A 110761-nucleotide genomic window follows, 5' to 3' on the forward strand; every position below is an offset into this window, starting at 1 on the left:
CTGGTGCGCGCCAATCTCATGCACCGCCGCAGGATCGACCGCCTGCTGCAACCCACCGCCACTCCGCCACACCATCTCCACCAGATGAGCCTCCAATGGTGACGAATTTAAACCGGACAGCAGTGGCACAAGGCCGAGGATGACGTCGTGTGGAGAACGAAATCCTTTTTGGCTGCGTCTTCACCAATCGGATCATTTCCTCGGCGCCGGCGCATTCTGCTGAAAAGCCGGTATCGTCTCCAGCTTGGTGACGATCTCCGCGATATTCGGCCACCGGGCAAGGTCGAAACCCATCCGCCGGGCGCTGATCGCCTGTGGAAAGAGGAAGATGTCGGCTATGCCAGGCCGGTCTCCGACGGCGAAAGCGCCATTCCTGCGGCCGGCAATCATCGTCTCGACCGCGGCCATTCCCTCGCCGACCCAATGACGGCTCCAGGCGGCAACGGCGTCGGCGTCGGCTTGGAAGACAGCCTTGAGATGCAGGCCGATCCGCGGCGGCAGCAGCGCGTGGATCTCGGCTGCGATCGCAAGCGCGATCGAACGGGCCTGCGCCTTGCCTTCAGCCGCATCGGGCAGCAGCGGCGGCTCGGGCTGAACCTCGTCGAGATATTCGACGATCGCCAGCGACTGGGTGATCAGCTGGCCACTGTCCGTCAGCAAGGCGGGCACCAGCCCCTGCGGGTTGACGCTTCGATAACCGGCCTGCCGGCTTTCGGCATCTTCTCCGAGAATGCTCACCGGCAGTGCCTCTGCCGTCAGCCCCTTGAGCGCCAGCGCGATCCGAACCCTCGAGGTCGCAGAAGAAATTTCGTTCTGATAGAGTTTCACTGTCATTCTCCCTGCTGAATTTAGAAAAACGGTTGCTCAACCGCGGAAGCCACAGTTACAAGGCCTGCAAGTGGCGATGGCTCGTGCGAGCTGATGTCGAAGATACAGGGGGCGGCGAAGACCGCAGCTGCCAGAACGCAGATGATCATCAATCTCATTGGACCCTCCATCGGCGAAGCCCGGCTGGGCCTCGCCTATTTCCTTTCTTCTGCCGCCTTCAGGCAATGCTCAGCTCGACATGGATATTTCCGCGTGTCGCCTTCGAATACGGGCAAGTCCGGTGCGCCTCGTCGACAAGCGCCTTGGCGACATCCGGCTCGATGCCGGGCAGGCTGACCTTGAGACGGGCCTGCAGAAAATAGTCGCCGTCCGTCGTTCCGAGATCGACTTCGGCATTCACCGCAGTCTCCGCGGGAAGCCTAATCTTCAGCTTGCCGGCGGCAATGCCCATCGCACCGATGAAGCAGGCGGACCAGCCGGCGGCGAAAAGCTGCTCGGGATTGGTGCCGGGCCGCGCGGTGCCGGGAGGCGAGAGCTTCACGTCGAGCTGGCCGTCGTCGCTTTGCGAAGCGCCGTCACGCCCCCCGGTGGTGCGGGTCTTGCCGGTATAGAGAACCTTTTCGATATTTGTCATGGAAACACTCCGTAGATTGGCCGCCAAACACGAAGAAATCGCTGCTGCGGCCGGGTTGACGAAGTGAGTTTTGACCGGCCGATATATCCTGCATGTTTCCGAAATCTTCCGAAATGTCACAAAACGTAGCATCGGGTATCCGGGACATTCTTCCATACAAATCCGCCGGAAAAACCTCCGGCGGCCCTAAGGTCACCGAAGAGTGACTTCCGCGGCCAATCCGCCACCTGCCCGATTGTAGAGCCTGAGTGAGCCGCCGATCTTGGTCGTCAGCTGCTGGGTGATCGCCAGGCCGAGGCCCGTGCCGCCGGTCTCCCGGTTACGAGATTGCTCCAGCCGGAAGAACGGCTGCATGGCGGCTTCCAGCATATCGTCCGGAATTCCGGGCCCGCGATCCATGACCGATATGACGACATGCCCTTCCGCGTCATGCCCGACGCTGATCTCGGCGGAGCCGGCAAATTTCAGGGCATTGTCGATGAAATTCGACAGGATGCGCCGAAGGGCATGCGGTTTGGTGAAGGCGGCACCCTCAACCAGCCCGACGACCGTGACGGCCTTTCCGGTGTCCTGATAGTCGTAAGCTATGCTGTCGATGAACGACGAAAGATCGATGCGGGCGTTCTTATCCCCGCTGCCGTGGGCGCTGCGTGCATAGGCTATGCCGTCCTGCACGAGGCGCTGGATCTCGGCGAGATCACTCACGAGCTTGTCCTTTTCGGGCGAATCCTCCGCCATATCGGCGCGCAGCCGCATGCGGGTGATCGGCGTCTGCAGATCATGTGAGATCGCCGCCAGTATCTGGACGCGCTCTTCGAGGTAATGAGCGATCCTCTCCCGCATCGCATTAAACGCCCTCGCCGCATGCGCCACTTCGCTCGGCCCCGTTTCGCTCAAGCCGGGACCGTCCTTATCGGGATCGAGCGCTTCTGCGGCGGCGGCAAGCTCGCCGAGCGGCCGGATTGCCAGACGAACCGCAAACCAGGCGCAGAGGATGAGCAGCGTCATCTGGACGGCGAAGACGTAGGGTAGCCATTCGGCGATCGGCATAACGCCTCTCGGTGTCACATCGATGGTAAGCGGACTGCCATCGCTCAGCGTCATATGTGCCTGCAGCCGGTTCATCTCGCCCGGAATTCGTTCGATGCGGATCGGGAAGCGGTGCCCGACCGCCGCCTCTATCTTTCCTGCGATCTCCCTGCCCTTGCTGGAGGTGTCGGGCACACCGGCGAGGCCAGGCCCGAGCTCGAAACGGTAGTTGCCGCGGCTCAGCCACTCCATAAGGTCGCCGCGCTCGGCCGCCGGGAGCCGATCGAGAACGGCAACCGACGTTGCGACGTCGTTCTCCAGCGTCCCGAGCATTACCGCCTTGGCCGACATGTAGCGCTCCATGTAGAGAACGCTGAAGGAAAGCCCATAAGCGAGGGCCAGGCCGATCAGCAGGATGAGAAAGATCCTCGACCGCAGCGTTCTCGGCCACACACGGCCCGAAAGCATGGGAATCCCCGCCCTCATTGGCGCGGCTCCGAAATTTCGACCGGAACCGAGAAGACATAACCTTCGCTACGCACCGTCTTGATGTAGGTCGGTTCGCGCGCATCGTCTCCCAGCCGCTGCCGCAAGCGGCTGACCAGAAGATCGATCGAGCGATCGAAGAGTTCGGCGTCGCGGCCCTGCGTCAGGCTCAGAAGCTGGTCGCGATTGAGCACCCGCTGCGGATGGTCGATAAAGACACGCAACAGGCGGTATTCAGCGCCGCTCAGCGCTATCGCGGTGCCTTCCTTGTCGAGGAGGTGGCGAGCGACCGTGTCGAGCCGCCAGTCACCGAAGGTCAGCAATTGTCCCGCCTCGCTGATCTGTAGGTTAGGCGGCAGCATGCGCGTGCGCCGCAGCACCGCCTTGATGCGGGCGAGAAGCTCGCGCGCGGCAAAGGGTTTGGCGAGATAGTCGTCGGCGCCCATCTCCAGCCCGAGGATCCTGTCCATCTCGTCGGTGCGGGCTGTCAGCATCAGGACCGGGGTTGCCTTGTGCCGGCCGCCGCGCAGTTCGCGGCACAACACCAATCCGTCGTCACCGGGCATCATCACATCGAGCACGATCAGGTCGACTGCATTGGAGTCCAGAAAACTGCGCATCTGGCGCCCATCCGCGGCAACGCTGGTCCTGAGGCCATTCTTCTGCAGATAGCCCGAAACCAGCTCTCGGATTTCACGATCGTCGTCGACGATCAGGATATGATCGACATGATCCATATTTGCTTATCCCTCAACGCTATGGCCGCGCCCACCGCCTCGGTCATGATGCCGAAGCGCAAGACGCGACCTACGCATATTCCGCCGGTCGGAGCAACGAGGCTCTGCGGCTTGATGCCGCCTCTAAAAGCGATCGACGTCGATCACCGCTTGCGCAAAGGCCTGTGGCGCCTCCTGCGGCAAGTTATGGCCGATGCCGCCACCGATCGTGCGATGCTCGTATCTGCCGGAGAACTTTCCGGCATAGGCGGAGGGCTCCGGATGCGGCGCGCCGTTTGCATCACCTTCCATGGTGATCGTCGGCACCGAAATCATCGGCAAGGCGGCCAGCTTCTTCTCATAGGCGTCGTACTTGGCCTCGCCTTCGACAAGCCCCAAGCGCCAGCGATAATTGTGAATGACGATGTCGACATGGTCGGGATTGTCGAAGGCGGCGGCGGATCTGTCGAAGGTCGCATCGTCGAAATTCCACTTCGGCGAGGCCGTCTGCCAGATGAGCTTTGCGAAATCATGGGTGTTGCTGGCATAGCCCAGACGGCCGCGCTCGGTGGCGAAATAGAACTGGTACCACCAGGCAAGTTCGGCCTTCGGCGGAAGCGGCTTCTCGTTGGCTGCCTGGCTGCCGATCAGGTAGCCGCTGACCGATACCATGGCCTTGCAGCGCTCCGGCCAGAGCGCGGCCATGATATTGGCTGTCCGCCCGCCCCAGTCGTAGCCGGCAATTATTGCCTTCTCGATCTTGAGCGCATCGAGCAGGGCGATCATATCGGCGGCGAGCGCCGAAGGCTGGCCGTTGCGCGGTGTTTTGTCATTGAGGAACCGCGTCGTGCCGTAGCCGCGCAGATAAGGTATGATCACCCGGTAGCCGGCCGAGGCAAGCAGCGGCGCGACGTCGACGAAACTATAGATGTCATAGGGCCAGCCGTGCAGCAGCAGGACCACAGGACCATCCGCCTTGCCGGCTTCGGCGTAGCCGATATCGAGCACGTCGGTCTTGATCTGCTTCAGCGCTTCGAAGGACGTGTGGGTTCCAGCCTTCACATCAGGCAAGGCTGCGGGCGAAGCCGGCGCCGGCTGGGCGGAGGCCGCGCCTGCTACGCCGAATTCGAACGCCGCAAGGGCGATGGCTGTCATGCCGAAGAAGCGGCGGCGGTGGTGGTTGATTTGCTCGGACATCGGTCTCTCCTGTCGAATGGATCACGGTGCTTAAAAGACGGTCGGGTTGTATCGCTCGTATGTCATAAGCCGCGGTTTTTGAATGCGAATGTAGCCCCGGCCCGCCGAGATACATTCTGATACAATTGCGCTGCCCGCCTTTGTCCGAGCGCCGGATACGCCATCCCCTCTGCGGATAGGGCAGTTTGTATTCTTTTGTATCACCTGCGCTCCAGCGCAATAGTTCGGTACATTTTCCCGCCAAACCAGACACATCCGAGATACCTCCGCCCGGCTACATCGCGCCGTTGCTGGTTCAGGCCCATCGCCGTCCAGAGCCCGATCAATCGGTTTCAAAGGGAACGATGATGACACTTCTGATCATTGCCTATCTCGGAGGCGTGCTGACCATTCTCAGCCCCTGCATCCTCCCCATCCTCCCCTTCGTTTTCGCCCGCGCCGGCCAGCCCTTCGTCAAAAGCACGTTGCCGATGCTGGCAGGCATGGCCGCCACTTTCGCTCTCGTTGCCACCCTTGCCGCGGTCGGCGGCAGCTGGGCCATTCGCGCCAATGAATATGGACGCCTTGCCGCAATCGTCCTGCTTGCACTCTTCGGCGTGAGCCTGCTTTCGCCGCGCTTTGCCAGCACCCTTGCCCGTCCGGTCGTCGACCTGGGAAATAACCTCGTGAACGCCAGCGGCAGCGGACGCACGGCGCCGACGGTCAGGAGCGCCCTCATTCTCGGCGTTGCTACCGGCCTGCTCTGGGCGCCTTGCGCCGGGCCGATCCTCGGCCTTGTTCTGACCGGTGCTGCCCTGCAGGGCGCCAACCTGCAGACGAGCTTCCTGCTCGCGGCCTATGCAGCCGGTGCGGCGACCTCCCTTGCCGTCGCCTTGTCGGTCGGCGGAAAGATATTTGCGGCCATGAAGCGTTCGCTCGGTCTTGGTGATCGCATTCGCCAGGTGCTCGGCGCCGCCGTGCTCACAGGTGTCGCCATCATCGCCCTCGGCCTCGACACCAGCCTGCTGTCCCGCCTCTCCTATGCCAGCACCGCGTCTCTGGAGCAGGCCGTGCTCGACCGGCTGCATGTAAAGGAGCTCGCCGGTGCACCCTCTGAGGTCGCGAGCAACGACGCGACGATCGTCGCGGCCGATGCAAAGAAGCCTTTCCGCAGCGATCTCCCCATCGAGAGTTATGCGCCCTCGCTCGACGGCGCAGTCGAATGGCTGAACTCCAAGCCCCTGACCACCGAAGAGCTGCGCGGCAAGGTCGTCCTCGTCGACTTCTGGACCTATTCCTGCATCAACTGCATTCGAACGATCCCCTACACCAAGGCCTGGGCGGAAAAATATGCCGATCAAGGTCTCGTGGTGATCGGCGTCCACGCTCCGGAATTCGCCTTCGAAAAGAAGATCGACAACGTCAAAAGCGCGATCGGTGACTTCAAGATCGGCTACCCCGTTGCCGTCGACAATGACTACAAGATCTGGCGCGCCTTCGAGAACAGCTACTGGCCAGCGGCCTACCTGATCGATGCCAAGGGCCAGATCCGCTACCACCACTTCGGCGAAGGCAATTACGGCAGGACCGAGAAGGCCATTCAGGACCTGCTGCGCGAGGCCGGAAGTGAAATGACCGCAAGCGCGCCGGTCGCCCCCGATGCCAAAGGCGTGGAAGCCGGTCCCGATCTCGGCAACGTCCGCTCCGGCGAGACCTATCTCGGCTACGAGCAGGCGACGAACTTCAGTTCACCCGAGGGGCTGCAGGCGGATGCTCCGCAGAACTACTCGATCAGCAAGCCGGGCCTCAATGGCTGGGGCCTATCGGGAACCTGGACCGTTGGTAAGGATCAGGCAACGCTCGATCAGGCAGGCGGCGGCATCACCTATCGCTTCAGCGCCCGTGACGTGCATCTCGTTCTCGGACCCGGCGATGAAGCTAAACCGGTCCGCTTCCAGGTGAAGATCGACGGCAAGGCTCCGGGTGCAGACCACGGCTCCGACATCGATGCCGACGGCAACGGCGCCGTCACCGCGACGCGTCTTTACCAGCTCGTGCGGCAGTCCGGCACCGTCGCTGCCCGCAACTTCGAGATCCGCTTCCTCGATCCCGGCGTCCAAGCCTACGCCTTCACCTTCGGCTGATCCGACACCGTTCCATTTAAAGGCTTCAACATCGCCCACAAGGAGTAAACCCATGAACAAGCATCTCACTTTCATCGCAGCCCTCGCCTTCGCCACCGCCGGAATTGCTTTTGCTGCCGAGGCAGCATCGGTGAAGAACATCGTGATCGTCCACGGCGCCCTGGCAGACGGCTCGGGCTGGCGCAAGGCGACCGAAATCCTCGAAAAGCGCGGCTTCAACGTCACCATCGTCCAGGAACCGCTCACCTCGCTCGATGACGACGTGGCCGCGACGAGACGGGTTCTAGACCTTCAGGAAGGACCGACGCTGCTCGTCGGCCACAGCTACGGCGGCATGGTGATCACCGAAGCCGGTAACGATCCCCATGTTGCGGGTCTCGTCTATGTCGCAGCCTTTCAGCCCGACAAGGGCGAAAGCCTGCTGAGCCTCGCCAGCTCGAAGCCGGCCGGCAGCATGGACATCAAGGAAACGAAGGACGGCAAATATCTCTATCTTGACCCCGGCGCCTTCGCGGCGGATTTTGCCGCCGACCTTCCAAAAGCCGAGACCGATTTCCTGGCAAAGTCGCAGGTCTTCGCCGCAAAGCAGGCCTTCGCAGCCAAGATAGAAGAGCCGGCATGGCGCACGAAGCCCAGCTGGTCGATCGTCGCCACTGAGGACCGCTCCATCAACCCGGAACTGGAGCGTGACATGGCCAAACGCGCCGGCAGCGAAGTGACGGAGATCAAGTCCAGCCACGCCGTCTTCGCATCCCAACCGGAAAAAGTTGCCGACGTCATCGAAAAGGCGGCCAGAAAAGCCGGCGAGTAGAACCGGCAGGATGGGGGCGGCAGGTGCTCGAAGCCCGCATGCCGTCCCTATCCAACCTTTGTTCACATGGAGTGTGGGACAGCCAGTCCAGTTGCCCCTCTCCACGAATGGAGAGGGGCAACATCGTTCACTGTTTGGCGGCGACCGGACGAACCAGCGGCGTGACGCGGCGGATAGTGACGCGGCGGTTTTCCTGCTCCGGCTCTGATGTATTGACCTTCAAGTAGCGCTCGCCATAGCCCTGTGTCGCCAGGTTTTCCGGCGCTATGCCGTAGACGTCAGTGAGCACGTTGGCGACCGATTCCGCCCTCTGGTCGGAAAGGATCAGGTTGCTCTGGTCGGAGCCGACCGCATCCGTATGGCCTTCGATGAGGAAGGTTTCGCTCGGATCCTTTTCGAGTACCTGGTTGATTGCGTCGGCGACCTTGCGCAGCGTGCGTGCCTGGGTCATCGGGATCTCGGCGCTGCCGGTCGCGAAGGTGATCGTATCGAGATCGATTCGGCGCACCTTGTCGCGAATACGAGCGGAGTACTTCACCTCGTCAAGCGAATAGACCCGCTCCACCTGCTCGACCGGCGGCTCGCTGAGGAACTCGTAATAGTCCCGATCCGGATCGCTGCTGGTGTCGATGATGTAGTCGCTGAGCGGGACACGCAGCCGCATCGGCGGCAGATCAGCGCCCGGGTCGTCGAAATAGCCGCGATCAGGATCCTCGTAGAGATCAGGTGAGTAGTAGAGCACGTATTCGCGCCCGCGGGCATCGACGCGCGACCGCTGGATGATGTCGCCGTAGCGGTTGCGAATGGTGACGATACGATAGCCTTCCGGCCGCGTGATGGTCTCGCGATAGCGATTGTCCGGGAGCTCTTCATAGATCGGTCGTTCACCGTCGCGCAGGAACCGTCTGTCGTCGTCGCTGCGCACGATGATCTGATTATTGTACTGGATAATCACCCGAGTATCGTCGGTCTGGTCGTCGATGCGCGCTCCCTCGGGACGGGCAAATTGCGGCCGCGTGTCGAGCCTCGTGCCCTTCTCGCTGGTGACTGCCTCGAGCTTTATCGCCGGCGCAGCAGCAGCTGCAGCGGCCTGCGCATCGGCATCCGAGGTCGGCACCTTCACCTCCTGGCTCTCGGCCCGCAGCTTGTCGCGATCACGGCGGCTTTCGCGGCCCTTGCTGCGATCGGCATCCTTGTCGCTGTCGAGCACGGCCGCGCCATTCTCAACCGGCAGCACGACGGTCTCGTTGCTCTTGGCCGGATCCGCGGCAACCTTCTTGCGGCGCTCCAGTTCCTCGGGAGAAACCTTTTCCGGTGCCGGAATCGCCTGCTCGACCTGCTCAGCGCCGCTGGCATCCGGCGCAGGCTGGGCAGTGTCGGTGCTGGGCGCAGCCGGTTTTTCGCCGGCAGGCTGCTCGGCGGCAGGCTTTGCGGCCGTGCCGTCGGCGGGCTTTTCGGCGGGCGCAGCTTCCGGGGCTGCCGCCTTGTCTTCGGTTGCCTTCTCCGCGGGTGCGGCAGCCTCGCCCTTCTTCGGCTTCTTCGCGGCAGGCGCTTCGGCCGTGGGTTTTACCTCCGGCTTGGGTTCGGGCGCGGCCTGTTCCTCGGCGGGTGTCACCGCTTCGGGAGCGATAGTTTCACTCTTCGCCTTAGCCTTATCCCGGCCCTTTTCCCGCTTGCCGCCTTCGGGCTTCGCCTCGGGCTGCGCCTGTTCCGTCTCCGGCTGGGCTTCCTTCGCGGCCGGCTGCTGTTCGGGCTCCGGCTGGACCTCCGGCTCGGCCTGTTTCTTCGGCTTCCTCGGCTTTTCCTGGGTTACCGGCTCCTGCTCTTGCTGGGGCTCGGCTTCCGGCTTGGCCTCTGGCTGGGCTTCCCTTTTGGATTTGCGCTCGGGTTTGCTTTCGGCTGGCGGTGCCGGCTCCTCATTCGGCGCGGCTTCGGCCTTCGGCGGCTCCGGCTCTGCCTTGGGTTCCGGCGCTTCCTTGCGCTCTGCCTTCGGTTTCTCGGCGGGCGCCTCCTTCGGCTGTTCCGGGGCCGGCGCCTGCTCGGCCGGCGCCTCCTCCTTCTGCTTGCGCTTCTTCTTCAAGAGCTCTTCTTCGGAAGGCGCGTCCTGCGCCACTTCGAAACTGCCCTGTTCCACCTGCTGCACGGCCGCGGCGGTCGGCGTCGTGACGTCGCGGACGGCAGCCATCGTCGTGGCGGGCTGGAGAGCCAGCGATAGGGAAAGCAGCGGGAAAGCTGCACTCGCAAACAATCTTGATTTCTTGCCCATCGGGTTTCCTCGATCCTGTTTGAGCTTCCTGAAGGCCGACAGGCCTTGGTTCGCCCCTAGCTACGCAATGAGGCGAAACGGCGAATTGGCAAAGCGCCAAACCGCCGATTTGTTCCGGTTCTAGGAAGCGCTGGATTAACCTCACGTGAATGTTGCAGTCTGCTTTCGTTCATCTCGCCTGTCATTTGCACCGCACAATTGCGCGGGAATTTGTGTTGCAATTCCCTGAAAAAAAGTCTGATTATCGCCTCAAGGCGGTGTCGACACCGTTGAATTGCGGTCGCGAGTCCAAGAGAAAAACAGGCAGCGGCCACCAACAGAGAGGATCCTCATGTTTAACTCCACCCGTATCTTCGCGGCAGCCTCGATTGCGGCAATGTCGCTCTTTGCCGGCTCGGCCATGGCCGAAGGCGAAAAATACGTGATCGGCACTGATTCCACCTATCCGCCCTTCGAATTCGTCGATGCCAGCGGCACGATCCAGGGCTTCGACATCGATATCGCCAAGGCGCTCTGCGCCGAGATGAAAGCTGAATGCAGCTTCGTCAGCACCGACTGGGATGGCATCATCCCTGCGTTGAATGCTAAGAAGTTCGATATGATCGTCTCGTCCATGTCGATCACACCGGAGCGCCTGAAGCTCGTCGACTTCTCCAACAAGTACTACAACACCCCTCCGGCCATCGCCGTACCGAAGGATTCGAAAGTTACCGATGTTGCCGGCCTCAAGGGGAAGGTAATCGGCGCGCAGACCTCCACGACGCATGCCAACTACGCCGAGAAGCACCTCGCCGACACCGAACTGAAGCTCTACCCGACGGCTGACGAATACAAGCTCGACGTTTCCAGCGGCCGTGTCGATGCCGTTATCGACGACGTCGTCGTTCTCTCCGAATGGGTTAAGTCCGACGCAGGTGCCTGCTGCAAGATCCTGACCACGTTGCCGGTCGACAAGGAAATCAACGGCGAAGGCGCCGGCATCGCCATCCGCAAGGGCGATCCGCTGAAGGAAAAGCTAAACACTGCGATCGCAGCGATCCGCGCCAGCGGCGAGTACAAGAAGATCCAGGACAAGTACTTCGATTTCGACGTTTACGGCGACTGAGAAATTCGGTATCTGGCCGATCAAGCGAATGGCGGAAGGCTTGCTCTTCCGCCATTTTTGTTTGACAAAGGTGGCAAGATCAAAACGGCAAAAGCCGTGAGGGGAATTCTCGCATGGGCGGATTGTTTTCCGCGCTCGGCTCCTTCTGGAGCTCACTTGTGCACATTTTCGATCCGCTGTGCGGACCCGTTGGCATTTTCACCTGGTTGGGTCGGTCGACGATCCTTGCCTGTGGCGACACCGGCTGGGGCGACGAGATTGCGCTTGGTCTCCAGGTCACCGTATCGGTGGCGATGGTCACTCTACCGATCGGCCTCGTCATCGGTTTCCTCGTGGCGCTCGGCCAGCAATCGGAAGAAAAATCGCTGCGCCTGGCGGCCGGCATCTACACGACGATCTTCCGCGGCCTGCCGGAGCTTCTGACGCTGTTCATCATCTATTACGGCATGCAGATGCTCATCCAGTCTCTTCTGGAGCTTGCCGGCTATGTCGGGCCCCCGGTCGAGATCAACGCTTTCTTTGCCGGCGTCATCGCGCTGTCGGTCGTCTTTTCCGCCTATTGCTCGGAAGTGCTGCTCTCGGCCTTCCGCGCCATTCCCAAGGGCCAATATGAGGCCGGAGACGCGCTCGGGCTGCATCGCGGCCGCACGCTGCGTCTGATCGTTCTGCCGCAACTCGTGCGCATTGCTCTCCCCGGCCTGACCAATCTCTGGATGGTGCTGCTGAAGGACACGTCCTACGTCTCGATCATCAGCCTTGCTGATATCCTGCGCCAGACGAATGTCGCCGTGCGCGTGACCAAGGAGCCGTTCTTCTTCTACGGCATCGCCTGCTGTCTCTATCTCGCGCTCGCCATCCTCTCCTCCTTCCTGCTCGTCTATGTCGATCGCTGGGCCAAGCGTTCGGAAGTCCGCCGATGAGCTACGCCGAAACATTAATCCCGCCACAGCCCGCACCGCGTGAGGCGGCGAAGCCGATGACCGCCGCGCGCCTCGCCGGCTATATCTTCGTTACGGTTTGGGCGTTGTTCGCCGCGCTGCTGATCCTCACCGTCATCAATGGCTGGGATCTCGAGAAGTTCACCCGCTACGGGCCGCGTTATCTGCATGGCCTGTGGGTGACGCTCAGTCTAGTTGCCATTTCGGTGGTCTGCGGCGCTGTCCTTTCGCTACCGCTTGCCATGGCGCGCCTTTCGAAAAACAGGCTGCTGAACTGGCTTTCCTACGCCTATATCTATTTCTTCCGCGGTACGCCGCTGCTTGCCCAGCTCTTCCTGGTCTATTACGGCCTCGGCGTGTTCCGCCCTCAGCTGGAAGCTGTCGGCCTCTGGTGGTTCTTCCGCGACGCTTGGTATTGCGGCCTGCTCGCCATGACCATCAACACCGCAGCCTATCAGGCGGAAATCCTGCGCGGCGCAATCGAAAGCGTACCGCACGGCCAGCGCGAAGCAGCAGCAGCCCTCGGCATCCATAAGACTATCGCATTCCGCAAGATCATCCTGCCGCAGGCCTTCATCGTCGCGCTTCGCCCCTACGGCAACGAGATCATCCTTCTGATCAAGGGCTCGGCCGTCGTTGCTATCATCACCGTGCTCGATCTGATGGGCGAAACCCGCTACGCCTTCTCCCGCACCTTCGACTACCAGACCTATCTCTGGGCGGCGATTTTCTACCTCACCATCGTCGAGGCGCTGCGCCATCTCTGGGCCTGGATCGAGCGTCGATTGACGCGGCATCTGAAGCGGTGATGCACGGGGCCAGGCGCACGATTTTCGTCTGAGCGCGTGCATCAGCTTGGCAGCACTCGTTTGGACATGCTGCCAAGTCATTGAAAATAAAAGAATACCTCTCCAGAAACCTATCTGTTAAGCTTGCGTTAACCACTCGCATGTTTCCATTTCATGTGGCACTAATAAAGCGCGAGTGGGAACGAGAAGAAGCTGAATACAATGCACAAAGACATGGAAAAGCAACTACAGGGTTATGGTCTGACGACCGCTCAGATCCTCTACCACCTGCCGGATCACCCGAAGATCCTGCAGACCTACGTCTGGCAGGACTATGACCTTGCCCCTGATTTTCCCGAGATGCGCGGCTTTTTGAAATTCTGGCAGGAAACGCTTGACGGGCCGTTGCATTCGGTGCGCTACGTTCACCGCAAACTGATCTCCGCAACGGAGTGGCGGGCGCTGAAAGGCGAGTTCATCCTGCACTGATCAGACATGCGCCTCGCCACGGCCGAATTCGCCCTCGTCGCGATCCGGACGCAGCGCAAAACAGAGGATGCCGGTGTAGAAGGCGACGACCGCTGCGATGACTGCGAGGCCCGGAACGGGTCCGAGCACGGCATTGTCAATGACGTAGGCCCATGAATGCGCCTGCAGTGCCGGCGCTCCCTCTGTTTGCAGTTTCGGCGTCGAAATCTTCAGGCACCATGCAAGCAGCAGGATGAAATACATCCAGCCGTAATTGCGTTTGAGCCGGCGGTGCATCGCCTCGCCGTAGCTCAGCAGAAAGCGCGGATGGCGCAGGCTGCCGGCGATCACGGCAGCCCATTCGCTGCCATGCTTGGGGTCGGGCGCCAGAATCTGTGCGAAATAGCAGCGCTCGATCTGACGGATGCGGGCCCGGTAAATGTCGAAGAATCGGTAGCGCCGCGCCTCGATCATCAGAAGCAGCGTGATCAGCATCACGCCGAACAGCAGCACGCCGTGGTGCGAGGTCGGCGTCGACAGCGACACCGAGAGCAGCGCCGCCACCACGGTGATAGCCCAGTTGGACGTCCGGTCGATTCGATCGCGCCAGCTCGTCATGCGTCCGAGTTCGCCACGGTAATAATGGATCAGCGTGTTGGTGATCTCGCCCGGCGTCCCGGGCAGCAGCAGAGGGCGCTCACCCTCCTCTCCCACTGCCGGTGGCAGCCTGTCTTGCTCCGCTTTCATGGCATTTCCTCTCGTCGTTTTCTTTTTGACCATTCTGCACCCGTAGCAGCGCCATTGCAAAACATCCAAAGCCGTCTTAGAGCCATGCCTGCAACAGAAGGACATGGACCGCTATGGCAAAGAAGATCGACGAAGAAGCCCTTGCCGAGGCCTATAACCGCGCACTCGCGCTGGAAAAGGCCGGTGATGTCGACGCGGCCGTGGCGGCCTATGAAGAAGTACTGACGATCGATCCGGACGACCACGGCGGAGCCGCCGTGCGCATCGCCGCGATGGGCCGCGGTGAAACACCGGCCAAGGCGCCCGACGCCTATATCGAGACCTTGTTCGACCAGCATGCCGAGGTCTTCGAGGACGTGCTCGTCGAACAGCTTGGCTATCACGTTCCGATGCTGGTGCGCCAGCGCCTGCAGCAGCTGAAGCTCGGACCATTCAAGCGGTTGCTCGACCTCGGCTGCGGCACGGGTCTGACCGGCGGCGCCCTGCGCGACTTCTGCGAAGACATGACCGGGATCGACATATCGGAAAAGATGGTCGAGGTTGCTCATGAGAAGGATCTCTACGAGACACTCTTCGTCGCCGAAGTCGAGGATTTCCTCGAGGACAATGACGAGGAAGCCTTCGACATCATCACCGCAACCGATGTGCTACCCTATCTCGGGGCGCTCGAACCGTTGTTCTTCGGAGCCGCCGAGAACCTGGCAGCGGGCGGCCTCTTCATTTTCTCCTCCGAAACCCTGCCCGAAGAAATTCTCGCCGGACGCGCTTACATGGTCGGCCCGCATCAGCGCTTCGCCCATGCCGACGCCTATGTGAGAGAGCGGCTGACGGCCACCGGTTTTGAGCTTGTCGAGATAACGGACATCAACGTGCGGATGGAAGATGGACGGCCGACGCCCGGCCATCTGGTGATCGCCAGATATACCGGCTGAAGGAATACTTGCATGATCGGCGAAGTATCTGTTGCGCGATGCGAAGCAAGTTGTTACTTAGTCGATCGGTAAAGTTTTTCCGAATTGGGAAAGGTCGCCCCATGTCGCTTGTGCTTTATGGGCATCCGCTCGCCTCCTTCTGCCACAAAGTTTTGATTGCGCTTTACGAAAACGGCACGCCCTTCGAGAACCGTCTCGTCGATCTTTCCGACGAGACCTCACGCGCCGATCTCTTCCGCTTCTGGCCGATCGGCAAGATGCCGCTGCTACGCGATGAGGCCCGCGACAGCACAATCCCCGAGACCTCGATCATCATCGAATATCTCGAGCAATATTATCCCGGCCCCGTTCGCCTGCTGCCGCTGGAGATCGACCGGGCGCTGCAGGTCCGCCTCTGGGACCGCTTCTTCGACCACTATGTCCAGGCGCCGATGCAGTCGCTGGTCAGCAATCGTCGCCGACCCGAGGGCGAGGCGGATGAGATCGAGATGGCCGCCTCCCGGGCGACACTCGGCACCGCCTACGCGATGATTGAAAAACAGCTGGCCGGCAAGCAATGGATATCCGGCGACGATTTCACCTTGGCCGATTGCGCCGCGGCCCCGGCCCTCTTCTACGCCGAGACGCTGATCGCATTTTCATCGGAACAGCCCAACCTTCGCGCCTATTACGATCGGCTGCTGGCGCGCCCATCCTTTGCAAGAACGCTGGAAGAAGCCCGGCCCTATTTCAAGTTCTACCCTTACCATGACAGGCTGCCCGCCCGCTTTCGGGATGCAGCGGGATGATCGACGGCCAGGCGGAGCTCGACCGCATGTTCCATGCGCTTTCCGACCGCAGCCGCCGCGGCATGATCGACCGCCTCGGCCGCGGCCCGGCCTCCGTCACCGAGCTGGCGGCGCCGCTTGCCGTCGCCCTGCCGACGGTGATGAAACATCTGCAGGTGTTGGAAGACAGCGGCCTTGTATTCTCCGAAAAATCCGGCCGGGTGCGGACCTACCGCCTGCAGCAGGATGCGTTTGCCGCCGTCGAGCGCTGGGTGGAACAACGGAAGACCCGCTGGACCACTGCCTTCGACAGGCTGGATCAACTTCTCGCCGACGAGCCGGAGACCCTACCCGAATGACGACACGATCCGCAGAACACGCCACTCTCGTCATCGAACGCCACCTGAAGGCGCCCGTGGCCCGCGTCTTCCGCGCCTGGTCGATGCCGGAATCCAAGCGCCAGTGGTTCGCCTGCCACGGCGATTGGGTACCGCTGGAATACGGCCTGGATTTTCGCCCCGGCGGACTGGAGAGGAATTATGTCGCCGATACGGACGGGCTCCTGCACGCCTATGAGGCCCGTTACATCGACATCGTACCCGATGCGCGGATCATCTACGCTTATGAGATGAGGCTCGGCGAAACCCGCATCTCGGTCTCCCTCGCCACCGTCGCCTTCGAAGCCGAACCCGATGGCACAAAGATGGTCTTTACCGAACAAGCGGTGTTCCTTGACGGCTATGCCGACAACGGCGCCCGCCTTCAGGGCACCGAAATCGGCCTCGACAATCTCGAACACTTTCTCGAGCGCGGGACAAGCCAGATCCATTAGCAAGTTTCAGATATTGCATCACTTTTTAGAACGAGAGGCCTTGGCTGACATGTTCAACGCGACGGCGGCGCGAACGAGCGCCTTCAACGCCTCTTCGTCGATCTTGTCGTTCTCGTGGATATCGATGGCGCGCCGGGTGTTGCCTTCGAGGCTGGAGTTGAAAAGGCCCGAAGGATCCTCCAGCGCGGCCCCCCTGGCAAAAGTCAGTTTCACCACGCTCTTATAGGTCTCGCCGGTGCAAATGATGCCGCTGCGCTCCCAGACCGGAACCCCTCGCCACTTCCATTCCTCGACAACGTCAGGCTCGGCCTGCCTGATCAGCGCCCGGGCCCGCGCAAGCGTCTCGCCGCGCCAATCCTTGAGCTCCTCGATCCTCGCATCGATCATTTGGGAGGGCGAGGCTTCTTCGGCCTCCTGCCCGGAACCGCTCTTCTTCATGCTTGCCGTCGCTTTCTTCATGATTGTCCCTCTTCATCGGCCCTGACGTCAATGACATCGCTGCGGTCACATCCGCTCTCCGGGCAATCGGCTGGCCTGCTCCACCCAGGCGGTGAGCTGGGCTTCATCGATGTCGTCATCCTCACGGATGTCGAGGTAACGTACGTCTTTCTGCTTGGACGCGCCCGGTGGCGGAGGATCGAGCAGGGCGCCACGGAAGAAGGCCACCTTGACGTATTTCGTGAAGCAATGGACGCCGAGGAACCAGCCCTGCCCTTCGATGCCATAGAAGGGAGAGTTCCATTTGACTGCCTTGGATACGCCCGGCACCGTGGCGGTGATTATCCCATCGAGGCGACGACCGATCTGACTTTTCCAGCCGGGCATCGCCGCGATATAGGCTTGCACGGGCGCGTCGCCATGGCCTTTGGCGACCTGCGGGTTGCCACCCGACAGCAGCTTCGGCGTCGCGGCCGGTTCGGCGGCCGTCTTGCTTTTCACCTTGGCCGCCGTCTTGGATTTCTTCTCGGCCATTGCATTCACTCCCATCTCCCGCGCCACCTCGCGGCATAGGGCAGCAGGTTAAAGACCAATCAGCATCAGCAGGCAGGGCGGCAACAGTGCCAAGAGGCCTACCCAGTCGGTCGATTTCCCCCGCGGCACGGCGATGATATTGACGATGACAGCCTCCGTAAAGGCGACGGACAGCCAGCGATGAATTTGCCGAAACCGGTTGTTCCCGTTCAAAGGGACCTCCCAGCCCGGGAAAATGAGCTTTGGCGACGGACGATTCGCGCTTCGACGATCTCACTCCGACCGCGCCAGAACCTGCTCCAGATTTGCGAAGAACTGCGTCCACCAGCTGCTGGCGCCCCCGTAAGCCTGTCGCTGATCCGCCCGGAAGCCAGACTGCTCCATCCGCAAATGCGTGCCGGTGCCGGTTGGGGTGAGTGTCCAGGTGACCACGCTTTCCAGCCCATAGGCTTCCCAGCTATAGGACAGGGTTTTGTTCGGCTCGACTTCCAGGACCTTACAGTCGACAGAACCCCAATCCGCGCTGAAACTGAAACGATGATCGATGGCGGGCGTAAAGTCGCTCTTCATCAGCCACTCCTGAAGCAAGTGCGGCTGGGTGAGCGCCCGCCAGATCTTTTCCGAGGGATAGGGCATTTCCCGCTCGATGACGACGGAGCGGGTTTCTGTCGAAGTGTCGGTCATTGATCCATCCTTTTCAGCAAATCTTCGAGAGCGTTAAAGCGGCTTTGCCAGAAGCCGGCCATCTCGCTCGTCCAGTCGACCAGCGGGGCCAACGCGCCAAGCTGCGCACTGTAATGCGTCTGCCGTCCTTCGTGGCGGTCGCGCACCAATCCGGCCTGCTTCAGGATCCCAAGATGTTTCGAAACAACCGGCTGCGAAACGCCGGCCCGCTCCGTCAGAGCCCCGACCGTCTTCTCCCCTTCCCGGCACAGCCGCTCGAACAGAGCCCGCCGCGTCGGATCGGCGAGCGTCCTGAAAAGCATGTCGTGAGCATCTGGCATTGGCGATTCATACCTCTGAAGCTATGAATTGACGTATAGCTGTCGAGGCATACGTGAGTCAAGCGGCGAGCAAGAGTGCGAGGTACTGATATAGACAAGCGAAAGAGAACCAGGGGCTAACGGCCCACAGCAGCCGAGAGTTTACATAGCTTTGCAGCTATGAATTTAAGCTTACATCAATCGCGCAACGTCACTGCGACAGGCATATCTGCCGTAGCATCGAGCGCCCCGCCGTGCCAGACTGAAGATATGCCTCAAGAACTCTCCGGACGCTCGGCCTCCAGCCGATCCCGAATGAAGGTGGGGCCACCGGCAAGACGCGCCGCAAGCAGGCTCGCGGGATCGACCAGACGCCAGTAGGGCGTCACTGTCGAAACCGGCTCGCCCGCCGCCACCGCGCCGAAGGACAGTTCGGCGATGGCTCGCAAATGCCGCTGCACCGTCACCGGACAGCAGGCATCCGCCCCGTATTGGGCGGCGAGGCGGCGGCGAAGGGCGCCGAGATCGGTGCGAACACCTTGCGGCGCTGATCGGATCTGCTCCGCCACCATCTGCTGCGACGGAATGAGCATCGCTTGCATCCCACTGCGGCCCTTGCGCCGCTGCTTGATCGTCGGAATTTCGCTCATACCGTTCCCCGGAGCATTGCGCCTTCCTGCAGTGTAGGGCTGGACCGAACGACGGCCAGCCTCACGTCGATCGACGGGAACTCGCTTTTGACGGCTTTTCTGCTCCCGCCGTTTCGGTTAATCCTCGGGGCCTCTCACTCAGGAAAGGATAGGACATATGGCTAAAGTCGCGTTCATCGGTCTCGGCGTCATGGGCTTTCCCATGGCCGGCCACCTGAAGATCAAGGGCGGCCACGATGTTACCGTCTACAATCGCACCGCCGAGAAAGCCGCCGCCTGGGCTGAGAAATTCTCCGGCAAATCCGCCCCTACCCCGACTGCGGCGGCGGAGGGAGCCGATTTTGTCTTCGTCTGCGTCGGCAACGATGAAGATCTCCGATCGGTGACATCAGGCCAGAGCGGCGCTCTGCATGGCATGAAGCCGGGGTCGGTGCTGATCGACAACACCACCGCCAGCGCCGAGGTCGCTCGCGAACTTTATGCAGCGGCAAAGCAAAAGGGTGTCGACTTCATCGACGCTCCGGTTTCTGGCGGCCAGGCCGGCGCCGAAAACGGTGTCTTGACAGTCATGTGCGGCGGCGACGAAGCCGCTTATGAGCGCGCCAGGCCCGTCATCGAAGCCTATGCCAGGATGGTCGGCCTAATGGGCCCGGCAGGCTCCGGACAGCTGACCAAGATGGTCAACCAGATCTGCATCGCCGGCCTCGTCCAGGGACTTGCCGAAGGGCTGCATTTCGGCAAGCGCGCCGGGCTCGATATCGAAAAGGTTGTCGAGGTGATCTCAAAGGGTGCGGCGGGCTCCTGGCAGATGGAAAACCGCCACAAGACCATGAACGCCGGCAAATATGATTTCGGTTTCGCAGTCGACTGGATGCGCAAGGATCTGGCCATTGTGTTGGCCGAAGCCCGCCGCAACGGCGCCAAGCTGCCGGTCACGGCCGTCGTCGATCAGTTCTACGGCGACGTGCAGGCGATGGGCGGCAATCGCTGGGACACGTCCTCGCTGCTCGCCCGTCTCGAGAAATGATCGGCCCCTCCTCCGATCCGCCAGAACTGATCGCGCATCTCGAAACGCTGCGCTCGGAGGAGAATGTCGCCGGGATGGCGCGATTCGGCATCGTCACCGCTCGCGCTCTCGGCATTTCCAATCCCGATATCAGGGCGGTCGCCAGATTGGCGAAGAGGGATCACATCAGGGCAATGCAGCTCTGGCAAAGCGATATCCGCGAAGCCCGCCTGCTTGCCCTCTGCACAGCTGAGCCGAAACGGTTGACGGCGGAAGAGGCGAGAAGCTGGGCCAATGATTTCAATTCCTGGGAGATCGTCGACTGCGCCGCCGATCTCTTCGTCGAGGCCCGGCTAGACGAACTCATACCGGAATTCGCCGCCGACGCGCGCGAGTTTGTTCGCCGCGCCGCCTTCGCCATGATCGCCGGCGCCGCCGTCCACCGGAAGAACGAGAGCGATATGGCTATCCTTGCCTGGCTGCCCCTGATCGAGGCGCATTCCGGCGATTCCCGCAACTTCGTTCGCAAGGCTGTCAATTGGGCACTGCGCAGCATCGGCAAACGCAATCGCGGCTGCCACGGCCCGGCACTGCGGCTGGCGAAGCTTCTGGCCGAAAGTCCGGATAAAACCGCCCGCTGGATTGGGAGAGACGCGATCAGGGAGCTGAGCGGCGAAAAGCTCGTGGCGCGGCTGAAATAGCGCGATGAGCATGCAGCGGTTTTGCGAATCAACCAAGGTTCAAAAATAACGCCGGGCAGCAATGAGCCGGAACCTAAAATGGAACCTGTCGCTGCGCGCGAGGTTGATAAGCAGGAGGATTCAGTTATGGCCAAATGCGACCAGTGCGGCAATGATTATGACAAGGCCTTCCAAGTAAACCTGGGAAATGAAACCTACACCTTCGATAGTTTCGAGTGCGCTATTCAGAAGCTCGCTCCGGCCTGCCCGCATTGCGGCGTCCGGATCATCGGGCATGGCGTCGAGCAGGGCGACATCATTTATTGTTGTGCGCATTGCGCCGAGCAGGAGGGAGCCGACGCTCTGACCGATCGCGCGCCTTGAGACAGTCTTCGGTCTCTGCCTTATTCCAGCGGCCTATTCGGGAAGCCCTTTGTCGTTTGGGTTCGGTGCCGGCGTCTCTCTTGTATCTCGTGGCGGATGTTGGCGATCGTCAGCCTCCGCGGGGGCCGCCTGGTCGTCGGAACGGTGGACAGGCTGCTCTTTAGGGTCGATCCTTTTGGCGGGGGCAGCAATTTTTCTAGGCATAGCCAGTTCCTCTAGCTTCACTGACAAGAACCGGCTGCCCCGCTGAAGGTTCCGAATGCAGAAGCGCTGCTTGGTCAGGGATGCCGCCATCAACGAGGAGAAAGAAGAGATAGCTCCGGCACAATTTTCACGGTTCGCGTCGAGGCGATTTCGACGACGGCACGCCGGCACGTAATCAGACGACCGGGTCTTGGCAGGAACGTTTCCGAACGGCGCGCGTTGATTCTCCTTATCCCGTGCGAGACGCGCGGGCAGCACAGGGAGGTTATCATGAAAGTCAGCAATTGCATGACCACAGACGTGCAGATCACCGATCCGGAGCACACATTGCGAGATGTCGCGTCAATGATGGGACGTCTCGATGCCGGCGTTCTCCCGGTGGGCGAGAATGACCGGCTGGTCGGCATGATCACCGATCGCGACATCGCCATTCGTGGCGTGGCAGAGGGCAAGGGCCCCGACGCAAAGGTCCGCGACGTAATGAGTACCGATGTCAAATACTGCTTCGATGACGAAGATATCGAAGACGTCCTTCACAACATGGGGGATCTTCAAGTGCGGCGCTTGCCGGTGCTGAACCGAAGCAAGCGGCTGGTCGGGATCATCTCGCTTGGCGATCTCGCCATGAAGGGCGAGACCATGGAAACAGGCAAAGCACTCAGTGACATTTCGCAACGCGGCGGTCCACATTCACAGACGGCCCACTGACGGTCCGCGTCGCGCCACAGATAAGCTGTCCGCGGGGCCGGCGGTCATCTGCTCATTCAACTCTCGACTCTCGCTCCATTGCCTTTGGCGCGAGAGTTCTGCGATTGCGCACATCAGGGCGCTTCACGTGGCTCCGGTTGTTATGGCCCGAGCGCCGGTTGGAACGAGTTGGGTTAGCTTCTGTTTTGCCTCGGCCTTGGCACCTCAGCCGAGGTCAACCACTATTCGGTTGAATCACCGGTGGTGGCGCGTCGCTCTTATTGCTGCCGCGATCAAATGGCGTGATCGCCAGGATACCCAGTATCGCAGCAATCATTGCTCCAATGATGAAGATGATCAGGGACGCCCCCGGCCAAAACTCAACATTGGTCGCGGCAGATCGTTCTATTGATTGTTCGTACCGCATGCTCGTCCGTGCCGCGGTAACCGCACTTCGATGCGGGCTATCCGACTTGAACGATGACAGGCCGCCGCTCGAGCTTCTTACCGCCTAGGGCCTGGTCGTCTGAGGGCGCTACCGCCATGCCCCGGCTGAGCCCCAGGATTAAGTCGACGGCCAGATCTTCGGCAAGCATCCCTATAGGGCCGAAGCTTTATCCGTCAGTGATGCCTGGATTTTTCGACCAGAAAATCGATCAGCACTCTTACCGCCCGTGGCATGCCCCTGGCCGTTGTGAAGACGATATAAAACTGGCTTTCTTCCGACTGCCATTCCGGCAGCACACGCACCAGCCTGTCAGCCTGCAGATCCGCCTCACAGGCGCTTTCGCGCAGCAGCCCGAAGCCGAGCCCGGCCCGGGCTGCACCGAGAATGGCGGTCATGCTGCGGCAAGTCAGCCGCGGCTGATGCCGGATGACCCGTTTGTCATCATTCGGGCCGATGAGCTCCTGGTATGGAAGGTCACACACGAGGTCATCGCCAGCGTCGGCTGATCGGCGAGCTCGTCCACGCAATTCAAACCACCGCTGCGCTCCACGAGCGACGGACTGGCGACGAGGATGCGGCGCGCCCGGTCGAGCTTGCGCATCGTCCGCGTCTCCGGCTCGTTGGTCGCCCTCACCTCGAGGTCGATCCGTTCGTTGATGAGGTCGGCGCGCCGGTCGGAGCCGATGATCTGCAGCTTCATCTTTGGGTATCGTTCGAGGAATTCAGGCAGGATCCCGCGAACGGAGATGTCGACAAGGCCGAGCGGGCAGGCCATCCGCACCACGCCCTGCGGGTCGGACTGGGCCTCGGTGACGATCGATTTGGCACGATCGGCCTCCTGCAGAATGGCCTGGCATCTTTCGTAAAAAGCCTGGCCGATTTCAGTCACCCGAAAGTGCCGGGTCGAACGCTCTATCAGCCGTGCGCCGAGCCCGTCCTCAAGCCGGCTCACCCGCCTGCTGAGTTTCGAACGCGGTATCTTCAGATCGCGACTGCCGACGCAAATCCACCGCTGGAGACGACGGCTGCGAAATAATAGTAGTCGTTGAGATCTTCCATAAGAACAAGCTAACGGAGAGTAGGAATGAATGCTGCCCGCTGTAAGCGGTTGTATCCTCCCTCCCCAAAAACGTAATCACATTGTCGGCATTCGATTTTCTTTCCGCGACCCGTCGCGGCAAAGCAAACCGGTGCCCGTCGGTCGATTTGATTTCTCTTGGGATGAAGAAATGGGAAGCCTCGATGAAGGCTGGCAGGATGCCGACTTGCGATACGCAACATGCCGGTCGGCCTACCTAGATGGCGATCAAAAAAAACTGCCATGGAGATGGGAGCAAAAACGCTGCAAGGACGGTCCGGCAGGGAAGACCGGACCCGTCCCCGTAGCTGATCGGAGGTCACTCGGATCAGAAACTGATTGGGTGCCCCCGGCCAGAAGACCGGGAGCATCACTAGGTCGATTAGAACGAACGCTGCAGGCGGAAGTAGCCAGCCGTCGAGTCGTCAGCATCTTCCGGATCGAGGTACTGAACCGAAGCCTTGGCGTAGAAGTTGTCGACGATCTGGTAATCGACCGTCAGACCAACCTTCCAAGCGTCGCCATCGCTGAAGTCGTCGCCGGCAACGTAGTAGTCACCGTAGTACTGGACGCCAGGAGTGATCTTGAGCTTGTCGGTTGCCTTGATTGCGTATTCGGCAGCGACAGCCCATTCAGCTGCGGAGTAGTAGGAGTTCGGGCCGGAAGAGTATACGGCAGCAAGGCCGAGCGTACCGGGACCGATTTCAACCGTACCCATTGCACGGACAGCGCCGTCTTCGTTGTCGAAGTCCCAGCCGCCGGTGATCTGGTAGCTGAACGCACCAGCAGTGCCGCCAACGCCGAAGGCAACGCCAACGTTGTTCGGCTCTTCGCCCGTCTTGTAGAAGCCGTCTTCCAGTTCGTCGACGCTGATGCCGGCGTAGAAGGTGCCGCTTTCGTACTGATAACGGAGCGAGTTATGCAGGGTTACGATCGAACCGATGTCGTCGGTTTCGCCGGAAAGGCCGTCGTCCCACCAGCTGTAGAAGAGACCAGCGCGGAAGCCCGCGATGTCGAGGTAAGCGGAGTCGAGGATGGCATCCTGTTCCGAAGCGTTGTCAGCATTGAACTGCATGACGATGACGCCGGTCAGCGGACCATATTCGGTGTCGCTCTTAGCCGTGAACTGAACCTGGCCGCGCGTACGAGCATCCCAGTCAGAGTCGTTAGACTCGGAGAGATTGAGCGGCTGGTCACCAACGTCAACCTGGAAACGGATGTAACCCTCGATCTTGAGGCAGGTTTCGGTGCCGGGGATGTAGAAGTAGCCGGTGCCGTAAGCGTCGCAGACGCGAACATATTCAACCGGTTCCGGCTCGGCAGCAACGATAGCGTCAGCTGCAAGAACCGGCGTCGATGCAGCAAAAGCTGCTGCTGATGCGAGCAAAACCATTCTGATGTTCATTTACCAATCCATTCCTTTGTCGATCGGGGCTGGCTTCCAATCGGGTAGTCGATTTGAAGCCGGCCCAGTTTGAACAGCCATCTCGGCGTGCGGATCGATCGAACCGCCAAACGGTCATCCCATACCGGGCGTTATCAAGCAATTCTCGATATATGTGCGAGGGGGCCGATCGGGCCATTTTCCCCGAAAGCGTGATTTTTATACAACAATTTCAATTGGTTATGGCAAAAAACGCAAAAACGGCCCAGCGACGGAAGCCTTCCATCGCAAGCCGCAAACACTATATTCTTTCATCAAAATCCTCACCGCCCGATCTTCATCGGACATAGTGGTGAAGCTCATAAAACACTACCGCCGGCTAATGAACGCAAACAAGGTGGCGGCTTAGGACATAGTGTCCTGATTTCGATACCAATGCGTCAAAATGATGACATATTGCCCACTGGTTGTACGCACCATAGCCCGCTAATCGTTACTAGGCTATGTATATTTTCAGGATTTCGCCGCGATTCAAGCGCTTTTTCGCTATTTTTGAGTCTTTTCTGCAGTCAGATCCCTCTCCCGGCCTTGCCGGCTGCCTCATTGCGAACATCCTCGCGGATGATGAGAATGCCGCTGGAAGCCCGTTTCTTGTGGAGGATACCCCCTACGGTAGCATACCATGCCTCGATATTTTGATTTTTAACCGCCATTCCAGGCGGTCGCGGATCGCACGTTCGGACTCAGTCTTCGTTGGACTTGGCGTTCTCGAGAATCATGTAGTCCAGCGGCAGCTGCGTCGAATACTTGATCTGCTCCATCGCGAAGGCGGAGGAAACGTCGCGAATCTCAATCTTTGCAATCATCCGCTTATAAAACGCATCATAGGCGGCGATATCGGGCACGACGACTCGCAGGAGATAATCCACGTCACCGCTCATGCGGTAGAATTCGACCACTTCGGGGAATTCGGCGACCACCTCGGAAAAGCGGCGCAGCCACTCGATCGAATGGGTAGCGGTGCGAATCGACACGAAAACGGTGACCTTGGTGTTGACTTTCTCGGGATCGAGGATGGCAACACGACGCTTGATGACGCCGTCCTCCTCCATTTTCTGGATACGCCGCCAGCAGGGCGTCGTAGAAAGACCCACTTTTTTAGCGAGATCGGCAACGGCAAGCGTCGAATCTTCTTGCAGCAGACGCAGAATTTTTCGGTCGAGGCGGTCCATGCGCACGTCAGTCCTTTCGAATTATTTTCTTTGTATAACTCGATTCCGCCCAACGAAAAGAATTTTGTTTCAGGAAACCAGCATTTTCGTCCGCTCCTGCAAGACAGGCAGCAGTTCTTTCTCGAACCAGGAATTGCGTTTCAGCCAGCCGCTGTTGCGCCAGCTCGGATGCGGCAGCGGCAGCACCGCCGGCGATCGCCCGGACATGAGGCTGTCGCGCCACCCCCGCACCGTCTCGGTCATACCGCCTCGCCCTCCTCCGGCCATATGCCAAGCCTGTGCATATCGGCCGATGACCAGCGCCAGTTCGATCTGCGGCATCGCCGAAATGACTCTTGGCCGCCAGAAGGGCGCACATTCGCGCCGCGGCGGCAGATCCGCCCCCTTTTCGTCGTAGCCGGGGAAGCAGAAGCCCATCGGCACGATGGCGAACCGGTCGCGGTCGTAGAATGTTGCCCTGTCAACGCCGAGCCACGATCGCAGCCGGTCGCCCGAGGCATCATCGAAGGGCAGGCCGCTCTCATGCACACGAAGTCCGGGCGCCTGCCCTGCGATCAGGATGCGGGCGTTCGAAGAAATCACGGCCACCGGCCGCGGCTCGTGTGGCAACCGGTGCGCGGCGCCCTTTGCCGGCGCGTCGCGACAGACGCGGCAGGCGGCGATTTCACGTCGCAAAGTTTCCAGCTCGGCTTCGTCGCTCATGGCTTTACTCCCATCCGACAATTCGCCCGATGAAGCGCAGCGCCGCGTCGAAACTTGAATTCTGGCGGGCATGGTCGCGCACATCGCGCGGCCGCTCGAAACTTCCGGCCCACATCCCGGCCTTCGCAATCCTCGCTTCGGCCTCCTCCTTGCCGTAACCGCCATAGGAGATGGCCATGCCCCGCCGCACCATCGCGGCATTGACGTCTTCGCCTGCCCCATCGCGGCAAACGACGAGCAGCCTGTCATAGCGGTCGCGCCGGTTGCCCTGGCACAGCGTTCCCGATGCCAGCACCATCTCTTGCAGCGCCTGGCGCGCGGCCCGCCCGCAAGCCCAGACCGCTCCCGCCCGCTCGCAGCTCTGATTAAGCTCCGGTGCATCGATGCCTTCGAGGCGGAAGCGTTCCCGCCCCAAAGACAGACTGTCGCCATCGGCGGCATGAAAGGCGCCCTTATGCTTGATGGCGGCAGTATCGTTGACCTTGGCGGCGATCAGGGCCAGGAGCGCCAGCAGGGCAAAAGCGGTCACGCCGTCGCGAATCAGGCGCAGGCCCCGTGTCACGCTTTCGCCTCCTTAAAAAACAAATCCTTGGCAAAGATGGCAAACATCTTCTTAAGAATTGCCGGTTAAGCTCTTATCCACCCTGGGATGAAGTTTCAACGTGCACATGAGTACCGGCGTAAGCACATCGACCGACAAGATTATCGTCGACAGGTCGCGCAGCCACCGCAACAAGGCCGTTTCCAAGGCCGTGCGGCAGACGCGCGAACGTCTTCAGTCAGGCCATGCGTCCAATTCCTCCTTCGACCGTGATGTACTTAAGATGTACATCGCGTCGATGCTGCAGGGCGCGACGATCATGCCGCTCTTTGTCGTCATCATTACCGGGCTCGGCGTTTATTTCACCCAAGATACCCGATTGCTCTTCTGGGCGCTGCTGACGCTCACCTGCCACACCGGCAATATCCTGCTCGCGCGGCGGGCGCGCCGCCAGGAAATCACCGCCGAGAGCGCCCGCAAATGGCGCCGCCTGCTGCTCTTCGGCCAATTCCTGGTCGGCTGCTGCTGGGCCGTCTTCGCGCTGCAGAGCTGCGACACCTGCGAGCCGTCGAGCTTCATTCTTTATAAGGGCGCAACATTGCTGATTGCGCTCTCCGTCACGGCGATGTCGAATTTCATGCTGACGCCTGCCGTGCTGGTCGCCTTCGCACCGGCAGTGCTGGCGCTCGGCGCCAAGAGCGGCCTGTCGCGCGACCTCCTCGAAATCAGCCTGACCGGGCTGTTCACGGCCACCCTGGTCTTCTTCAACTACATTAGCGATCGGCTCTTCAAATCGAACCTCAGGATCCTCTCCTATCAGTCGGAGAAAGACGACCTGATCGCCGAGCTGGAAGTGGCGAAATCGATGTCTGACGAGGCGCGTCGCCGCGCCGAGGAGGCAAACCTCGCCAAGTCCCGCTTCCTTGCCTCCATGTCGCACGAACTCAGGACCCCGCTCAACGCCATTCTCGGCTTTTCCGAGGTAATGTCTGCCGAAGTCATGGGGCCGCTCGCCAATCCGACCTACAAGGAATATGCCGGCGACATTCATCGCTCCGGCCAGCATCTGCTCGATCTGATCAATGAAATCCTCGACCTGTCGCGCATCGAGGCCGGCAAGTACGAACTGAGCGAAGAGGCGATCTCACTGCTCGATATCACCGAGGATTGCATCGGCATGGTGCAGTTGCGCGCCCGGGCCAAGAACATCGCCATTTCGGATCAGATCGAGCGGCAGTTGCCGGCCATCTGGGCGGACGAGAAGTCGATGCGCCAGGTGGTGCTCAATCTTCTCTCCAATGCCGTCAAATTCACGCCGCAGGGCGGCGAAATCCACGTCAAGGTCGGCTGGACGGCCGGCGGCGGCCAGTACATCTCGATCAAGGATAACGGTCCCGGCATTCCGGAGGAAGAGATTCCCGTCGTCCTCTCGGCCTTCGGCCAGGGCTCGATCGCCATCAAGAGCGCAGAACAGGGCACCGGCCTCGGCCTGCCGATCGTCCAGGCGATCCTTGCCAAGCATGACGGACAGTTCCTGCTGAAATCGAAGCTACGCGAGGGCACAGAGGTCATCGCCATCCTGCCCGCCAGGCGCGTGCTCCAGAGCCTGCCGGCTGTCGAAGAGGCTCAGGCGGTCGCGCGCAAGCGCAAGAGCTTTGCCTGATTCAACCAAAAAACAGGTGTTTGCCGAGAACAAAGCCGAGATAAAGGCAGCAGGCGGCGATCATACAGGTCACCGCGAAGGAACCGAGATCCTTGGCATGTTTGCCGACAATCGATATCTCCGGCGAAATCCGGTCGATCACCTCTTCGACGGCAGTATTCATCGCCTCCATCGAAAACAGCCCGAGAAACAGCAGAACCGCGACAACGATCTCGCCGGCCGTCGCGCCCACCAGCGCCAGCGCCACGAGCGACACGACGAAGAATCCGAGCTCCTGGCGGAAGGCTGCCTCTTTCAGCACACGCAGAAAACCCGCCCAGGAATAGCTGGCAGCGGCGGTGAAATGCCGAAATCCGGTCTCTTTCGTCACCGCAGGCTTCGTCAAGACGCCCTCTCCTCTTTCTGTTGCGCCCCAGACCGGGGAAAGGCTTTGCCGTCTCCCCTTTGGTGAGCGAATACGCAGATACCCAATCCACCTCGGCGGCGCAAGCAAACCGGAGCCCGCATCACCGGTGCTGCGGCCGCGGCCTCAATGCTTGCCGCTCACCCCGGCCTGGGCGAAGGTCGCCATCCCGGAATGACATGCAGCGGCGGCCTTGACGATGCCGGCGGCCAGCGCCGCACCGGTGCCTTCGCCGAGCCGCATGCCGAGCGCCAGAAGCGGCGTCTTGCCAAGCATCTCGATCGAGCGCAGATGCCCGGGTTCGGCGGAGACGTGGCCGATCAGGCAATGATCGAGCGCGGTAGGGTTTGCGGCTTTGAGGATCGCCGCCGCGGCAGTCGCGACATAACCGTCGATCAGCACCGGAATGCGCTCCATGCGGGCGGCAAGAATGGCGCCGGCCATCGCCGCAATCTCGCGCCCGCCAAGCCGCCGCATGATCTCGAGCGGATCGTCGAGATGGTCGCTATGCAGCGCCACTGCCTTTTCGACCGCCGCAATCTTGCGCTCCAGCATATCGCCTTCAGAGCCGGTGCCGGGTCCCACCCAGTCCCGCGCCGAACCGCCATAGAGGGCATAGTTGATCGCAGCCGCGATCGTCGTATTGCCGATGCCCATCTCGCCGATGCACAGCAGATCGGTGCCGCCAGCGATCGCTTCCATGCCGAAAGCCATGGTCGCGGCGCAGTCACGCTCGGAAAGCGCTGCCTCCTCGGTGATGTCGCCTGTGGGATAATCGAGTGCCAGGTCGAAGACTTTCAGGCCGAGATCATAAGCGACGCAAATCTGGTTGATCGCCGCACCGCCGGCCGCGAAATTCTCGACCATCTGCTGCGTCACGGCTGGCGGAAACGGTGTGATGCCGTGCCTGGTGACGCCATGATTGCCGGCGAAGATTGCCACCAGCGGCCGGTTGACGGCGGGTGGGCGGCCGGTCCAGGCGGCGAGCCAGAAGGCGATTTCTTCGAGCCGTCCGAGCGCACCCGGCGGTTTGGTCAGCTGCGCGTCGCGTTCGCGTGCGGCCACCAGCGCGCGGGCATCCGGCCCCGGCAGGTCGCGGAGCAGGGTACGGAAATCGTCGAACGGCAGGCCTGAAACGCTCATCTGTGCGGTGTTCCTATGAATCGGCTATTCTTGTTTTTTTCACGCAAATCAGCTTCTTTGCGGTGGCTCTCTCTTAAAGCCGGCAAACGAAGCGAACAACACCAAAAGCGCCGCCGCGACCAAAAGCCGGGCCTCCGGCAGAACGAAACAGAATGAAGATCAAGGATTATGCGGTCGATACCGCCCGCGCCGTCGCCTTCCTCAGCCGCCTTCCCATGCCGCCAGCGCTGTTCAACGGCTATGACGGCAGGCTCGGCCGCCTGGTGCGCGCCATTCCCTTCGCCGGCCTTCTCATCGGCTTTGTCCCAGCCCTCGCCCTTCTCCTTCTTTTAGGCCTGCGCGCCGATCCACTGGTGGCCGCACTGGTCGCACTTGCCGTCCAGGCTCTTGTCACCGGCGCGCTGCACGAAGATGGCTTGGCCGATACGGCCGACGGCATCGGCGGCGGCAAGAGCCGCGAACAGAGCCTCAGCATCATGAAGGACAGCCGGATCGGCACTTATGGCGCAATCGCACTCATTCTCTCCTTCGCGATCCGCGCAGCAGCGCTTGCCGCCATTGTCCGCCATTCCTCGCTACTCGCAGCAGTCCTTGCCATTCCCGCCGTCGCGGCGCTGAGCCGCGGCGCGATCGTCTGGCATTGGCAGCGGCTGCCGCCGGCAAAGGCCGATGGCGTGGCGGCCTCCAACGGTCAGCCGGATGAGGCGGCGATGCATTTTGCGCTCGTCTCGGCCGGTCTTCTCGCCGCGCTTCTGATCTGGCCGGCCTTCGGCCTGCAGCCGCTCGTCGCCAGCCTGCTCGCCACCGGCGTCGCAGGATTTGCCTGCACCGTCTTCATTCGCCGCCGGCTTGCCGGCCACACCGGCGACACGCTGGGGGCAACGCAGCAGATTTGCGAAATCGCCACTTTTTGCGCACTTGCCACGGCTCTTTGAAACTCCGATATATCTTCCATGCAAACACCCTGCATTCATGTCTGCTCCATGGTTTCAGCCACCGGTTTTTGCGCCGGATGCGGCCGCACTCTTGAGGAAATCGGTGGCTGGATGACCTATACCGATGCCGAGCGCGGCGGGATCATGGCGCTGCTGCCGGCGAGGCTCGCAGCCGCCACTAGGAGCCGCATGAAAACAAGCCTCGCGGCGCGGCCGGAGCAGCCCTGATGATCCGTTTGACTGTCCTCCTCGTCGTGATTGGCATCGGCCTTGCCGTGCTGATCCTCAACAATGACGGCAGCCGCATCCTCGGCCTGCAAAGCGACGATTTCGGCCGCTTCGTTTACCTGCTGCCGATCGCGCTGATGTTGTCGGCCGGTATCTGGGGAAGCCGGCGCAGCGTCGGTGAAACCATACGCCAGATGATGATCTGGCTGGTGATCATCCTGGCACTCATCACCGTCTATCTTTATCGCCAGGAAGCACTCGGAGTCGGCAATCGACTGCTCGCCGGCCTCGTTCCCGGCCGCGCCGTCGTCGTCACGACGAGCGAGGGTGGCAGGGAAATCATCCTGCACAAGCTGTTGAACGGCCATTTCGAGGCTGACGTCAATGTCAATGGCCGACCGGTCGAGATGCTTGTCGACACCGGCTCCAGCATGGTGGCGCTCTCGCACGAGGATGCCGAACGCATCGGCATCGATCTCACCGGCCTCACCTACTCGATGACGGTCATGACCGCCAACGGCCGCAGCCGCGCAGCCCCGATCACGCTCGACCAGGTGGCGATCGGTCCGATCGTCCGCAACAACGTCGCCGCCAGCGTCGCCGAGGATGGCCGGCTCGACCAGAGCCTGCTCGGCATGAGCTTCCTGGAAACGCTGGGCTCCATGCAGATGCAGACCGACGAATTGCGCCTGCGGGATTGAACCGGCGGCTTAATTTATCCCCGATCCGCTTTCTGATCGCTCTCGATGAGGAACGTCGACAAAAGCTGCGAAAAGCGCTGCCAACAAAGCAAGCAACGCCGATGTCAGCAACATCGCGTATAGCGTCGGAATCGCGCCGGCCTCCCGGAGAAACAGTCCGGCGATCGTAGCGATCAGCGCTCCGCCGGCGATCGACATGGCAGCGGCAAGGCCGGCAGCGGTGCCGGCGAAATGGGCACGAACCGACATCACCCCTAGATTGGCGGCGGGAAAGGTCAAGCCATTGCCGATGCCGATAAACATGCAGGGTCCGAAAAACTCCAGGACATGTGTGACGCCCGACATCGACAGGATCAGCCCCAGCGACAGACCCATGCAGGTCGTTACGCGCGCAATAATGAGCGTGATGCCGAGCGGTTTTCCCGCCAATCGGGCAGCGAGATAGCTGCCCAGAATGAACCCTGCGGGAACCATTCCCATGAACAAGCCCAGCTTTGCGCTCGATCCGCCGAGCAGTGAACCGACGGCTAAAGATGCCCCTCCGAGAAAGATATAAAGTGTGCCGGTCGAGCAGGCCATGCACAGCGTATACGCCCAGAACCGCGACGAACCCAGAAGCTGCCGATAGCAGGCAAGGTAATTGCCTCTCGGTCTCGACGCATGTCCGGCGGTTTCCTTCAGCTCGCGCATGGAAATCGCAAGGATGGCTGCGCCAAGCAGCGCAAGAGCAACGAAGATCGCCCGCCACCCAAACGCTTCGTCCAGAACGCCGCCGAAACTCGGACCGAGCATCGGGGCGATTGCCCAACCCATGGCGGCGTAGCCGATCCTGTTGGCAGCCTGGCCCTCGCCCGCCGTCTCCTTGATGACGACAAGAGCGACGCAGAAACAGGCCGCGATCGACGCTTGCATCACGCGAAACAACAGGAAAATGCCGATATTGGGAGCGAGCGCGCAGCCGATCGAAGCAATGATGAAAATCGAAACGGCGATCAGCGCGACCGGCCGGCGCCCGTAGCGATCCGACATCGCGCCGGCGACAATTTCCGCCAGGGCGTTGATGATGGCATAGCCCGCAATCGAAAGATTGACGAGGGCGAAATCGGCCTGAAACGTGACTGCGATGTTTGGCAGCGCCGGCAGATATATGTTGACCGGCAACACCGAAAGCGCCGTGAGCAGCAGGAGGGTCGTGCGTCGGGGTGCGGCGGTCGAAGCCGTGGCCGTCTTCTCGGTCAGGCGGCTGCCGGAAGTCTGAACGATATTATCGCGTGGCATGGTCTTGCCCGTCTTGTCAGCGAGGTTTCTGGAGTCTGACGGGGCGAGGCGCAAATTCAGGGCACAAAAAAAGCCCCGTCAGGAGCTTGATTTACCGCGCATGGGGCTGATCGCCGGATGGTTACACCATCCTGCCCATGCGCCCTATCACCACGACAAAAACCATTGCGATCTTCATAACCGATACAACTAGAAAGGAATCAGCACCTCGTCAACTCGCCATTCAGAGAGATTCCACTTTATTGCGGCAGCCCGATCTGCCACCTTCAACCGCAAAACAACAAGACCACAAAGAGCAAAAAGAAACTCCTAGTCTGGTGGCCCGCATGTCCGACCGGCTGGAGTTTCGCGATGAATTCAATCTGGCCGATCATCGTCGGCGGCGTCCTGCCCGCCATTTTCTGGGGCATCACCGCCATCTTCCAAAAGCAAAGCGCGGTCGCCGCCACCGGCTCCGCCATCTATTTGATCGCCTTCGGCACCGCCTGCGCTCTCGCCGGCCTTATCGCCGCACTGACTGGGCGCCCTGCCCCCTGGACCGCCGAAGGTCTGGGTTTTGCCGCTACCGCAGGGGCCTGCTTCGCCGTGGGCACCGGCCTTATCAGCTTCGCGCTCTTCACTTATGGCGTGCCGGTCTCCAAACTCGCCCCGATCTGGAGCTGCAACGTGCTGGTGACGCTCGCCATTGGTGCGCTTTTCCTCGGCGAAGCCGCCGAGGTCGACACACTCAAACTGGTCGCCGGCACCCTCCTCATTCTGTCGGGGGCTCTGCTCGTCAGCAGCGCTTGACGGACATCAGTAAGCGATTAGCACCTCGCCGATCCTACGGCGCGGCTTCCAAACCAATGGAGTCACGATAGAAACCCTCTCCCCAGAAAAGATCTCGATCATAGCCCGACGGTCCGGCAAGTCGATCGATGATCGCAAATTCTGAAAGGAGCAGGGTTCGGCCGAGCAATAACGCGTAACTCACTATGCGCCCTCGAGCCGGAATGCACGGTTATACTGAGTTCAATGTTGGGCTCGTTGTGCTCGGCGAGCTGGCAGGCGCTGTCGGGAACGCATGACGACTCGCCGAAGGAGGGCTCTTTTCCCTTCATCATCACGGCGTAGGTGACGTGAATGGAATGGACGATTTCCTCTCCTGACAAGCTTTCCTGCGGGGCTGAGCAAAACATCGTCGCGGCTGTGGAGCATCCAAGCACATTGCGGCTGACCATCTCTTATCCCCCATGACCGATGACGTCATGGCTGGCAATCTTCATGTTGAAATTGCGACGCTTCTCCAGCGCCGGATCAATTGCGCAGCCGGTAACCGGTCTTGAAGATCCAGCCGAGCGTGCCGAGGCAGATTGCCAGGAACACCGTGATCATCGCCAGGCTGGTCGCCGGATTGACATCGGCGATCCCGTAGAAGCTCCAGCGGAATCCGCTGACGAGATAGAGGACCGGATTGAAGTGGCTGACTGCCTGCCAGAAGGGCGGCAGCATGTTGATCGAGTAGAAGCTGCCGCCGAGGAAGGTCAGGGGCGGCACCACCAGCATCGGAATAAGGTTCAGCTGCTCGAAATTGCCGGCCCAGATGCCGATCATGAAGCCGAACAGGCTGAAGGTGACGGCCGTCAGCAGGAAGAACAGGATCATCATGAAGGGATGCTCGATCCTGACGTCGACAAAGAGATTGGCGGTCAGCAGGATAATGAAACCGATGATCATACCTTTGGTCGCCGCCGCCCCGACATAACCGAGCAGGATTTCCGTCATCGCCACCGGCGCCGACAGCACCTCGTAGATCGTCCCGGTGAATTTCGGGAAATAGATGCCGAAGGAGCCGTTGCTGATGCATTGGCCGAGCAGCGTCAGCATGATCAGGCCGGGTGTGATGAAGGCGCCGTAGGATACACCCTCCACTTCCTGTATGCGCGAGCCGATCGCCGCGCCGAAGACGATGAAATAGAGGGATGTCGAAATCACCGGCGAGATGACGCTCTGCAGCAGGGTGCGGCGTGTGCGCGCCATCTCGAAGAGATAGATCGATTTGATCGCTTCGACGTTCATTTTGCCGCTCCCACCAGGGCCACGAAGATGTCTTCGAGCGAACTTTGCCGCGTCGAGAGATCCTTGAAATGGATATTGTTCTCGCTCAGCCGGGTGAGCAGGGTCGCGATGCTCTCCTGCTCATTATCGGCATCGAAATCATAGGTCAGCCGGCAGCCTTCGGCTTCCAGCGTCAATCCGTTGCCGGCAAAACAGTCCGGCAGCCGCTCGAGCGGTTCGGTGAGATCGAGGATGAGCTGCTTGCGGCCAAGCTTCGCCATCAGCGCCGCCTTGTCCTCGACGAGCAGCAATTGCCCGCCATTGATGACGCCGACCCGGTCGGCAATCTCCTCGGCCTCTTCGATGTAATGTGTTGTCAGGATGATGGTGACACCGGAAGCCCGCAGCTGCTCGACGACATTCCACATATCCTTGCGCAGCGTCACGTCGACGCCGGCGGTCGGCTCGTCGAGGAAAAGGATCTCCGGTTCATGGGAGAGCGCCTTGGCGATCAGCACGCGGCGCTTCATACCACCGGAGAGCTGACGCAGCATATTGTCCTTCTTGTCCCAGAGCGAAAGGGCGCGAAGCACCTTCTCGATATGGGCGGGATCGGCTTTCTTGCCGTGCAGCCCGCGCGAAAAGCTCACCGTGTTGAACACCGTCTCGAACTGATCGGTGGTCAGTTCCTGCGGCACAAGCCCGATCATGGAACGCGTTGCGCGGAAATCCTTGACGACGTCATGGCCGGCGACCAGCACCTGCCCGCCGCTCGGATTGGCGATACCGCAGATGATCGAGATCAGCGTCGTCTTGCCCGCGCCATTTGGTCCGAGCAGCGCCAGGATCTCGCCCTTCTCCACGTCGAGGTTGATGCCCTTCAGGGCCTCGAACCCATTGGCATAGGTCTTGGTTAGGTTCTGAACGGAAATAATGGGGGCCATGCGGAACTCTTAAGGATTCTCGAAGTATTTCGGCCCGCTATATAGTTCGTCTGTGACGGTTTGACATCCTTCGGTAACGTGAACACTGCATTCACGCAGCGCCAACACCGTCACTGACGACGACGAAGTCACTCCCTGGCGACATGACCAAGATGCCGGCTTTTCGGCTTTCACCGCAACGTTCATGCCGGCGAAACGAAAGGTAACGGCCGGTTTGGAATGTCATCATCCGGTGATCTTGATGCCCGATAAGAGAGGCGAGGCAAGCACCGGCATCCGCCCCGCCGCCCATCCCTTCGCGGAGCCGTCCTTCGGCGTTCTCGTTGCGCCCTTTACCGCTGCCTCGGGTTGTAGTGAAAGTTATTGTTCAGTCACGAAGTGTTTGGAACCGGCGAGTATCCCTGTCCAGCCGCGTTCGTCTCAGCCGGCCCCGGGCCGGCTTTCTTTTTATCGGTTCCGAGTAGCCGCGGTCGCCCTCACAACTCTTCATAATTAAACCAATCAAAATCCGCGACCTTCCCCCGCCCGGACGTATCGAAGGCAAACAGGCCGGCGAAAGCGCCGGTGAACGAGCCGTGTTCGCCGCGTCCACCCTCGTCGGAGATCATCCCGGCGTCCAGCACCGGGCCGATCGGCTGCCAGGCGCCCTTGCCTTCGGTCTGCCAGAAGAACTGCAGGTCGTTCTCGCGAATCTCCATGGCGAGCTGGACGCGGCCCTCTGCGGCGATCGCCACCCCGCTTTCAGCCGGAAAGATCAGGCGTCCGTTCGGATAGTCGCCATTGCAGGAAAGGATGGTGACGCAGCGGCCGAGTGTTTCGTGGAGCGTGACGGCGAGTGCGTGGAACTTGTGGCGGTTATAATAATGCGTCAGTCCGGCAACCTGCTGGTAGGTGTCGGGAGAGAACTCGATCACGGTCTCGGCGCGGAAGCTGTGATGCTCCTGCCGGCGGGCGACCAACGCCTGTTCGAACCAGGAACCGATGCTTTCGCGCCCGATCAACCGGAGATGACCGGGACGGTCCGTCAGGTTGACGATACGCTGCGGCTCGGGCGTGCGTAGCCACTGGAAGTCAGCAGGCAATGCCGTGCCATCGAAGCTATATTCACTACGCATCGGCTTTTCCACCGGCGCAGCACCAAAGAGACCCGGCACATCGACATCAGGCACGCAAGTTCCGTTTTCGAGATAGAGCCAGTCATCGTCGCGCCAGCTGCATTTCTGCAGGCTCGTCTCGCGCCCCAGCGTGCAGCGCCGCTTCGGCGGCAGCGGTCGGCCGCAGAGATGGGTGTGATATGCCTCGCCCTCTGGCGTCTCGACATATTGGCCGTGCCCTGCCCGTTGCAGCACCGCGCCGGGATGATCCTTGGAGGTGATGAGGTGCATGTTCGGATGCATCTCATAAGGCCCTTCGATGCGGCGCGAGCGCGCCATGGTGACGGCGTGATCGTAGCCGGTACCACCCTCGGCGGTCGTCAGATAATACCAGCCGTTCTTCTTAAAGAGATGCGGGCCTTCGACGAGGCCGAGCGGACTGCCGGCAAAGATATTCTTGATCGGTCCCGTCAGCGCCTTCGCTAGCGGGTCCCATTCCTGCAGCAGGATGCCGTCGAAGGCAGGCGATTTCGGCGAGCCGCCATAGCTTTCGGTGCGGTGGTTCCATTGCATGTTGACGAACCACTTGCGGCCGTCATCGTCATGGAAGAGCGAAGGATCGAAGCCGGAGGAGTTGACATAGACGGGGTCGGACCATTGGGCCTCGATCGAGGGAGCGGTCACGATGTAGTTATGCGCATCCTTGAAATTGCCGTCGAAGCGCTTGACGTCGGTATAGACCAGCCAGAATTGCCCGTCGGCATAGGAAAGGCACGGCGCCCAGATGCCGCAGCTATCAGGGTTCCCCCGCATGTCGAGCTGCGACTGGCGTTCCAGTGGCCGGCGCACCAGCGTCCAGTTTACCAGATCGCGCGAATGGTGGATCTGCACGCCCGGATACCATTCGAAGGTCGAGGTGGCGATATAATAATCCGCGCCGACGCGGCAGATCGACGGATCGGGGTTGAACCCGGGCAGGATGGGATTGCGGATCATGGACGACCTCCTCCTAGATTATCGTTGTGGTACGTACGTCAGACGAAGGCGGGAAAATCTTCTCCTCCCTCATCTCTGTCCTTGGGCTTGACCCGAGGGGTGTCACAGAGATCCAGCCAGCCCAAGTCCTTGGGCTGAAAGAACTCTCGCCGCGCAGACGCGCGGCAGCTGGATTCCTGTGACAAGCACAGGAATGAGGGAGTCTAGGGCGACTATGCTGCCACAAACTCCCACTGCCCATGCTACTCCAACTCTGCGGACTCGGCCCAAAGGTTAATATCCGCCTCCCTGGCGTAGACGTCGATCTGCTTCAGCTCGCCTATTGTGAACTCGAGATTGTTGAGTGCGGCAACGCAATCGACGATCTGTGACGAGCGGCTGGCGCCGATCAGCGCCGACGTCACGCGTCCACCACGCAGGACCCAGGCGATCGCCATCTGCGCCAGCGTCTGGCCGCGCCTTTCGGCAATCCCGTTGAGCTTGCCGATATTGTCGATGATAGAGGGACGAATGAAGTCGCGCTTCAGGAAATGGTTCTGGGCTGCGCGGCTGTCGGCCGGAATGCCGCCGAGATACTTCGTCGTCAGCATACCCTGGGCCAGCGGCGAGAACACGATCGAACCCATGCCGACCTCGTCGAGCGTATCGAGTAGTCTGTCGTCCTCGACCCAGCGGTTGAGCATCGAATAGCTCGGCTGATGGATCAGGCACGGCGTGCCGAGATCCTTGAGAATCGCGGCCGCTTCGCGGGTGCGCTGCGAATTGTAGGAGGAGATGCCGACATACAGCGCCCGGCCGGAGCGGACGATATGGTCGAGCGCACCGCAGGTCTCTTCCAGCGGCGTGTCCGGGTCGAAGCGATGCGAATAGAAGATGTCGACATAATCGAGGCCCATGCGCTTCAGGCTCTGGTCGCAGGAGGCGATCAGGTACTTGCGGCTGCCCCACTCGCCGTAAGGTCCCGGCCACATGTCGTAACCCGCCTTCGAGGAGATGATCAGCTGGTCGCGAAGCCCGGAAAATTCGGTGCGCAGGATCTCGCCGAAAGCGGTCTCGGCGCTGCCGGGGGGCGGGCCGTAATTGTTGGCGAGATCGAAATGAGTGATGCCGAGATCGAAGGCTGTGCGGCACATGTCGATCTTGCGGTCATGCGGCGTGTCGCCGCCGAAATTGTGCCAGAGGCCGAGAGAAACGGCCGGCAGCTTCAGGCCGGAACGCCCGACCCGGTTATACTTCATCTTCGAATAGCGGTCTTCGGCCGGCTGCCAGCTCATATGAAGGTCTCCTGAACCTGTCTAAAATTGCTTCCCTTTCGTATCCGTCCTGATCGGCGGCCGAAAGCTAAAATCATCTCCACGGTCATGCTCCGCCTTGTGCCGAGCATCTGCCGTGCTCTCGGCAGCGTACTCGCCTCTTCGGCGAAAGGGCCTCCGCCGTCCAACGTCGTCATCCTCGGGCTTGTCCAGGCTTGTCCCGAGGATCTGCCGTCCTGTCAGTAGATCCTCGGAACAAGCCCTGGGACAAGCCCGGGGATAACGAAAGCGGGGAGCACGCGCGCCGGGCAAAGCGCACCGGCGCAGGTCCTCAATCACTTCAACAACGCCTGTGCCTCTTCAATGCCGAGTGCTGCCGGCTGGGTGCAGGTCGTGGTGAGGTCGATGAAACGGCCCTCCTCGCCTGATTTCAGGATCGAGGTCATGACGTCGACCCCGTGGAGCGTGCGGTCGAGCGAGCAGCGTGCATCGCGGCCTTCGATCAACGCCATCGCCATATCGGCAAGGCCGGCCGTGCGGTAATTGGCACGCGAGCCGCTGGGGCTTTCCTGGTTGATCTTGCCGAAGGGATGCTCCCAGGCCTCGAGCGGCTTGATGTCCTTGTCGCGGCCGCTTGCCTCGACCGTGCCGCCGAAGAAGTTCGGGTCCGGCACGTAGAGCGAACCGTCGGTGCCATAGAGCTCCATGTTGGCATGGCGATGCGACCAGACATCCCAGCTTGCCGAAAGGGTCACCGTGGCGCCGTTGACGAATTCGAGCAGCGCCAGGATCGTCGTCGGCGTTTTGACCGGGATGATCTCGCCATTGCGCGGCTCACTGGTGATGGTGCGCGTCGGCGATGCCATCGAGGTCATGGCGCCAACGCGTTTGACGGGCCCGATCAGGTTGATCAGGTTGGCGATGTAATAAGGGCCGAGATCGAGGATCGGGCCACCGCCTGGCAGGAAGAAGAAATCCGGATTCGGGTGCCACATCTCCATGCCGGGGCTCATGACATAGCAGGCGCCGGACGTTATCCGGCCGATGCCGCCGTCATCGATGAACTTGCGGGCAAGCTGGTGTGCGCCGCCGAGGAAGGTGTCCGGCGCGCAGCCAACGGCGAGATTCTTCGCCTTGGCGATGCGGCGAAGCTCTTCGCCCTGCTCCAGCGAAAGCACCAGCGGTTTTTCCGAATAGACGTGTTTTCCGGCTTCGAGGATCGCCTTCGACACCGGAAAATGCGCATCCGGAATGGTGAGGTTGACGACGACATCGATCTCGTCATTGGCGAGCAGCGCGTCGATCGTCTGGGCCTTCACGCCATATTCCTTGGCGCGGGCCTCGGCGGCCTGCACGTTGATATCGGCGCAGGCCAGCACCTTCAGCCCCTTGAAGAGCGGTGCGAGCGAGAAATAGGTTGTGGAGATGTTGCCGCATCCGATGATGCCGACGCCAAGTTCCCTGGTCATGATGTGCCTCAATAAGTCTGGAAGGATGCAATCGAGCGGCTGATGTTGCGGTCGATGTCATTAGGATTGTCATGTTCGACGACGAAGTGCTTGGCCTTGGTGCCGCGCAGCGCCGCAATCAGCTTGGCCCATTCGACCTTGCCATGGCCGACATCGGCCCAGCCGTCTTCGTCTTTCGCCTCGCCCGCCGGCGCAATGTCCTTGACGTGAACTGCGGTGATGCGCGAGCCGAGCTTCTCGATCCAGGCGAAGGGATCGGCGTCGCCGCGGATGACCCATGCGATATCGGCTTCCCAGGAAATGTCAGGCGCGCCTTCGAAGATGCGCTCGATCGGCAGCGAGCCATCGGTGAGCTTGACGAACTCGAAATCATGGTTGTGCCAGCCGAACTCGTAGCCGGCGTCCTTGTAGGGCTTGCTCATCTCCTGCAGGCGCTTGCCGAAGGCAGTCCAGCCGGCGGCATCGGAGGGGCGTTGGTCAGCGGCCAGATGCGGCGCATAGATCGAATCCATGCCGAGGACCTTGGCGATGTTGAGCGACTTCTGAACTTCCTTCTCCAGGAAATCGGGGCTGAAATGCCCGCTCGCCATGACGAGGCCGTTCTTGTCGAGTTCGGCGCGAAGGTTCTTCAGGCCGGCATCGTCGAGATCGGCATAGATGCCGCCGAAGCCCTCGACTTCTGCATAACCTGCCTTGCCGAGCTTCTCGAAAATCACAGAATAAGGCTGGAAATTGCGCGCGCTGTAGAGCTGGTAACTAAGTTTCGTCATCATATTCTCCTTGGGCCTCGTGCCCATGCTTGGGAAGGATCAATCCGCAGATTGGCAGGAATGCAGGTCGTAGAACCGGAAATCCGGCAACTTGCCGCGCGTAAGCGGTTGTGCCGGAGTGAAGGTAATGCGGCGGCTCTCGCCGGATGCAAGGTCGAAGGCGTTGTCGGAATATTTGCCGCCTGTCTCGCTCTCGATCATCACGAAGAGCGCAAGTCCCTTCGCGGTGACGTTGATGTCGACGGCGCCGCTCGCCTCGATATATTCATGGGTGACCGTCAGCCCCGAAGGCTCGAGCTCCAGCGCCTTATAGGTACCGTTGACGTGGTGTCCCTCGCCGCCCATGCCGTTCGACGCGGTGAAGCGCCAGGCAAGCAGTGTGCCCTCGGCAATATCGGACACATCGATGGTCGCGGCTGTCACCGCCGCATCCGGCGAGCAGACCGCCTGCACGTCTTTCACGTGCTTCCGCTCGCCCTTCATCGTCAGCAACGAGATCGAAAGATCGACGCTGACATCCGCAAGCGTGTCGTTGACCAGCGAGAAGCGGATCGTCTTGCCGTCCTCGGAAGGAATGGCGGCGACTGCCACCGGCTGGAAGAAGCGCTTGACGAGATAATGCATCGCCTTCCAGCGCCCGCCATAATCGAGGCTCGACCACGAGGCGACCGGCCACGTATCGTTGAGCTGCCAGTAGATCGTGCCCATGCAATGGGGTTTGAGCGAGCGCCAGTATTCGACCGCCGTCTTGATCGCCAGTCCCTGCTGGATCTGGGAGAGATAGACGAAGTTCGGGAAATCCTTGGGGAAGCGGAAATAGCGGAACATCGTCCCGGCGATGCGCTCGTTGCCGCCGGCATTCTTCTGGTGCAGCTCCATGACGGGAGAAGCGATATTCATATCCTTCTCCTCGGCATAGGTCCTGATGACAGGCAGCGAGGTATAAGACTGGAAGCCGAATTCCGAACAGAAGCGCGGCCGCACCGAGCGGTAATTGTCGAACGACTTGTTCTCGTGCCAGACCGACCAGTAATGCATGTCACCGGAGCCATCGGCATGCCAGGCATCGCCGAAATCGAGATAGCCGGAAGCCGGGCTCGATGGCCACCAGAGCGCGCCGGGCAGCGCCTTCTTCACTGCCTGCTCGATTGTCCGGTTGAGCCGGTCGTAGGAGACGAGATAGCGGTCGCGATCCTTCCTGGATTCCTCGAACCAAGTCAGCGCCCCGACCAGCTCGTTGTCGCCGCACCAGAGCGCGATCGAGGGATGGGAGGAAAGCCGGCGCACCTGGTAATCGACTTCGATCGCCACATTCTCGAGGAAGTCTTCAGTCGAGGGATAGAGGTTGCAAGCGAACATGAAGTCCTGCCAGACCATCAGGCCCAGCCGGTCGCAGAGATTGTAGAAATGTTCCTGCTCGTAGAAGCCGCCGCCCCAGACTCGGATCATGTTCATGTTGGCGGCTTTCGCCGATTGCAGCAGGTCTTCCGTCTTCTCCGACGAGGAGAGCGAATAGAGGGCATCGGCCGGAATCCAGTTGGCGCCGCGGCAGAAGATCTCGCGGCCATTGACCTTGAAGGCAAAACGGGCGCCTGACGCATCTGGGGTGGTGATCAGCTCTATGGTGCGAAGACCAATCTGCCTCGTCACCACCTCGTCGGATAGTTCGACCGAAAGCGTATAGAGCGCCTGCTCGCCGCTGCCGGACGGCCACCAGAGGCGCGGCGTGTCGATGTGGAAGAGATGGTTGACAATCGTCTCGCCCTTGACCCCGACATCGAGGCGCACGCGCTCGCCGTCGAGATCGAAATAGACCTGGGCGACGCCGGTCTGCTTCGCGTAGAGGCTCGCCGTCACCGTCAGGTCAACGGAACCGTCACTGTTATGCGTCTGGCGGGTGACGACATGTTCGATGCGTGCCGTCTCTAGCTTCTTCAGCGCGATCGTGCCGTAAAGGCCGAAAGGCGCAATGGCGATATTCCAGTCCCATCCGAAATGGCATTGCGGCTTGCGCAGCATATTGCCGTCCGGGATCGGCGAATTGCCTGTGCTGTAGGGAATGTAGAAGGGTTGCTGCTTCTGCCGCTCGGCGCCAACGGCGGGGTTGGAGGCGAAGACAATGCGGATGACGTTGTCGCCGGATTTCAGCATGCTCGAGACGTCAGGCCGGTAGCGCCGGAAGCTGTTGTCGGCTTCGAGCACCAGGAAGCCGTTGACGTAAACGGAGGCAACCGTATCGAGATAGTCGATATCGAGATACCAGTCGCCCTCGGCCTCATGCAGCGTGAAGCTGCGTTCGACCGCCCATTCACGCTGGGCAACCCACTGCACCTTCTCCTCGTTACGGCCGAAATAGGGATCGGGAATCAGCCCGGCCAGGTGAAGCGCCGTATGCACGTCGCCCGGCAGCGTGATCGCTGTCCGGATCTCACCATCGACAGAGGTCAGCTGCCACGAACCGGAAAGGCCGATGCTGATGTTGGTTGATTGCTGCGTCACGATTTCAATTCCGATTTCGAAAAAGGATTGTGGTCTTGAAGGAAGGGCAAATGTCACTGGTCGGTGGCCGTCACCTAGTCGTTCGTCAGAGACGTGTGCTTTTTCTCCTGATCGGCACTCCGCTCTCCGTCATCCTCGGGCTTGACCCGAGGATCTACACCCGCATCCACCTGCAGCAGCGGGCATGGATCCTCGGGTCAAGCCCGAGGATGACGGAGGGCGGGGTTGGCCCTTTCGTCAAACTCGCCCCGGCTAGTAGCCTCAACCCACAGAACCTTCTAAAGACGCAACTCGCTCTCGGCATCGAACACCGAGGCGACCGTCATGTCGAAACTGAGCTTCACCTTGGCGCCGACATTGAAGCGGCGGGCGCCGTTGACGCGGACCGACATCGTGTGACCCGCATGTTTCAACCACAGGAGATTGTCCGCGCCCATCGGCTCCTCGATATCGACGGTCGCGTCATGTTCTTCGCCGCCGGCGTTCTCGTTGACCTTGATGTGCTCGGGACGAACGCCGAGCACCACCTTGCGGCCGGGCTGCAGTGCCTCGTTGGCGTCATAGGCGGCAAGCGAGAAGTTGACGCCGTTGGCCGTAAAGGCGATCCCCTCGCCCGTCTTGACCAGCTCGCCACGCAGGAAATTCATCGACGGCGAGCCGATGAAGCCGGCGACAAAGAGGTTGCGCGGCCGGTTGTAGATCGTCGTCGGATCGTCGAGCTGCTGGATGATGCCGCTCTTCATGATGGCGATACGGTCGGCGAGCGTCAGCGCCTCGATCTGGTCGTGGGTGACGTAGATCATCGTATTCTGCAGCGACTGGTGCAGGCGCTTGATCTCAACGCGCAGCTCCGAGCGAAGCTTGGCGTCGAGATTGGACAGCGGCTCGTCGAACAGGAAGACGTCGACATCGCGCACCAGCGCCCGGCCGATGGCGACGCGTTGGCGCTGGCCGCCGGAAAGCTCGGCCGGTTTGCGCTTCAAGAGCGGCTGGATCTGCAGGATCTCGGCGGCGCGCGCCACGCGCTTGTCGATCTCCGCCTGCGGCACCTTGGCAACGCGAAGACCGAAAGAGAGATTCTTTTCGACGGTCATCTGCGGATAGAGCGCGTAGGACTGGAAGACCATGCCGATGCCGCGGTCCTTCGGCTCCTCCCAAGTGACGTTCTTGCCCTTGATGAAGATCTGGCCTTCCGAGGCGTCGAGCAGGCCGGCTATGCAATTGAGCAAGGTTGACTTGCCGCAGCCGGATGAGCCGAGCAGCACAAGGAATTCGCCGTCGTTGATGTCGAGGTTGAGATCCTTCAGCACGCTGACCGATCCGAAGTTCAGCGACAGATCCCTGATCGAGACGCTCGAATTGGAGACAGTAGAATTCATGTTCATGTGATCACCCCTTCACTGCGCCTGCGGCGATGCCGCGAACGAAAAGCCGGCCGGAGACGAAATAGACGATCAGCGGCACCAGGCCGGTCAGGATCGTCGCTGCCATGTTGACGTTGTATTCCTTCACGCCCTGGACGGAATTGACGATATTGTTGAGCTGCACGGTCATTGGATAGGTATCCGGCCGGGTAAAGACGACGCCAAACAGGAAGTCGTTCCAGATGCCGGTCACCTGCAGGATCATCGCGACGACGAAGATCGGCAGTGACATCGGCAGCATGATCTTCAGGAAGATCTGCCAGAAACCCGCCCCGTCGACACGCGCCGCCTTGAACAGTTCTTCCGGCAGCGACACAAAGTAGTTGCGGAAAAGCAGCGTCAGGATCGGCATGCCGAAGATCGAATGCACGATGACGAGGCCGGTAAGCGTACCGTAAATGCCGATTTCGCGCAGGATGATGACGATCGGATAGATCATCACCTGATAGGGAATGAACGCCCCGATGATGAGGATCGAGAAGAAAAGCTCGGATCCCTTGAAGCGCCAGTTTGCCAGCGCATAGCCGTTCACCGAGGCGATGGCAATCGAGATGATGACCGACGGCACGGTGATGCGCACCGAATTCCAGAAGCCGCGCGACAGGCCATCGCAGTTCAAGCCCGTGCAGGCCTCCGCCCAGGCTTTCACCCAGGGCTCGAAGGTGATTTCCATCGGCGGTGAGAAGATGTTGCCGAGACGGATCTCCGGCATGCCCTTCAGCGACGTCACCACCATCACGTAGAGCGGCAGCAGATAGTAGAGCGCCGCGATGGTCAGCGTACCGTAGAGCATGATGTTGCGCGGCGACAATGCCGGGCGCGGCTTTGGGCCGGTCGGTCCGTCGCCGAGTCTCCCTGAGACGGCATCGATGCCCGCCGCCGTGGTGTTGAGAGTTCCGATATTAGCCACGCTTGCGCCCTCCTCCGAATTCCAGGTAGGCCCACGGAACGATAATGATCGCGACCGTGAGCAGCATCATCGTCGAGGCGGCAAAGCCCTGGCCCAGGTTCTGCGCCTGGAACATGTAGTCATAGACGTATTTCGCCGGCACTTCCGAGGAGATGCCGGGACCGCCAGAAGTCTGCGCCACGACGAGGTCGTAGACTTTGACGATGCCGGAGGCGATGATGACAATCGTCGTGATGAACACAGGCCGCATCATCGGAATGACGATCAGCAGATAGGTCTTCCACATCGGGATGCCGTCGACGCGTGCGGCCTTCCAGATATCCTCGTCGATGCCGCGCAGGCCAGCAAGCATCAGGCACATGACAAGACCCGTTCCCTGCCAGAGTGCGGCGATCAGAATGCCGTAGATGACGATTTCGGGCGTATAGAGCGGATTGAAGGTGAAGCTCGTCCAGCCGAGCGAGCGCACCACCGACTGGACGCCGAAATCCGGGTTGAGGACCCATTGCCAGACAAGACCCGTCACGATGAAGGACAGCGCGAACGGATAGAGAAAAATGGTGCGGAAGGTGTTTTCAAAACGGATCTTCTGATCCATCAGCGCGGCGAGCACGAAACCGATGACCAGGCTGAAGATCAGCGAGAGGATGCCGTAGAGTGCCAGATTTTCGATCGCGGTCACCCAACGGGGTGCCGCCCAGAGGCGCTCATATTGATCGATGCCGACGAAGCTCAACCGCGGGAGGAGCTTGGAATTGGTGAAGGAATAAAAGACCGTCCAGAATGTACCGCCGACAAAGATCACCAACGCCGTCAGGATCATCGGGATAGACGCAATCTTGGCATTCAGATTGCGCAGTAACTTGATTGGCCGGCCGGCTTGCGCTTGACCCGTCATGAACGCTTCTCCTCAAATCGCAACTGCGGCCCGCGACAGCAAGGCATGGCACCATCTGCCATCCCTGCCCCCGTTTTACCGGGAGCGGCCGGAGAGATGCCGCCAGCCGAACGTCCGTCCGGAGAAGGATCCGGCCCTTGCGGCGCCGGATCCGAAGGCAGCGAATCTATCGATCAGTCAGCCGAAGCGATGATATCGGCGAAACGCTTCTGGGCGTCTTCCGGCGTCATCGACGGGTTGGCGAAGAACTCGGAGAAGAGGTCTTCCTTCTGCTTCTGGCTGTCGGCCGAAAGCAGCTGGTCGGTCCCCTGGATCACGTTGCCCTTCGACAGGATATCGAGACCCTTCTTCATGCAGTCGTTGGCAGCGGCGAGATCGACGTCGCTGCGAACCGGAAGCGAACCCTTCTTCAGGTTGAAGGCCACCTGAGTCTTCGGATCGAGCAAGGTCTTGGCGAGCACGGCCTGCGCCTTGGATTTTTCCTCATCCTTCAGGAGCGGGAAGTAAAAGGCATCGCCGCCGGTTGAGATGATCTCATTTACGCCGAGCCCCGGGAGGCAGGTATAGTCGGTACCGGCCTTCTGACCGGCGAGCGCGAATTCGCCCTGTGCCCAGTCGCCCATGATCTGGCCGCCGGCCTTGCCCGTGATGACGAGGTTGGTGGCCTGGTTCCAATCCTGGACATTGGTGCCCTTGGACATACGGCGCGCATCGTCGGCGGCCTTGAAGACCTTGGCGATTTCAGGGCCGGCGGCAGCTTCCGCATCCTTGTCCTTAAAGACCTTGTTGAAGGTATCCTTGCCGGCAATCGCCACCATCAGCACGTCGAAGGCGCCTGCAGCCTGCCACGGCTGACCGCCGACGGCGAGCGGAAGGATGCCGGCCTTTTCCAGAGCCGGGGCGGCGGCAACGAATTCGTCCCAGTTCTTCGGCACCTCGACGCCGGCCTTCTTGAAGGCGGCGTTCGAAAGCCACAACCACTGCCAGGAGTGGATGTTGACGGGAGCGCAATAGATTTTACCGTCGATGGTGCAGGAATCGAGCAGGCTTGACGGACGAATGATGTCCTTCCACTTCTCCGCGGTCGCGACGTCGGTCAGATCGCGCATCAGACCAGCCTGGACGAGTTCCTCGGCCTGACGGCCGTGGTTGAACTGGGTGGCGCCCATCGGGTCGCCGCCGGTAATGCGGCTGATCATGATCGGACGGGCGGTACCGCCGGAGCCGGCGATCGCGCCGTCGACCCAGTGGTTGCCGGTGGCGTCGAAAGCCTTTGCCAACTCGGCGACGGCGGCGGATTCGCCGCCTGAGGTCCACCAATGCGTGACTTCGAGATCGGTGGCACTGGCGGCGCCGAGCGGAAGCGCGACTGAAGCGGCAAGCACAGCCGCCATCATACGGATTTTCATGGGTTCTCCTCCCTCACTGAAACGTTGCCGGAAAAACTTAGATCAATCGATTTCACCACGCAACTGCCCACCCTCAAATTTTTCGACGAAGGCCGGAATTGCTATTTCTAGCTGTTTTCCGCTGCAGCGTTACCCGCCTCATATCGCGATTTTATAAAGCGATATCGCACATGCACAATCGATTTATCCTACTGAAATAAAATGATTATTTAAAGCCAATCAATCTTCAGCTCGGATTGGCTTTTTCGCTACTGCGGAAAAACAGGGCACAAATAACGGATTCAACCTGCGGGGATATTACCGCAATGCACACAAGAAAAAGCCCTCGACATTTCAACTGTATCGTTACAGATTGCATTCCCAGGGAGGCGCGATTTTGGCAGGCGGCGGGCTTACGGCGCTTGAAAAAGCCTCTATAAGCGACACCAATTCGCGCGAGGCAGGCCTACAGGGATGGAAAACAAGGGAAATTTCGGGCAAGCAGCATCGACGCCGGCGGCGCGCGAGCGCCCGACATTGAAGACGATCGCCTTCATGACCGGCCTTGGCGTGACGACGGTGTCGCGTGCGCTGAAAGACGCGCCTGACATCGGGGCCGAAACCAAGGAGCGAGTGCGCATGGTCGCCCGCCAGCTCGGCTACCAGCCGAACAGGGCGGGCGTGCGCCTGCGCACCGGCAAGACCAACGTCATCGCCCTCGTTCTCAGTATCGACGAGGAGATCATGGGCTTCTCGAGCCAGATGGTCTTCGGCATCTCCGAAGTGCTGTCCGGAACGCCCTATCATATCGTCGTCACGCCGCACTCCCACAGCAAGGATCCAATGCTGCCGGTGCGCTATATCCTTGAGACCGGCTCGGCCGACGGGGTCATCATCTCGCGCATCGAGCCGGACGATCCGCGCGTGCGGTTGCTGACCGAGCGCGGCATGCCCTTCGCCACGCATGGGCGCACCGACGCCGGCCTGACGCATCCCTTCCACGATTTCGACAACGAAGCCTTCGCCCATCAAGCGGTGGAGCGGCTGGTCAAACGCGGCCGCCGGCGCATTGCCCTGCTGCAGCCGCCGAGCAAGCTCACCTATTACGCCCATATTCGGATCGGCTTTCAGACCGGCCTGCACGATTACGGCGCCGAGGAAGTGCCGCTGCGCATCAACACCGACGCGCCGCTTGCCGATATCCGCGACGTCGTCGAGGTGATGATGCGCTCAGGGAACGCCCCTGACGGCATCGTCTGTTCGGCCGGCAGTGCAGCGATCGCCGTCAACGCCGGCATCGAGGCCGCCGGCAAGGCGCTGGGGCGCGATCTCGACATGGTGTCCAAGCAGTCGGTGCCGATCCTGAACTGGATCCGTCCCGAGATCATCACCGCCCAGGAGGATGTGCGCCAAGCCGGCCGCGAAATGGCCAAGGCCGTCATCGCCCGCATCGACGGCGTCGAGCCGGAACTGCTGCAAAGCATCAGCCAGCCGGTCTGGCCGGAGAACGGCAGATAGGCGTGAGTATGAACCCTACCCCAGGATTCGTAAGCAGGATCGGCTCGAAAAAGCCAAGATTGCCCGTCATGTCACAGCGAGTCACGGGGATATCGACAGAATGCAGCAGAGCGGCGTGCCCTATTTCAGCCAATGGGAAACACCCGGAATGACGCTGCCGGTACTTGCCGAGGGCTCGCAAGCGCTGCTCAGCGATCCGCTCTGGCGTGGTTCGGGAGCCGGCACCATTGAGGAATATGCACGCTGGGCCGTCAATGTCTGCGGCATGGCCTGCCTGAAGATGATCCTTGCCGCCCGTGGCGAAATCCGTCCGACCCTCGAACTTGCCCGTGCCTGCACCGCCTACGGCGGTTATGTCGTCAACGAGTTCGACGCCTCGATCAAGGGGCTGATCTACGCGCCGTTTGTGCGCTTCGCAACCGAGCGTTTCGGGCTCGATGCCGAGACGATAACCGGCATCGAAACCTCGGCCATTCCTGATCTTCTGTCGAAGCGCCGGTTCTTCATCGCCTCGGTGCATTCGGCCATCCGCTGGCCGGAGCGCGAACCGCCATCGAAGGGCGGCCATCTGGTGCTGGTGACGGCAGCCTCGCAGGAAACGGTCCGCTTCCACAATCCATCCGGCCATGACGGGGCGAGCCAGGCCGATGTAACGCTGCCGCTTGCCGTCTTCGACCGCTTCTTCGCCAATCGCGGCATATCGGTCGACGCCTGACCCTTTCAAAACCTGATCCTTCCGGAGGCTTGCATGACCCCTTCCCCCAACAGGCTGCGTATTGCCGTGCTTTTCGGCGGCCGCTCGGCCGAGCACGAGGTGTCCGTGCTCTCGGCAACCAACGTCATGGGTGCGCTCAAGCCCGAAAAGTATGACGCCTTTCCGATTTTCATCACCCGCGAGGGTCGGTGGCTCACGAGCAGTTTCGTGGACGGCGCCTTGGCGACACCTTCGTCGGGCACGGAAATCTGCCTCGTGCCGGGCGGCTGCGGCCGGGTGATGGCGATCCCCGCCAATGGCGCACCGCATGAGTTGGCGGCGATCGACATGCTGTTTCCCGTGCTGCACGGCCTCCATGGCGAAGACGGATCGGTACAGGGTGTGGCGCAGGTGGCGCGCGTGCCGCTTGCAGGCTGCGGCATCCTCGGTTCGGCCGCAGCGCTCGATAAAGAGATCGCCAAGCGGCTGCTCAGGGCGGCCGGCCTCCCGGTCGCCCGCGCCGTAACCATCCATGAAGGGACGACTCCGTCGCTCGCAGCGCTCGAAGGCGAACTCGGCCTGCCGCTGTTCATCAAGCCGGCGCGCCAGGGATCGTCGGTCGGCGTCGCCAAGGTCCATGCCAGCCAGGAATTCGCGCCCGCCCTCGCCGAGGCCTTCCGCCATGATCGCACCCTGCTCGCCGAGGAATTCATTGCCGGCCGCGAGATCGAATTCAGCGTGCTGGAGGATGCGGCTGGAAAGCTTTTCGTTTCGCGCCCCGGCGAGATCGCCCCGGCCGAAAGCCACGGCTTCTACAATTATGATGCCAAATATATCGACGAGAACGGCGCAGCGCTGAAGGTGCCGGCCGAGCTGCCGCCCGAGGTCGAGGCCGCCATGCGCGACGCAGCGGCAGAAGCCTTCCGGGCCGTCGGCTGCGACGGCATGGCGCGCGTCGATTTCTTCCTGACCCCGGACATGCGCTTCGTCATCAATGAGCTCAACACCATCCCCGGCTTCACCGATATCAGCATGTATTCCAAGGCGATGGCAGCAAGCGGCGTCAGCTATGCCGAAGTCATCGACCGGCTGGTGGAGCATGGCATGGCGCGCGCCGGCCGGACTGTCTGAGGCAAGGTCGGACAGCGGACGTCGGCGAAGTAAGCCTCACCGCCTGCGAAAGACACACCACTGAAAGGACTGCCTGCCGCCGCCCGGTGTCGTGTGCTCCTCGCGCCAGTCGCCTTCGAGCGCAAAGGCGGAGGAAAATTCGGTCGCAAGCGCTGCCGCGTCGTAACGCTGGACCGGCAGGCCGCTGCACCGCTCCGGCCCGTCCGGCGCGAAAGTCGCGATGATCATGATGCTGCCCGGCGCCGTACCGGCTTCGAGCGCATGGCGATAGGCGAGCCGCTGCCCGGGATCGGTGAGGAAGTGAAAAACGGCACGGTCGTGCCACACATCGTACCGGCGCTCAGGTTTCCATGCGGTGACGTCGCCAACCAACCAGCTGATTCTGACGGCTTCGTCCCCGAGCCGCGCCTTGGCGACGTCGAGCGCCGGCGCGGCGATATCGAGCACGGTAAGATCGGACCAGCCGCGCTCGACAAGACGGTCGACAAGGCTCGATGCCCCGCCCCCCACATCGATCAGCGAAGCCGTGGCCGGCAGTTGCAGCTCTTCGAGCACATGCAACGAAGGACCCGGCGTCGACTGATACCAGCTGACGCTGTCGGCCGCTTTCGTGCGATAGACCTCGTCCCAATGTTCCCGTTTCGCGTCGGTCATCCGGCACCCCATCTCTTGCAGAGCCCGATCCTGACCTATCAAGATGTAAGGATTGAGACGTCCGTCAACCGCCTCACGCCTGCGAAACTGATCTCACTAAGCCGAGTGACGATAGACGAGATCGGCAGGAACGGTTCGGGGCGCCGCGGGATCGAGACGCGCCCCAAGCCGCTCCGCAACGGCAACGGAGGCGGCATTGCCGGGAGCGATATAGCTGACGAGCGACGGCAGCTTGAGCGTCGAAAAGGCCCAGTTCCTCAGAGCCAGGGCCGCCTCGGTCGCATAACCCCTGCCCTCATGGCCCTCATAGACGTACCACCCCAGTTCCTTCTCAGGAAAGAGCGGACCATGATTGATCCCCACCTGACCGACGCACTCGCCGCTCTCGGCAAGGTCGATCATCAAAGCCCCATGCCCGAAAAGCTGCCAGAGCGCCACGTCGTGGCAGAACATCCCCCACGCGGCCCTGAGATCGAACGGGCCGTCCATTCCGGCGGATCGCGGCGAAGCCATCAGCCGCGCATAGGCTTCGAAATCGTCGATCTCGGGCTTCCGGAGAATCAGCCGCTCGGTTCGGAGAGTGATCGCGCCGGTTCCGGACATGTCATCGCCTTTCTGCTTAACATCTAGCTCTCGAACGCCGGAGCGAACCGAAGCGTGCCGCCCGGTGCCGGCCCGTGGAGGACAATGTGCTGCACGAACCGCGTATCGAGATCGTGATAGCTGAGTCTCCCGTCGCTGCAGAAGCCCGCGCCGCCGTAGACCTCGGGATTGCCGATCAGCACGCACCCGCTGGCGCCCATCTCCTCCAGCAGTCCGAGCCCCTTTGCGATCAGCGCCTTGCCGATACCCTGCCGCTGTCTCTCCGGCCTGACCGATATCGGTCCCAGCCCGAACCAGCCGTCATGCACGCCGTCGATCGTCACCGGCGAAAACGCCACATGTCCTAGGATCTCGCCTTCTTCTTCGGCGACCAGCGATATCGTCAGATCGCCACCCGTGCGGAGCCTCCGGATTATCTCCGCCTCCGTACCAGCGCTATAGGGCATGGGCGCGAAGGCGATCGACGTTAGATCATGGATCGCGTCAATATCCGCCGGCGTCTCGTATCGGATCAGCATCTATGTCCATCCCTGGTGTGCACGAGATATTGCCATCCCTATGATGGCTTTGACCATCTCCGCCATTTCGATCGGCAAGGTGATTCTTAAGGATTGAGTTGTCCGCATGGAACTGCCCCTCGTTTTCACTATCATCTCAGAGCACGATTAAATCCTACACTTTTCCCTGTTTCCGCGCTGGCAGTTTATGCCTGCATGCATGCAAGAGCACGTATAACCACGAAAAAGCCCGGCGCGATGGCCGGGCTTCCTTTATCTCGTCTCGGCAAACCTCAGAAGGTCGCCGCACCGCTGCCCCAGGGGCCGTGGTGGAAATCCTTGCCGTCCAGGCGATCGAAGCCGTGGGCGCCGAAGAAATCGCGCTGGGCCTGGATGAGGTTGGCCGTACCCCTGCCCTGGCGGTAGGCGTCGAAATAGGTGAGTGCCGAGGTCAGCGCCGGCACCGGCAGGCCGGCGGAGATGGCGGCAGCGACAACACGGCGCAGCGCAGGGATCGATTCCTTGACCATCTCGGAGAAGGCAGGCGTGACGATGAGGTTCGCAGCGTCCGGCGCCTTGGTGAAGGCCGAGGTGATCTCGTCGAGGAACTGCGAGCGGATGATGCAGCCGGCGCGCCAGATCCGGGCAATGGTCGGCATCGGTAGCGACCAGTTGAACTCGCGCGAAGCTTCCGCCATCACCGCGAAGCCCTGGGCATAGGCGCCGATCTTGGCGGCAAAGAGCGCCAGTTCCAGATCCTTGTTGAGCTCGGGACCGTAAGCGATCGGGAAAGATACGGCCTGCGTGCCGAAGATCTTTTCCGCCGCTTCGCGCTGCGACTTCATCGAGGAGAGGCTGCGGGCGGCTACAGCGGCTTCGATCGCCGTTGCCGGAATGCCCATGTTCTGCGCTTCGATCGCCGACCATTTGCCCGTACCCTTCTGGCCGGCCTTGTCGAGGATCATGTCGACCATCGGGCCGCCGGAAACCGGATCGGTCGCCGCAAGCACCTTCTCGGAAATCTCGATCAGGTAGGAGTTCAGCCGGCCCTTGTTCCATTCCCCGAAGATGCCGGAGATGTCGGAGGCACTCTTGCCGAGGCCGTCGCGCAGTATGCCGTAGATCTCGGCGATCATCTGCATGTCGGCATATTCGATGCCGTTATGAATGGTTTTGACGAAATGGCCGGCGCCGTCATTGCCGAGCCAGGCGACGCAGGGCTCGTCATTGTAGCGGGCGGCAATCGAGGTCAGCACCTTCTCGACGCGCTTCCAGGATTCCTCGGTCCCGCCGACCATGATCGACGGGCCATGCCGCGCACCTTCCTCGCCGCCGGAAACACCCATGCCGATGAAGGTAAGATCGGTATCCTTGAGGCGGTCGAAGCGGGCGACGGTGTCGCGGAAATTGGCGTTGCCGGCATCGATCATGATGTCGCCCTTGGAGAGGTGCGGGCGCAGCGCTTCCATCTGCTGGTCGACGGCATCACCTGCCTTGATCATGATGATGATCGGCCGCGGCGGCCGGATCGCGTCAACGAACTCTTCGATGGTCTTGCAGGGAATGATCTGCTTTTTCAGATCGCCGGCGCTTTCGTAGAATTCGTCGGTTTTCTCAGGCGTGCGGTTGAACACCGCAATTTTATTGCCTTTCTCTGCGATGTTGAGCGCCAGGTTGGAGCCCATGACCGCAAGGCCGATCAGTCCGATTTCTGCCTTTTCCACGACAAACCTCCGATGTGTCATTTGGACCGGTGTTGTGGCACTGTCTCGCTCAAACGGCAAGTCTGCCAAGGGTCTAATCGGTTCGCAAAAGCCAATGAAATGAAGCTCCCCAGGCCCGCTTGTCCGACAACCTGGCATCTGATCGGCAAGCAGCGGTGTGGCGTGACCTGCCCTTAGCGGATCTGCAATGCCCTATCTCGTGCTATCATAGGTCTTTCGGGAGATATTGCGTGGCATCGGAAAAACGAAACGGTGGAATTCTCCTGGCGGCCCGCGCCGGCCGCTATCGCGAATATCCGCCGCCGCCGGCGGTGCGGCGCCATTTCAGTCGGCTCTGGGCGCATTCGCTTCACGACGGACCGCCGGCAACGGTGGCGATCGTGCCGGACGGCTACTGCGATCTGCTCTGGATCGGCGGCCGATTGGTCGTTGCCGGGCCTGACAGAACGGCGGCTTTTCCCCTTATCCGACCGGGCACAACCGTCATTGGTGCGCGGTTTGCGCCGGGCGCCGCCGCGCCCTGGCTGAGCACGCCGCTCTCGGCGCTGGTCGGCTGCTCGGTGCGGCTCAGCGACATCGGCCGGAAGGGCACGGCTGAGTTTGAGGCGCGGCTGGAAGATTGTCGCGACGCTGCGGACGCGATGTCGTTATTCGCCCGATTGCTCGAAGAAGCCGCGCGCGAAGAGGAGGAGCCCGCCCCCGACGCCGCGGTGATTTTTGCCGCCGCCGAAAGCGGCTGCTGCCCGTCCGGCCTGCTCCACCGACTCGACATCAGCGAAAGACAGCTGCGCCGCCGCTGCCACCAGCATTTCGGCTACGGCGCCAAGACGCTGGAACGCATCCGCCGGTTCCAGCGTTTCCTCGACCTCTGCCGCAGATCGCACGCGATGCCTTTGGCCCGTCTTGCGCTCGAAGCGGGTTTTGCCGATCAGGCCCACATGACGCGCGAGGTCGGCGAACTTTCATGCCTGACGCCCGCCGTCGTTTGCGATCAGCTCAACGTGCAGGAACTGCCGGGCTGACCGTTTTGTTCAAGACGCCTCGGGTCGGGCTGTTACTCTCGCTCGACCACTATCAAGGACCTGCAAAGCCATGTCGACTATGCCCGCAAAAATCATCCACCAATCCATCGAGCGTGACTGGCGCGACGTCTACGACTTCGCCGGCAAGCCGGAGAATATGCCGCTCTGGGCCTCCGGCCTTGCGACCGGTCTCGAGCCCAATGGCGCTGACTGGGTCGCCCATGGACCTCTCGGCACCATCAAGGTGAGCTTCGTGCCCGCCAATGAATTCGGCGTGATCGACCATACGGTAACGATCGAATCCGGTCTCAGGGTCTATAATGCGTTGCGCATCGTGCCGAACGGCGATGGTTGCGAGATCATGTTTACGCTGCTGCGTCTGCCCGGCATGACCGACGCGCAGTTTTCCGCCGATGCCGCCCATGTCGAGAAGGACCTCGCCATGCTGAAAGCCCTGATGGAGAGATAGATGGCCGAAAAGTCAGAAAACCACGATCGCCGCATCGATTATGTCGAGTTCAACGTCGCCGACATTGCCGCCGCCAAAGCCTTTTACGGCTCGGCCTTCGGCTGGCGTTTCACCGATTACGGGCCAAACTATTGTGAATTCGACGATGGCCGCCTGAAGGGCGGCTTCACCGATTTCGGACCCGTGCGGCCGGGCGGCCCGCTTGTTGTCGTCTATGCCAATGACCTGGAGGAGGTGTTGACGTCGGTGGAAAGGGCCGGGGGCACGATCTGCCGGCCGATCACCGACTTTCCCGGCGGCCGCCGCTTCCATTTCCTTGATCGAGACGGTTATGAGCTCGCCGTCTGGGCGACTGCATAAGTTGGATCACCGATCCATCACGATCAGAGCGCCGATCACCGTGCCGCCGGCATCGCGCAGCGGCGACATGCGACAGCGCACCTGCCGCGATGCGCCATCGCTGGTTGCCCGCTCATAGGTGTAGTCGATCTGCTCGCCGGCAAAGCAGGCATCCAGCTTATGTTTAGCGCATCCGGCAAAGCGTTCCTCGCCGATGAATTCGGAAATGTGGCGGCCGATGAGCTCCATCGGCTTCCTGTCGAGATGAGCGCTGTTGGCCGCATTGGAATAGAGGTAGCGATAGTCCCTGGTCAGCACCGCCACCCGATCCGGCAGGCCTTCGAGGATCGCCGCATTGAGAAACTGGCCGTTGTCAGTGTCGGGCACATAGGCGGCCGGCGGCTCAATGCGCACATCCTGCGGCGAAGGCACCCGCCAGTCCGGCGCATGCGTGCCGAAATAGCCATCAAGCAGGTAAGAAAGCACCGCCGTATATTCCCGGACGCTGGCGCTGTCGTCGGCATCCCTGGCGATGAGATGGCTGACGAATTGCAGTTGCATATAGACTTCGAGCAGATTGGCTGCCCGACAAGCGAGGATCGCCTCGACCAGCGGCTCGACATGCCGGTCGAGCGACATGACGCGCTGATCGTCGCCGACGCGTATGGCTTCCTCTATTTGCGCGTAGCGCAAGGAAAAGGCTCGAAAAAGCTCCAGCAAGACGCCTCCCACTCCCATTGTCCCAAGCGGCGTATCCATAACCGATATGACTGCAACTGCGCCTTACGGTAGATTTTACTCGCGCCCTGGTGGTGACGGGTAACATGAAGTGTACTCGGTTTCAATCCGAGAGCACCTGCCGCTTTTCACCGCTGACAAATGGGGGTGGACCTTCTTACGCGAGCGTCTTCTTGATCTGCCAGCGGTCGTGATACCAGAGCCACTGCTCCGGATATTCCCGCACCCAGCTCTCCACCTTGTCGTTGAGGAGCTGGGCGGCTGCCGGCAGGTCGAGATTGCCTCTTTCGTCGCGCGGCATATCGAGCCGCGGTTCGATTTCCAGCCGGTAGCGATTTCCCGGCAGGCGGATGCAGCGCGCCGGATAGACCTCGCAATCGAACTGGCGCACCAGCTTCGGCAGCAGCGGATTGGTCTTCACTTCGCGCCGGAAGAAGGTGCCCTTCAGCCCCTTGCCGAATTTCTGGTCGACGAGCACGCCCACCCCCTGGCCCGCCTCCAGCTGACGCGCGAGCGCGAAGGATGAACCGGCATGAGAGGGCACCAGCTTGCCCATGCGGGCGCTGCGGAAGTCGAACACCTTCTTGGCGACGTAAGGGTTGTTGGGCGGCCGGAACAGCACGGTCACCGTCAGCCCGAAAGCCGCACCCGCCACCGGCAGCAGCTCGAAATTGGCGGTATGGCCGGTGAAGACGATAAAGGGGCGCGGATTGTCGCGCAGGTCGAGGAAGATCGGAATGCCCGAGACTTCCACTCTGCCCGGCTCCGAGTTCTCGGGATCATAATCGAACAGCTGGTCGAGGAAGACGTATTCGGCCGCAAGCCTTCCCATATTGCCCCAGCTGGCGAGCGCGATCTCCTCGATCTCGGCCTCGCTCTTCTCGGGAAAGGCGTTGCGCAGATTGGTCAGCATCAGCCTATGGCGGCGGGTCCGCCGGCCGAGGCGACGCATCACCTTATCGGCAAAGCGGATCGCGCCATCGGCTGGGAACAGCTTCAGTAGGTTCAGGAAGCCGAACATCGCCTGCGCCACCAGCCATTGCTGGAAATTCCTGAGCGCCAGGACGATCCGGGTGATGATCAGCTTCACGTGCGCTCAATCCATCTTCAGGATGATCTTGCCGAAGATCTGGCGCGATTCCATCCGCTCCAGCGCCCGGTCGATATCGTCGAAGCCAACTTCGGTGTCGATGACGGGATGCACGAGCCCGCGGCCCATCTTCTGCATCGCATCCGCCATGTTTTCCATGCGGCAGCCGAAGGAGCCGAGCAGCTTCAATTGCTGCTGGAACAGCATCATCAGGTTCATCTCGGTGGAAACGCCTGACGTCGAGCCGCAGGTGACGAGACGACCGCCGCGCTTCATGCAGAGCATCGAACCGGCCCAGGTATCCTTGCCCACATGTTCGAAGACGACGTCGACGCCCTTCTTCTTGGTGAGCTTGCGCACCACGCCTTCGAAGCGATCGGTGCGGTAGTTGATGACATGGTCGGCGCCGAGCGCCTTCGCCTTCTCGATCTTGTCGTCGGAGCCGACGGTGGTGATGACGGTGCAGCCGATCTTCTTGGCAAGCTGGATCGCCGCCGTGCCGATGCCGGAGCCGCCGGCGTGGACGAGGATCGTTTCGCCGGGCTCGAGCTTGGCATTGTCGAACAGCATGTGCTCGACCGTGCCGAAGGTGACGGGGGCGAGCGCCGCGCCGATCGCGTCGACGCCGGGAGGAGCCGGAACGAGCAGGCGGGCCGGCAGGTTGACCTTCTCCTGCGCGAAACCGTCGAGATGGAAACCGTGCACGCCGGAAACATGTTCGCAGAGATTGTCACGGCCTTCGCGGCACGGGCGGCAGAGGCCGCAGGTGCGCGCGCCGTAAATCGACACCAGCTGACCCGGCAGCACATTGGCGACGCCCGGCCCGATCGCTTCGAGGACGCCGGAAGCTTCCGCGCCGATGACGAGCGGCATCTTGCGCTTGGCGAACGCCATGCCGCGCCAGCCCCAGACATCGATATGGTTCAGCGCAACCGCCTTGACGCGCAACGTCACTTCGCCGGCTGCCGGTGCATCCGGTTCCGGCAGGTCGGTGATCTCAAGCTTGCGGTCATCGATCAGTTGCAGCGCGCGCATGATATATAGTTCTTTCTTCTACGTGGATCGTCGTCATGCTCGGGCTTGTCCCGAGCATCTGCCAGCGGTCATTGAGTGACGCAAGTAGATCCTCGGGACAAGCCCGAGGATGACGTCAAAACCACTTCGTCCCAAAATCAAGGAGGGTCTCTAAGCCGGTTCGAGCGCCATGACAAGGCTGGCATTCTGCCCGCCGAAGCCGAAGGAGTTGGAAAGCACGGCCGAAACCTGAGCTTCCCTCTTCTTGTTCGGCACGACATCGAGCACGATCGACGGATCGGGATTGTTGTAGTTGATCGTCGGCGGCAGCGTTCCCGTCAGCATCGTCTGCAGCGAGAACACCGCCTCGACCGCGCCCGCCGCCGTCAGCGTATGGCCGATCATCGACTTGTTCGACGACACCGGAATGCCAACCAGCTTCTCGCCGAAGACGGCCGACATTGAGCCATATTCCATCTTGTCGTTCTCAGGCGTCGAGGTGCCATGCGCGTTGATGTAGCCGATGCCGCTCTCGTCGATACCCGCATCGGCAAGCGCCGCACGGATCGTCGCGATCGCCGGGCCGCCGTCGGGCGAAGACCGGGTGCGGTGGAAGCTGTCGGCCTTGTCGCCGGCGCCCTTCATGATGCCGAGCACCTTGGCGCCGCGGGCGACCGCCGATTCAAGCGATTCCAGCACGAGCGTGGCCGCACCCTCAGCGATGACGAAGCCGTCGCGATCCCTGCTGAACGGCTTGGAAGCCTTGGTCGGCGGATCGTTCTGCGTCGAAAGGGCCGAAAGCAGCGAGAAGCGGATCAGCGCTTCGGCGCTGAGCGATCCGTCAGTGGCGACGGTCAGGGCGCGGTCGGTGCGGCCCTGGCGGATCGCCTCGATGCCGAGCTGGATCGCGGTCACACCGGAAGCACAGGCCGTCGACAAGGTTACGGGAAGGCCGCGCGTGCCGAACCGGTCGGCGAGGCGCTCGGAAATCGCGCCGAACAGGGCCGCCTCGTGGAAGGCCGGATCCGGCCGCTGACGCAGCGCCGTCAGGAAGCGCTCATAGGCATCGCCTGGATGGTCGGCAGCCGGTGAACGGTCTGCAAGTTCGAAACGGGCGCTCCATTCGGGTTCGATCGGCGGCGCGGCAAGAAACAGCGGGCCGTTGAAATCGCCTGAAATGCCGGCCTCTGCCAGCGCCTCGATGGTCGTCTCGCGCGCAAAGGCATAGGAGCGCTCGACGGCGTTCGGCGCGGGAATCTCGATGAAATCGACAGTGCCGGCGATCCGCGTCGAGAGGCCCTCTGTGGGAAAACGGTTAATCGCGTGGATCCCCGAGGTGCCGGAAGAAAGGGCCGCCCAGTTGTCCTTCAGGCCCTGACCCAGCGACGTGATTATGCCCATGCCGGTCACAGCGACGATCGGCCGGCCAAGATGATCCTTGTAAGCGGAATCTGTCATATCTCTCTCCTCACGCCTCTGCGGAAAGAACGGCGACGCCCTCGCCGCGCTGGTGTCCGACTGTCGTTACGACCGCGGCCTTCGTGGCCGCCTTCATCGGCGCTTCATGAGCGGCGTCGAAGGGCGGAACCTTGGCCCTGGCATCGATGGCAAGGGCTGCGAGCGCCAGCCCCAGCGGGAAATGCGCCTCGATCGTATGACCGGAAACGCCGCCGAAGCCGCGGACCGCAGCGCCGGGAAGCTGATGCTCCAGCACCGCCTTTTCGCGAGCGGCGATTTCATGCATGCCGGTCGAGCCGGAGAAAATCGCCGTCGCCTCTAGCGGCAGCTCGGCGGCAGGCTTGAGCAGCCGCTCCATTCGTACTTCGAAATTGCCGGCGCTACGGCTGCCGCGGTCGCCCTCGACGGCGCTGATCGTCGCATAGATATGCGCGCCGCGCTCTTCGGCATGCTTGCGCGATTCCAGCACCAGAAAGGCGCCGGCTGAACCGGTGATCATGCCGCCGCCTTCAAGGCCGGAGCGCGACCAGAGCGGCGCCCATTCGTCGCGCGTATGCGCGCCGATCGCTTCAGTGAGCAGGATCATGTCGGGACGTTCGGCAGCAAAAGCGCCGCCGACCAGTGCATGGGTGGATTCACCGGACCGGATGCGCCAGAAGGCCGTCTCGACGGCGGAAACGCCTGAGGCTTCCTCGCCCATGAAGGTGCGCGAGGATCCGGTGACCTTGTGAACGATGGAAATGTTGCCGGCCAGCAGGTTGGAAAGCTGCGCCAGGAACAGCGTAGGCCTCAGCTCCGTCGTCAGCTTTTCGTTGAGCAGCAGCTCGCGGTCATTGCGCTTCAGGCCCTCGTCCACGATCAGCGTATCGACGTTGATGTCGCGCTCGCCGCCGCCTGCCGCCACGATCATGTCCATCGTGCCGCAGGCCTCGATATTGTCCTTGAAGCCGGCATCATCGAGCGCCAAACCCGCGGCGAAGACGCCGATGCGCTGCCAGTTTTCCATCTGGCGCTGGTCGCCGCGCTTGGCGATCTGCTGCGACCAGTCGATCTCAGGCAGCGGATGCACCGGATAGGGTTTGAACTTCTCGGTCTCGACGATCGCCTTCGGCGCACTTTCGGCCGAAAGAAGCGCGATATGCGCGTCCTTGCCGACACCCTGACAGGTAACGATGCCGACGCCCGAAATGACGACGTCGTTTGCAGCCTTGCTCATCCAATCACTCCCTGCGCTGCGATCGCTTCGAGAAGCCCGACTTCGCCAGCGCGTTTTTTCACGATGTCGCCCAGCGGCATCTCGCTGAAGGGCATGGTGCGCAGTTTCAGCTGCGCATCGCAGACCTTCTTGCCGCCGCTGGTGATCTTGGCCTTGGTGACAGCGAAACCCGAACCGTCATGCTCTAGCACAGCCTCGATATCAAGCACGGCTTCCGGCTCGACAAAGGTGCGCATCTTGGCGCCGTCGACTGACATCAGAAAGGGCATGGCGGCAAAATCGGTGGCGGCAAGCACCAGCATGCCGGAGGCCTGCGCCATGGTTTCGATCAGGAGCACGCCGGGAACGAGCGGCATGCCGGGAAAATGGCCTTCGAAGACGGGGCTTTTGGCCGGCACAACAGATCGTGCCGCAAGCGTCCCCTTCTTCAAGTCCACCGCTTCGACGCGGTCAATCATCTGGAAATATTCCAGCAGCATTCGGATCCTCCGGCCCGGCAGGCCAGATCTGCCCGCCGGTGACGCCTACTTAGAGCAATTCCAGGAAAAGTGCGAAGCGGTTTTCCGTCCGGAAGTGCGATCTAAACTGATCTAGGAACGAAACCGCCCGGCCGCCATATTCAGGGCGGCAGGGCGTTCAAAAAAGACTGATATGTCGCTCAGGCCTTGGCTGCTTTGAGCTCGTCGATCTTGGCGCACAGGTTCTTCAGCACGAAATACTCTTCGGTGGAAACCTTGCCCTCATTGACTTCCTGCGTCCACTTTTCGAGCGGAATCTTGATGCCGAATTCCTTGTCGATCGCAAAGACGATGTCGAGGAAATCGAGGCTGTCGATACCGAGGTCGTCGATCGTATGGCTCTCCGGCGTGATCGTGGCACGATCGATCTCGCTGGTTTCTGCAATAATGTCGGCAACTTTATCGAATGTAGCGGTCACGCGCTGTACCTCATGAAATGACGATTTAAACCCCCTCATAGGCAAATCCATTTCAAAAGCCAATGCTTTCGTCCGGGCGTTGCGGCAATTTGGCAATCAGGTGTTGCCTAAACAGCAATGGAGTGCCGGACGTTCCAGAGTGATGCGCGAACCCTCAAAGGCGATGCAAGGCACTCTCGGCGCGCGATAAGAGGCTGCCCGAATCAAATAGGCGACGCGCTCGATGCGGCCAACATCCGTATCTGAGTTTGATCTGGATCAAATCCGGACGCCGGTCATTTGATAATCATCAAACCGCGCTGGAAGAAATTGAGATCGCGGTCCGGGCATGTCTCGCCATGCGCCGGATTTTCGAACGGATCAGGATATGGACATCGCACGCAGTGAGGTTTTCGAGGCCGGCACGCCCATCGCGTGCCGCTCCTGCCGGGCGCGGCACGGCGTTGTCTGCGGCGCCTTGTCGAACGCCCAGCTGAAGGAGCTCAACCGCCACTCCCTGCGCCGCAAGGTCGAAGCCGGATCGGCGATCATTGCTCAGGGCTCGGAGAGCTCATTCTACTCGAACATCATGCGCGGCGTGTTCAAGCTCTGCAAGATGATGCCGGATGGGCGCCAGCAGATCGTCGCCTTGCAGTTCGCTCCCGATTTCGTCGGCAGGCCCTTCGTGCGCGAAAGCACGCTGTCGGCCGAAGCGGCCACCGATGCCGAAATCTGCGTCTTCCCGCGCAACCTGCTCGACCGCATGATAGCGCAGACGCCGGAGCTGCAGCGCAGCCTGCACGATCAGGCGCTCAACGAGCTGGATGCGGCGCGCGAATGGATGCTGACGCTCGGCCGCCGCACGGCGGAGGAGAAGGTCGCAAGCCTGCTCCATCTCATCGCCACCCATGCCGAGCCGCAGACCGCCATCAGCGCCGCCTTCGACCTGCCGCTGTCGCGCGCCGAAATCGCCGATTTTCTCGGGCTGACGATCGAAACCGTGAGCCGGCAGATGACCAGACTGCGCAAGCGGGGTGTGATCCTGATCGAGAACTCCAGACATATCGTCGTACCGGATATGGATGAGCTGGAGAAGATCAGCGCGTAACGGGATCGGACGCCGATTCGGGTTCGGGCGCTGATCCGGGATCAGCGCGTGATGACCACCCGGGTATTGGCGAGCCCTGCCTGCCGCGTCAGCGAAAAGAACTCCGCCGCATTGTCGGGATGCAGGCGAACGCAGCCATGCGAGGCCGGCCTGCCGAGACGCTTCAGATCGAAGGTGGCGTGAACGGCGTAACCGCCGTTGAAAAATACCGCGTAAGGCATCGGCGCGTTGTCGTATTTGCGGGAGCGGTGATCGCGCGACAGCCATTTGGCGCTCCACGAGCCGGTCGGCGTGACATAACCATTGCGCGCGGTCGAAACCTTCCAGCGATACTTGACGAAACCGTTCTCGGTGACGGTCATCGTCTGCTTGCCGATGCTGATATTGGCAACCAGCGTTGCTGCCTCAGCCGTAACCGGAGAAAACTGCAGCAATAAACTTGCGGTCGCGGCCGCAAAAATCGTCTTCATAATAACCCCTCTTCGCACCCGCGCAGTTTGATTGCGCCCTCACGAAAGAGAGACTACGACGATACTTATTATATAGCTTTAACCCGAATGGTAATCACAATTCTAACGAGCGAAAGCGTGACGGAGACGCCGCAATATGGCGCTTGTTCACTGAAGCTTACGCGCCGCTGACGGCCGCTTGAGCTGCTGGTAGGCCTTGTTCATCTTCTCGCGGATGGAGGCCATCGTCCCGAGATTATGGCCGCACGCCGCGCAGGTGATAATGTCGGTCTCCCGGATCTCGGGGCGCTCGAATTTCATCTTGGTGCTCTTGCACTTCGGGCACGGCAATTCAACCTGGACTGTCATTGCTCTTTTCCGGTCTGATGGAGATAGGAGGCGCTTCGCATAAACCTTTGCGGCGGGAGTGTCCACTAGGGTGCCTCACGGCACATCCTACAAGAAACATAAAAACAATCCGAAGATCAGACCGGTAAGCACCATGCAGCTGGCATAGAACACCGACACGCCGTCCTCGATATCGCCGGCGGTGGCAACGTCCCGGCCGGCGTTGTTGATCATCGGCTCAGTCACGATGACACCGCCGTAGATGCGTGGGCCGGCGAGCTGAACGTTGAGAGCACCGGCCATTGCCGCCTCCGGCCGACCGGAATTCGGCGAGCGGTGCAACCCGCCGTCGCGCATCGCCACGCGGATCGCCTCGCGGCAGGGGCTCATGCCGCGCCGGATCCAGGCGCCGGCGGCGATCAAAAGGACGGAGAGCCGCGCGGCCGGCCAGTTGGCGATATCGTCCAGCCGAGCCGCGGCCCAGCCGAAATCGATGTATTTTTCCGACCTGTGGCCGATCATCGAATCCGCCGTGTTCAGCATCTTGTAAGCGAGCAGACCCGGCAGCCCGAGGACGGCATACCAGAGGGCCGGCGCCACGACGCCGTCGGAGAAATTTTCTGCAAGGCTTTCGATTGCCGCGCGGCAGACGGCCGGCTCGTCGAGTGTCTCGGGATCGCGCCCGACGATGCGGGAGACGGCGTTCCGGCCGCCGGCAAGCCCCTCGCCGCGCAAGGCCGTAGCGACGGCCACGACATGATCGGCCAGGCTCTTTTGCGCCAAAAAGATCGCCACCAGCCCGGCCTCCAGCACGAGACCGGCAAGGCCGAAGAGCGCGAAAAACCGTTCGAACACCAAGCCTGCGGCGATCGACAGCACAAGCAGGACCAGGATCGCCGCGACGCCGTTCATCCGGCGCTGAGAACCCGTGAGGCTTGAGGGATTGAGCTGCTGGTCGGCGTAAGAGATCGCCGCGCCGAAGATGACGACAGGATGCGGCACCCGCGACCACAGCCATTGCGGATCGCCGACGATCCGGTCGAGCAGCAGCGCCAGAAGCAGCACGAGGAGGTTTTCGTCGATCATCATCGCTCAAATCCTTGAAGGGCTGCGCCAAGGCGTCTGTCTGCCGCCGGATCGGGCGTCAGCCCGAAACGCAGCCAATCCGGCGCATAATCGAACTTGCGGACGAGAATATGATGCCGGCAAAGATGCTTGTAAATGTCGCTCGCCTTGCTATCGGCGACAAGCGTGAACAACGCCGTTCCCCCCCTACTCCGCAACCCGGCAGCGCTCAGCGCCGCCTGCAGCGCGGCGCTGCGTTCATCGAGAAAGCGGCGGATCACAGCCACATCCGAACCAAGTAGCGAGGCGGCAAGCGACAGCGCCGGGCCGGAGACCGCCCAGGGGCCGAGCCAGTCGTCGAACCGCGCGAGAATGTCCTCGCGCGCGATTGCAAAACCGAGCCGCAGGCCGGCAAGCCCGAAGAACTTGCCGAACGAACGGAAGATTATCAGGTTGGGAAGGTCTTGCGCGCGGGCTGCGAGGCTTAGCTCCGGATCCGCATCCCCGAAAGCCTCGTCGACAACAAGCAGGCCGTTTGCCGATTTCATCCTGTTGTGCAGGGCTGCCAACGCTTCGGCCGGCCATATCCGCCCGTCGGGATTGTTCGGATTGACGACGACGGCAAGCCGATATTGGCCACTGATCGCAGCGATATCGTCGACCGCATCGACGGTAAAACCGGCCGAGGCGAAGGCGCGCGCATATTCGCCATAAGTCGGCGACACCACGGCAATCCTATTGTCCGTCACGGCGACTTTGTCGTCCGTCACGGCGACTTTGTCGTCCGTCAAGGCGACCCTGTTATCCGTCACGCCGACCTGGCTTCCCTGTCGAAGCAGTCGCGGCAGAAGCTGAATCACCGATTGCGTGCCCGGCACCGGCAGCGGCAGTATCTCGCCGCTGTCATAATAATCCCGCGCCGCCCGCCTTGCCTCATCGACCAGATAGCTGTCCGGCAGACGGTGCCAGACCCTTGTCGGGATCTGCGGCAGGGCGAGCGGGCGTGGATTGATGCCGGTGGAAAGGTCGAGCCAGTCCTGCGGCCTGCCGCCAAAGGCGGCGGCTGCGGCGGTGATGCCGCCGCCATGGACGATCGGCGCGCTCATCCAGCCGCTCTCGCAAGGTCAATCAGATGCATGTAGGAGCCAGCCACCTGGCCGCGCCGGAGCCCGACAGCACCGAGATCAGTGCCGAGCGCATCTTGCGCTGTAAACAGCCGCTTCCCCTCCCCCTCGGAGACGACTGTTGAATAGTGGAATTCATGCGCCGTCATCGTCCGCGCGAAAAAGGCGCCGTCAAGCGGGGTCACACGGCGATAGCCGAGATGGCGCCGGCGCTTGGCATAGCTGGTGACAACAGGCAGCAGGCCGAGCATTTCGTGGCGCCTGCCCTCAGCATCGATCAGCCCATCGCCCAGCACCATGTATCCGCCGCACTCACCGTAGATCCGGATCCCGCGCGCCGCCGCATCGAGCATGCCGGCGCGAAAATTCTGTGCTTGGGAAAGCTGCCCGGCATGCAGCTCGGGATAACCGCCCGGCAGATAGATCGCATCGGCATCGGCGGCGGGCGCCTCGTCGGCAAGCGGCGAGAAAAAGGAGATATCCGCCCCGCGCCGCCGCCAGCCAAGCAACATATGCTCATAGGAAAAGGCGAAGGCGACATCGCGCGCCACGGCAACCCGGGCGCCGATCGGCATCAGTCGGTCGATATTGGCCGCCGACGGCCGGTTGAGGCCCTGCCTTGCGATGCGCAGCAGGAATTCGAAATTGCACTCCTCGGAAACGGCGTCCGCCGCATGGTCGATGAAATTCTCGAGGGTGGCATGTTCGCCGGCCTGGACAAGGCCGAGATGGCGTTCCGGCAAGGCCAGCGCCTTGTCGCTGCCGATCACCGCGATAACAGGCATGCGAATCGCTTCGAGCGCCTGACGCAGCATCGCCTCGTGCCGCTCGCTGCCGACCTTGTTGAGGATGACGCCGGCAACGCGCACGTCGGCGCGGAAGCCGGCAAAACCTGATACCAGCGGCGCCACCGACTGCGACATACGCGAGGCATCGACGACGAGCACCACGGAAAGACCGAGCTGGGCGGCAAGATCGGCTGCCGTCCCCTTCCCGTCAGCCGCCCCGTCGAACAGCCCCATCATCGCCTCGATCACGAGAATGCGGTCACCGGAACGGTGCAGCGTGGCATTGGCCGAGATCAGCTCCGGTCGCATCGCCCAGGGGTCGAAATTCAGGCAGGGCGTGCCGTTTGCCGCCGCATGGAAGGCGGGATCGATGTAATCGGGCCCGGCCTTTCCCGGCGCGACCGCGATGCCGCGCCGGCGGAGCGCCCTCAGCAGCCCGAGCGTCACAGTCGTCTTGCCGGCGCCGGAGGAAGGGGCTGCGATCAGGAGGCCGCTCATGCCGTCACCTTGCCGGAGCGGCCAAAAGGATCAGGCTGCAGCCGCTTGCCTGCAAGGGCGCCGAGCCAGTCGAGCGAAGCCCGCAGCCGCACCACCTCACCGACCACGACGATCGCCGGCGGCTCGAGCCCGGAGGCTTCAGCTGCATCGGTCGCTTCGCCGAGCGTCGTCTCCAGCACCTGTTGCCCGCCGGTCGCCGCGTTGCAGACGAAAGCGACGGGCTCGGATGCCGAGCGGCCCGACGCCATCAGCTTGGCGCTGATCTGGCCGATATGCTTCATCGCCATATACATGACGATGACGGGAGAACCCTTGCCGATCGCTTCCCAATTGATCGCATCGGGCACGATCCCGGAGGAATCATGGCCGGTGAGAAAGGTCACGGCATGATTGATCTCCCGATGCGTGACCGGAATGCCGGCATAGGCAAGCCCGCCGATGCCGGCGGTAATGCCCGGCACGATGCGGAAGGGGATGTTGTGCTCGACCAGCGTCAGCGCCTCTTCCCCGCCCCGCCCGAAAACGAAGGGATCGCCGCCCTTCAGCCGCAGCACTCGCTTGCCGGCGCGCGCCAGCTCCACCAGCCGGAGCGAAATATCCCGCTGCTTGGCGGACGGCTTGCCGCCGCGTTTGCCGGCATATTCCAGTTCCGCGCCTGGCCGTGCGAGCTTCAGACAGTCCTCGTTGACCAGCGCGTCATGCACGACCACATCCGCCTCCGCCAACCCCTTGGATGCAAGCAGCGTCAACAGCCCGGGATCACCGGGACCGGCCCCAACGAGCCAGACGCTGCCCGGCTCCAGCGCCGGCAAATGTGAGAATGGGCTGTTCATCATTTTGTTGATCTAGGCCCACCAAGGATCAAGGTCAACGCCGCCCGCGCCACCTCACTTGAAGTTGCTGAGTTGACGATGATTCACTTTGCGAGGAGGCGGATTCGAACTCTCGGCAAATCCGGACAACGCTATGAATGTTATAATGAATAACGCTCACCTCCCTCACGTCGTCATCCTCGGCCTTGTGCCGAGCATCTGCTGCCGGAACAAACGGAGGCAGATGCTCGGCACAAGCCCGAGCATGACGAAAGAAGTGTTGGCGGGCCTGGCCAGCAGTCTGCACCGGCCTGCCGGCCGCTCAGGCCCGAAGCAGCGTATCGCGGATCAGATCGATCACCTTTTGCGACTCGATTCCCGTAGCGACGATCTGGCTCGGCAGGCCGTCCCAGTCGCCGGGCGGGAAGCGGCGGCCATCCGGTTTGATGACCGTCTGGCCATCGGCGATGCCGCCGCAGACGACGCGCACCGCGCCGGTGATGGTGGTGAAAAGCTCAGGCGCCACGACGTAAACGGCGGCGCAGCTGTCATGCACCATCATGCCGTCATCGACGGCATGGGTGTAGAAATCGATGTAATGCTGCGACAGCCCGTCGAGCAGCTTCACCGCCGCGTCGCCCTTGGCCGCCATTGCGCCGAGATAGCTGCGGCGCATCGTGGTGATCGAGGTGACGTCGAGGCCGATGACGACCACCTTCCACGGCGCCGTCATGACGATGTCTGCCGCTTCGGGATCGCCGTGAATATTGGCTTCGGCGACAGGCGAGACATTGCCAGGCACATAGAAATTGCCGCCCATGATAACAACGTCCTTCACCAGGCCGGCAATCTCGGGGTCTTCCTTCAGCGCCATCGCCAGATTGGTCATCCGCCCGACGGCCACCAGTCTGACCTCGCCGGGATTGGCCCGTACCGTGTCGATGATGAAGCGGTGCGCCGGCCGGGGATCGAGCGGCAGGTCGATCGTGTGCGGCACCTCGATATTGCCGAGGCCGTTGTCCCCATGCACCATGGCCGGCCATTCCCGCTCGGCGCGCGCCACATCGATGGTGACGCTCGCGCCCTTGGCGACGGGTGCCGGAATATCCCATTCGCGCTTGAGGAAAAGCGCATTGCGTGTCGTCGTCTCGACCGAGGCATTGCCGAAAACGGTGGTGATGCCGATCACATCGATCTCGGGATGGCGGTGCAGGAAAAGAAGCGCCATGGCGTCGTCAACGCCCGGGTCAGTGTCATAGATGACCTTGTGCATGATTGTCCTCTAGATATGAATCGCTGAGCTGCCGGTTGGCGCCGCGAGTTGCCGCCAACATAACGACCGTCAGGGTTTCTGCAACCCGATGCGGGCAATCGCCGCTGTCGCACGCGCGGATTTGATCTTGCCGAGCACCAGTTCGGCATCCGCGCCGATCGCCGCAAGCGCCGCCGATTCCGCCACACCATGGCAGCCGACGCGAGCAAATACGATGGCCGAGGGATTTTTGAGCCGCGGCGTTTCCTGCTCCAGCCGCAGTGCATCGAAGAAAACGGCAGGCACGCCAAAATGCGCCGCAACGGCAAGGATCGCCGCTTCTTGCCCGCGGCTGTCGATGGAAGCGATGGCAGCAAGCTCCGTCCTGCCGATGCCGGCCGCCTTCAACGCCTCGACGGCAAGCGCCAGCACCTCCCCGGACGGCGTCCCGCGCTCGCAGCCGAGCCCGAGCACATGTCGCCTCGCGCTATCGAAAGAAATATCACTCATGGAAGCCGTCGAATGCGCCCGCGCTGTGTCCTCGCAGCCATTGCAGCTTGGAGGGGGAAATGCAACAAGCCGGCTGAAAACCCTTCTGGAATAGCCTCTTGCCTGACATCGCCCTCCATCTGCTTCTGCTGCTCTGCGCGGCTGCCTTCTTTGCCGGTTTCGTCGATGCCATCGCCGGCGGCGGCGGCCTCATCACCGTCCCCGCCATGCTGATTGCCGGCATTCCGCCGCTGCAGACGCTCGGCACCAACAAGGTGCAGTCGATCTTCGGCGCCGCCTCGGCAACGCTCGCCTATGCCCGCAAGGGCCATGTGCAGTTGCACGAACAGCTGCCGATGGCGCTGATGGCCGTGATGGGGGGGGCGATCGGCGCCGCCCTTGCCACCATCGTGCCAGGACAGGTGCTGCAGGCGATCATGCCGGTGCTGCTCCTGGCGATCGCGATCTTCTTTGCCGTCAAGCCGAACCTCAATGATCTCGACAAACACCGGATCATCACGCCTTTCGTCTTCGGCCTGACCTTCGTGCCGGCCATCGGCTTTTACGACGGCATCTTCGGCCCCGGCACCGGTTCCTTCTTCATGCTCGCCTTCGTCACGCTGGCCGGCTTCGGCGTGCTGAAGGCGACCGCCCATACCAAGCTTCTCAATCTCGGCTCCAACCTCGGAGCACTCATCGTCTTCGCGAGTTTCGGCGCGATCCTGTGGAAAATCGGTCTGTTGATGGGTATCTGCCAGTTCCTCGGCGCCCAGCTGGGCTCACGGCTTGCCATGCGTATCGGCGCCAAGCTGATCAAACCGTTGCTCGTCATCGTCTGCCTCGCCTTGGCGGTAAAGCTGCTCGCCGATCCCGCGAACCCGCTGCGTGTCTGGCTCGGCGCCTAACCGCCGAATCCTCCAAGCGCCTCAGAATTCGACGCCTGCCTGGCCCTTAATCCCCGAGCGGAAGGGATGCTTGATAAGCTCCATCTCGGTCACGAGATCGGCAATCTCGATCAGCTCATCCTTGGCGTTGCGCCCCGTCAGCACGACATGCGTCATGTGGGGCTTCTCTGTTTTCAGGAACGCCACCACCTCGCTGATATCGAGATAGTCGTAGCGCAGTGCGATGTTGATCTCATCGAGCAACACCATGGAATTGCGCTCGTCGCGGATCAGCTCCTTGGCCTTTTCCCAGGCGGCCGAAGCGGCTGCAACGTCGCGGGCGCGGTCCTGCGTTTCCCAGGTAAAACCCTCGCCCATCGTGTGGAACCGGCAGAGATCGGAGAAATGCTTCTCGATTAGATCGCGTTCGCCGGTCCACATCGCCCCCTTGATGAACTGGACAACGGCCGATGGCTTGCCGTGGGCGATATGGCGGAAGATCATGCCGAAGGCGGCCGACGACTTACCCTTGCCCTTGCCGGTATGGACGATGATCAGGCCCTTGCCATCAGTCTTTGTCGCCATGATTTTGTCGCGTGCAGCCTTCTTCTTCGCCATCTTCTCGGCGTGGCGTGCATCATCCTTGGCCGCTTCGTTTTCCGGAGTTTCGTCGTTCATCGGTGCACCTCATTCAGTTGCGTGGCGGCCAGGTCGAACCGGGCCGAATTGCTGCGCGGCGTCCAGAGCTCGCGGTCGATCGCCTCGCGCAGCCGCTCCTTCATCTCGCCGAATGCCGCAGGGTTCTTCTCGACCATGAAATCGCGCACGGCGGGATCGGCGACGAAAGCCTGGTAGACCGCTTCGAAATGATGCGCGCCGACCGCCCCCGTCGTCGCCGCGAAGGCGAAGAGATAGTCGACGGTGGCGGTGATTTCGGCCGCTCCCTTGTAGCCGTGGCGCATGACGCCGGATATCCATTTCGGATTGACCACACGCCCGCGCACCACCCGGCCGATCTCTTCCTCCAGCGAACGGATCACCGGCCGCTCGGGTCTCGAATGATCATTATGATAGATTGCGGGACGCGCGCCGCTCAGTGACTCGGCCGCAGCCGCCATACCACCCTCGAACTGGTAATAGTCGTCGCTGTCGAGCAGGTCATGCTCGCGGTTGTCCTGGTTCTGAATGACGGCTTGCACAGAGCGTAGCCGCTCCTCGAACAGGCCGCGTTCGGCCTTGCCCTCCTCGCCGGCGCCATAGGCATAGCTGCCCCAGACGAGATAGGCTTCGGCGAGATCGGCGCGCCGCTCCCAGCCCTTTTCGTCGATCAGCGCCTGCAATCCGGCGCCGTAAGCGCCGGGTTTCGAGCCGAAGACCCGGTAACCCGCCCGCCGTTTCGCCGAGGCGGCGTCGAGACCGGCGGCAGCAAGCCTTGCCGCTTCGCCGCGCATGCGCGCTGCGACCGGATTGTCGGAATCGTCCTCTTCCAGCGCGCCGACGGCGCGAACCGCCTTGTCGAACAAGGCGATCTGCTCGGGAAAAGCGTCGCGAAAGAAGCCGGAAATCCTGAGCGTCACGTCAACGCGAGGCCGCCCAAGCACCGCCTGCGGTATGACCTCATAACCGGTGACTCGCCGCGAGCTCATATCCCAGAGCGGCTTGACGCCAATCAGCGCCAGCGCCTGGGCGATATCGTCGCCGCCGGTGCGCATGTTCGACGTTCCCCAGGCCGTCAGGCCGACGGTATCAGGCCACTCGCCGTGGTCCTGCACATAGCGGCGTACCAGCAGTTCCGCCGATTTCCTGCCAAGTTCGTAAGCCGCCGGCGTCGGCACCGCGCGGCTGTCGACCGAATAGAAATTGCGGCCTGTCGGCAGCACATCGGGCCGCCCGCGCGTCGGCGCACCGGAGGGACCGGGGGCAACGAAGTGGCCGTCGAGGCCGGCAAGCAGGCCGGATATCTCCGCCGGGCCGCAGGCAAGGATAGAGGGCTTGAGACGGGTCTCGATCTCGGAGAGCACCGCCTGCGTCGCCGTCCATTCCGCGGGGCAGGCAATCTCCCCGGAGACGAGCCTGGCCGCCAGCAGCTCGATCCGCTCGACGGTGTCTCCGTTGGTGCGCCAGGGGGTATCCAGGAGGTCGGCGAGAATCTGAGGACGTGAGCCGGTCCAGGCAGCGGCCATGTCGCAGTCGAGAGGGTCAACAGAAGACCCCTCCCCAACCCCTCCCCACAGATGGGAGGGGGTTGCGGGGCGCGCTGTCTCGTCATCGACTTTGATCTCAGAGGTAACCGCGCGCTCAACGGTAAGTCCCTCGCCCTTGTGGGGAGGGGTTGGGGAGGGGTTTTTCAACACATCCCCCGCAATCGCCCGCTGCAGGCTCGCGTCCCCGCCCTCGCCCAGTCCGCGCGGCACCCGTGCCAGCGCCACGGTCAAATCCGTCAGCAACCGCCCCTCGGGCGACACCCCGAAGACATGCAGCCCGTCGCGGATCTGCATTTCCTTGAGGTCGCAGAGATAGGCGTCGAGCTTCTTCAGCGCTTCGCCCTCGCTTTCGCCGCTGATTATACCGGCATCCCGGTCGAGGCCGATATCGGTGACAAGGTCGAGAATCTGCCGGCTGAGCAGCCGGATGCGGCGCGGGTCGCCGCCGGAGGCCTCGTAATATTCGTCGACCAGCGCTTCCAAATCCTTGAGCGGTCCATAGCTCTCGGCCCGGGTCAAAGGCGGCGTCAGATGATCGATGATGACGGCGGCAGCCCGCCGCTTGGCCTGTGTGCCCTCGCCCGGATCGTTGACGATGAAGGGATAAAGATGCGGTAGCGGCCCGAGGATGGCCTCGGGATAACAGTTCTCCGACAGCGCCAGCGCCTTGCCCGGCAGCCATTCGAGATTGCCGTGTTTGCCCATATGGATGACGGCGTCGGCGCCGAACTCGCGGCGCAGGAAAGCGTAGAAGGCAAGATAACCGTGCGGCGGCACGAGATCCGGCGAATGGTAGCTTTCCTTCGGATCGATATTATAGCCGCGCGCCGGCTGAATGCCGACGAGAATGCCGCCGAAGCGGGCGAAAGGCAGGGCGAAGACACCCTCGCGAAAATACGGATCGTTCTCGGGATCGCCCCAGCAGGCTCTCACCTCATCCTGAATCTGATTGGGAAGAGACGCCAGGAAACTGTTGTAACGACTGAGGGATAACGTCTCGCGGATCACCCGGCCGTCATGCCCTGAATTGGTCGGCCCCTGCATCAGATGCCGGATCAGCGCGTCGCCGTCGGCCGGAATATCGGCGGCCGGATAACCCGCGGCTTCCATCGCCCGCAGCACCTCGATGCTGCCGGCCGGCGTATCGAGACCGACCCCGTTGCCGAGCCGGCCGTCGCGATTCGGATAATTCGCCATGACGAGGGCGATGCGCCGGTCACGCGCCGGCGTGGTGCGCAGCCGCGCCCAATTGGCGGCGAGTTCCGCCGTATAGCGCACCCGGCCGGTGTCCGGTTCGCTGGCGACGATGTTCGTCTCGACCGCCGCATCGTAACGCGCCGCCGTCTTGAAGGAGACCGCCCGCGCCAGCACCCGGCCGTCGACCTCGGGCAGCGCCACGTTCATGCCGAGATCACGCGCCGACAGGCCTTGCGAGGAGGCGGCCCACGCCTCCCGCGACGAGGCCGACAGGATCGCCTGCAGCACCACCGCGCCGCTCGCCTCCAGCACGGTCGGCTGCCGATCGGCGCCGGGTGCGGAGACGGCGAAGCCGGTCGTGTTGATCACGACATCGGGTTTCAGCGCCGAAAATACGCTTTCGAGAATGCCTGTGGAGACAGGATCCTTGAGGCTATATGCAAATACCGGCAGCGGCCGGAGACCAAGTGCCTGCAAGGCTTCGATTATCGCTTCGATGGGGCGGGTTTCGCCGCTTTGGACGAGGGCGCGGTAGAAGCTGACGGCGACGATGGGGGATGTTGTGGGTTCGAGTTCCACCTTCTCCATCCCACGCTCGGCGGCCGAAGGTGGCGCAACATGCGAACCGGCAACCTGCCGCCACTCCTCCACGCCGATCAGCCCCCGCCCCGGCCACCAGATTCCCGCCTTCATCAGCGGCACCGCCGGTGCCGGCTTCTCTCCTCCCGAAAGCATCGCTCCGGCATAATCGAGAAAGGCGCGTGCATTGGCATCGCCGCCCTCGATCAGATAGGCCCATAGGGCATTGAGATCATCGAGCCCGATATTGGAAAACGGTGTCAGCCCCGCATCCGGCCTGGCGTCACCCGGCAGTACCGCGATCAGCGCGCCGCTGCGGGCCGCTGCCGCATGCAGCGCCTCCAGCGCATAGTGGAAATAGCTGGCGCCGCCGAGTGCGCGCACGATGATGAGCTTCGCATGCCGTGCCGTGCGCTCGATATAGGTATCGACCGACATCGGATGTTTTAGGCTCATCAGGCTGGCGAGCCTCAGCGAGTGCGGCCCGCCGCAGGCGCGATGGGCGGCCGCGATCGCCGCAAGCTCGCTGTCGGCCGCCGACAGGAACAGGATATCGCCCGGCGTCTGCCCGAGGTCGATTGCCTCCTCGCCATCGCTGATCGTTCCCTGCTGGGCCAGAAGCAGATGCATCGGTTAAGCCAGCGCCTCGATCGCCGTTCTCACGGCGTCCTCATCCATCTCATGCAGGCCGATGACGACGAGGCGCGTGGCGCGCCTTTCACCGGCTGCCCAGGCACGATCGAAATAGTGATCGATGCGGCTGCCGACCGCCTGAAGCTGCAGGCGCATTGGCTTCCCGGAAACGTCGACAAAGCCCTTGAGGCGCAAGACGTCGTGAGCAGCGATGATCGTCTTCAGCCGTTCGACGAAGCCGGCAACATCGACGATCGGGCCAAGCTCCACGACGAAGCTGTCGAATTCGTCGTGGTCGTGCGGCGCACCGTCCTCATGCTCCAGCTCGTGGTGCGACTTGCGGTTGGCCAGATCATTCTCCGTGCCGATACCGAGGCCGAGCAGGATGCCGGCCGGCACCTCGCCGTTTCTCGCCTCGATCATCGCGGGCTTGCGCTGGGTGCGGGAAGCGACCTCGTCGCGCACGCGGCCGAGACCGGCCACATCGATCAGATCGGTCTTGTTGAGCACGATCAGATCGGCGCAGGTCAGCTGATCTTCGAACAGCTCTTCGATCGGACTTTCGTGATTGAGCGATTCATCCTCGCTGCGCGCCGCCTCGACGGCATCGTGGTCGTCGGCAAAGCGGCCGGCAGCGACAGCCGCGCTGTCGACCACCGTGATTACGCCGTCGACGGTCACTTGAGTGCGGATATCGGGCCAGTTGAAGGCGGCGACCAGTGGCTGCGGCAAGGCAAGACCCGAGGTTTCGATGACGATATGGTCGGGCCGCTGTTCACGCTCGAGCAGCTTCGTCATCGTCGGAATGAAATCGTCGGCAACGGTGCAGCAGATGCAGCCATTGGTCAGTTCGATAATGTCGTCCTCGCTGCAACTTTCGGCGCCGCAGCCCTTCAGCACGTCGCCATCGACGCCGAGATCGCCGAACTCGTTGATGATGAGCGCGATTTTTTTGCCGCCTGCATTGGTGAGCAGGTTGCGGATCATCGTCGTCTTGCCGGCACCGAGAAAGCCGGTGATGACGGTTGCGGGAATCTTCTGGTTCATGAAACTTTAACCCTTCATTTTCAGCGGCAGGCCTGCCGCGATGAAATAGACTTCGGCGGCTTTCGCCGCGATCATCTGGTGCAATCGGCCGGCATGATCGCGAAAATCCCGTGCCATGCGATTGTCCGGCACGATGCCGAGCCCGACCTCGTTGGAGACAAAGACCAGCCGCGCCTTTGCATGCCCCACGAAATCGACGAGCCCCGCAAATTCCGCTGCCATGTCGCGCTCTTCCATCATCAGGTTGGTGACCCAGAGCGTCAGGCAGTCGATCAGGACGATCCGCTCCGGCCCGTCGATGGCGGCAAGCTTGCCGACAAGATCGAGCGGCTCCTCATGCGTCGTCCAGGATGGGCCGCGATCAGCCCTGTGCTTGGCAATGCGCGCCTGCATCTCCTCGTCCCAAGCACGCCCGGTCGCGATGTAATGGCACTCGAGGCCGCTCGATGTGACGAGGTTTTCGGCGAAGCGGGATTTCCCAGAGCGCGCGCCACCGAGGACGAGGGTGGGATTGGCGAGGAGATCGGTCATGCCGCGACACTCCTGCCAGGGTGGGCGGCGCTTCGATTTGCTCCGCGTATTCTACCGTTGGCCGACGGGGACGTAATACCCCCCTCTGTCCTGGCGGACATCTCCCCCACAGGTGGGGAGATGTCCGCCAGGACAGAGGGGGGTGCCACATACCCGACGCAGGAGGCTGAAAGCCCCCCATCTGCCACACGAGGCCGCGCCGAATTCAAACGTTCAGCCAAAACAACCTCCGTGCTGGCAGCGGGTCTCTTTGCCCAAGGTGGGCTTTTCGCCCGGTACGGAAGGCAGGTCTCCTGGCTCGCGGTTATCGGCCGCGATCGGGGCGGACCGGAAAACCGGTCGCCCCTGATCGTGCCGGCGGATCCGCCTCGCCTTCCCGGCTGCATCGGTGAAAAGGTGGACGATTCCTAGAGATAGAGGCGTCCGACCCCGGTTGATCACCATGCATTTCCAGTGGCTTTTCCGGCACGTCACCCGTCCCGCCCGCCTGCACGATTGCAGGCCGCCGGCCGGAAGGGCTCGATGCCGGATGGAGGACCCTGACCGCTCTACAGTCGCGGGGTCGGCTGTGATGAAGGCGCCCGGCTTGGGTCCGCCCCGTCACATTCCCTTTTCATCCGGAAGGGCAACTGCCGATCCGGAACCATCCGTTATGTCAGGATGGTCAAGCGACCATCCGTTGAGGGATGGTTAGGCAAGGCAGAGGATAGAGTCAACCGGCGTTGACGACCGAGGCGACGGCCGGGCGACAGAAAGCTTCCAACAACACGACTTACCCTACCGAAAACATCGTCTATTATCAGAGGCTTACGTCCATAAAAATTTGTCCCGCGCGCCGGCTTTTCGCCGCAATTGCATCGCAAGCGGACACCACCGCCGCCCTTGACCGGGCCTCTCCCCGCCTAGTTGTGTAGCCATGCTTATGAAATTGGATCGGCGCCGTTTCCGGGCGCTGCGTGTTTTCTTCGACCCGGGACGGCTGCGCGCGCTGACCCGCCGCAGTGAAGTCGGCCTGTCGCTGGCAGGCGCCATCGTCGGCATTGCCTCGGGGCTTGCCGTCACCGGCATGAGCTACGTTTCCAACGAGCTGCACCAGCTGGTCTTCGGCATCGCCGACACCGAAAGGCTGAGCGCGTCGGTCATCGAGGACAAGATGCTGCTGCTCACCGCGCCCGTCGTCGGCGGCGTTCTGCTCGGCATGCTGCTCCTGATGCTCGCCAAACGGCGCAAGAAGCCGATGGTCGATCCCATCGAGGCCAATGCGCTGCATGGTGGCCGTCTTTCGCTGACCGACAGCATCATCGTCGCCGTCCAGAACCTGATCTCCAACGGCTTCGGTGCCTCCGTCGGCCTGGAGGCCGGCTATACCCAGCTTGCTGCCGGCATTGCTTCCAAGTTTGGCCTGAAGCTGCAGCTGCGCCGCTCAGACCTGCGCATTCTCGTCGGCTGCGGCGCGGCCGGCGCCATCGCCGCCGCCTTCAACGCGCCGTTGACGGGCGCCTTCTACGCCTTCGAACTGATCATCGGCACCTATACGATCGTGTCACTGACCCCGGTCGTCGTCTCCGCCCTCGTTTCCACCCTCGTCGCGAGGCTGCTTGCCGAAGGCGATTTCACCATCGATATCGGCAGCTTCGGCTCGGTCGTGCCGGCCGATTATATCCCGGCGCTGCTGCTCGGCGTCTTCTGCGCCGGCGTTGGCATTCTTCTCATGCAGGGTGTGGCCTTCGTCGAGGAGCTTGCGCGCAAAAGCTCGATCGCCCCGCCCTTTCGCCCTGCGCTCGGCGGCATCATCGTCGGACTTCTCGCGATGATCTCGCCGCAGGTGCTATCAGCCGGTCACGGCGCACTGCACCTCAACCTTTCCCGCGACGTGACGATCCCGGCCCTGATCAGCCTCTTTCTCTTGAAATCGCTGGCCTCGGCAATTTCGATCGGTTCCGGCTTCAGGGGCGGCCTGTTTTTCGCCTCGCTGTTCATGGGCGCCCTGCTCGGCAAGCTCTTTGCCTATTGCGGTCCCTATTTCGCCGATGCCACGCTGACGCCGGTGATCTATGCCGTGGTCGGGATGAGTTCGCTGGCCGTCGCTGTCATTGGCGGACCGCTGACGATGACCTTCCTCGCGCTCGAGATCACCGGCGATTTTCCGATCACGGCGCTGGTGCTTGCCGCCGTCATCACCTCCTCGCTCGTCGTGCGCTCGACCTTCGGCTATTCCTTCGCCACATGGCGCTTCCATCTGCGCGGCGAAAGCATCCGCAGCGCCCACGACGTCGGCTGGATCCGCAACCTGACGGTGAACAAGCTGATGCGCGCCGACGTCAAGACCGCAAAGGCGAGCATCTCCTTGGATGAGTTCAAGAAAGCCTTCCCGATCGGCTCGACCCAGCGTGTCATTCTCGTCGAGGAGAACGACAAATATGCCGGGCTCGTGCTGGTGCCCGAGATCTACGCCAATCCGACCGATGTCCAGGACGAGGGCCAGACGCTTGCCGATTTCGTCCGCTACCGCAACGACTTCCTGCAGCCGCAGATGAACGCCAGGCAGGCGGCTGCGATCTTCGACAAGAGCGAAAGCGAAGCCCTCGCCGTCGTCAACAATCTGATCGAGCGCAAGGTGGTCGGCCAGCTCAGCGAAAGCCACACGCTGCGCCGCTACAGCGAAGAACTCGATCGCCGCCGCCGCGAAGTATCGGGCGAGATCTGAGCCGCTACGAGGCGGCGCCGGCAAGCCTGAAGACGTCGGCCCTCTTCGAAACGCCGCGAAGCTCGAAAGACCCGAGATAGTCACAGGGCACGGCACAGGTTGCCGCGAAACTCTCCGACAGCAGCAGGTGCTGCTCAAGCATTCCGCACAGCTTTTCCAGCCGCGAAGCTTCGTTGACGGCTCTGCCGATCACCGTGAAGTCCAGCCTGCCGTGAGCGCCGACATTTCCGTAGAAAACCTCGCCGAGATGCAAGACGACATCGATGCCGATATCCGGCCCCCCGTTGCGCGTGCGCTGGCGATTGAGCTCTTCGTTTGCCTTCAGCAGACTTTGGGCCGAAGTCAGCGCCGCCTTGCAGGCATTCTGCGGGTCATCGGCCTCCGTCGGAAAAATCGCCAGCACGCTGTCACCCATGAATTTCAGAATCTCGCCGGAATTTTCCTCGACATGCCGGTCGATCAGCTCGAAATGCTCGTTGAGAAACCCGACGATCTCCGCAGGCTGGTATACTTCGGTCAGCGCCGTGAAATTGCGTAGGTCGGCGAGCAGGATGGCGGCATCGATGGAGCCGCCCATTCCCCTGCGGGTTTCGCCTGCAAGGATACGCGCACTCGTTCTGGCGCCGGTATAGACAGCGAGGATTTCCGTCGCGGTCTTCGAAACCGCGACACGGTAGGCGGCCAACCCCAGAGCCGGCAACAGCTCCTGGATGATTGCCAGCTGGTCGTCGGAAAATCCGCCGGGCGCATCGCTGGTGAGCGAAAAGCCCAGTCCGCGTAGCGCGACCTCCTTCGGGAATTCGAAAATGCTGATGACGTGATCCGTGCCGCCGGCAAGCGCGAATTCGTGAAGCTCGGCATACTGGAGCCCCTCGCCTTTCGCCAGGTTCCATCGCCCGGTTTTCTCCCCGCGGCTCAAAAGGTGAAAGATCGGCGTCATCTCGAAGCTACGTTCCGTCTCGCTGCCATGCTCCGCATTCTCGAGAACGATTGCACCGCCCCGCTCGAAATTGGCGGCGACGCCGCGATACATGGGATGGAGGGAAGGCATTCTGATGCTCGCACGCCAGATCGGAACGCCGGCCGCAATCAGCCGGCCGCATAGACCGGCGACGAGGTCGCCAATATGCTCACAGGTGATTCCCTGGTCGATAAGCCACTGAATATGATCGTTAATTTTTTCAATCTCCGAATGAGGGCGACAAGCTGAAGGAAGCTTTCCGGCCCAAATCGCCCGACAGGCGATGAAAGAGCGATATCGCGCGAACTTCCCATCCATTAGCCTGCTTCCTGTCGCGATGCTACTCCCGGTCGAGTGAAACTGATGCGCAATTCGGCCGCACCGCTGCGGCTAACCGAGCAGCCCCGCCAGCCAGTGCGGATCGAGGTGACGTTCCAATTCCCCGGCGATCTCGTCGAGCGCCTGCTCGACGCTGTCACGGTAATTCCGCCGCTCGCCGGATAGGCCGAAGCTCTGAAGCAGCCGGGCGCGGTAGGCGTCGCTGCCGAAGAGCCCATGCAGATAGGTGCCCATGATCCGCCCGTCCGCCGACAGCGCTCCGTCGGGCACGCCGTCGACAATCGCCGAGGGCCGGACGCAATCCGGGCCGCGGGTGACGCCGAGATGGATCTGGTAGCCGGCCAGCGATAGGTCGTATTCTGTCGAACGGGCCTGGCTGTTGCGCACGGTCTTCTCAGGCGCCATCTCGGTCTCGACGTCGAGCAGCGCAAGCCCCGCCGCCTCGATCGTCCCGCCTTCTATGCCGAGCGGATCGCGTACCGTGCGACCGAGCATCTGGTAGCCGCCGCAAATGCCGATCACCCGGCCACCGCGCCGGACATGCGCCGCAAGATCGCGGTCCCAGCCTTGAACCCTGAGATCGGCGAGATCCGAAATCGTCGATTTCGAGCCGGGAAGAACTACCAGGCTCGCATCGATAGGCAGCCGCTCACCTGATCGCACGAAAACAAGTTCGACATCCGGCTCCGCTCTCAACGGATCGAGATCATCGAAATTGGCAATGCGCGGCAGCATCGGCACGGCGATTTTCAGCGCCCCCGTCCCGCTCCTCACCAGTCGTTCGAGCACGACCGAATCTTCGGCCGGCAGGCGCGCGGCATCCGGCAGCCACGGCACGATGCCGAAGCAGGGCCAGCCGGTGAAGTCTTGGATGGCGCGGATGCCATCGTCAAACAGCGAAACATCGCCGCGGAACTTGTTGATGATATAGCCGGCGATCATCGCCCGGTCGCCGTCGTCGAGGATCGCATGCGTGCCGACCAGCGAGGCGATGACGCCACCGCGGTCGATATCGCCGACGAGCACGACGGGCACGCCCGCCTTCGTCGCAAAGCCCATATTGGCGATATCGCCGGCTCTGAGATTGATTTCAGCCGGCGAGCCGGCGCCTTCAACGACGACGAGGTCGGCACTGGCAGCCACTGTTTCGAAGCTCTCGAGCACGGCGCCGAGCAGTCGAGGCTTCAGCCGCTGATAATCCCGCCCCTTCGCCTGTCCGAACACGCTGCCCTGCACGATGATCTGGCTGCCGTTTTCCGATTGCGGCTTGAGCAGCACCGGATTCATATGCACCGAGGACGGCGTGCGGGCGGCGAGCGACTGCAGCCATTGCGCCCGGCCGATCTCGCCGCCGTCGTCGGCGACCGCCGCATTGTTCGACATGTTCTGAGGCTTGAACGGCCGGACTGCCAGTCCGCGATTGGCCGCCAGCCGACAGAGCCCCGCGACCAGCACCGTCTTGCCGACATCCGAGCCGGTTCCCTGCAGCATGATCGCTCTTGCCATGGCCGTCGCCTTTCGTTGAGGCGAGGCCTACAATGGCCGCCGATCCCGGGTCAAGACGTGATCTGCCCGGTCAAAACGCGAAAACCGCGCATAGCCTTGGCTCTGCGCGGTTTGCCGAAAACTCAGGCGTCTTCGCCCCTACACGGCGAAGCTCGCTTGCTCCGGTACGCACTACCTGAACCGGAGAAGCAGCGGTTGTTGCCGCCACGACCCAACTGATAGCGGCACATTCTTACCGGAGAGTTATTGAAGGCTTACGCAAATGTTAATTTTGACTTTTTTTGATATTCTCGCCAAGATTTCTGCAGGAGAGCCGCCGGCGGTCGCGGACTGCGCGTATTTTCGCTGAAAGCCGCCATTTTCGGGATTGTGACATAAATTCTTCGAATTCAATGATTTAGACACGCAACCAAGAGCAGAAGACGGTTGATTTCTACGAGCGAACGCGTAGGCTTCACCAAAATGCGCCACTATTGAATATGGCCTGCGACGAGCTGTTGGAGCCGCAAGGACGACGGCGCCCGTGAACCGGAAAGCCTGTTGCGGCATCGCCCGGCAGGCATTTCCCTTTTAGGCGCCGGAAAGACCTACTGGCGGATTTTAGATCTGAGAGCGCGTCCACCTAAGAAGAATTTGGGGGTGACGATGAAGAGGCTTTTGGTTCCGGCCGTCTTTGCCGCGGCTCTTTTTACCACCGCCGCGCCTGCCGAGGCCGCCGAATGCGGCAGGGTTTCGATTGCCGAGATGAAATGGGCCTCGGCCGGTATTGCGGCAAATTTCGACAAGATCATCCTGGAAAAGGGCTATGGCTGCTCCGTCACCATCGTCGCCGGCGACACCCTTCCGACCTTTGCCTCGATGAACGAGAAAGGCACGCCCGACATCGCCTCCGAATATTGGATCAACTCCGTCAGGGCCTTGCTCGATCAGGCGATCAACTCCGGCCGCCTGGTGCAAGGGGCCGAAATCCTTGCCGATGGCGCCGTTGAAGGCTGGTGGATCCCGAAATTCATTGCCGACGCCAATCCGGATATCCGCTCGGTCGAAGACGCATTGAAACGGCCCGACCTCTTCCCTGCCGAGGATGATGCATCGAAGGGCGCAGTTTACAACTGTCCCGCCGACTGGAGCTGCCAGATATCGACCACCAACCTCTTCAAGGCCCTTGCCGCCGAAAAGAAAGGCTTCGAACTTGTCGAAACCGGCAGCCCCGAACGGCTCGACGCCTCGATCGCCCGAGCTTTCGACAACAAGATCGGCTGGCTCGGCTATTACTGGGCGCCGACCGCCATCCTCGGCAAATACGATATGACGCGGCTGAGCTTCGGCGTTGGACACAGCAAGACCGAATGGGACAGTTGCACGGCGGTTGCCGGCTGTGTCAGGCCCCAGCTCAACTCCTATCCAGTCTCGCGCGCCTTCACGCTGATGACCAGGTCTTTCGCCAGCCGCGCCGGGCCTGTCACCGCCTATCTCAAGAGTCGCAAATGGGACAATGAGACGATCAATCAGGTGCTCGCCTGGCAGGATGAAAACCGCGAAAGCAACGAGGATGCCGCGATCTATTTCCTGCGTAATTACGAGAGCCTGTGGATGAAATGGGTGCCGGTCGATGTAGCCGAGAAAGTCAAAGCGAGCCTATAACGGCAGATAGCACCAACGACCGGACGATTCGAATGACAGCCAACATTCCCTTTCCCGACCGCGATACCTTCGCGGAAAAGCTCGCCGCGCTGTCAGAAGCCGATAAGTCCTATCTGGCCCTGCTCATGGAAAACGCCGCGCAGGACGATAACCTGCTCGACGGCCTGCGACGCCATCTCGACCTTGCCACGGAATCGCGTTTCCTGAACTCGCTGAAGCTTGAAAATCTTGGATTGTGGCTCGGGACGCAGGCGCCGGATCGGCTGCAGATACGGTTGATGGAAACGGCCCGCTCAAGCCAGCATCCCGCCTACCAAGCCCTCCGGACGGGTCTCGGCCGATCCGGTGGTCTCGAAAAGGCATATCCCCCGGTCGTCCGTTAGGACGGTCCGGGCCCGGCCGGTCCCGGCCACTCGCTGGAGTGGTCCGGTTTTAGGCTTCAAGCTATCCTCTACCGCTCACTTCTTCGCAGCGCGATCGACCGAGCGGCCGGCATCCTGCGTGGCGTTGACGGCGCTCGCCGTATCTTTTCCAATGCCGCGGATCGTGTTGCCGCAGGAGGAAAGCGCGAGAAGAACCATGAAGGCTGCGGCAATTTTGGCCGTTGTCGTCATTTCGAATATCCTTGTTTGAAATCAACCCCGAACGGCACTTATGGGCCGTTCGCGCCGATAACGCACAAGGGAACAAAAGGTTCAACGGTTGAAAGCATCCTCAGGCGGCAACTGCCTTGGCTCTTTCGGCAAAAGCGCCGCGAATGCTGTCGGCCACCGTCTCGATCGGACCTGACACCTGGGCGGCGGTTAGAAGCCGGATATCGAAGGAGCCGAGCTCCGGCAGCCCTTCCTGCAGTCCGAGTATCGCCATGTCCTCGCTGACATAGGAAAGCGGCAGCGGCGCGATGGCGAGATCGGAAAGCACAGCGGCACGCTGGGCCATCGTGTGACCGCTGAGATAGGCGACGCGATAAGGCCGCTTGTTGCGTTCGAGCTGGGAGAGCGCCTCCTGGCGCCAGATGCAGCCGTCCTCCCAGATCGAGATCGGCAAAGGATCGCGGCGATGCGCCGAACCGCAACGGGCGCCGGCCCAGACCAGCCGCTCGCGGAACACCACCTCGCCGCCGGTCGGGAACGGCCGCGTGGCGCAGTTGATCAGCGCCAGGTCGAGCCGCTGCTCCTCCATGCGCTTCTTCAGACCAACGCTCATGTCGATCGTCACGTCGACCATGATGCCGGGATAGCTTTCGGCAAAACTCTTCAGAATTCTCGGCAGCAGCCGCTCGCCAATATCCTCCGGGGCGCCGAGTCTCACGACACCGGTCAGCTCCGGCATGATGAAGCGCGATACTGCTTCGTTCGACAGCGCCAGGATGTTGCGCGCGTAAGAAAGCAGCATCTCGCCATGACGCGTCAGCGTCACCGAGCGGGCGTCACGCAAAAACAGCGTCGCGCCGAGCTGTTCCTCGAGCTTCTTGATCTGCATGGAGACTGCCGACGGCGTGCGGAAGACCGCTTCTGCGGCGGTGGAAAAATTGCCCGTTTCGGCGATGGCGACGAAAGTGCGCAGCACATCGTTGTCAAGCAAAGGAATGGGACGGCGAAAGGGTAGGCTCATCGTCGCATCTTTCAATTTTTCTGATTTATAACCCAATATCATTTGGTTTGATTGAATGTCAATCGCTCCCCATAGTCTGTGTATCGGAAAAACGATGCAGCAAAGGAGGCTCGACATGGCGCAAGCAAGCACCTGGAATATCCTACAGACCCTTTCCGCATTCAAGTCGCGCCGGCGCAGAGATGCAAACCACGAACATGCCCTCCGGGAATTGAAACGATTCCCATCGCACCTGCTGGCCGATTGCCAGCGTGAAGAGTTGCCTTTGCCGAGGGTAGCCGCTCGGCCGAATCGCCACCTGAGGATCGTGGAATCGCGCGCGTAATGTGCGCAGCCGAAGTTTTCGGATCTCGGCGCAAGGTCACGACAGCTGTCGAAACACCCGCCCGTCAAAAGGTTTCCACCCCCATTGATCCAACCTGACCCTGGCGCCAAGATGTCGTGACCTCGGATGCCTGATCCGCGAAGGCGATCACATCCCGCCCATGAGCTTGAAGGCGATGATCCACATGGTCGCAGCGACCAGTGTTTCCAGCATCCGCCAGGCCGACGGCTTCGAGAAGATCGGCCGGAGCCAGGTCGCGCCATATCCGAGGGAAAAGAAAAACAGGAAGGAACCGGTCACGGCGCCTGCGGCAAAGGAAGGCTCCTGTCCCGGATAACGCGTCGAGATCGTGCCGAGAAGCACCACCGTGTCGAGGTAGACGTGCGGATTGAGCCAGGTGAGCGCGAGGCAGGTCGCAAGCGTCTGTCTGAAGCTTGCCGTTTTGGCCTCGGCGGCCGCGAGAGCGGCGTTCGACCGCAAGGCGGAATAGAGGCTTTTTGCGCCATACCACGCGAGAAACGCGGCTCCTCCGTAACGCATGACCGGATCCAGCCAGGGCATCAGCCTGGCGATCTGCTGCAGGCTGGTGACACCGAGCACGATCAGCACGGCGTCGGATAGCGCGCATGCGAGGCAGACGGCAAAGACATGCTCATTGCGCAGGCCCTGGCGGAGAATGAAAGCATTCTGAGCGCCGATTGCGACAATCAGGCTGAGGCCCATTATCAGGCCGGTAAAATAGATTGAAAAATTCATCGCTTCTGCAATCGCCTTTCGCTTCGACGGGACTTCGCTATCGCGGCGAAGAGAATTAGGCTAATTAATCTGCCTAATCTCAATTAAGCAGCGCTAATCCATGCTTGACTACTCCGCCCTCCGTGCCGTCGCGACTGTCGTCCAGACAGGCAGCTTCGAACGCGCCGCGACCGTGTTGAACGTCACCCCTTCGGCCGTTTCGCAGCGCGTCAAGCAGCTCGAGGAGCGTCTCGGCGTTGTGCTCGTCGTTAGAGGCACGCCGTGCATCGCGACCGAAAAGGGAGAATGGTTGTGCCGCCATATGGAAAACGTCGGCATGCTCGAAGCCGAGCTCTTCGGCCATCTGCCCGCGCTCGTTGATCCCGGCGAGCCACGCCAGAGGGTGACGCTTCAGGTCGCCACCAATGCCGACAGTCTCGGCACCTGGTTCGTGGAAGCGATGTCGACCTTCGCCAGAAACTCCTCCTATCTGTTGAATATCGCCGTCGACGATCAGGATCACACCGCCGAATGGCTGCAGCGCGGCCGCGTGATCGCGGCCGTCACCAGCCTGGAAAAACCGATAAGGGGCTGCCGGCGTTTCGCGCTTGGCGTTCTGCGCTATCATGCGACGGCAACGCCCGATTTCGTCGCCCGTAACTTTCCGCAGGGTGTGACCGCCGAGGCAATCCGCAACGCCCCGGCTCTGACCTTCAGCCAGAAGGACAGGCTGCAGAGCACCTGGGTCCGCCAGACCTTCGGACGCGATCTCGACTATCCCACCCATTGGCTCCCCTCGCCGCAAAGCTTTGTCGAGGCAACCCTGTCAGGCATGGGATGGGGAATGAACCCGACTCAACTGACCCGCGAGCATCTGGCGTCGGGACGACTGGTCGAACTGATTGCCGACACCCCCCTCGATGTTCCCCTGTTCTGGCAGATAAACCGCTTTGCCGCCGATCGACTGGCGGAGCTGACGCGCGAAGTCATCAGCGTGGCAGGGCGCAATCTCGGAAAAGACAGATCGAAAACCAATCCCCCGGCGTTTGATCGCGCCTAAGAAAGTATTTCGATCACACCTAAGCCTTACGGCTGCCGAATTCGCTGGTTTCATCGAAATTCTTCGTGCCGATGCGTTCGCTCTCGCCGGAGATTTCCCCAGGAGCTGCGGCAGCGGGCTTCGACGAGGCCGGTGCCTGGCCCTTGCCGCTCGGTCGCTTCGATCTTGGCGATCTTCGCTTCCAGCGTCTCGATCGATTTCTCGATTGTCGCCTTCTCTCGCTCGTCATACGTCTGCGACAGAGCCGCTTGCTTTTGGGCAAGCTGCGCTTCGAGAGAGGAAAGGTCATCCGACGGACTGGAAGACGAGGTTGAAGCGCGGCTGAACTCAAAACGGTGGATGCAGAACTGGAAATTCCGCTGACCGTGAACATGAATTTCGATGATGAATGTCACCTTCTAAGCCGCGGGTGGTAAAGGCTCCATAAATAAAGGACCTAACAGTACCAATTATGACGATGATTGGCTGCGCTTCCCCGGTTGCCGCCTTTGCACCGTCTCTATGCGATGGCGATGATCTCCAGCTCATGGCCACCCACCTCCACGGCATCGCCGGCAGCCTTGCCCATCAAAAGCCGCGCCACCGGCGAGACGTAGGAAATCGATCCAGCCTTCGGCTCTGCCTCGTCCTCTCCGACGATCCGATAAGTTTGCACGCGCCCATCGTCGCGGCGGAAGGTCACCGTGCTGCCGAAGGCAACCACGTCGGCTGACGTAGGGTCAGGCATCAGTTGGGCGGTGCGAAGTCTTGCCGCTAAGTAGCGAAGATCACGCAAAGGATTGGCAGTCTGCCGTCGCCGTTCATTCACATCTTCAATGATGCTCGCCGCATCATAGGCCTCACGCGCCTGCTGGAATTGCAGTTCGAGAGCCTTCAGCCCCGCTTCCGTAACGAGATTCGGGTGCGGCGAAACCGGACGGTCGGGCAATAGGGTTTCCGACGCGGTTTCGAAACTCTCTTCTTTGGTAAAGGCAACGGCCAATCAAGAACTCCATGTCAGGCGCAGTGCGCCGATCACTAACAGGGCGCCTGCGCCCCCTATTCTGAGACTATACATACACCGACTGCGGACGAACCGCCAATCTTGCCCATCGGTAGCCGCTTTCCCCGCCACGACATCGGGAACGTCCTGCCGCGCATAGCGTTTATCGCCGCATAACGCACAGGAGGATCGAATGCCCGGCGAATGGCGATATGTCTTCGACAAGGACTGGAGCGAAACATGCCTTCGTTCCTGACGGATAGCATGCCGCTGACACCGAGCTGGTGGGATATTGCCGCACGGATCGCACTGACGGTGATCGCCGGCGGCCTTATCGGCCTCGACCGAGAGCGCGGCGGCCATGCGGCCGGCTTCAGGACGACCATCCTGGTGGCGCTTGCCGCCTGCCTGGCAATGGTCCAGGCCAATCTCCTTCTATCAACCTACGGGAAAACCTTCAGCTACTTCACGCAGATGGACGTATTGCGCTTCCCCCTTGGCGTCCTGACGGGCGTTGGCTTCCTCGGCGGCGGAGCGATCCTCAGGCGCGGCGACATGATGACCGGCGTCACCACGGCGGCGACCCTGTGGTTCATGACGGTGGTCGGCCTCTGCTTCGGTGGTGGCCAGATTGTCACCGGAACCGTGGCGACGGTTGTCGCCTTCATCGTCCTGTCGCCGATGAAGCGCCTGGACGCCTGGCTGACCTGCGAACGCAAGGCGACGCTCGTCATCCACAGCTCCGAAGTCGATGTGCCCGACTTGTCGGCGGTGCTGAACCCCTTGGGATGCCGTGCCCTCTTTGTTGCATACGGGCCGACGAGCGATGGCCGAACAGGCGTGACCTTCGAGCTCCGATGGATGGCAGACGACCGCGAGGCGTCATCCCGGGCGATTTTGAACGCACTTTCCGACCATGCTGTCGCGGGTTTCTCGATGCAATCGACGACGAACTGAGATTCCGGACGGTCTTCCTATTTGGAGGCGTGCTCGGGCTTGCCCTTTCTCTTGGTCGAGGCGAATTCTTCCAGTTGCTTTTCGCTCATGGACTCGATCATCTGTTTCGAAGCGCCCTTCAGTTCCTTCTTGGGCGTCTCGCCGCGCTTGGCCGAGAGTGCGGCGCCTGCCGCCTTCTGTTGGGCCTTGGACTTGGCTGGCATATCGAAACCTCCTTCTGCTTGGGGTGAGGCCCTCAACGCTTGCTGAGTTTGGCGGGCCTGTGCGCGGCCCGCTTTCCCGATTTATCGCTTTCGACGATATATTGCGGCTTCTCCGCCGAGGCCTTCACCTCGTGGCCCCTGATCTTCGTCGGGCTGCTCTGCTTCTTGACCACCTTGCCCTCGGTCTTTCCCTGGCTAGTAGTCCAGTCTACCTAGTCGCCCTTGTTCAATTGCTTCGGCATGGGCGGGCTCCTTTACAAGCGACGGCCTGCAGGCCGCGGCCGAACGCAGCGACGCGCGTCTTTTCAGACGCGCGAAGACGCTGTAACTCTTTGAATTGCTGCAGTTATCCCTCAATCGGTTCCGATCCCAGGGATATGCAGCCGCTGTCAGTTGATCGTCGCCCATTGGCTGCGGACATCCCGGGCGTTCTTGGACAAATGAACATGGGCATCCACGTGATCGACCCAATCGAGAGGAATCAGGTGATGCTTGCCGTCTTCGGAGTCGGTCTTGGTCAACTTGATGCGCGTAGGACCGTCGAGATGATCGACCGTGCCGACATGGGTACCATCAGCAGCCCGCACTTCCATATGTTCACGGATCTGATCTGCGGAAATCATTGTTGCCTCCTTTGCATCATTGTCAGTTACCAGACGGCAACGATGCGGCGCAGACTTGGTTCCAAAGCTTCTTGCCCCATGCGTCGGAGACACCTGTTGTTCGACCGCCCGTCCGGCGCGGCGTCGTCGTCACCCCTCGCCGCATTTGATGGTGCATTATTTTCTTTAGAATGGAGGGAGTACTATGGGCCAGGTTCTACGCGGGAAAGAGCCCTGGCTGAGCGTCCGCAGACGAAAGATATGATTTCGAGCGCACTCCCGCCGCATCTGCTCCCGTTGAGGATGGACGTTCGCTGCAGGTCAGCGTCCAAGGCTGCCAGCGGCGGCGATGATCTCCGCCGCGGTCGGGAAGATGCAGAGGCTGTTTGGCCCGTCGAGCGCTTCGATTTGTGCCCAGCCGATAGTGCCGTTCGCATCGACCAGGAAGTGCCCGACAAGCTGAGTAGCGTGCTTCTCGAATATTGCCTTATCGGCTTCATCAAGCTCGAAGCGGTCCTTGGCATTGAGGATCGTGTTGGCTTCCATCGGCTGCAGCGGTTCTGGCAGCTCGCCCGTCGGGTTGATGCGTGCCGCTTGGAATTGCGCCATCGTTGCGCCATATGGCCATTCGGGCTGTTCGCTGCTCCCGTCGGGCAAGAACTCTGCATGCGGCACGCCGTAGGCGCGATGGGTGCGGCAGCCAGGGTCGCACAGAAGCGTTACCGGCGTCGGCCGGTGGCGGAAATACAGGCGGGCGCGTTCCACCGGCGTGTTGATAACGGCCACCGTCTCCAGCCCGGCGGCGTGCAGGGACGGCTGCTCGCTTGCGAGCTGTTCTACCTGACGCCGGCAAAACGGGCAGTGCAGCCCGCGAAAGAAGCCGATCAAGAACGGGCGACCGCTCAAGTCGGCGAGCGAGACCGTTCCGTCGAAGTTGGCAGTGGCCAGCGTGAACGCGGGCGCGGAATCTCCAGGCTGCAGCGGGCGCTTCTGGTCTGCCATGGAATAATTCCTTTTTCGTATTGTCCAGGTGAACGACCTAAATTCAACTGTATCACTTGTCGCAAGAAGGCCAAGCGCTCGATGTTGAGTGCGGTTCGGCATGCCATTCGCCGCTCCGACCGTTGTCAAAGCTACCCCCGGGGGACGTATCGGGATCATTCAAAATCGTTGATGTTATCCATAAACTCTATTCGTTTGAATGATGGGTTCCCGAAGCCCATATTAGCAGCATGGACAAGGACGAACCTCCCATCGCGACCATGTCCTGGCTCAAGAAAGGAACCGAAAAATGACCACGCTCACCTATCGGGGTGGTGGCAAGACCCTCACCTCCAGCGAAGGCCGCTTCGATCTGGGCCATTATGCCCACAAGCTCGTGCTCGCCTGGACCCGCTGGCAGACTGCCCGCGAAATCGAAGCCATGCCGTTCGACGTCCGCAAGGATATCGGCTGGCCGAGCACCGACGACAGCAAACACCGGACTATGTAATGAATGCGACATTCCTCCTGAGATGAGGGCGGCGTCTGCATCTTGCAACGCCGCCTTTTTCGTGTCCGCCATCTCGTTTCCGATTGCACTTTAGCCGCTGAATTTCGGCTGGTTGTGAGATTTCTTCCACGCCGCCAGCGCCCTCGCCCGGGACTTGACCGGTCAAATCGCGGTCGATGTCGCATATTTGTCTTCCCGGCCGCATTTTTCCATGCCAGTGTCGCTTTCAGGACATCGGCGCGACGCATTCCGCGCAACGAATATGTCATCGTCCCTCGAGCATGGATTTCGCTATGAACAGGATGCAGATCAAGAAGCGTTCACTGGTCTTCTTTATGGTACCGCAATTCACCATGCTGCCCTTCTCGGCCGCCGTGGACACCTTGCGCATCGCCAATCGCATGCTCGGCTATCAGGCCTATACCTGGCGGCTCGCCTCCCTCGACGGGGAAAAAGTCTATTCCTCCTGCGGCATCGGCGTTGAGGCGAATTCCTCGCTCGCCGAGGAGCGCCGCCATCTCGGCGGCGAAAACCGGCCGGGCATGGTGCTCGTCTGTTCCGGCATCGATGTCGAGCAGTTCAACAACAAATCGGTCAATGCCTGGCTGCGCGAATGCTACAATCGCGGCGTTGCCGTCGGCAGCCTCTGTACGGGCGCGCATGTGCTGGCCCAGGCCGGGCTCTTGAACGGCAAGCGTTGCGCCATCCATTGGGAAAACCTGCCGGGCTTCTCCGAAGCCTTCCCACAGGCGGAGGTCTATGCCGATCTCTACGAGATTGACGGCAATCTCTATACCTGCGCCGGCGGCACTGCCTCGCTCGACATGATGCTGAACCTCGTCGGCGAGGATTTCGGCGAGAGTCTCGTCAACCGCATCTGCGAGCAGCACCTGACCGATCGCGTGCGCAATCCGCACGACCGTCAGCGCCTGCCGTTGCGCGCCCGCCTCGGCGTGCAGAATGCCAAGGTGCTGTCGATCATCGAGCTGATGGAAGGCAATCTGGCCGAGCCGCTGTCGCTGATCGAGATCGCCGACGGCGCCGGCCTCTCGCGGCGCCAGATCGAACGGCTGTTCCGCCAGGAGATGGGCCGCTCGCCCGCCCGCTACTATCTCGAAATCCGCCTCGATCGCGCCCGCCACCTGCTGGTGCAATCCTCGATGCCCGTCGTCGAAGTCGCCGTCGCCTGCGGCTTCGTCTCGGCCTCGCATTTCTCCAAGTGTTATCGCGAACTCTACCATCGCTCGCCGCAGCAGGAGCGCGCCGAGCGCAAGATGACCATGGCGACGGCAAGGCAGGCGGTCGCCGCCTGAGGTGGCCGCAACACAAGAAGCTGACCATTCCCTCGTCATGCTCGGCCTGTGCCGAGAATCTACCGCGGGTTGATAGGGCAGAAGATCCTCGGCACAAGGCCGAGGATGACGACCAGTGGCGACGGCCCACCCTACTGTGCCGCCTCCTCCGTCATCCTTGCGTCGGAATAGACCTGGTTGCGGCCTCTGTGTTTGGCCATGTAGAGGAACTGGTCGGCGGCGTTCAAATAATTCTCGAAGGTCTCGTAGCCGCCGATCTCGGCAATGCCGATGGAGATCGTGACGCCGAGGTCCTCGTCGTCGGCAGTGACCTTCAACCGCGATATGTCCGAGCGGATCTCATCGCAAAGCTTGGTCGCAGCGGCTGAATCCATCTGCGGGAAGAGGATGGCGAATTCTTCGCCGCCAAGCCGCGAGAGAAGATTGTCGCTGCCCTCGAAGATCGTAAACAGCCGGTTGGCGACCGCCTTCAGCACCTTGTCGCCGATCTCGTGACCGTAGGTATCGTTTAGACGCTTGAAATGATCGATATCGAGGATGGCGACTGAACTCGGCACTTTCAGCCGCAGGCATTCGTTCACCAGCTTCGGGCCGTTGTCATAAAAGTAACGGCGATTATAGAGACCTGTCAGGTAGTCGCATGCCGCCGCCGCCCTCAGCTGCCGCATCTGCGCCAGCGTCTCGGCATTGTTGGCAATGCGGCATTGCAGCTCCTCGGCGACAAACGGCCGGTACAGGAAGTCGCTGGCGCCCGCCTTCAGGAAACTGGCTGACAGCATGCGATCGTTGGACGAAGACACGCCGATGACACGCAGCCGGTCCGAACCGAAGCGATGGCGGATGCGCCGCGTCAGCTCGTAACCGCTCATATCGGGCATATGGTGATCGGTGACGACGAGTTCGATGTCGCTGTAGGCTTCGAGAGCTGCCAGCGCCTCGAGGCCCGAGCTTGCCTCGACGACGAGATATTGCTGCGCCTTCAAGAGGTCGACGAGCACCTGGCGTGCCGAGACGACATCGTCGACGACGAGCACCCGCGTCTTGCGGTTGGAGATCGCCCGGCGGACGGTAGCGACCAGATTGTCGAGCGCGAACTCATTGTCCTTCAACACGTAATCGATGACATTGCGCTCCATGATCCTGTTGCGCGTGTTGAGATCGAACGTAGCGGTAAAGACGATCGCCGGGATATCGTGCTCGATCGTGCAGTCGAGCGCCTCGCCATAGGGCGAATCCGGCAGGTTGAGGTCGACGACGGCCATGGTGTAGCCGTGACCGTCTTCGGCAAGCTCCCGGCGAAGCGCTTTCAGCGACGAGCAGGATTTGACGGCAAGCCCAAGTTCCGTCTGGAATCGGTGGCAGAGAACGGCGGAAAACATCCGGGAATCTTCAACCAGAAGTATTTTGAGGCCGCCGGAGCGCAGCCCGATTCCATCTCGTTGAAAATCCGCTTGAAAAGCCACAGCCGCTATCCCCCCATGCGTCCGACGGGCTCGACTCGGCCCCCTCCCCGGCGGAGCGGACGATAACCGAGAGGCCTATGCGCGTGAAGGGGACAACTGTGAGTGTTACTTATAATTGCAGAAATTCGTTGACGGTTCCCCTCCGTCATCGCCCGCGCCGTCGCGGCACCGATGCTTGAAGAGCCGTCAGGCAACCGCCCGCTCCTTGCGCATCGATTGAATTTGCAGAAGCGTATCGAGATTCTGGTTGACGCGGCAGTAGAACTCCTCGTCGATGAAGGGGCGCAGCATGAAATCATTGCCTCCGGCCTTCAGGAACCGCGCCGAAAGCAGCCGGTTCGATGAGGAGGAAACGCCGATGATGCGCAGTTCGTGCGAGCCGATATTGGCGCGGATGCGTCGCGTCAGTTCGAAGCCGTCAATATCGGGCATGTTGTAGTCGGTGATCATCAGGCCGATATCGCGATTGGCCTTCAGGATATCCAATGCCTTGCCGCCGCTCTCGGCGACGCTGACGCGGAAATTATAGCGTTTCAGCCGGCTCGACAACAACGCACGCGCCGTCGCGCTGTCGTCGACGATCAGCACATGGTGGCGATGATTGGTCAGGAACCGGCAGATCGACTCCGCCAGCAGATCGACCGCGAAGATATTGTCCTTGAGGATATAGTCGACGATGTCCTTGGCCATCAGCTTGTCCCGCATGCCGTCGTGGAAGGTGCCGGTGAAGACGATCGTGGGAATGGAAAGATCGACCAGATATTCGAGCGCTTCGCCGTTTTCGGCGCCGGGCAGATTGATGTTCGAGATCGCCAGCGTGATCGGATCGGAAGATTTGTCGTAGGAATATTGCAGGTCTTCGAAGTTGCGGCAGATCTCGACGTCAATGTCAAACAACTCCTTGAGGCGTTTGCTGATCATCGAAGTGAACACGTTTGAATCTTCGGCGACAATAATTCGCGCGCCGGCAAACATCTCTCCAGAATATTGCATCCCCGAAATACCTAAAAACGCCATCGTAAAACCTTTAATGTAAAATCCGTCCCCAATTCCACCGGATACATCAATTGATTTGACTAATCATTAATCAGCACTGTGGATACGAAAACGGAGAGACGACCCAATGGCGCCGATGCCGATTTTCTTGCGGATATGATTAAGAAATCAGGCGCGAAGCCCCGCGTTCTCGACATTGAACGGGCGTTCGCCGACGACGATCACATTCTCCGCTTGTCAATCGGGTGCCGACCGTTCGTCACAGAGGCAGCGCGGCGTTCAACTCTCCAGAACACCGATCGGGGCGCCGGCTGATCAGGGTGAGACGTTGACGCCCGCGCAGGCACTCGGCTGGCAGCGCGCGGGCGAAGCGATTATAAACGGGTGGTCGACCGACCGCCGAGAGGTTTCCGATGGCCCAATCCGACCCGGTGATTGCATGGCTACTCGACTCCGACCCGTCGATCCGGTGGCAGGTCATGCGTGACCTGCTTGACGCACCGCAGCGGGAATGGATGGCCGAGCGGGCAAAAGTGGAGACCGAAGGGTGGGGCGCAAGGCTGCTTGCCTGCCAGGACGAGGACGGGCAATGGGCGGGTGGCGCCTTTCTGCCCGCCGGTTTCGACCCTTGCGAGTGGCGCGAGTGCGGCCAGCCTTGGACGGCCACGACTTTTTCCCTTTCGCAACTGCGGGAATTCGGTCTCGATCCCGCGTGTGAGCGGGCGAGGCGCACCGTCGAATTGATCGGCACCCATGCCCATTGGGAAGAGGGCGGCCAGTCCTATTGGAAGGGCGAAGTCGAGGAGTGCATCAATGGCCGCACGGTCGCCGACGGCGCCTATTTCGGTGTCGACGTCTCCTCCATTGTCGAGAGGCTGACCGGCGAGCGCCTCCAGGATGGCGGCTGGAATTGCGAACGGTGCAACGGCTCCATTCGATCGTCCTTTGCCAGCACCATCAACGTCCTGGAAGGCCTGCTGGAGTTCGAGCGAGCGACCGGCGGTACGCCGCAATCCCGGGCGGCACGCAGAACGGGCGAGGAATTCCTGCTGAAGCGCAACCTCTTCCGCCGTCTCGGCACCGGCGAGCCGGCCGACGAACGCTTCCTGCACTTCCTGCACCCGAACCGATGGCGCTACGACATCCCTCGCGCCCTCGACTATCTCCGGTCAAGCGCCCTCCTCACCGGCTCCGCTCCCGATCCGCGCCTCGGCGAGGCGATCGACCATCTTCGCTGCCGCCGTCTTCAGAACGGCAGATGGCCGCTCGACTGGACCCTGCCGGGCCGTGTCTGGTTCGAGATCGATGAGGGAGAAGGTCAGCCCTCACGCTGGATCACGCTCCGGGCGATGCGGGTGCTCAGATGGTGGGATGCCCACGCGTCAGTCAATTCCTGATGCCAGGCGAGCGCGGGACATGCGGACCGCTCGGCTGTTACACGACCCCCGCGGGTCTCCCCGTACAGCAGCCGCTCCCCCGTCGCCGATGGACCGCAGCAGGCCGCAGCCTTTCTACTCTCCTCGGCGAGCCAGCGGTCGCGCGGCTTGCGGCTTGCCGGCCGCGGCAAAAGGCATTGCCGCGCAATAAAGCAGCAGGCCGAGGCTTATCTCCTCCGCCTGAATTTTATTGTTGTCGATGGCATTCATCTGCGCTAATCCGTTTCAACGATTCAAGGATTATTGAAATATGGATCAACGCCAAGCCCTCGCCGCATTCGGCGCGCTTTCGCAGGAAACGCGCCTCCATATCATTCGCATGCTTGTCGTCTCGGGTCCTGACGGAATGGCGGCGGGCTCCATCGCCGAAAAAGCCGAGGTTTCGCCATCCAACGTCTCCTTCCACCTGAAGGAGCTGGAACGATCAGGGCTGATCGCCCAGCAACGTGAATCGCGCTCGATCATCTACACCGCCAATTACGAGGCGCTTGGCGGTCTGATCCGTTTTCTGATGGAGGATTGCTGCGGAGGGAACGCCGAAATCTGCGCGCCCGCCGCCGCCGTCGCCGCATGCTGTGCACCTGCAACCAAGGAGGAACTGCAATGACCACAGACCGTGTCTACAATGTGCTCTTTCTCTGCACTGCCAATTCTTCACGCTCGATCCTGGCGGAGTCGATCCTCGAGACCGAGGGCAAGGGCCGGTTCAAGGCCTATTCCGCCGGCAGCCAGCCGAAAGGCGAAGTCAATCCATTGGCGCTGAAGGAACTGCAGGCGCTGGGTTATCCCGCAACCGGATTCCGCTCGAAGAGCTGGGACGAATTCGCCAAACCCGGCGCACCGGAGATGGATTTCATCTTCACCGTCTGCGACACCGCCCACGGCGAAGCCTGCCCCGTCTGGATCGGCCATCCGATGACCGCTCACTGGGGCGTCGAGGATCCGGCCGCCGTCGAGGGCAGCGAGGTCGAGAAGGGCCGCGCCTTCGCACAGGCCGCCCGTTTCCTGAAAAACAGGATCATGGCCTTCCTCAGCCTGCCTTTGGCCTCGATCGACAAGCTGGCGCTGGAATCGCATCTGCATCAGATCGGGGCGATGGAAGGCACGACGGCAAAACCGGCAGGGGCCGCTTGATGGCTTCTTACGATCTATCGCGCCGATTGGTCGCGGAGGCGCTCGGCACCGCCATGCTGGTCGCAACCGTGGTCGGCTCCGGCATCATGGCGACATCGCTGACCGCGGATGTCGGGCTCGCCCTGCTCGGCAATACGCTGGCGACCGGCGCGATCCTGGTCGTGCTGATCACCGTGCTGGGGCCGATTTCCGGCGCCCATTTCAACCCGGCCGTCTCGTTGATCTTCGCCATGTCGGGCTCACTGCCGAAACGCGACCTCGGCGGCTACGTGCTGGCGCAGTTTGCCGGCGGCGTGGCCGGCACGATCTGCGCCCATCTGATGTTCAACTTGCCGCTCCTGGAATTGTCGAGCAAGGTCCGCACCGGCGGCGCGCAATGGTTTTCCGAGGGGATTGCGACCTTCGGCCTCGTCGCAATCATTCTCGCCGGTATCCGCTTCGAGCAGAAGGCCGTACCATGGCTGGTCGGGCTTTACATCACCGCCGCCTACTGGTTCACCGCCTCGACCTCTTTTGCCAATCCGGCGGTGGCCTTCGCCCGCTCCCTGACCGACACTTTTTCCGGCATCCGCCCGATCGACCTTCCGGGGTTCTGGCTTACCGAAATCGTTGGTGCGGTCGCAGCCCTCCTCCTCTTCAACTGGCTGCTGCAGCCGGTCGAGACATCGTCAACCCTATCCTCCGAAGCGAAACTATGAACGTCACCATCTACCACAATCCCGCCTGCGGCACCTCTCGCAACACGCTGGCGATGATCCGCAATGCCGGCATCGAGCCCGATATTATCGAATACGTCAGCACGCCGCCGTCACGCACGGAGTTGGTGAAGATGATCGCCGACGCCGGCCTGAGCGTGCGCCAGGCCCTGCGCGAGAAGGATACGCCCTACGCCGAACTCGGCCTCGGCAATCCTGATCTGAGCGATGACCAGTTGCTCGACGCCATGCTCGCCCAGCCGATCCTGATCAACCGGCCCTTCGTCATCACCCCGCTTGGCACACGGCTGTCGAGGCCGTCCGAGGTGGTCCTGGAAATCCTGCCGGAGACGCATAAGGGCGCCTTCACCAAGGAGGACGGCGAGAAGGTGCTCGATGCCGAAGGCAAACGCATTGTCTGACCTGCCAGCGACTTCGCCGGCCCACCTTCGTCAGCCGGATCTGGCAGCCTTGCGGCCGCCCTTCTCAACGCATAAGCCGCGCATTCTCATCCTTTACGGCTCGCTCAGGACCGTATCCTACAGCCGTCTCCTGGCGCATGAGGCATCACGGCTGCTCGAGCATTTCGGCTGCGAAGTGCGGATCTTCGATCCGCAGGGGCTCCCCCTTCCCGACGGAGCGCCGGTCACCCATCCCAAAGTGCAGGAATTGCGCGAATTGTCGGCCTGGTCGGAAGGCCAGGTCTGGGTCAGCCCCGAACGACACGGCGCAATGAGCGGGATCATGAAGGCACAGATCGACTGGATACCGCTGTCGGTGGGTTCGGTCCGGCCGACGCAAGGCAAGACGCTCGCAGTCATGCAGGTTTCCGGCGGATCGCAGTCATTCAATGCCGTGAACCAGATGCGCATCCTCGGCCGGTGGATGCGGATGATCACCATTCCCAACCAGTCGTCGGTGGCAAAGGCGTTCCAGGAGTTCGACAGCGATGGGCGCATGAAGCCCTCATCCTTTTACGACCGCGTCGTGGACGTCTGCGAGGAACTGGTGAAATTCACATGGCTGACGCGCGACGTCTCGGCCTATCTCACCGACCGCTACAGCGAACGCAGGGAAGAAGCCGACAAGCTCGAAGGGCGCGTGGGCCTCAAATCCATATGACGCCCGCCGCCTCCGAAAGGCCGCCCGACATGGCTGGTCGGAATGGACCTTCGGCGCGCTGTCGGCGGCGCTTCTCATCGGTGGCCTGGATCCTGGTCGCTCGATTACCGCCACGCTCGGCGCCGCGGCCGTGGCGGCATTCCTCGCCATCCGACCGCTGATGCGGATGCCCGTGCCGGCGCACACGGCTCTGGCGCGCGGAGAGCCGTAGCCCAACGGCGCCGCAGCCTTATTTAACGACGGCCGAGCCCTTGATGATGTCGATCGTCTCGCCGCCGTCGAGGCCGATGCGGTCGCCATCGGGCGTCGTCATGAAGCAGCCGGAAGGGCAGAGGTTTTCCGAAGCTCCGGCATCGACGACGACCTCGACACGCTGGCCGCCCTCGGTGATGACGAGCACCACGGCGGCAGGATCGGTATTGGTGACGGATGCCGCATTGACCGCCGGCGCGGCAAGCAGCGGGATAAGCAGCGCGGCGGCAAATCTTGCCATCATGTGCGGCGGCGCGGGTGCGCCCTCCCCTCGAACGATCGGTGCTGCCCTCGGCAGCGATCCCGATGCAAGGGATCATGCACATAGACCTGTGAATGATGGCTGAATGAGCCGTTCAGCTCTTCAGGCTGGCCTCGGCGGTCCGGCCACGTAGTTGTCGCACCCGATGCTCCTCCTCGCCGGCAGCGCCGTCCGCGGAGCTGGGCCTGACGTCCTTGCCCACGTTGGCGATAGCGGCGGGCGCCTCGCGATGGATGGTCAGGTCGCTCTGCGGCAACGGGATCTCGATACCCTCCGCCTTGAAGCGCTTGAGGATCTCGATCCTGAGATCGTTGCGCACCGTCATGCCGTCGCCCATATCGGCGAGGAAGAAGCGTAGCTCGAAGTCCAGCGAATAGGGACCGAACCGCAGAAATTCGACATGCGGCTCGGGGTTGCGCATCACGAGCGGGATCTTCGCCGTCAGTTCGAGCAGGATATCCATCACCTTCTGCGGATCGGCGTCGTAGCTGACGGAGACCGGAATTTCCGAGCGGCCGATCTTGTTGCGGTGCGTCCAGTTGCCGACCAGCCCGTTGATCAGCTCCGAATTCGGCACGATGATCGACTGTTTGCGGAAGGTCTCGATCTCGGTGGCGCGCACCGAGATGCGTTTGACGATGCCTTCGGCCGTGCCCGAGACAACATGGTCGCCGACCTTGAACGGCCGCTCGACCAGAAGGATCAGGCCGGAGACGAAGTTGGAAACGATGTTCTGCAGGCCGAAACCGATGCCGACCGAAAGCGCCGAGGCAACGAGCGCAAAGCTCGACAGATCGATCCCGGCGGCCGAGACGCCGATGATCGCCGCCACACCGACCCCGAGATAACCGATCCCCGTCTTGACGGAGTTGCGCACGCCGAGATCGACATGGCTTCGCGCCATGACATTGCCATCGAGCCAGCGCTGCACCCAGCGCGTCAACAGGTAGACGCCGGCAAACAGCAGAATGCCGGTGCAGATGCCGAGCAGCGAGATGCTGATGCCGCCGAGCTTGACCTCGGTAAACAGCCGATAGGCGAGAAGCTGCAGGTCCTGCACATGGAAGCCCCAGAGCAGCAGGATCAGCGGGATGCCGACGAGCAGCGCCACCGCATAGATCGCAAGGCCGACGAGCAGGCCGACCTGGTCGATCGCCACAGGCCCCAGATTGAAGCGGCGCGTCAGGAAACGGGCGAAGAAGGTGTCGCCGAAGCTCTCCTGTCGGGAGATCGCCTTGCCCGACAGCAGACCGACATACATGGTGGCGACGACCGCACCGGTGATGATGAACTGCGTGGCGACGAAGCGCGCCAGTCCTACATAGCCTGCGAGCGCGGTGACTATGAGGCCGGCGCCGGCAACGCGCAGGATGATGGCCATGCCGCGCGGCCAATGCCGGCCCGGCGCGTCGGGATCGCCGTTCCGTGCCAGCATCGGCTTGCCGAAGGAGGCAGCGATAAGGATCACGCCGATGATGAGCGCGGCGATCAGGCTCCTGACCACCGTCAGCACCAGCGGGGAACCCATCGCCTCGCTGACCGTGCCGAACAGATAGTCAAGGCCGTTGACGACAGCCATCGCCAGCAGGCAGTAGCCGATCGAGCGGGCGCCGAGATTGGAAAGCTTCACCAGCCGCCAATGCGGTTCACGCGGCGCGAAGATCGCGTTGACGAACCGGCCGACGAAATAGACGAGCCCGATCGTGCCGAACAGCGCGCCGATGACGGGTGCGATATCGGGCCGCAGCACGTTGAAACTATTGAGGAAGAAAAACGAGGTTACGAGCAGCACCGCAAGCGCCAGAGTGCGGATCAACGTCGACCAGAAGGCAATCGACAGCCGGCCGATATAGGACGGGTTCTCGACCGCCTCATCGCGGCGCAGATATGCGCCGAACAGGCGGTAGCTGCCGGAGAGCAGAATGAGCGCCGAGGCGAGCGACAGGAAGATCGCCGCAAACAACGGGAAGCGCTTGAACTTCCAGACGAAGGCGCCCCAGCTGGACAGGGCCTGCGAGAATTCGCTGACCTCGTGCACGAAGGCGCCGGCGGCGTCGTCGAGCACCGAGACGGAGATTTCGGTACGTCTGAGAAGCGTATCGGCGAAAAGCCGCCGTCGCATCTCGATAATCTCGTTGACCAGCTGCGTCACCGCGATCGACAGATTTTCGGCGTCGCCTGTCACCGCATTGATCTGCGCACGCTCGGCGGCAAGCGCATTGCGCTCCTGGGTGACGATCTCAGCCTCGGGCGGCTGTCCATCCTTCGGCGGATCGCCGATCTCGCCAAGGCGGTTTTTGATCTGATCGAAACGCGGCCTGAGATTGACCGAGATCGTGATGACAGCGCGGCTGAGTTCGTCGGCCTTGGCAGCAATCCCGACCAGCGCATCGTCATTATCGGCGTTCTGTTTGACGCTGTCCTGAAGCGAACCAAGCTGGACCTTCGCTTTTTCGATTTCCTTCGCCGCCTGAGCGGATGGCGTATCGACAAGCGGCGTCTCTGCCGTCGCCTGCGTCTGCGGCTCCTGCGCCAAGGCTGCGGCACTCTCGAAATGGGCGCCGGCCAGCGCCAGCGTCATCAACAGAATGGTGCGAAGCAGGATCGTTCTCAGCCGCAAAAGCGCCTCCGGGAGGGTTGTCGTCAGGATAGAAAGTCAGCTTTTCATTGCAAACAAAGGCGACAGAAAGGCGGGAAATGCCTAAAGCGCCTCGCAGCGTACTTGAAAGACCTGAATGAGAAGCACTCAGAAGCCGGCGCCCGGCCGGGAGAGATAGTCACGCTCCGCAGCCGTCGATTCCCGTCCGACGATGGCATTGCGGTGCGGAAATCGGCCATAGGCGGCGATCACATCGCGATGACGGATGGCATAATCCAGGTATTCGGCGTCGCCTAGCGCAGTGAACAAGGCCACCGAACGTTCCTGCTCGTCGAGGTTTTCGGCATGTTCGAACGGCAGATAGAAGAAGGTGCGACAGGCGACCTCGACCGCCTGGTCGCCACCGGCCGCAAGTGCGAGCTTGGCTTCCCGCAGCGCCAGTCCGTCGGTTGCGAAGGCGAGCGGCGTGCCGCGATAGATGTTGCGGGGGAACTGGTCGAGCACGATGACCGCCGCCAGCCGGCATATCGCATCGGCCCGCCATTCCTCACTGATGCCTGCCGCCAGCGCTAGATGCGTATCGCGGTAAACATCACGGATCTCCACGTCAAGTTCCGGCGGCGGCTGGAACCACAGCTCCCGGCCGCATCGAACGAACCAGAAATCATAGACTTCGCGCGGCGTACGGATTGTCGTCATGGTTGTCCTCCCCTTGCGTTAGGTTTGATGATGCGATGCCGGTAAGCTATTGCAGAAAAATGATGATGCTGTGCCGTGAGGCCCTCATCCGCCTGCCGGCACCTTCTCCCCGAGGAGAGAAGAGACCCGTGGCAACGTCTCGATTCCCCTTCTCCCTTTCTCACGGGACGCCCTGCACCACACGTCCTACTTCCCCTCATGCAACGAAAATACGAGCGTCGCCCTCGTCCCATTATGATGGGGATCATAGGCGAAATCCGATTTCAGGCTCGCGGCCATCCCGGTCAAAATACGCGTACCGAGCCCCGTCCCTCTGGCCGGGCTCTCCGGATCAAACCCCGCGCCGTCATCCTCGACGATGACCTTCAGCACCTCTTCTGTTTGATCGACGCTGACACGGATCTCCCCCGTCACGCTGTCCGGATAGGCATATTTGAAGGCATTGGTGACGAGCTCGCTGACGATCAGTCCGAGCGTGATAACCTTGTCGGTCGCCAGTTTGACCGGCGCCGCAGTCAGCATGATGCGATGCGGCCGCTTGTCGTCACGCATCGACGCTTCGAGTTCGGTCAGCAGGCTGTTCAGATATTCATCGAGCTGCACCGTTCCGACCTGCCGGTTGGTATAGAGCCGGCGGTGCACGCTGGCGATGGCGTTGATCCGCATCTGCGTTTCGTGCAGCGCATCGATCGCCACCTGGTCCTTGGTCATCGAGGATTGCATGCGGATCAGCGCGCCGACCAGCCCGAGACTGTTGGCAATGCGGTGATTGACTTCGGCAAGCAGCATTTCCGCAAGATCGCGCTGCTGGCGGATCACCTCCTGCGCCTGCGCCGTCTCGCGGCGAAAACGCGCCCGCTCCAATGCCTGTTCGAGGGCAGCCGCGAGCAGATCGAAATAATCGGCCGAGATCTCCTTCAGCACGTAGTCGTCGGCACCCGCCTTCAGCGCCGCGACCGCGATGCTGGTATCGTCCGAACCTGTCGCATAGATGACCGGTGGATGATCCGGCATCGCCGTCATGCAGGGCAGAATGTCGAGACCGGTTTCGTCGGCCAGCATGTGATCAAGCACGACGGCATCGATTCCACCTTCGCCGAGTCTTGCCAGACCGGCAGCGCCGTTCTTAGCCCACTCGACCGAAAAGCCGCGCCGAAGCAGGTTTTTCTGCATCAGCAATGCAAGCTCCTCGTCGTCGTCGATATAGAGGATGTGGATCAGGACATCCGCATCGCCGCTAGAATTGCTCATTCCGTCTCCCGGCGTTCTCCCGCAGCGACGATGGACCGCAAGCGCGACTCGTCCGCATGGCAATGTCGTATTGCATTGACCGCCCGAGGTAAACAGCCGCTGTCCCCCGCTCTTGTCGCAGGCGGCGCGAAAGGATGACAACGGAAAACCGGTACCGCAGAGCGGCTTGATTGGTTTCGTCGGCAGGTTAGTTTTTCTGGAATTTCCGATGACCCGAAACTTCCGCTCCCGCCTCCGCAGGCAATTGCAGGAAGCGCAGCGACGAGATGACCCCGATCGCTCCGACCAAGACGAAGGCCCAACGGAAGTCGGCAAGAACGGGGGTCTGGACCCCTCTGAGAGCCGCGGCAATGTTGAGCACGGCGGCCGCCACGGCCACGCCGAGCAGCATCGACACCTGCTGCAGCATGCTTGACAGCGTCGAGGCCGAGCTGCGCTGCGCCGGACCGATATCGGCGAAAGCCAGCGTGTTCAGCGCGGTGAATTCCATCGACCGCGACAGGCCGGCGAGAAAGAGCAGCGCATGGATGAAAAACTGCGGTGTATCAGGCGTCAGAAAACCGCAGGCGACGATCGAAAACGCCGCGATCAGCCCGTTCAGCACAAGTACCGTGCGGAAACCGAAGAAACGCAGGAGCGGCGTCGTCACCGTCTTCATGCCGAGATTGCCGAGGAAATAGACGAGCAGATAAGTTCCGGCGGCAATTGAACTCAGCCCGAATCCGAGCTGGAACAACAGCGGCAGCAGGAACGGCGTCGCATTGATGGCCACCCTGCAGGCCGTGCCCGCCGACAGCGTCGACATCGCGAAGGTCTGGACGCGGAAGGCTGAAAGGTCGAGAAGCGGATTGTCGACAGCGAGGAAATGTCGCGTCGCCATGACGGAGAGCACGGTGCCGGCCGCGAGCATTGATATCACCGGCAGAAGCCCACCTTCCCATTTGACCGAGAGTTCCAGGGCGGCGAGCAGGAAGGTGAGCCCTGCAGCACTGAACACGAAGCCGACGAGATCGAGACGGCCGGCGTCGGCCTCACGCTGCTCGGGCACGAAGCGCAACACCAGCCCCATGCCGAGAACACCGATCGGGATATTGATGAAAAAGTTCCAGTGCCAGCTGGCATAGGTGGTGATGAAACTGCCGAGCACCGGGCCGATCACCGGCGCGGTCAGCGCCGGCCAGGTGATCAGCGCGATCGCCTGGACGAGTTCGGACTTGCGGGCGTTCTTCAGCACGATGATGCGCCCGACCGGTGTCATCAGCGCGCTGCCCGCCCCCTGGACGGCGCGCCACAGCACGAATTCCATCAGGCTGCCGGACAGCCCGCAGAACAGCGAGGCGCCGGTGAAGACGCCGATCGACATCAGGAAGATACGGCGCGCGCCGAAGCGATCGCCGAGCCAGCCCGACAGCGGAATGAAGGCCGCCATCGTCAGCATATAGACGGTGATGCCGATGCTCATCGACACCGGCTGCACGCCGAAACTTGCCGCCATCTGCGGCAACGAGGTGGCAACGATCGTGCCGTCGAGAATCTGCATGAAGAAGGAGACGGCAACGACCAGCGCCACGATCTTCGCCTGGCGGCCGCTTGCCGCCTCTTGCCGGTTCTCGCTCGTCTCTGCTGTGGTCATCGATCTCATAATGCAATTTGTCGGCGCGGCTGGGAAACCGGAAGGAGCCGATCGGAGGATCTGCCGCGGAAAGCGCGCGAGCGACGCCGCGCGTTGGCTGAATACGCCCGTTGCATCAGGCCGGAAAGGCCAAATCTTGCAGTCGGACAGAAATTCCCGATACGGCCGGCGGTCGGCCCAAAGAAAAAGCCCCGCCGAAGCGAGGCCAAGTTTGAACCCTCCCGGGAAAACAGGAGCGGCGTCGACCTCCATATCCTGCGGCCCATATCGCCGCGAGGCCAGATTTCGTCCCATTGGTACGCCTGCCGCAGAAATTTCCCGGATTTTCCGAAAAAGAGGGCAGGACCCGCTCCGCCGATCGACGCAGCGCGTGCGACGCAGCGACGAATGTCGCTTGCAATGTTTATAAAAATACGTATCACTAAACATATTGCTAAACATGATGATTGAGAAGTTCATGTGAGCATTCTCTAAAACGGGTGAACATGCGACGCCGGCGGGGAGCCGGCATTGGTTCTGGGAGGAACTTATGCAGAAAACATCGAAAGCCCTTCTTGGGCTGTCCGCGGCATTCGTCATGTCGTCGGCATTGCCCAATCTCGCGAAAGCCGATGAACTGACGCTGTGCTGGGCCGCCTGGGACCCCGCCAATGCGCTGGTCGAGCTGTCGAAGGACTTCACCGCCAAGACTGGCACGCAGATGAAGTTCGAATTCGTTCCCTGGACGAGTTATGCCGACCGCTTCCTCAACGAGCTGAATTCCCATGGCAAGCTCTGCGACCTCATTATTGGCGACAGCCAGTGGATCGGCGGCTCGGCCGAGAACGGCCACTACGTCAAGCTCAACGACTTCTTCGACAAGGAAGGCATCAAGATGGATGACTTCGTGCCGGCGACGGTCGTCGGCTACTCGGAATGGCCGAAGAACACGCCGAACTACTGGGCGTTGCCCGCCATGGGCGATGTCGTCGGCTGGACCTACCGCAAGGACTGGTTCGAGAAGCCGGAACTGCAGAAGGAATTCAAAGCGAAATACG

113 protein-coding genes, 3 pseudogenes and 1 riboswitch (1 of these 117 cut by a window edge) are annotated in these 110761 nt (G+C 61.6%); of the genes and pseudogenes, 42 read left to right on the forward strand and 74 right to left on the reverse strand.

Translation table 11 applies throughout. The features are described from left to right. Positions 1 to 192: 192 nt before the first annotated feature. The 5 genes from maiA to A7X77_RS07540 form a co-directional block, all read right to left on the reverse strand. A complete protein-coding gene (maiA, locus tag A7X77_RS07520; RefSeq protein WP_064682346.1) occupies positions 193 to 828 on the reverse strand; it encodes a maleylacetoacetate isomerase in 636 nt (211 codons plus the stop codon). A gap of 217 nt (positions 829 to 1045) precedes the next feature. Further along, positions 1046 to 1462, reverse strand: a complete 417-nt coding sequence (locus tag A7X77_RS07525) for an organic hydroperoxide resistance protein (RefSeq protein WP_064682347.1) — start codon at positions 1460 to 1462, stop codon at positions 1046 to 1048. A gap of 192 nt (positions 1463 to 1654) precedes the next feature. Beyond that, on the reverse strand, positions 1655 to 2977 hold the full coding sequence (locus A7X77_RS07530; protein WP_064682348.1) for a sensor histidine kinase: 1323 nt from the start codon (positions 2975 to 2977) through the stop codon (positions 1655 to 1657). Beyond that, positions 2974 to 3714 carry a response regulator gene (locus A7X77_RS07535; RefSeq protein ID WP_064682349.1) on the reverse strand — a complete coding sequence of 247 codons (741 nt, stop codon included), beginning with the start codon at positions 3712 to 3714 and terminating at the stop codon, positions 2974 to 2976. Before A7X77_RS07535 ends, A7X77_RS07530 begins: the two co-directional genes overlap by 4 nt. 123 nt (positions 3715 to 3837) lie before the next feature. After that, complete coding sequence (locus A7X77_RS07540; RefSeq protein ID WP_064682350.1) at positions 3838 to 4890, reverse strand: alpha/beta fold hydrolase; 1053 nt, start codon at positions 4888 to 4890, stop codon at positions 3838 to 3840. Between the two features lie 347 nt (positions 4891 to 5237). On the opposite strand from A7X77_RS07540, the gene A7X77_RS07545 reads away from it, so the two are divergent. Together A7X77_RS07545 and A7X77_RS07550 are read left to right on the forward strand one after the other, a co-directional pair. Next, entirely contained in the window at positions 5238 to 7013 is a 1776-nt protein-coding gene (locus A7X77_RS07545) for a cytochrome c biogenesis protein DipZ (protein WP_064682351.1), read from the forward strand. 52 nt (positions 7014 to 7065) lie between these two features. Beyond that, a complete protein-coding gene (locus A7X77_RS07550; protein WP_064682352.1) occupies positions 7066 to 7824 on the forward strand; it encodes an alpha/beta fold hydrolase in 759 nt (252 codons plus the stop codon). Positions 7825 to 7951: 127 nt separating this feature from the next. Here A7X77_RS07550 and A7X77_RS07555 read toward each other — a convergent pair whose 3' ends face one another. Then, on the reverse strand, positions 7952 to 10090 hold the full coding sequence (locus A7X77_RS07555; protein WP_064682353.1) for an OmpA family protein: 2139 nt from the start codon (positions 10088 to 10090) through the stop codon (positions 7952 to 7954). A 331-nt stretch (positions 10091 to 10421) separates the two neighbouring features. On the opposite strand from A7X77_RS07555, the gene A7X77_RS07560 reads away from it, so the two are divergent. From A7X77_RS07560 to A7X77_RS07575, 4 genes are all read left to right on the forward strand, one after another. After that, positions 10422 to 11195 carry a transporter substrate-binding domain-containing protein gene (locus A7X77_RS07560; protein WP_064682354.1) on the forward strand — a complete coding sequence of 258 codons (774 nt, stop codon included), beginning with the start codon at positions 10422 to 10424 and terminating at the stop codon, positions 11193 to 11195. A 113-nt stretch (positions 11196 to 11308) separates the two neighbouring features. Next, complete coding sequence (locus A7X77_RS07565) at positions 11309 to 12115, forward strand: ABC transporter permease (protein ID WP_064682355.1); 807 nt, start codon at positions 11309 to 11311, stop codon at positions 12113 to 12115. Continuing rightward, positions 12112 to 12942: an ABC transporter permease gene (locus A7X77_RS07570; RefSeq protein ID WP_064682356.1), complete on the forward strand. Its 831-nt coding sequence runs from the start codon at positions 12112 to 12114 to the stop codon at positions 12940 to 12942. The genes A7X77_RS07565 and A7X77_RS07570 overlap by 4 nt, the downstream gene beginning before the upstream one ends. Positions 12943 to 13143: 201 nt before the next feature. Then, positions 13144 to 13410 carry an usg protein gene (locus A7X77_RS07575; protein ID WP_064682357.1) on the forward strand — a complete coding sequence of 89 codons (267 nt, stop codon included), beginning with the start codon at positions 13144 to 13146 and terminating at the stop codon, positions 13408 to 13410. On the opposite strand, the gene A7X77_RS07580 is transcribed toward A7X77_RS07575, so the two are convergent. Beyond that, positions 13411 to 14136, reverse strand: coding sequence for a DUF2270 domain-containing protein (locus A7X77_RS07580; RefSeq protein ID WP_064682358.1), 726 nt, complete (start codon positions 14134 to 14136; stop codon positions 13411 to 13413). Positions 14137 to 14249: 113 nt separating this feature from the next. On the opposite strand from A7X77_RS07580, the gene A7X77_RS07585 reads away from it, so the two are divergent. From A7X77_RS07585 to A7X77_RS07600, 4 genes are all read left to right on the forward strand, one after another. Further along, positions 14250 to 15068 (forward strand): class I SAM-dependent DNA methyltransferase, encoded by an 819-nt coding sequence (locus A7X77_RS07585; protein WP_064682359.1) that lies wholly within the window; start codon positions 14250 to 14252, stop codon positions 15066 to 15068. Positions 15069 to 15169: 101 nt separating this feature from the next. Beyond that, the gene (locus A7X77_RS07590; RefSeq protein ID WP_064682360.1) at positions 15170 to 15856 is read left to right on the forward strand and encodes a glutathione S-transferase family protein; all 687 of its coding nucleotides are present in this window, start codon (positions 15170 to 15172) and stop codon (positions 15854 to 15856) included. Then, a complete protein-coding gene (locus tag A7X77_RS07595; RefSeq protein ID WP_064682361.1) occupies positions 15853 to 16194 on the forward strand; it encodes an ArsR/SmtB family transcription factor in 342 nt (113 codons plus the stop codon). Before A7X77_RS07590 ends, A7X77_RS07595 begins: the two co-directional genes overlap by 4 nt. Beyond that, entirely contained in the window at positions 16191 to 16667 is a 477-nt protein-coding gene (locus A7X77_RS07600) for an SRPBCC family protein (protein WP_064682362.1), read from the forward strand. Before A7X77_RS07595 ends, A7X77_RS07600 begins: the two co-directional genes overlap by 4 nt. A gap of 18 nt (positions 16668 to 16685) precedes the next feature. On the opposite strand, the gene A7X77_RS07605 is transcribed toward A7X77_RS07600, so the two are convergent. The 6 genes and pseudogenes from A7X77_RS07605 to A7X77_RS07625 form a co-directional block, all read right to left on the reverse strand. After that, positions 16686 to 17126, reverse strand: coding sequence for a DUF1801 domain-containing protein (locus tag A7X77_RS07605; protein ID WP_064682363.1), 441 nt, complete (start codon positions 17124 to 17126; stop codon positions 16686 to 16688). Positions 17127 to 17171: 45 nt separating this feature from the next. Then, positions 17172 to 17639, reverse strand: coding sequence for a DUF1801 domain-containing protein (locus A7X77_RS07610; RefSeq protein WP_064682364.1), 468 nt, complete (start codon positions 17637 to 17639; stop codon positions 17172 to 17174). Between the two features lie 5 nt (positions 17640 to 17644). Beyond that, positions 17645 to 17852, reverse strand: a pseudogene (locus tag A7X77_RS32015) (hypothetical protein). Positions 17853 to 17912: 60 nt separating this feature from the next. Next, entirely contained in the window at positions 17913 to 18323 is a 411-nt protein-coding gene (locus tag A7X77_RS07615) for an SRPBCC family protein (protein WP_064682365.1), read from the reverse strand. Next, on the reverse strand, positions 18320 to 18643 hold the full coding sequence (locus A7X77_RS07620; protein ID WP_064682366.1) for an ArsR/SmtB family transcription factor: 324 nt from the start codon (positions 18641 to 18643) through the stop codon (positions 18320 to 18322). Before A7X77_RS07620 ends, A7X77_RS07615 begins: the two co-directional genes overlap by 4 nt. Before the next feature lie 254 nt (positions 18644 to 18897). After that, entirely contained in the window at positions 18898 to 19272 is a 375-nt protein-coding gene (locus A7X77_RS07625; RefSeq protein WP_064682367.1) for a hypothetical protein, read from the reverse strand. Between the two features lie 157 nt (positions 19273 to 19429). On the opposite strand from A7X77_RS07625, the gene A7X77_RS07630 reads away from it, so the two are divergent. From A7X77_RS07630 to A7X77_RS07650, 4 genes are all read left to right on the forward strand, one after another. Next, the gene (locus A7X77_RS07630) at positions 19430 to 20299 is read left to right on the forward strand and encodes an NAD(P)-dependent oxidoreductase (RefSeq protein WP_064682368.1); all 870 of its coding nucleotides are present in this window, start codon (positions 19430 to 19432) and stop codon (positions 20297 to 20299) included. Continuing rightward, positions 20296 to 20979 (forward strand): DNA alkylation repair protein, encoded by a 684-nt coding sequence (locus A7X77_RS07635; protein ID WP_064682369.1) that lies wholly within the window; start codon positions 20296 to 20298, stop codon positions 20977 to 20979. Before A7X77_RS07630 ends, A7X77_RS07635 begins: the two co-directional genes overlap by 4 nt. Positions 20980 to 21057: 78 nt before the next feature. Continuing rightward, positions 21058 to 21342 carry a hypothetical protein gene (locus tag A7X77_RS07640; protein ID WP_239792070.1) on the forward strand — a complete coding sequence of 95 codons (285 nt, stop codon included), beginning with the start codon at positions 21058 to 21060 and terminating at the stop codon, positions 21340 to 21342. Positions 21343 to 21816: 474 nt separating this feature from the next. Further along, complete coding sequence (locus tag A7X77_RS07650; RefSeq protein ID WP_064682371.1) at positions 21817 to 22254, forward strand: CBS domain-containing protein; 438 nt, start codon at positions 21817 to 21819, stop codon at positions 22252 to 22254. Between the two features lie 600 nt (positions 22255 to 22854). On the opposite strand, the pseudogene A7X77_RS07655 reads toward A7X77_RS07650, so the two are convergent. The 5 genes and pseudogenes from A7X77_RS07655 to A7X77_RS07675 form a co-directional block, all read right to left on the reverse strand. Then, positions 22855 to 23740: pseudogene (locus A7X77_RS07655) on the reverse strand (LysR substrate-binding domain-containing protein). A gap of 401 nt (positions 23741 to 24141) precedes the next feature. Beyond that, entirely contained in the window at positions 24142 to 25164 is a 1023-nt protein-coding gene (locus A7X77_RS07660) for a porin (RefSeq protein ID WP_064682372.1), read from the reverse strand. Between the two features lie 722 nt (positions 25165 to 25886). Further along, positions 25887 to 26375: an Lrp/AsnC family transcriptional regulator gene (locus A7X77_RS07665; protein ID WP_004678404.1), complete on the reverse strand. Its 489-nt coding sequence runs from the start codon at positions 26373 to 26375 to the stop codon at positions 25887 to 25889. Between the two features lie 69 nt (positions 26376 to 26444). Continuing rightward, complete coding sequence (locus tag A7X77_RS07670) at positions 26445 to 27077, reverse strand: uracil-DNA glycosylase family protein (RefSeq protein WP_064682373.1); 633 nt, start codon at positions 27075 to 27077, stop codon at positions 26445 to 26447. A 4-nt stretch (positions 27078 to 27081) separates the two neighbouring features. Next, positions 27082 to 27639: a thermonuclease family protein gene (locus A7X77_RS07675; protein ID WP_064682374.1), complete on the reverse strand. Its 558-nt coding sequence runs from the start codon at positions 27637 to 27639 to the stop codon at positions 27082 to 27084. A gap of 106 nt (positions 27640 to 27745) precedes the next feature. Between A7X77_RS07675 and A7X77_RS07680 the strand changes: the two genes are divergently transcribed. Beyond that, entirely contained in the window at positions 27746 to 29281 is a 1536-nt protein-coding gene (locus tag A7X77_RS07680) for a sensor histidine kinase (RefSeq protein WP_064682375.1), read from the forward strand. 1 nt (position 29282) lies between these two features. Here A7X77_RS07680 and A7X77_RS07685 read toward each other — a convergent pair whose 3' ends face one another. Beyond that, positions 29283 to 29666, reverse strand: a complete 384-nt coding sequence (locus A7X77_RS07685) for a diacylglycerol kinase (RefSeq protein ID WP_064682376.1) — start codon at positions 29664 to 29666, stop codon at positions 29283 to 29285. 144 nt (positions 29667 to 29810) lie between these two features. Continuing rightward, the gene (gene cobT, locus A7X77_RS07690) at positions 29811 to 30827 is read right to left on the reverse strand and encodes a nicotinate-nucleotide--dimethylbenzimidazole phosphoribosyltransferase (RefSeq protein ID WP_064682377.1); all 1017 of its coding nucleotides are present in this window, start codon (positions 30825 to 30827) and stop codon (positions 29811 to 29813) included. Between the two features lie 152 nt (positions 30828 to 30979). Between cobT and A7X77_RS07695 the strand changes: the two genes are divergently transcribed. The 3 genes from A7X77_RS07695 to A7X77_RS07705 are packed head-to-tail and all read left to right on the forward strand — an operon-like array spanning position 30980 to position 32691. Next, positions 30980 to 31762, forward strand: coding sequence for an adenosylcobinamide-GDP ribazoletransferase (locus A7X77_RS07695; protein WP_064682378.1), 783 nt, complete (start codon positions 30980 to 30982; stop codon positions 31760 to 31762). 18 nt (positions 31763 to 31780) lie between these two features. Beyond that, entirely contained in the window at positions 31781 to 31990 is a 210-nt protein-coding gene (locus A7X77_RS07700) for a DUF1289 domain-containing protein (RefSeq protein ID WP_064682379.1), read from the forward strand. Next, complete coding sequence (locus A7X77_RS07705; RefSeq protein ID WP_064682380.1) at positions 31990 to 32691, forward strand: TIGR02281 family clan AA aspartic protease; 702 nt, start codon at positions 31990 to 31992, stop codon at positions 32689 to 32691. The genes A7X77_RS07700 and A7X77_RS07705 overlap by 1 nt, the downstream gene beginning before the upstream one ends. Before the next feature lie 9 nt (positions 32692 to 32700). On the opposite strand, the gene A7X77_RS07710 is transcribed toward A7X77_RS07705, so the two are convergent. Beyond that, entirely contained in the window at positions 32701 to 33969 is a 1269-nt protein-coding gene (locus A7X77_RS07710; protein WP_064682381.1) for an MFS transporter, read from the reverse strand. A 351-nt stretch (positions 33970 to 34320) separates the two neighbouring features. Here A7X77_RS07710 and A7X77_RS07715 point away from each other — a divergent pair, with 351 nt between their 5' ends. Next, positions 34321 to 34758 (forward strand): EamA family transporter, encoded by a 438-nt coding sequence (locus A7X77_RS07715; protein ID WP_064682382.1) that lies wholly within the window; start codon positions 34321 to 34323, stop codon positions 34756 to 34758. Between the two features lie 507 nt (positions 34759 to 35265). On the opposite strand, the gene A7X77_RS07720 is transcribed toward A7X77_RS07715, so the two are convergent. The 11 genes from A7X77_RS07720 to A7X77_RS07770 all read right to left on the reverse strand — a co-directional run bounded on the left by A7X77_RS07720 (position 35266) and on the right by A7X77_RS07770 (position 49672). Beyond that, entirely contained in the window at positions 35266 to 36027 is a 762-nt protein-coding gene (locus A7X77_RS07720; protein ID WP_064682383.1) for an ABC transporter permease, read from the reverse strand. Next, positions 36024 to 36950 carry an ABC transporter ATP-binding protein gene (locus A7X77_RS07725; RefSeq protein ID WP_064682384.1) on the reverse strand — a complete coding sequence of 309 codons (927 nt, stop codon included), beginning with the start codon at positions 36948 to 36950 and terminating at the stop codon, positions 36024 to 36026. Before A7X77_RS07725 ends, A7X77_RS07720 begins: the two co-directional genes overlap by 4 nt. A gap of 476 nt (positions 36951 to 37426) precedes the next feature. Next, on the reverse strand, positions 37427 to 39040 hold the full coding sequence (locus A7X77_RS07730; RefSeq protein WP_064682385.1) for a glycoside hydrolase family 43 protein: 1614 nt from the start codon (positions 39038 to 39040) through the stop codon (positions 37427 to 37429). Between the two features lie 242 nt (positions 39041 to 39282). Further along, entirely contained in the window at positions 39283 to 40314 is a 1032-nt protein-coding gene (gene mgrA / locus A7X77_RS07735; protein ID WP_064682386.1) for an L-glyceraldehyde 3-phosphate reductase, read from the reverse strand. Between the two features lie 314 nt (positions 40315 to 40628). Continuing rightward, positions 40629 to 41762, reverse strand: coding sequence for a Gfo/Idh/MocA family protein (locus A7X77_RS07740; RefSeq protein ID WP_064682387.1), 1134 nt, complete (start codon positions 41760 to 41762; stop codon positions 40629 to 40631). A gap of 8 nt (positions 41763 to 41770) precedes the next feature. Next, positions 41771 to 42532 (reverse strand): sugar phosphate isomerase/epimerase family protein, encoded by a 762-nt coding sequence (locus tag A7X77_RS07745; RefSeq protein WP_064682388.1) that lies wholly within the window; start codon positions 42530 to 42532, stop codon positions 41771 to 41773. Between the two features lie 39 nt (positions 42533 to 42571). Beyond that, positions 42572 to 45031, reverse strand: coding sequence for a beta-mannosidase (locus A7X77_RS07750; RefSeq protein ID WP_064682389.1), 2460 nt, complete (start codon positions 45029 to 45031; stop codon positions 42572 to 42574). 278 nt (positions 45032 to 45309) lie between these two features. Beyond that, positions 45310 to 46416 (reverse strand): ABC transporter ATP-binding protein, encoded by a 1107-nt coding sequence (locus A7X77_RS07755; RefSeq protein WP_064682390.1) that lies wholly within the window; start codon positions 46414 to 46416, stop codon positions 45310 to 45312. 4 nt (positions 46417 to 46420) lie between these two features. Next, positions 46421 to 47365: a carbohydrate ABC transporter permease gene (locus A7X77_RS07760; protein ID WP_064682391.1), complete on the reverse strand. Its 945-nt coding sequence runs from the start codon at positions 47363 to 47365 to the stop codon at positions 46421 to 46423. Then, the gene (locus A7X77_RS07765) at positions 47358 to 48263 is read right to left on the reverse strand and encodes a carbohydrate ABC transporter permease (RefSeq protein WP_064682392.1); all 906 of its coding nucleotides are present in this window, start codon (positions 48261 to 48263) and stop codon (positions 47358 to 47360) included. Before A7X77_RS07765 ends, A7X77_RS07760 begins: the two co-directional genes overlap by 8 nt. A gap of 173 nt (positions 48264 to 48436) precedes the next feature. Next, positions 48437 to 49672, reverse strand: coding sequence for an ABC transporter substrate-binding protein (locus A7X77_RS07770; protein ID WP_064682393.1), 1236 nt, complete (start codon positions 49670 to 49672; stop codon positions 48437 to 48439). Between the two features lie 453 nt (positions 49673 to 50125). Between A7X77_RS07770 and A7X77_RS07775 the strand changes: the two genes are divergently transcribed. From A7X77_RS07775 to A7X77_RS07785, 3 genes are all read left to right on the forward strand, one after another. Continuing rightward, positions 50126 to 51169, forward strand: a complete 1044-nt coding sequence (locus tag A7X77_RS07775; RefSeq protein WP_064682394.1) for a LacI family transcriptional regulator — start codon at positions 50126 to 50128, stop codon at positions 51167 to 51169. Positions 51170 to 51269: 100 nt separating this feature from the next. Beyond that, the gene (locus A7X77_RS07780) at positions 51270 to 51884 is read left to right on the forward strand and encodes a C39 family peptidase (RefSeq protein WP_064682395.1); all 615 of its coding nucleotides are present in this window, start codon (positions 51270 to 51272) and stop codon (positions 51882 to 51884) included. Between the two features lie 33 nt (positions 51885 to 51917). Then, a complete protein-coding gene (locus A7X77_RS07785) occupies positions 51918 to 52994 on the forward strand; it encodes a D-alanine--D-alanine ligase family protein (protein ID WP_064682396.1) in 1077 nt (358 codons plus the stop codon). Positions 52995 to 53030: 36 nt separating this feature from the next. On the opposite strand, the gene A7X77_RS07790 is transcribed toward A7X77_RS07785, so the two are convergent. The 4 genes from A7X77_RS07790 to gndA form a co-directional block, all read right to left on the reverse strand. Next, the gene (locus A7X77_RS07790; RefSeq protein WP_064682397.1) at positions 53031 to 53648 is read right to left on the reverse strand and encodes a class I SAM-dependent methyltransferase; all 618 of its coding nucleotides are present in this window, start codon (positions 53646 to 53648) and stop codon (positions 53031 to 53033) included. Between the two features lie 96 nt (positions 53649 to 53744). Next, a complete protein-coding gene (locus tag A7X77_RS07795; RefSeq protein WP_064682398.1) occupies positions 53745 to 54251 on the reverse strand; it encodes a GNAT family N-acetyltransferase in 507 nt (168 codons plus the stop codon). Positions 54252 to 54274: 23 nt separating this feature from the next. After that, entirely contained in the window at positions 54275 to 54769 is a 495-nt protein-coding gene (locus tag A7X77_RS07800; protein WP_064682399.1) for a GNAT family N-acetyltransferase, read from the reverse strand. A gap of 272 nt (positions 54770 to 55041) precedes the next feature. Next, entirely contained in the window at positions 55042 to 56493 is a 1452-nt protein-coding gene (gene gndA / locus A7X77_RS07805) for an NADP-dependent phosphogluconate dehydrogenase (RefSeq protein WP_197486810.1), read from the reverse strand. Positions 56494 to 56702: 209 nt separating this feature from the next. Between gndA and A7X77_RS07810 the strand changes: the two genes are divergently transcribed. From A7X77_RS07810 to A7X77_RS07820, 3 genes are all read left to right on the forward strand, one after another. Next, a complete protein-coding gene (locus A7X77_RS07810) occupies positions 56703 to 57494 on the forward strand; it encodes a helix-turn-helix domain-containing protein (protein ID WP_064682401.1) in 792 nt (263 codons plus the stop codon). Positions 57495 to 57564: 70 nt separating this feature from the next. Then, on the forward strand, positions 57565 to 57963 hold the full coding sequence (locus A7X77_RS07815; protein WP_064682402.1) for a hypothetical protein: 399 nt from the start codon (positions 57565 to 57567) through the stop codon (positions 57961 to 57963). Next, on the forward strand, positions 57964 to 58323 hold the full coding sequence (locus A7X77_RS07820; protein ID WP_064682403.1) for a VOC family protein: 360 nt from the start codon (positions 57964 to 57966) through the stop codon (positions 58321 to 58323). A 6-nt stretch (positions 58324 to 58329) separates the two neighbouring features. Here the strand turns inward: A7X77_RS07820 and A7X77_RS07825 are convergent, their stop codons facing one another. The 7 genes from A7X77_RS07825 to A7X77_RS07855 all read right to left on the reverse strand — a co-directional run bounded on the left by A7X77_RS07825 (position 58330) and on the right by A7X77_RS07855 (position 64755). Then, positions 58330 to 59022 (reverse strand): PAS domain-containing protein, encoded by a 693-nt coding sequence (locus A7X77_RS07825; protein ID WP_197486811.1) that lies wholly within the window; start codon positions 59020 to 59022, stop codon positions 58330 to 58332. A 175-nt stretch (positions 59023 to 59197) separates the two neighbouring features. Then, the gene (locus A7X77_RS07830) at positions 59198 to 60130 is read right to left on the reverse strand and encodes a lipid A biosynthesis lauroyl acyltransferase (protein ID WP_064682405.1); all 933 of its coding nucleotides are present in this window, start codon (positions 60128 to 60130) and stop codon (positions 59198 to 59200) included. A gap of 6 nt (positions 60131 to 60136) precedes the next feature. Next, positions 60137 to 61165 (reverse strand): zinc-binding dehydrogenase, encoded by a 1029-nt coding sequence (locus A7X77_RS07835; RefSeq protein ID WP_064682406.1) that lies wholly within the window; start codon positions 61163 to 61165, stop codon positions 60137 to 60139. Between the two features lie 150 nt (positions 61166 to 61315). After that, positions 61316 to 62602 carry a beta-ketoacyl-ACP synthase gene (locus A7X77_RS07840; protein ID WP_064682407.1) on the reverse strand — a complete coding sequence of 429 codons (1287 nt, stop codon included), beginning with the start codon at positions 62600 to 62602 and terminating at the stop codon, positions 61316 to 61318. 10 nt (positions 62603 to 62612) lie between these two features. Then, positions 62613 to 63818, reverse strand: coding sequence for a beta-ketoacyl-ACP synthase (locus A7X77_RS07845; protein WP_064682408.1), 1206 nt, complete (start codon positions 63816 to 63818; stop codon positions 62613 to 62615). Beyond that, complete coding sequence (locus A7X77_RS07850; protein ID WP_064682409.1) at positions 63815 to 64297, reverse strand: 3-hydroxyacyl-ACP dehydratase FabZ family protein; 483 nt, start codon at positions 64295 to 64297, stop codon at positions 63815 to 63817. The genes A7X77_RS07845 and A7X77_RS07850 overlap by 4 nt, the downstream gene beginning before the upstream one ends. Positions 64298 to 64476: 179 nt before the next feature. Further along, on the reverse strand, positions 64477 to 64755 hold the full coding sequence (locus tag A7X77_RS07855) for an acyl carrier protein (protein ID WP_003540486.1): 279 nt from the start codon (positions 64753 to 64755) through the stop codon (positions 64477 to 64479). Between the two features lie 367 nt (positions 64756 to 65122). Here A7X77_RS07855 and A7X77_RS07860 point away from each other — a divergent pair, with 367 nt between their 5' ends. Then, on the forward strand, positions 65123 to 65842 hold the full coding sequence (locus tag A7X77_RS07860) for a Crp/Fnr family transcriptional regulator (protein WP_064682735.1): 720 nt from the start codon (positions 65123 to 65125) through the stop codon (positions 65840 to 65842). A 41-nt stretch (positions 65843 to 65883) separates the two neighbouring features. On the opposite strand, the gene A7X77_RS07865 is transcribed toward A7X77_RS07860, so the two are convergent. The 8 genes from A7X77_RS07865 to A7X77_RS07900 all read right to left on the reverse strand — a co-directional run bounded on the left by A7X77_RS07865 (position 65884) and on the right by A7X77_RS07900 (position 72688). Beyond that, positions 65884 to 66312, reverse strand: a complete 429-nt coding sequence (locus A7X77_RS07865) for a L,D-transpeptidase (RefSeq protein WP_064682410.1) — start codon at positions 66310 to 66312, stop codon at positions 65884 to 65886. A 147-nt stretch (positions 66313 to 66459) separates the two neighbouring features. Further along, complete coding sequence (locus A7X77_RS07870) at positions 66460 to 66660, reverse strand: ECs_2282 family putative zinc-binding protein (RefSeq protein WP_039620248.1); 201 nt, start codon at positions 66658 to 66660, stop codon at positions 66460 to 66462. An 87-nt stretch (positions 66661 to 66747) separates the two neighbouring features. Beyond that, complete coding sequence (gene cbiB / locus A7X77_RS07875) at positions 66748 to 67728, reverse strand: adenosylcobinamide-phosphate synthase CbiB (protein WP_064682411.1); 981 nt, start codon at positions 67726 to 67728, stop codon at positions 66748 to 66750. Further along, a complete protein-coding gene (locus tag A7X77_RS07880; RefSeq protein WP_064682412.1) occupies positions 67725 to 68810 on the reverse strand; it encodes a threonine-phosphate decarboxylase in 1086 nt (361 codons plus the stop codon). The genes cbiB and A7X77_RS07880 overlap by 4 nt, the downstream gene beginning before the upstream one ends. Then, on the reverse strand, positions 68807 to 70114 hold the full coding sequence (locus A7X77_RS07885) for a cobyrinate a,c-diamide synthase (protein WP_064682413.1): 1308 nt from the start codon (positions 70112 to 70114) through the stop codon (positions 68807 to 68809). Before A7X77_RS07885 ends, A7X77_RS07880 begins: the two co-directional genes overlap by 4 nt. Then, positions 70111 to 70950: a uroporphyrinogen-III C-methyltransferase gene (gene cobA, locus A7X77_RS07890; protein ID WP_064682414.1), complete on the reverse strand. Its 840-nt coding sequence runs from the start codon at positions 70948 to 70950 to the stop codon at positions 70111 to 70113. Before cobA ends, A7X77_RS07885 begins: the two co-directional genes overlap by 4 nt. Positions 70951 to 71248: 298 nt before the next feature. Continuing rightward, positions 71249 to 72199, reverse strand: coding sequence for a nucleoside hydrolase (locus A7X77_RS07895; RefSeq protein ID WP_064682415.1), 951 nt, complete (start codon positions 72197 to 72199; stop codon positions 71249 to 71251). A gap of 69 nt (positions 72200 to 72268) precedes the next feature. Then, entirely contained in the window at positions 72269 to 72688 is a 420-nt protein-coding gene (locus A7X77_RS07900) for a cobalamin biosynthesis protein (protein WP_064682416.1), read from the reverse strand. A gap of 98 nt (positions 72689 to 72786) precedes the next feature. On the opposite strand from A7X77_RS07900, the gene A7X77_RS07905 reads away from it, so the two are divergent. After that, entirely contained in the window at positions 72787 to 73572 is a 786-nt protein-coding gene (locus A7X77_RS07905; protein WP_064682417.1) for a TSUP family transporter, read from the forward strand. A 21-nt stretch (positions 73573 to 73593) separates the two neighbouring features. Here A7X77_RS07905 and cobO read toward each other — a convergent pair whose 3' ends face one another. Genes cobO through cobU form a run of 4 tightly spaced genes read right to left on the reverse strand, consistent with a single transcriptional unit; the run spans position 73594 to position 79742 of the window. Then, on the reverse strand, positions 73594 to 74229 hold the full coding sequence (cobO, locus tag A7X77_RS07910; RefSeq protein ID WP_064682418.1) for a cob(I)yrinic acid a,c-diamide adenosyltransferase: 636 nt from the start codon (positions 74227 to 74229) through the stop codon (positions 73594 to 73596). Beyond that, complete coding sequence (gene cobN / locus A7X77_RS07915) at positions 74226 to 78161, reverse strand: cobaltochelatase subunit CobN (RefSeq protein WP_064682419.1); 3936 nt, start codon at positions 78159 to 78161, stop codon at positions 74226 to 74228. The genes cobO and cobN overlap by 4 nt, the downstream gene beginning before the upstream one ends. A gap of 3 nt (positions 78162 to 78164) precedes the next feature. Next, on the reverse strand, positions 78165 to 79211 hold the full coding sequence (gene cobW, locus A7X77_RS07920) for a cobalamin biosynthesis protein CobW (RefSeq protein ID WP_064682420.1): 1047 nt from the start codon (positions 79209 to 79211) through the stop codon (positions 78165 to 78167). Positions 79212 to 79217: 6 nt separating this feature from the next. Beyond that, on the reverse strand, positions 79218 to 79742 hold the full coding sequence (cobU, locus tag A7X77_RS07925; protein WP_064682421.1) for a bifunctional adenosylcobinamide kinase/adenosylcobinamide-phosphate guanylyltransferase: 525 nt from the start codon (positions 79740 to 79742) through the stop codon (positions 79218 to 79220). Positions 79743 to 80256: 514 nt separating this feature from the next. Further along, a riboswitch (cobalamin riboswitch) is annotated at positions 80257 to 80405 on the reverse strand. Between the two features lie 253 nt (positions 80406 to 80658). On the opposite strand from cobU, the gene A7X77_RS07930 reads away from it, so the two are divergent. Next, positions 80659 to 82449 (forward strand): chloride channel protein, encoded by a 1791-nt coding sequence (locus tag A7X77_RS07930; protein WP_064682422.1) that lies wholly within the window; start codon positions 80659 to 80661, stop codon positions 82447 to 82449. Positions 82450 to 82453: 4 nt separating this feature from the next. Here A7X77_RS07930 and A7X77_RS07935 read toward each other — a convergent pair whose 3' ends face one another. Beyond that, positions 82454 to 83728: an adenylate/guanylate cyclase domain-containing protein gene (locus A7X77_RS07935; RefSeq protein ID WP_348626285.1), complete on the reverse strand. Its 1275-nt coding sequence runs from the start codon at positions 83726 to 83728 to the stop codon at positions 82454 to 82456. A 72-nt stretch (positions 83729 to 83800) separates the two neighbouring features. Further along, positions 83801 to 85255 carry a cobyric acid synthase gene (locus tag A7X77_RS07940; protein ID WP_064682423.1) on the reverse strand — a complete coding sequence of 485 codons (1455 nt, stop codon included), beginning with the start codon at positions 85253 to 85255 and terminating at the stop codon, positions 83801 to 83803. A gap of 645 nt (positions 85256 to 85900) precedes the next feature. On the opposite strand from A7X77_RS07940, the gene A7X77_RS07945 reads away from it, so the two are divergent. Further along, the gene (locus A7X77_RS07945; protein WP_064682424.1) at positions 85901 to 86899 is read left to right on the forward strand and encodes a glycine betaine ABC transporter substrate-binding protein; all 999 of its coding nucleotides are present in this window, start codon (positions 85901 to 85903) and stop codon (positions 86897 to 86899) included. A 32-nt stretch (positions 86900 to 86931) separates the two neighbouring features. Then, entirely contained in the window at positions 86932 to 87282 is a 351-nt protein-coding gene (locus A7X77_RS07950; RefSeq protein ID WP_064682425.1) for a hypothetical protein, read from the forward strand. Between the two features lie 75 nt (positions 87283 to 87357). Here the strand turns inward: A7X77_RS07950 and A7X77_RS07955 are convergent, their stop codons facing one another. Continuing rightward, positions 87358 to 87513, reverse strand: coding sequence for an entericidin A/B family lipoprotein (locus tag A7X77_RS07955; protein WP_010034675.1), 156 nt, complete (start codon positions 87511 to 87513; stop codon positions 87358 to 87360). 100 nt (positions 87514 to 87613) lie between these two features. Then, entirely contained in the window at positions 87614 to 88555 is a 942-nt protein-coding gene (locus tag A7X77_RS07960; protein ID WP_170964940.1) for a LysR family transcriptional regulator, read from the reverse strand. A 73-nt stretch (positions 88556 to 88628) separates the two neighbouring features. Here A7X77_RS07960 and A7X77_RS33820 point away from each other — a divergent pair, with 73 nt between their 5' ends. Continuing rightward, complete coding sequence (locus tag A7X77_RS33820; protein ID WP_064682737.1) at positions 88629 to 88838, forward strand: hypothetical protein; 210 nt, start codon at positions 88629 to 88631, stop codon at positions 88836 to 88838. A gap of 147 nt (positions 88839 to 88985) precedes the next feature. On the opposite strand, the gene A7X77_RS07970 is transcribed toward A7X77_RS33820, so the two are convergent. Then, on the reverse strand, positions 88986 to 89594 hold the full coding sequence (locus tag A7X77_RS07970) for a LysE/ArgO family amino acid transporter (RefSeq protein WP_064682427.1): 609 nt from the start codon (positions 89592 to 89594) through the stop codon (positions 88986 to 88988). 100 nt (positions 89595 to 89694) lie between these two features. On the opposite strand from A7X77_RS07970, the gene A7X77_RS07975 reads away from it, so the two are divergent. Beyond that, entirely contained in the window at positions 89695 to 90633 is a 939-nt protein-coding gene (locus tag A7X77_RS07975) for a LysR family transcriptional regulator ArgP (protein WP_064682428.1), read from the forward strand. A gap of 50 nt (positions 90634 to 90683) precedes the next feature. Here the strand turns inward: A7X77_RS07975 and A7X77_RS07980 are convergent, their stop codons facing one another. Then, positions 90684 to 91028, reverse strand: coding sequence for a hypothetical protein (locus A7X77_RS07980; protein WP_245293717.1), 345 nt, complete (start codon positions 91026 to 91028; stop codon positions 90684 to 90686). 104 nt (positions 91029 to 91132) lie between these two features. Next, complete coding sequence (greA, locus tag A7X77_RS07985; protein ID WP_064682429.1) at positions 91133 to 91615, reverse strand: transcription elongation factor GreA; 483 nt, start codon at positions 91613 to 91615, stop codon at positions 91133 to 91135. 240 nt (positions 91616 to 91855) lie between these two features. Here greA and A7X77_RS07990 point away from each other — a divergent pair, with 240 nt between their 5' ends. Further along, positions 91856 to 92572 carry an MgtC/SapB family protein gene (locus tag A7X77_RS07990; RefSeq protein WP_064682430.1) on the forward strand — a complete coding sequence of 239 codons (717 nt, stop codon included), beginning with the start codon at positions 91856 to 91858 and terminating at the stop codon, positions 92570 to 92572. A 17-nt stretch (positions 92573 to 92589) separates the two neighbouring features. Here the strand turns inward: A7X77_RS07990 and A7X77_RS07995 are convergent, their stop codons facing one another. From A7X77_RS07995 to A7X77_RS08010, 4 genes and pseudogenes are all read right to left on the reverse strand, one after another. After that, the gene (locus A7X77_RS07995) at positions 92590 to 92775 is read right to left on the reverse strand and encodes a DUF3008 family protein (protein ID WP_064682431.1); all 186 of its coding nucleotides are present in this window, start codon (positions 92773 to 92775) and stop codon (positions 92590 to 92592) included. A 32-nt stretch (positions 92776 to 92807) separates the two neighbouring features. Next, positions 92808 to 93017, reverse strand: a pseudogene (locus A7X77_RS08000) (DUF2945 domain-containing protein). Positions 93018 to 93164: 147 nt separating this feature from the next. Continuing rightward, positions 93165 to 93398 carry a DUF2171 domain-containing protein gene (locus A7X77_RS08005; RefSeq protein ID WP_010033775.1) on the reverse strand — a complete coding sequence of 78 codons (234 nt, stop codon included), beginning with the start codon at positions 93396 to 93398 and terminating at the stop codon, positions 93165 to 93167. Between the two features lie 300 nt (positions 93399 to 93698). Further along, complete coding sequence (locus A7X77_RS08010) at positions 93699 to 94379, reverse strand: redoxin domain-containing protein (RefSeq protein ID WP_064682432.1); 681 nt, start codon at positions 94377 to 94379, stop codon at positions 93699 to 93701. Positions 94380 to 94668: 289 nt separating this feature from the next. Here A7X77_RS08010 and A7X77_RS08015 point away from each other — a divergent pair, with 289 nt between their 5' ends. Then, entirely contained in the window at positions 94669 to 94869 is a 201-nt protein-coding gene (locus tag A7X77_RS08015; RefSeq protein WP_010034163.1) for a hypothetical protein, read from the forward strand. Positions 94870 to 95162: 293 nt separating this feature from the next. Next, positions 95163 to 96182, forward strand: a complete 1020-nt coding sequence (locus A7X77_RS08020; RefSeq protein ID WP_003579912.1) for a GlxA family transcriptional regulator — start codon at positions 95163 to 95165, stop codon at positions 96180 to 96182. A 131-nt stretch (positions 96183 to 96313) separates the two neighbouring features. On the opposite strand, the gene A7X77_RS08025 is transcribed toward A7X77_RS08020, so the two are convergent. Beyond that, positions 96314 to 97645, reverse strand: a complete 1332-nt coding sequence (locus tag A7X77_RS08025; protein ID WP_039620426.1) for a diguanylate cyclase — start codon at positions 97643 to 97645, stop codon at positions 96314 to 96316. 186 nt (positions 97646 to 97831) lie between these two features. After that, the gene (locus tag A7X77_RS08030; protein WP_064682433.1) at positions 97832 to 98662 is read right to left on the reverse strand and encodes a response regulator; all 831 of its coding nucleotides are present in this window, start codon (positions 98660 to 98662) and stop codon (positions 97832 to 97834) included. A 392-nt stretch (positions 98663 to 99054) separates the two neighbouring features. Here A7X77_RS08030 and A7X77_RS08035 point away from each other — a divergent pair, with 392 nt between their 5' ends. Continuing rightward, positions 99055 to 100038, forward strand: coding sequence for a hypothetical protein (locus tag A7X77_RS08035; RefSeq protein WP_064682434.1), 984 nt, complete (start codon positions 99055 to 99057; stop codon positions 100036 to 100038). A gap of 114 nt (positions 100039 to 100152) precedes the next feature. Here A7X77_RS08035 and A7X77_RS34195 read toward each other — a convergent pair whose 3' ends face one another. Then, entirely contained in the window at positions 100153 to 100287 is a 135-nt protein-coding gene (locus A7X77_RS34195; protein WP_280950326.1) for a hypothetical protein, read from the reverse strand. A gap of 40 nt (positions 100288 to 100327) precedes the next feature. On the opposite strand from A7X77_RS34195, the gene A7X77_RS08040 reads away from it, so the two are divergent. The 5 genes from A7X77_RS08040 to arsH are packed head-to-tail and all read left to right on the forward strand — an operon-like array spanning position 100328 to position 103028. Further along, on the forward strand, positions 100328 to 100684 hold the full coding sequence (locus A7X77_RS08040) for an ArsR/SmtB family transcription factor (RefSeq protein ID WP_064682435.1): 357 nt from the start codon (positions 100328 to 100330) through the stop codon (positions 100682 to 100684). Continuing rightward, a complete protein-coding gene (locus A7X77_RS08045; RefSeq protein WP_064682436.1) occupies positions 100681 to 101211 on the forward strand; it encodes an arsenate reductase ArsC in 531 nt (176 codons plus the stop codon). The genes A7X77_RS08040 and A7X77_RS08045 overlap by 4 nt, the downstream gene beginning before the upstream one ends. Continuing rightward, a complete protein-coding gene (locus tag A7X77_RS08050) occupies positions 101211 to 101909 on the forward strand; it encodes an MIP/aquaporin family protein (RefSeq protein ID WP_064682437.1) in 699 nt (232 codons plus the stop codon). The genes A7X77_RS08045 and A7X77_RS08050 overlap by 1 nt, the downstream gene beginning before the upstream one ends. Continuing rightward, a complete protein-coding gene (gene arsC, locus A7X77_RS08055; protein ID WP_064682438.1) occupies positions 101906 to 102328 on the forward strand; it encodes an arsenate reductase (glutaredoxin) in 423 nt (140 codons plus the stop codon). Before A7X77_RS08050 ends, arsC begins: the two co-directional genes overlap by 4 nt. Further along, positions 102303 to 103028 carry an arsenical resistance protein ArsH gene (gene arsH / locus A7X77_RS08060; protein ID WP_064682439.1) on the forward strand — a complete coding sequence of 242 codons (726 nt, stop codon included), beginning with the start codon at positions 102303 to 102305 and terminating at the stop codon, positions 103026 to 103028. Before arsC ends, arsH begins: the two co-directional genes overlap by 26 nt. Positions 103029 to 103257: 229 nt before the next feature. On the opposite strand, the gene A7X77_RS08065 is transcribed toward arsH, so the two are convergent. From A7X77_RS08065 to A7X77_RS08085, 5 genes are all read right to left on the reverse strand, one after another. Next, a complete protein-coding gene (locus A7X77_RS08065; protein WP_064682440.1) occupies positions 103258 to 103524 on the reverse strand; it encodes a hypothetical protein in 267 nt (88 codons plus the stop codon). A 112-nt stretch (positions 103525 to 103636) separates the two neighbouring features. Further along, positions 103637 to 106162, reverse strand: coding sequence for a mechanosensitive ion channel family protein (locus A7X77_RS08070; RefSeq protein ID WP_064682441.1), 2526 nt, complete (start codon positions 106160 to 106162; stop codon positions 103637 to 103639). A 126-nt stretch (positions 106163 to 106288) separates the two neighbouring features. Continuing rightward, positions 106289 to 106840, reverse strand: a complete 552-nt coding sequence (locus A7X77_RS08075; RefSeq protein ID WP_064682442.1) for a DUF924 family protein — start codon at positions 106838 to 106840, stop codon at positions 106289 to 106291. A gap of 186 nt (positions 106841 to 107026) precedes the next feature. Next, complete coding sequence (locus A7X77_RS08080; protein ID WP_064682443.1) at positions 107027 to 108091, reverse strand: sensor histidine kinase; 1065 nt, start codon at positions 108089 to 108091, stop codon at positions 107027 to 107029. Between the two features lie 187 nt (positions 108092 to 108278). Beyond that, positions 108279 to 109724 (reverse strand): MFS transporter, encoded by a 1446-nt coding sequence (locus A7X77_RS08085; protein WP_064682738.1) that lies wholly within the window; start codon positions 109722 to 109724, stop codon positions 108279 to 108281. A gap of 529 nt (positions 109725 to 110253) precedes the next feature. On the opposite strand from A7X77_RS08085, the gene A7X77_RS08090 reads away from it, so the two are divergent. Next, positions 110254 to 110761, forward strand: partial view of an ABC transporter substrate-binding protein gene (locus A7X77_RS08090; protein WP_064682444.1) — the beginning only. 818 nt of this gene lie beyond the right edge of the window; the window shows 508 of its 1326 coding nt (coding positions 1–508); the start codon lies at positions 110254 to 110256; its stop codon lies off the right edge, out of view.

This window comes from Rhizobium bangladeshense, assembly GCF_001662075.1.
GTDB classification, from domain to species: Bacteria; Pseudomonadota; Alphaproteobacteria; order Rhizobiales; family Rhizobiaceae; genus Rhizobium; species Rhizobium bangladeshense_B.

What these genes read in the sequence shown, in the direction of transcription:
- A7X77_RS07525 (WP_064682347.1), bottom strand. Translation starts at nt 1,462, where the DNA reads ATGACAAATATCGAAAAGGTTCTCTATACCGGCAAGACCCGCACCACC.
- A7X77_RS07530 (WP_064682348.1), bottom strand. Translation starts at nt 2,977, where the DNA reads ATGAGGGCGGGGATTCCCATGCTTTCGGGCCGTGTGTGGCCGAGAACG.
- A7X77_RS07535 (WP_064682349.1), bottom strand. Translation starts at nt 3,714, where the DNA reads ATGGATCATGTCGATCATATCCTGATCGTCGACGACGATCGTGAAATC.
- A7X77_RS07540 (WP_064682350.1), bottom strand. Translation starts at nt 4,890, where the DNA reads ATGTCCGAGCAAATCAACCACCACCGCCGCCGCTTCTTCGGCATGACA.
- A7X77_RS07545 (WP_064682351.1), top strand. Translation starts at nt 5,238, where the DNA reads ATGACACTTCTGATCATTGCCTATCTCGGAGGCGTGCTGACCATTCTC.
- A7X77_RS07550 (WP_064682352.1), top strand. Translation starts at nt 7,066, where the DNA reads ATGAACAAGCATCTCACTTTCATCGCAGCCCTCGCCTTCGCCACCGCC.
- A7X77_RS07555 (WP_064682353.1), bottom strand. Translation starts at nt 10,090, where the DNA reads ATGGGCAAGAAATCAAGATTGTTTGCGAGTGCAGCTTTCCCGCTGCTT.
- A7X77_RS07560 (WP_064682354.1), top strand. Translation starts at nt 10,422, where the DNA reads ATGTTTAACTCCACCCGTATCTTCGCGGCAGCCTCGATTGCGGCAATG.
- A7X77_RS07565 (WP_064682355.1), top strand. Translation starts at nt 11,309, where the DNA reads ATGGGCGGATTGTTTTCCGCGCTCGGCTCCTTCTGGAGCTCACTTGTG.
- A7X77_RS07570 (WP_064682356.1), top strand. Translation starts at nt 12,112, where the DNA reads ATGAGCTACGCCGAAACATTAATCCCGCCACAGCCCGCACCGCGTGAG.
- A7X77_RS07575 (WP_064682357.1), top strand. Translation starts at nt 13,144, where the DNA reads ATGCACAAAGACATGGAAAAGCAACTACAGGGTTATGGTCTGACGACC.
- A7X77_RS07580 (WP_064682358.1), bottom strand. Translation starts at nt 14,136, where the DNA reads ATGAAAGCGGAGCAAGACAGGCTGCCACCGGCAGTGGGAGAGGAGGGT.
- A7X77_RS07585 (WP_064682359.1), top strand. Translation starts at nt 14,250, where the DNA reads ATGGCAAAGAAGATCGACGAAGAAGCCCTTGCCGAGGCCTATAACCGC.
- A7X77_RS07590 (WP_064682360.1), top strand. Translation starts at nt 15,170, where the DNA reads ATGTCGCTTGTGCTTTATGGGCATCCGCTCGCCTCCTTCTGCCACAAA.
- A7X77_RS07595 (WP_064682361.1), top strand. Translation starts at nt 15,853, where the DNA reads ATGATCGACGGCCAGGCGGAGCTCGACCGCATGTTCCATGCGCTTTCC.
- A7X77_RS07600 (WP_064682362.1), top strand. Translation starts at nt 16,191, where the DNA reads ATGACGACACGATCCGCAGAACACGCCACTCTCGTCATCGAACGCCAC.
- A7X77_RS07605 (WP_064682363.1), bottom strand. Translation starts at nt 17,126, where the DNA reads ATGAAGAAAGCGACGGCAAGCATGAAGAAGAGCGGTTCCGGGCAGGAG.
- A7X77_RS07610 (WP_064682364.1), bottom strand. Translation starts at nt 17,639, where the DNA reads ATGGCCGAGAAGAAATCCAAGACGGCGGCCAAGGTGAAAAGCAAGACG.
- A7X77_RS07615 (WP_064682365.1), bottom strand. Translation starts at nt 18,323, where the DNA reads ATGACCGACACTTCGACAGAAACCCGCTCCGTCGTCATCGAGCGGGAA.
- A7X77_RS07620 (WP_064682366.1), bottom strand. Translation starts at nt 18,643, where the DNA reads ATGCCAGATGCTCACGACATGCTTTTCAGGACGCTCGCCGATCCGACG.
- A7X77_RS07625 (WP_064682367.1), bottom strand. Translation starts at nt 19,272, where the DNA reads ATGAGCGAAATTCCGACGATCAAGCAGCGGCGCAAGGGCCGCAGTGGG.
- A7X77_RS07630 (WP_064682368.1), top strand. Translation starts at nt 19,430, where the DNA reads ATGGCTAAAGTCGCGTTCATCGGTCTCGGCGTCATGGGCTTTCCCATG.
- A7X77_RS07635 (WP_064682369.1), top strand. Translation starts at nt 20,296, where the DNA reads ATGATCGGCCCCTCCTCCGATCCGCCAGAACTGATCGCGCATCTCGAA.
- A7X77_RS07640 (WP_239792070.1), top strand. Translation starts at nt 21,058, where the DNA reads ATGGAACCTGTCGCTGCGCGCGAGGTTGATAAGCAGGAGGATTCAGTT.
- A7X77_RS07650 (WP_064682371.1), top strand. Translation starts at nt 21,817, where the DNA reads ATGAAAGTCAGCAATTGCATGACCACAGACGTGCAGATCACCGATCCG.
- A7X77_RS07660 (WP_064682372.1), bottom strand. Translation starts at nt 25,164, where the DNA reads ATGAACATCAGAATGGTTTTGCTCGCATCAGCAGCAGCTTTTGCTGCA.
- A7X77_RS07665 (WP_004678404.1), bottom strand. Translation starts at nt 26,375, where the DNA reads ATGGACCGCCTCGACCGAAAAATTCTGCGTCTGCTGCAAGAAGATTCG.
- A7X77_RS07670 (WP_064682373.1), bottom strand. Translation starts at nt 27,077, where the DNA reads ATGAGCGACGAAGCCGAGCTGGAAACTTTGCGACGTGAAATCGCCGCC.
- A7X77_RS07680 (WP_064682375.1), top strand. Translation starts at nt 27,746, where the DNA reads ATGAGTACCGGCGTAAGCACATCGACCGACAAGATTATCGTCGACAGG.
- cobT (WP_064682377.1), bottom strand. Translation starts at nt 30,827, where the DNA reads ATGAGCGTTTCAGGCCTGCCGTTCGACGATTTCCGTACCCTGCTCCGC.
- A7X77_RS07695 (WP_064682378.1), top strand. Translation starts at nt 30,980, where the DNA reads ATGAAGATCAAGGATTATGCGGTCGATACCGCCCGCGCCGTCGCCTTC.
- A7X77_RS07700 (WP_064682379.1), top strand. Translation starts at nt 31,781, where the DNA reads ATGCAAACACCCTGCATTCATGTCTGCTCCATGGTTTCAGCCACCGGT.
- A7X77_RS07705 (WP_064682380.1), top strand. Translation starts at nt 31,990, where the DNA reads ATGATCCGTTTGACTGTCCTCCTCGTCGTGATTGGCATCGGCCTTGCC.
- A7X77_RS07710 (WP_064682381.1), bottom strand. Translation starts at nt 33,969, where the DNA reads ATGCCACGCGATAATATCGTTCAGACTTCCGGCAGCCGCCTGACCGAG.
- A7X77_RS07715 (WP_064682382.1), top strand. Translation starts at nt 34,321, where the DNA reads ATGAATTCAATCTGGCCGATCATCGTCGGCGGCGTCCTGCCCGCCATT.
- A7X77_RS07720 (WP_064682383.1), bottom strand. Translation starts at nt 36,027, where the DNA reads ATGAACGTCGAAGCGATCAAATCGATCTATCTCTTCGAGATGGCGCGC.
- A7X77_RS07725 (WP_064682384.1), bottom strand. Translation starts at nt 36,950, where the DNA reads ATGGCCCCCATTATTTCCGTTCAGAACCTAACCAAGACCTATGCCAAT.
- A7X77_RS07730 (WP_064682385.1), bottom strand. Translation starts at nt 39,040, where the DNA reads ATGATCCGCAATCCCATCCTGCCCGGGTTCAACCCCGATCCGTCGATC.
- mgrA (WP_064682386.1), bottom strand. Translation starts at nt 40,314, where the DNA reads ATGAGCTGGCAGCCGGCCGAAGACCGCTATTCGAAGATGAAGTATAAC.
- A7X77_RS07740 (WP_064682387.1), bottom strand. Translation starts at nt 41,762, where the DNA reads ATGACCAGGGAACTTGGCGTCGGCATCATCGGATGCGGCAACATCTCC.
- A7X77_RS07745 (WP_064682388.1), bottom strand. Translation starts at nt 42,532, where the DNA reads ATGACGAAACTTAGTTACCAGCTCTACAGCGCGCGCAATTTCCAGCCT.
- A7X77_RS07755 (WP_064682390.1), bottom strand. Translation starts at nt 46,416, where the DNA reads ATGAACATGAATTCTACTGTCTCCAATTCGAGCGTCTCGATCAGGGAT.
- A7X77_RS07765 (WP_064682392.1), bottom strand. Translation starts at nt 48,263, where the DNA reads ATGACGGGTCAAGCGCAAGCCGGCCGGCCAATCAAGTTACTGCGCAAT.
- A7X77_RS07770 (WP_064682393.1), bottom strand. Translation starts at nt 49,672, where the DNA reads ATGAAAATCCGTATGATGGCGGCTGTGCTTGCCGCTTCAGTCGCGCTT.
- A7X77_RS07775 (WP_064682394.1), top strand. Translation starts at nt 50,126, where the DNA reads ATGGAAAACAAGGGAAATTTCGGGCAAGCAGCATCGACGCCGGCGGCG.
- A7X77_RS07780 (WP_064682395.1), top strand. Translation starts at nt 51,270, where the DNA reads ATGCAGCAGAGCGGCGTGCCCTATTTCAGCCAATGGGAAACACCCGGA.
- A7X77_RS07785 (WP_064682396.1), top strand. Translation starts at nt 51,918, where the DNA reads ATGACCCCTTCCCCCAACAGGCTGCGTATTGCCGTGCTTTTCGGCGGC.
- A7X77_RS07790 (WP_064682397.1), bottom strand. Translation starts at nt 53,648, where the DNA reads ATGACCGACGCGAAACGGGAACATTGGGACGAGGTCTATCGCACGAAA.
- A7X77_RS07795 (WP_064682398.1), bottom strand. Translation starts at nt 54,251, where the DNA reads ATGTCCGGAACCGGCGCGATCACTCTCCGAACCGAGCGGCTGATTCTC.
- A7X77_RS07800 (WP_064682399.1), bottom strand. Translation starts at nt 54,769, where the DNA reads ATGCTGATCCGATACGAGACGCCGGCGGATATTGACGCGATCCATGAT.
- gndA (WP_197486810.1), bottom strand. Translation starts at nt 56,493, where the DNA reads ATGACACATCGGAGGTTTGTCGTGGAAAAGGCAGAAATCGGACTGATC.
- A7X77_RS07815 (WP_064682402.1), top strand. Translation starts at nt 57,565, where the DNA reads ATGTCGACTATGCCCGCAAAAATCATCCACCAATCCATCGAGCGTGAC.
- A7X77_RS07820 (WP_064682403.1), top strand. Translation starts at nt 57,964, where the DNA reads ATGGCCGAAAAGTCAGAAAACCACGATCGCCGCATCGATTATGTCGAG.
- A7X77_RS07835 (WP_064682406.1), bottom strand. Translation starts at nt 61,165, where the DNA reads ATGCGCGCGCTGCAACTGATCGATGACCGCAAGCTTGAGATCACCGAC.
- A7X77_RS07840 (WP_064682407.1), bottom strand. Translation starts at nt 62,602, where the DNA reads ATGACAGATTCCGCTTACAAGGATCATCTTGGCCGGCCGATCGTCGCT.
- A7X77_RS07845 (WP_064682408.1), bottom strand. Translation starts at nt 63,818, where the DNA reads ATGAGCAAGGCTGCAAACGACGTCGTCATTTCGGGCGTCGGCATCGTT.
- A7X77_RS07850 (WP_064682409.1), bottom strand. Translation starts at nt 64,297, where the DNA reads ATGCTGCTGGAATATTTCCAGATGATTGACCGCGTCGAAGCGGTGGAC.
- A7X77_RS07860 (WP_064682735.1), top strand. Translation starts at nt 65,123, where the DNA reads ATGGACATCGCACGCAGTGAGGTTTTCGAGGCCGGCACGCCCATCGCG.
- A7X77_RS07865 (WP_064682410.1), bottom strand. Translation starts at nt 66,312, where the DNA reads ATGAAGACGATTTTTGCGGCCGCGACCGCAAGTTTATTGCTGCAGTTT.
- A7X77_RS07870 (WP_039620248.1), bottom strand. Translation starts at nt 66,660, where the DNA reads ATGACAGTCCAGGTTGAATTGCCGTGCCCGAAGTGCAAGAGCACCAAG.
- cbiB (WP_064682411.1), bottom strand. Translation starts at nt 67,728, where the DNA reads ATGATGATCGACGAAAACCTCCTCGTGCTGCTTCTGGCGCTGCTGCTC.
- A7X77_RS07880 (WP_064682412.1), bottom strand. Translation starts at nt 68,810, where the DNA reads ATGAGCGCGCCGATCGTCCATGGCGGCGGCATCACCGCCGCAGCCGCC.
- A7X77_RS07885 (WP_064682413.1), bottom strand. Translation starts at nt 70,114, where the DNA reads ATGAGCGGCCTCCTGATCGCAGCCCCTTCCTCCGGCGCCGGCAAGACG.
- cobA (WP_064682414.1), bottom strand. Translation starts at nt 70,950, where the DNA reads ATGATGAACAGCCCATTCTCACATTTGCCGGCGCTGGAGCCGGGCAGC.
- A7X77_RS07895 (WP_064682415.1), bottom strand. Translation starts at nt 72,199, where the DNA reads ATGCACAAGGTCATCTATGACACTGACCCGGGCGTTGACGACGCCATG.
- A7X77_RS07900 (WP_064682416.1), bottom strand. Translation starts at nt 72,688, where the DNA reads ATGAGTGATATTTCTTTCGATAGCGCGAGGCGACATGTGCTCGGGCTC.
- cobO (WP_064682418.1), bottom strand. Translation starts at nt 74,229, where the DNA reads ATGAACGACGAAACTCCGGAAAACGAAGCGGCCAAGGATGATGCACGC.
- cobN (WP_064682419.1), bottom strand. Translation starts at nt 78,161, where the DNA reads ATGCATCTGCTTCTGGCCCAGCAGGGAACGATCAGCGATGGCGAGGAG.
- cobW (WP_064682420.1), bottom strand. Translation starts at nt 79,211, where the DNA reads ATGAACCAGAAGATTCCCGCAACCGTCATCACCGGCTTTCTCGGTGCC.
- cobU (WP_064682421.1), bottom strand. Translation starts at nt 79,742, where the DNA reads ATGACCGATCTCCTCGCCAATCCCACCCTCGTCCTCGGTGGCGCGCGC.
- A7X77_RS07930 (WP_064682422.1), top strand. Translation starts at nt 80,659, where the DNA reads ATGCTTATGAAATTGGATCGGCGCCGTTTCCGGGCGCTGCGTGTTTTC.
- A7X77_RS07935 (WP_348626285.1), bottom strand. Translation starts at nt 83,728, where the DNA reads ATGGATGGGAAGTTCGCGCGATATCGCTCTTTCATCGCCTGTCGGGCG.
- A7X77_RS07940 (WP_064682423.1), bottom strand. Translation starts at nt 85,255, where the DNA reads ATGGCAAGAGCGATCATGCTGCAGGGAACCGGCTCGGATGTCGGCAAG.
- A7X77_RS07945 (WP_064682424.1), top strand. Translation starts at nt 85,901, where the DNA reads ATGAAGAGGCTTTTGGTTCCGGCCGTCTTTGCCGCGGCTCTTTTTACC.
- A7X77_RS07950 (WP_064682425.1), top strand. Translation starts at nt 86,932, where the DNA reads ATGACAGCCAACATTCCCTTTCCCGACCGCGATACCTTCGCGGAAAAG.
- A7X77_RS07955 (WP_010034675.1), bottom strand. Translation starts at nt 87,513, where the DNA reads ATGACGACAACGGCCAAAATTGCCGCAGCCTTCATGGTTCTTCTCGCG.
- A7X77_RS07960 (WP_170964940.1), bottom strand. Translation starts at nt 88,555, where the DNA reads ATGATATTGGGTTATAAATCAGAAAAATTGAAAGATGCGACGATGAGC.
- A7X77_RS33820 (WP_064682737.1), top strand. Translation starts at nt 88,629, where the DNA reads ATGGCGCAAGCAAGCACCTGGAATATCCTACAGACCCTTTCCGCATTC.
- A7X77_RS07970 (WP_064682427.1), bottom strand. Translation starts at nt 89,594, where the DNA reads ATGAATTTTTCAATCTATTTTACCGGCCTGATAATGGGCCTCAGCCTG.
- A7X77_RS07975 (WP_064682428.1), top strand. Translation starts at nt 89,695, where the DNA reads ATGCTTGACTACTCCGCCCTCCGTGCCGTCGCGACTGTCGTCCAGACA.
- A7X77_RS07990 (WP_064682430.1), top strand. Translation starts at nt 91,856, where the DNA reads ATGCCTTCGTTCCTGACGGATAGCATGCCGCTGACACCGAGCTGGTGG.
- A7X77_RS07995 (WP_064682431.1), bottom strand. Translation starts at nt 92,775, where the DNA reads ATGCCAGCCAAGTCCAAGGCCCAACAGAAGGCGGCAGGCGCCGCACTC.
- A7X77_RS08005 (WP_010033775.1), bottom strand. Translation starts at nt 93,398, where the DNA reads ATGATTTCCGCAGATCAGATCCGTGAACATATGGAAGTGCGGGCTGCT.
- A7X77_RS08010 (WP_064682432.1), bottom strand. Translation starts at nt 94,379, where the DNA reads ATGGCAGACCAGAAGCGCCCGCTGCAGCCTGGAGATTCCGCGCCCGCG.
- A7X77_RS08015 (WP_010034163.1), top strand. Translation starts at nt 94,669, where the DNA reads ATGACCACGCTCACCTATCGGGGTGGTGGCAAGACCCTCACCTCCAGC.
- A7X77_RS08020 (WP_003579912.1), top strand. Translation starts at nt 95,163, where the DNA reads ATGAACAGGATGCAGATCAAGAAGCGTTCACTGGTCTTCTTTATGGTA.
- A7X77_RS08030 (WP_064682433.1), bottom strand. Translation starts at nt 98,662, where the DNA reads ATGGCGTTTTTAGGTATTTCGGGGATGCAATATTCTGGAGAGATGTTT.
- A7X77_RS08035 (WP_064682434.1), top strand. Translation starts at nt 99,055, where the DNA reads ATGGCCCAATCCGACCCGGTGATTGCATGGCTACTCGACTCCGACCCG.
- A7X77_RS34195 (WP_280950326.1), bottom strand. Translation starts at nt 100,287, where the DNA reads ATGAATGCCATCGACAACAATAAAATTCAGGCGGAGGAGATAAGCCTC.
- A7X77_RS08040 (WP_064682435.1), top strand. Translation starts at nt 100,328, where the DNA reads ATGGATCAACGCCAAGCCCTCGCCGCATTCGGCGCGCTTTCGCAGGAA.
- A7X77_RS08045 (WP_064682436.1), top strand. Translation starts at nt 100,681, where the DNA reads ATGACCACAGACCGTGTCTACAATGTGCTCTTTCTCTGCACTGCCAAT.
- A7X77_RS08050 (WP_064682437.1), top strand. Translation starts at nt 101,211, where the DNA reads ATGGCTTCTTACGATCTATCGCGCCGATTGGTCGCGGAGGCGCTCGGC.
- arsC (WP_064682438.1), top strand. Translation starts at nt 101,906, where the DNA reads ATGAACGTCACCATCTACCACAATCCCGCCTGCGGCACCTCTCGCAAC.
- arsH (WP_064682439.1), top strand. Translation starts at nt 102,303, where the DNA reads ATGCCGAAGGCAAACGCATTGTCTGACCTGCCAGCGACTTCGCCGGCC.
- A7X77_RS08065 (WP_064682440.1), bottom strand. Translation starts at nt 103,524, where the DNA reads ATGATGGCAAGATTTGCCGCCGCGCTGCTTATCCCGCTGCTTGCCGCG.
- A7X77_RS08075 (WP_064682442.1), bottom strand. Translation starts at nt 106,840, where the DNA reads ATGACGACAATCCGTACGCCGCGCGAAGTCTATGATTTCTGGTTCGTT.
- A7X77_RS08080 (WP_064682443.1), bottom strand. Translation starts at nt 108,091, where the DNA reads ATGAGCAATTCTAGCGGCGATGCGGATGTCCTGATCCACATCCTCTAT.
- A7X77_RS08085 (WP_064682738.1), bottom strand. Translation starts at nt 109,724, where the DNA reads ATGACCACAGCAGAGACGAGCGAGAACCGGCAAGAGGCGGCAAGCGGC.